At 61.2% G+C, this 114,205-nt stretch carries 119 protein-coding genes, 2 tRNA genes, 2 pseudogenes and 1 riboswitch (2 of these 124 only partly in view); of the genes and pseudogenes, 45 read left to right on the top strand and 78 right to left on the bottom strand.

Annotated features, from left to right (window positions below):
* Positions 1–1,992, bottom strand: partial view of a phosphoenolpyruvate carboxylase gene (gene ppc / locus HALAL_RS0100560; RefSeq protein ID WP_025272123.1) — the 5' portion only. Its footprint begins 762 nt before the window's first position; 1,992 of the gene's 2,754 nt are visible here — the first part of the coding sequence; it begins with the start codon at positions 1,990–1,992; its stop codon lies off the left edge, out of view.
* Positions 1,993–2,262: 270 nt separating this feature from the next.
* Here ppc and cysC point away from each other — a divergent pair, with 270 nt between their 5' ends.
* A complete protein-coding gene (gene cysC / locus HALAL_RS0100565; RefSeq protein WP_025272124.1) occupies positions 2,263–3,801 on the top strand; it encodes an adenylyl-sulfate kinase in 1,539 nt (512 codons plus the stop codon).
* Between the two features lie 24 nt (positions 3,802–3,825).
* On the opposite strand, the gene HALAL_RS0100570 is transcribed toward cysC, so the two are convergent.
* Together HALAL_RS0100570 and HALAL_RS0100575 are read right to left on the bottom strand one after the other, a co-directional pair.
* Positions 3,826–4,482, bottom strand: coding sequence for a vitamin K epoxide reductase family protein (locus tag HALAL_RS0100570; protein WP_084471781.1), 657 nt, complete (start codon positions 4,480–4,482; stop codon positions 3,826–3,828).
* A 131-nt stretch (positions 4,483–4,613) separates the two neighbouring features.
* Entirely contained in the window at positions 4,614–5,486 is an 873-nt protein-coding gene (locus tag HALAL_RS0100575; protein ID WP_025272126.1) for an SDR family NAD(P)-dependent oxidoreductase, read from the bottom strand.
* A gap of 140 nt (positions 5,487–5,626) precedes the next feature.
* Between HALAL_RS0100575 and amrA the strand changes: the two genes are divergently transcribed.
* Both amrA and HALAL_RS0100585 read left to right on the top strand, forming a co-directional pair.
* A complete protein-coding gene (amrA, locus tag HALAL_RS16350; protein WP_025272127.1) occupies positions 5,627–6,241 on the top strand; it encodes an AmmeMemoRadiSam system protein A in 615 nt (204 codons plus the stop codon).
* Positions 6,242–6,304: 63 nt separating this feature from the next.
* Positions 6,305–7,441: an Mrp/NBP35 family ATP-binding protein gene (locus tag HALAL_RS0100585; protein WP_025272128.1), complete on the top strand. Its 1,137-nt coding sequence runs from the start codon at positions 6,305–6,307 to the stop codon at positions 7,439–7,441.
* A 62-nt stretch (positions 7,442–7,503) separates the two neighbouring features.
* Here HALAL_RS0100585 and HALAL_RS0100590 read toward each other — a convergent pair whose 3' ends face one another.
* The gene (locus HALAL_RS0100590) at positions 7,504–7,869 is read right to left on the bottom strand and encodes a YbjQ family protein (protein ID WP_025272129.1); all 366 of its coding nucleotides are present in this window, start codon (positions 7,867–7,869) and stop codon (positions 7,504–7,506) included.
* A gap of 88 nt (positions 7,870–7,957) precedes the next feature.
* Complete coding sequence (locus HALAL_RS0100595; protein WP_025272130.1) at positions 7,958–8,887, bottom strand: DapH/DapD/GlmU-related protein; 930 nt, start codon at positions 8,885–8,887, stop codon at positions 7,958–7,960.
* Positions 8,888–9,106: 219 nt separating this feature from the next.
* On the opposite strand from HALAL_RS0100595, the gene dapE reads away from it, so the two are divergent.
* Together dapE and HALAL_RS0100605 are read left to right on the top strand one after the other, a co-directional pair.
* Positions 9,107–10,192, top strand: coding sequence for a succinyl-diaminopimelate desuccinylase (dapE, locus tag HALAL_RS0100600; protein WP_029767137.1), 1,086 nt, complete (start codon positions 9,107–9,109; stop codon positions 10,190–10,192).
* Entirely contained in the window at positions 10,189–10,878 is a 690-nt protein-coding gene (locus tag HALAL_RS0100605; RefSeq protein ID WP_084471782.1) for an LOG family protein, read from the top strand. Before dapE ends, HALAL_RS0100605 begins: the two co-directional genes overlap by 4 nt.
* A 4-nt stretch (positions 10,879–10,882) precedes the next feature.
* Here HALAL_RS0100605 and folP read toward each other — a convergent pair whose 3' ends face one another.
* Entirely contained in the window at positions 10,883–11,746 is an 864-nt protein-coding gene (gene folP / locus HALAL_RS0100610; RefSeq protein ID WP_025272132.1) for a dihydropteroate synthase, read from the bottom strand.
* Between the two features lie 52 nt (positions 11,747–11,798).
* On the opposite strand from folP, the gene HALAL_RS0100615 reads away from it, so the two are divergent.
* The 5 genes from HALAL_RS0100615 (at position 11,799) to HALAL_RS19005 (ending at position 17,308) form a co-directional block, all read left to right on the top strand.
* Positions 11,799–13,061, top strand: a complete 1,263-nt coding sequence (locus HALAL_RS0100615) for a M18 family aminopeptidase (protein ID WP_025272133.1) — start codon at positions 11,799–11,801, stop codon at positions 13,059–13,061.
* A gap of 115 nt (positions 13,062–13,176) precedes the next feature.
* Positions 13,177–15,669, top strand: coding sequence for an FtsK/SpoIIIE domain-containing protein (locus tag HALAL_RS0100620; RefSeq protein WP_051462618.1), 2,493 nt, complete (start codon positions 13,177–13,179; stop codon positions 15,667–15,669).
* Between the two features lie 52 nt (positions 15,670–15,721).
* The gene (locus HALAL_RS0100625) at positions 15,722–16,354 is read left to right on the top strand and encodes a hypothetical protein (RefSeq protein WP_025272135.1); all 633 of its coding nucleotides are present in this window, start codon (positions 15,722–15,724) and stop codon (positions 16,352–16,354) included.
* A gap of 15 nt (positions 16,355–16,369) precedes the next feature.
* Complete coding sequence (locus tag HALAL_RS16355; protein WP_025272136.1) at positions 16,370–16,675, top strand: DivIVA domain-containing protein; 306 nt, start codon at positions 16,370–16,372, stop codon at positions 16,673–16,675.
* Positions 16,676–16,828: 153 nt separating this feature from the next.
* Entirely contained in the window at positions 16,829–17,308 is a 480-nt protein-coding gene (locus HALAL_RS19005) for a hypothetical protein (protein ID WP_025272137.1), read from the top strand.
* Positions 17,309–17,403: 95 nt separating this feature from the next.
* Here the strand turns inward: HALAL_RS19005 and HALAL_RS0100640 are convergent, their stop codons facing one another.
* From HALAL_RS0100640 to HALAL_RS18760, 4 genes are all read right to left on the bottom strand, one after another.
* Positions 17,404–17,697: a hypothetical protein gene (locus HALAL_RS0100640; protein WP_025272138.1), complete on the bottom strand. Its 294-nt coding sequence runs from the start codon at positions 17,695–17,697 to the stop codon at positions 17,404–17,406.
* Between the two features lie 203 nt (positions 17,698–17,900).
* The gene (locus HALAL_RS0100645; RefSeq protein ID WP_025272139.1) at positions 17,901–18,194 is read right to left on the bottom strand and encodes a hypothetical protein; all 294 of its coding nucleotides are present in this window, start codon (positions 18,192–18,194) and stop codon (positions 17,901–17,903) included.
* A complete protein-coding gene (locus HALAL_RS0100650; RefSeq protein ID WP_156937539.1) occupies positions 18,191–18,913 on the bottom strand; it encodes a hypothetical protein in 723 nt (240 codons plus the stop codon). The genes HALAL_RS0100645 and HALAL_RS0100650 overlap by 4 nt, the downstream gene beginning before the upstream one ends.
* 61 nt (positions 18,914–18,974) lie before the next feature.
* Positions 18,975–19,295 carry a hypothetical protein gene (locus tag HALAL_RS18760; protein WP_025272141.1) on the bottom strand — a complete coding sequence of 107 codons (321 nt, stop codon included), beginning with the start codon at positions 19,293–19,295 and terminating at the stop codon, positions 18,975–18,977.
* 370 nt (positions 19,296–19,665) lie between these two features.
* Between HALAL_RS18760 and HALAL_RS16370 the strand changes: the two genes are divergently transcribed.
* Genes HALAL_RS16370 through HALAL_RS0100670 form a run of 3 tightly spaced genes read left to right on the top strand, consistent with a single transcriptional unit; the run spans position 19,666 to position 21,051 of the window.
* Positions 19,666–20,532, top strand: a complete 867-nt coding sequence (locus HALAL_RS16370) for a helix-turn-helix domain-containing protein (protein WP_025272142.1) — start codon at positions 19,666–19,668, stop codon at positions 20,530–20,532.
* Positions 20,529–20,756, top strand: coding sequence for a DUF397 domain-containing protein (locus HALAL_RS19405; protein ID WP_084471785.1), 228 nt, complete (start codon positions 20,529–20,531; stop codon positions 20,754–20,756). Before HALAL_RS16370 ends, HALAL_RS19405 begins: the two co-directional genes overlap by 4 nt.
* A gap of 52 nt (positions 20,757–20,808) precedes the next feature.
* A complete protein-coding gene (locus HALAL_RS0100670) occupies positions 20,809–21,051 on the top strand; it encodes a DUF397 domain-containing protein (RefSeq protein WP_025272143.1) in 243 nt (80 codons plus the stop codon).
* A gap of 21 nt (positions 21,052–21,072) precedes the next feature.
* On the opposite strand, the gene HALAL_RS0100675 is transcribed toward HALAL_RS0100670, so the two are convergent.
* Entirely contained in the window at positions 21,073–22,344 is a 1,272-nt protein-coding gene (locus HALAL_RS0100675) for a helix-turn-helix domain-containing protein (protein WP_025272144.1), read from the bottom strand.
* A 145-nt stretch (positions 22,345–22,489) separates the two neighbouring features.
* Here HALAL_RS0100675 and HALAL_RS18380 point away from each other — a divergent pair, with 145 nt between their 5' ends.
* The 6 genes from HALAL_RS18380 to HALAL_RS0100705 all read left to right on the top strand — a co-directional run bounded on the left by HALAL_RS18380 (position 22,490) and on the right by HALAL_RS0100705 (position 26,747).
* On the top strand, positions 22,490–22,633 hold the full coding sequence (locus HALAL_RS18380) for a hypothetical protein (RefSeq protein ID WP_156937540.1): 144 nt from the start codon (positions 22,490–22,492) through the stop codon (positions 22,631–22,633).
* 47 nt (positions 22,634–22,680) lie between these two features.
* Positions 22,681–24,432: an asparagine synthase-related protein gene (locus tag HALAL_RS0100685; RefSeq protein WP_035534278.1), complete on the top strand. Its 1,752-nt coding sequence runs from the start codon at positions 22,681–22,683 to the stop codon at positions 24,430–24,432.
* Positions 24,432–24,716: a PqqD family peptide modification chaperone gene (locus tag HALAL_RS18765; protein ID WP_025272146.1), complete on the top strand. Its 285-nt coding sequence runs from the start codon at positions 24,432–24,434 to the stop codon at positions 24,714–24,716. Before HALAL_RS0100685 ends, HALAL_RS18765 begins: the two co-directional genes overlap by 1 nt.
* Positions 24,704–25,144: a lasso peptide biosynthesis B2 protein gene (locus tag HALAL_RS17180; protein WP_169732382.1), complete on the top strand. Its 441-nt coding sequence runs from the start codon at positions 24,704–24,706 to the stop codon at positions 25,142–25,144. Before HALAL_RS18765 ends, HALAL_RS17180 begins: the two co-directional genes overlap by 13 nt.
* Positions 25,134–26,096 (top strand): protein-L-isoaspartate O-methyltransferase family protein, encoded by a 963-nt coding sequence (locus HALAL_RS17185; protein ID WP_025272148.1) that lies wholly within the window; start codon positions 25,134–25,136, stop codon positions 26,094–26,096. Before HALAL_RS17180 ends, HALAL_RS17185 begins: the two co-directional genes overlap by 11 nt.
* 81 nt (positions 26,097–26,177) lie before the next feature.
* Entirely contained in the window at positions 26,178–26,747 is a 570-nt protein-coding gene (locus HALAL_RS0100705) for an HD domain-containing protein (RefSeq protein ID WP_025272149.1), read from the top strand.
* Positions 26,748–26,851: 104 nt separating this feature from the next.
* Here HALAL_RS0100705 and HALAL_RS0100710 read toward each other — a convergent pair whose 3' ends face one another.
* From HALAL_RS0100710 to fdxA, 3 genes are all read right to left on the bottom strand, one after another.
* Entirely contained in the window at positions 26,852–27,268 is a 417-nt protein-coding gene (locus tag HALAL_RS0100710; protein WP_035534279.1) for a hypothetical protein, read from the bottom strand.
* Positions 27,269–27,425: 157 nt separating this feature from the next.
* Entirely contained in the window at positions 27,426–28,538 is a 1,113-nt protein-coding gene (gene dapC / locus HALAL_RS0100715) for a succinyldiaminopimelate transaminase (protein WP_025272151.1), read from the bottom strand.
* A 6-nt stretch (positions 28,539–28,544) separates the two neighbouring features.
* Positions 28,545–28,868, bottom strand: coding sequence for a ferredoxin (gene fdxA, locus HALAL_RS0100720; protein ID WP_025272152.1), 324 nt, complete (start codon positions 28,866–28,868; stop codon positions 28,545–28,547).
* Between the two features lie 93 nt (positions 28,869–28,961).
* Between fdxA and HALAL_RS0100725 the strand changes: the two genes are divergently transcribed.
* The gene (locus tag HALAL_RS0100725; protein ID WP_025272153.1) at positions 28,962–29,882 is read left to right on the top strand and encodes a GNAT family N-acetyltransferase; all 921 of its coding nucleotides are present in this window, start codon (positions 28,962–28,964) and stop codon (positions 29,880–29,882) included.
* Between the two features lie 32 nt (positions 29,883–29,914).
* Here HALAL_RS0100725 and HALAL_RS0100730 read toward each other — a convergent pair whose 3' ends face one another.
* Together HALAL_RS0100730 and HALAL_RS0100735 are read right to left on the bottom strand one after the other, a co-directional pair.
* The gene (locus HALAL_RS0100730; protein ID WP_025272154.1) at positions 29,915–30,430 is read right to left on the bottom strand and encodes a hypothetical protein; all 516 of its coding nucleotides are present in this window, start codon (positions 30,428–30,430) and stop codon (positions 29,915–29,917) included.
* Positions 30,430–30,837, bottom strand: coding sequence for a hypothetical protein (locus HALAL_RS0100735; protein WP_025272155.1), 408 nt, complete (start codon positions 30,835–30,837; stop codon positions 30,430–30,432). The genes HALAL_RS0100730 and HALAL_RS0100735 overlap by 1 nt, the downstream gene beginning before the upstream one ends.
* Before the next feature lie 225 nt (positions 30,838–31,062).
* Between HALAL_RS0100735 and HALAL_RS0100740 the strand changes: the two genes are divergently transcribed.
* The 4 genes from HALAL_RS0100740 to HALAL_RS0100755 all read left to right on the top strand — a co-directional run bounded on the left by HALAL_RS0100740 (position 31,063) and on the right by HALAL_RS0100755 (position 33,275).
* A complete protein-coding gene (locus HALAL_RS0100740) occupies positions 31,063–31,857 on the top strand; it encodes a thioredoxin-like domain-containing protein (protein WP_025272156.1) in 795 nt (264 codons plus the stop codon).
* Positions 31,854–32,519 (top strand): DUF305 domain-containing protein, encoded by a 666-nt coding sequence (locus tag HALAL_RS0100745; RefSeq protein ID WP_025272157.1) that lies wholly within the window; start codon positions 31,854–31,856, stop codon positions 32,517–32,519. The genes HALAL_RS0100740 and HALAL_RS0100745 overlap by 4 nt, the downstream gene beginning before the upstream one ends.
* Before the next feature lie 22 nt (positions 32,520–32,541).
* Positions 32,542–32,904 carry a hypothetical protein gene (locus HALAL_RS0100750; RefSeq protein WP_025272158.1) on the top strand — a complete coding sequence of 121 codons (363 nt, stop codon included), beginning with the start codon at positions 32,542–32,544 and terminating at the stop codon, positions 32,902–32,904.
* Between the two features lie 113 nt (positions 32,905–33,017).
* A complete protein-coding gene (locus HALAL_RS0100755; RefSeq protein WP_025272159.1) occupies positions 33,018–33,275 on the top strand; it encodes a hypothetical protein in 258 nt (85 codons plus the stop codon).
* A gap of 64 nt (positions 33,276–33,339) precedes the next feature.
* Here HALAL_RS0100755 and HALAL_RS0100760 read toward each other — a convergent pair whose 3' ends face one another.
* The 4 genes from HALAL_RS0100760 to HALAL_RS17190 all read right to left on the bottom strand — a co-directional run bounded on the left by HALAL_RS0100760 (position 33,340) and on the right by HALAL_RS17190 (position 37,249).
* On the bottom strand, positions 33,340–34,581 hold the full coding sequence (locus HALAL_RS0100760) for a sulfate adenylyltransferase subunit 1 (RefSeq protein ID WP_342670468.1): 1,242 nt from the start codon (positions 34,579–34,581) through the stop codon (positions 33,340–33,342).
* Between the two features lie 134 nt (positions 34,582–34,715).
* Positions 34,716–35,630 carry a sulfate adenylyltransferase subunit CysD gene (gene cysD, locus HALAL_RS0100765; protein ID WP_025272161.1) on the bottom strand — a complete coding sequence of 305 codons (915 nt, stop codon included), beginning with the start codon at positions 35,628–35,630 and terminating at the stop codon, positions 34,716–34,718.
* Positions 35,631–35,744: 114 nt separating this feature from the next.
* On the bottom strand, positions 35,745–36,542 hold the full coding sequence (locus HALAL_RS0100770) for a 3'(2'),5'-bisphosphate nucleotidase CysQ (RefSeq protein WP_051463025.1): 798 nt from the start codon (positions 36,540–36,542) through the stop codon (positions 35,745–35,747).
* 77 nt (positions 36,543–36,619) lie between these two features.
* Complete coding sequence (locus HALAL_RS17190; RefSeq protein WP_025272163.1) at positions 36,620–37,249, bottom strand: thioredoxin-like domain-containing protein; 630 nt, start codon at positions 37,247–37,249, stop codon at positions 36,620–36,622.
* Between the two features lie 415 nt (positions 37,250–37,664).
* Between HALAL_RS17190 and HALAL_RS0100780 the strand changes: the two genes are divergently transcribed.
* Entirely contained in the window at positions 37,665–38,387 is a 723-nt protein-coding gene (locus HALAL_RS0100780) for a sulfite exporter TauE/SafE family protein (RefSeq protein ID WP_025272164.1), read from the top strand.
* Positions 38,388–38,411: 24 nt separating this feature from the next.
* On the opposite strand, the gene HALAL_RS0100785 is transcribed toward HALAL_RS0100780, so the two are convergent.
* From HALAL_RS0100785 to rplM, 12 genes are all read right to left on the bottom strand, one after another.
* On the bottom strand, positions 38,412–39,188 hold the full coding sequence (locus HALAL_RS0100785) for a TSUP family transporter (protein ID WP_025272165.1): 777 nt from the start codon (positions 39,186–39,188) through the stop codon (positions 38,412–38,414).
* Between the two features lie 106 nt (positions 39,189–39,294).
* On the bottom strand, positions 39,295–40,812 hold the full coding sequence (locus HALAL_RS0100790) for a sugar transferase (protein WP_211240405.1): 1,518 nt from the start codon (positions 40,810–40,812) through the stop codon (positions 39,295–39,297).
* A gap of 118 nt (positions 40,813–40,930) precedes the next feature.
* Complete coding sequence (pth, locus tag HALAL_RS0100795; protein ID WP_025272167.1) at positions 40,931–41,509, bottom strand: aminoacyl-tRNA hydrolase; 579 nt, start codon at positions 41,507–41,509, stop codon at positions 40,931–40,933.
* Positions 41,510–41,616: 107 nt separating this feature from the next.
* Entirely contained in the window at positions 41,617–42,219 is a 603-nt protein-coding gene (locus HALAL_RS0100800; protein WP_025272168.1) for a 50S ribosomal protein L25/general stress protein Ctc, read from the bottom strand.
* Positions 42,220–42,521: 302 nt separating this feature from the next.
* A complete protein-coding gene (locus HALAL_RS0100805; protein WP_025272169.1) occupies positions 42,522–43,505 on the bottom strand; it encodes a ribose-phosphate diphosphokinase in 984 nt (327 codons plus the stop codon).
* Between the two features lie 208 nt (positions 43,506–43,713).
* Positions 43,714–45,153 (bottom strand): bifunctional UDP-N-acetylglucosamine diphosphorylase/glucosamine-1-phosphate N-acetyltransferase GlmU, encoded by a 1,440-nt coding sequence (gene glmU / locus HALAL_RS0100810; protein WP_025272170.1) that lies wholly within the window; start codon positions 45,151–45,153, stop codon positions 43,714–43,716.
* 57 nt (positions 45,154–45,210) lie between these two features.
* Positions 45,211–45,282 (bottom strand) — tRNA-Gln (locus tag HALAL_RS0100815).
* A gap of 64 nt (positions 45,283–45,346) precedes the next feature.
* Positions 45,347–46,141: a hypothetical protein gene (locus tag HALAL_RS0100820; protein WP_025272171.1), complete on the bottom strand. Its 795-nt coding sequence runs from the start codon at positions 46,139–46,141 to the stop codon at positions 45,347–45,349.
* Between the two features lie 27 nt (positions 46,142–46,168).
* Positions 46,169–46,957: a LemA family protein gene (locus HALAL_RS16380; RefSeq protein ID WP_169732383.1), complete on the bottom strand. Its 789-nt coding sequence runs from the start codon at positions 46,955–46,957 to the stop codon at positions 46,169–46,171.
* A 288-nt stretch (positions 46,958–47,245) separates the two neighbouring features.
* Positions 47,246–48,589 carry a phosphoglucosamine mutase gene (gene glmM, locus HALAL_RS0100830; RefSeq protein WP_025272173.1) on the bottom strand — a complete coding sequence of 448 codons (1,344 nt, stop codon included), beginning with the start codon at positions 48,587–48,589 and terminating at the stop codon, positions 47,246–47,248.
* A 388-nt stretch (positions 48,590–48,977) separates the two neighbouring features.
* Positions 48,978–49,463, bottom strand: a complete 486-nt coding sequence (rpsI, locus tag HALAL_RS0100835) for a 30S ribosomal protein S9 (RefSeq protein ID WP_025272174.1) — start codon at positions 49,461–49,463, stop codon at positions 48,978–48,980.
* 24 nt (positions 49,464–49,487) lie between these two features.
* Positions 49,488–49,931 carry a 50S ribosomal protein L13 gene (gene rplM / locus HALAL_RS0100840; protein ID WP_025272175.1) on the bottom strand — a complete coding sequence of 148 codons (444 nt, stop codon included), beginning with the start codon at positions 49,929–49,931 and terminating at the stop codon, positions 49,488–49,490.
* Positions 49,932–50,278: 347 nt separating this feature from the next.
* Between rplM and HALAL_RS0100845 the strand changes: the two genes are divergently transcribed.
* Complete coding sequence (locus HALAL_RS0100845) at positions 50,279–50,839, top strand: DinB family protein (protein ID WP_025272176.1); 561 nt, start codon at positions 50,279–50,281, stop codon at positions 50,837–50,839.
* A gap of 43 nt (positions 50,840–50,882) precedes the next feature.
* On the opposite strand, the gene thiC is transcribed toward HALAL_RS0100845, so the two are convergent.
* The 7 genes from thiC to HALAL_RS0100880 all read right to left on the bottom strand — a co-directional run bounded on the left by thiC (position 50,883) and on the right by HALAL_RS0100880 (position 56,907).
* Positions 50,883–52,454 (bottom strand): phosphomethylpyrimidine synthase ThiC, encoded by a 1,572-nt coding sequence (thiC, locus tag HALAL_RS0100850; protein WP_025272177.1) that lies wholly within the window; start codon positions 52,452–52,454, stop codon positions 50,883–50,885.
* A 2-nt stretch (positions 52,455–52,456) separates the two neighbouring features.
* Entirely contained in the window at positions 52,457–53,257 is an 801-nt protein-coding gene (gene thiD, locus HALAL_RS0100855) for a bifunctional hydroxymethylpyrimidine kinase/phosphomethylpyrimidine kinase (RefSeq protein WP_025272178.1), read from the bottom strand.
* Positions 53,254–54,021, bottom strand: coding sequence for a thiazole synthase (gene thiG / locus HALAL_RS0100860; protein ID WP_211240406.1), 768 nt, complete (start codon positions 54,019–54,021; stop codon positions 53,254–53,256). Before thiG ends, thiD begins: the two co-directional genes overlap by 4 nt.
* A 2-nt stretch (positions 54,022–54,023) precedes the next feature.
* Positions 54,024–54,215 (bottom strand): sulfur carrier protein ThiS, encoded by a 192-nt coding sequence (gene thiS / locus HALAL_RS0100865; RefSeq protein WP_025272180.1) that lies wholly within the window; start codon positions 54,213–54,215, stop codon positions 54,024–54,026.
* A 57-nt stretch (positions 54,216–54,272) separates the two neighbouring features.
* Positions 54,273–55,385: a glycine oxidase ThiO gene (gene thiO, locus HALAL_RS0100870; RefSeq protein ID WP_025272181.1), complete on the bottom strand. Its 1,113-nt coding sequence runs from the start codon at positions 55,383–55,385 to the stop codon at positions 54,273–54,275.
* Between the two features lie 4 nt (positions 55,386–55,389).
* Positions 55,390–56,091 carry a thiamine phosphate synthase gene (gene thiE / locus HALAL_RS0100875; protein ID WP_084471791.1) on the bottom strand — a complete coding sequence of 234 codons (702 nt, stop codon included), beginning with the start codon at positions 56,089–56,091 and terminating at the stop codon, positions 55,390–55,392.
* Positions 56,085–56,194, bottom strand: a riboswitch (TPP riboswitch). It overlaps the preceding gene by 7 nt.
* A 95-nt stretch (positions 56,195–56,289) precedes the next feature.
* Entirely contained in the window at positions 56,290–56,907 is a 618-nt protein-coding gene (locus tag HALAL_RS0100880) for a class I SAM-dependent methyltransferase (RefSeq protein ID WP_029767152.1), read from the bottom strand.
* A gap of 197 nt (positions 56,908–57,104) precedes the next feature.
* Here HALAL_RS0100880 and HALAL_RS0100885 point away from each other — a divergent pair, with 197 nt between their 5' ends.
* Positions 57,105–58,091: a hypothetical protein gene (locus HALAL_RS0100885; RefSeq protein WP_156937541.1), complete on the top strand. Its 987-nt coding sequence runs from the start codon at positions 57,105–57,107 to the stop codon at positions 58,089–58,091.
* A gap of 257 nt (positions 58,092–58,348) precedes the next feature.
* Positions 58,349–58,939 carry a TMEM165/GDT1 family protein gene (locus HALAL_RS0100890; protein ID WP_025272185.1) on the top strand — a complete coding sequence of 197 codons (591 nt, stop codon included), beginning with the start codon at positions 58,349–58,351 and terminating at the stop codon, positions 58,937–58,939.
* A 30-nt stretch (positions 58,940–58,969) separates the two neighbouring features.
* On the opposite strand, the gene truA is transcribed toward HALAL_RS0100890, so the two are convergent.
* The 8 genes and pseudogenes from truA to rpsD form a co-directional block, all read right to left on the bottom strand.
* Positions 58,970–59,833: a tRNA pseudouridine(38-40) synthase TruA gene (truA, locus tag HALAL_RS0100895; RefSeq protein WP_025272186.1), complete on the bottom strand. Its 864-nt coding sequence runs from the start codon at positions 59,831–59,833 to the stop codon at positions 58,970–58,972.
* 87 nt (positions 59,834–59,920) lie between these two features.
* A pseudogene (rplQ, locus tag HALAL_RS0100900) lies at positions 59,921–60,271 on the bottom strand (50S ribosomal protein L17); the annotation flags it as partial.
* A 33-nt stretch (positions 60,272–60,304) separates the two neighbouring features.
* Complete coding sequence (locus HALAL_RS0100905; RefSeq protein ID WP_025272188.1) at positions 60,305–61,375, bottom strand: DNA-directed RNA polymerase subunit alpha; 1,071 nt, start codon at positions 61,373–61,375, stop codon at positions 60,305–60,307.
* Positions 61,376–61,488: 113 nt separating this feature from the next.
* Complete coding sequence (gene rpsK, locus HALAL_RS0100910; RefSeq protein ID WP_025272189.1) at positions 61,489–61,881, bottom strand: 30S ribosomal protein S11; 393 nt, start codon at positions 61,879–61,881, stop codon at positions 61,489–61,491.
* Between the two features lie 22 nt (positions 61,882–61,903).
* The gene (rpsM, locus tag HALAL_RS0100915; RefSeq protein WP_025272190.1) at positions 61,904–62,278 is read right to left on the bottom strand and encodes a 30S ribosomal protein S13; all 375 of its coding nucleotides are present in this window, start codon (positions 62,276–62,278) and stop codon (positions 61,904–61,906) included.
* 153 nt (positions 62,279–62,431) lie between these two features.
* A complete protein-coding gene (rpmJ, locus tag HALAL_RS17920) occupies positions 62,432–62,548 on the bottom strand; it encodes a 50S ribosomal protein L36 (RefSeq protein WP_084471792.1) in 117 nt (38 codons plus the stop codon).
* A gap of 31 nt (positions 62,549–62,579) precedes the next feature.
* Positions 62,580–62,801, bottom strand: coding sequence for a translation initiation factor IF-1 (gene infA, locus HALAL_RS0100920; RefSeq protein WP_025272191.1), 222 nt, complete (start codon positions 62,799–62,801; stop codon positions 62,580–62,582).
* Between the two features lie 368 nt (positions 62,802–63,169).
* Positions 63,170–63,781, bottom strand: coding sequence for a 30S ribosomal protein S4 (gene rpsD, locus HALAL_RS0100925; RefSeq protein ID WP_025272192.1), 612 nt, complete (start codon positions 63,779–63,781; stop codon positions 63,170–63,172).
* 307 nt (positions 63,782–64,088) lie between these two features.
* On the opposite strand from rpsD, the gene HALAL_RS0100930 reads away from it, so the two are divergent.
* Positions 64,089–65,060 carry an L-histidine N(alpha)-methyltransferase gene (locus tag HALAL_RS0100930; protein WP_025272193.1) on the top strand — a complete coding sequence of 324 codons (972 nt, stop codon included), beginning with the start codon at positions 64,089–64,091 and terminating at the stop codon, positions 65,058–65,060.
* Positions 65,061–65,088: 28 nt separating this feature from the next.
* Positions 65,089–65,745 (top strand): histidine phosphatase family protein, encoded by a 657-nt coding sequence (locus tag HALAL_RS0100935; RefSeq protein WP_025272194.1) that lies wholly within the window; start codon positions 65,089–65,091, stop codon positions 65,743–65,745.
* Between the two features lie 49 nt (positions 65,746–65,794).
* Here the strand turns inward: HALAL_RS0100935 and HALAL_RS0100940 are convergent, their stop codons facing one another.
* Positions 65,795–67,879 (bottom strand): HelD family protein, encoded by a 2,085-nt coding sequence (locus HALAL_RS0100940; protein WP_025272195.1) that lies wholly within the window; start codon positions 67,877–67,879, stop codon positions 65,795–65,797.
* Between the two features lie 891 nt (positions 67,880–68,770).
* Between HALAL_RS0100940 and HALAL_RS0100945 the strand changes: the two genes are divergently transcribed.
* Positions 68,771–69,565, top strand: coding sequence for a phosphatase PAP2 family protein (locus HALAL_RS0100945; protein ID WP_169732384.1), 795 nt, complete (start codon positions 68,771–68,773; stop codon positions 69,563–69,565).
* A 180-nt stretch (positions 69,566–69,745) separates the two neighbouring features.
* Complete coding sequence (locus HALAL_RS0100950; RefSeq protein WP_025272197.1) at positions 69,746–70,360, top strand: superoxide dismutase; 615 nt, start codon at positions 69,746–69,748, stop codon at positions 70,358–70,360.
* A 481-nt stretch (positions 70,361–70,841) separates the two neighbouring features.
* Here the strand turns inward: HALAL_RS0100950 and HALAL_RS0100955 are convergent, their stop codons facing one another.
* From HALAL_RS0100955 to HALAL_RS0100970, 4 genes are all read right to left on the bottom strand, one after another.
* On the bottom strand, positions 70,842–71,432 hold the full coding sequence (locus tag HALAL_RS0100955; protein ID WP_029767156.1) for a nucleoside triphosphate pyrophosphatase: 591 nt from the start codon (positions 71,430–71,432) through the stop codon (positions 70,842–70,844).
* The gene (locus HALAL_RS0100960; protein WP_025272198.1) at positions 71,432–71,662 is read right to left on the bottom strand and encodes an acyl-CoA carboxylase subunit epsilon; all 231 of its coding nucleotides are present in this window, start codon (positions 71,660–71,662) and stop codon (positions 71,432–71,434) included. Before HALAL_RS0100960 ends, HALAL_RS0100955 begins: the two co-directional genes overlap by 1 nt.
* A gap of 64 nt (positions 71,663–71,726) precedes the next feature.
* The gene (locus HALAL_RS0100965) at positions 71,727–72,767 is read right to left on the bottom strand and encodes an NYN domain-containing protein (RefSeq protein WP_025272199.1); all 1,041 of its coding nucleotides are present in this window, start codon (positions 72,765–72,767) and stop codon (positions 71,727–71,729) included.
* A 135-nt stretch (positions 72,768–72,902) separates the two neighbouring features.
* Positions 72,903–74,474, bottom strand: a complete 1,572-nt coding sequence (locus tag HALAL_RS0100970; protein ID WP_025272200.1) for an acyl-CoA carboxylase subunit beta — start codon at positions 74,472–74,474, stop codon at positions 72,903–72,905.
* Positions 74,475–74,515: 41 nt separating this feature from the next.
* On the opposite strand from HALAL_RS0100970, the gene HALAL_RS0100975 reads away from it, so the two are divergent.
* From HALAL_RS0100975 to HALAL_RS0100985, 3 genes are all read left to right on the top strand, one after another.
* On the top strand, positions 74,516–75,313 hold the full coding sequence (locus tag HALAL_RS0100975; RefSeq protein ID WP_025272201.1) for a biotin--[acetyl-CoA-carboxylase] ligase: 798 nt from the start codon (positions 74,516–74,518) through the stop codon (positions 75,311–75,313).
* A gap of 169 nt (positions 75,314–75,482) precedes the next feature.
* Positions 75,483–76,004 (top strand): PH domain-containing protein, encoded by a 522-nt coding sequence (locus HALAL_RS0100980; protein WP_025272202.1) that lies wholly within the window; start codon positions 75,483–75,485, stop codon positions 76,002–76,004.
* A 148-nt stretch (positions 76,005–76,152) separates the two neighbouring features.
* Positions 76,153–77,181, top strand: a complete 1,029-nt coding sequence (locus tag HALAL_RS0100985) for a GNAT family N-acetyltransferase (protein ID WP_025272203.1) — start codon at positions 76,153–76,155, stop codon at positions 77,179–77,181.
* Positions 77,182–77,538: 357 nt separating this feature from the next.
* Here HALAL_RS0100985 and manA read toward each other — a convergent pair whose 3' ends face one another.
* The 5 genes from manA to HALAL_RS0101010 form a co-directional block, all read right to left on the bottom strand.
* Entirely contained in the window at positions 77,539–78,693 is a 1,155-nt protein-coding gene (gene manA / locus HALAL_RS0100990) for a mannose-6-phosphate isomerase, class I (protein ID WP_025272204.1), read from the bottom strand.
* A gap of 406 nt (positions 78,694–79,099) precedes the next feature.
* Positions 79,100–80,272 (bottom strand): SIS domain-containing protein, encoded by a 1,173-nt coding sequence (locus HALAL_RS0100995; RefSeq protein WP_025272205.1) that lies wholly within the window; start codon positions 80,270–80,272, stop codon positions 79,100–79,102.
* A 104-nt stretch (positions 80,273–80,376) separates the two neighbouring features.
* Positions 80,377–80,568, bottom strand: coding sequence for a Trm112 family protein (locus HALAL_RS0101000; RefSeq protein ID WP_025272206.1), 192 nt, complete (start codon positions 80,566–80,568; stop codon positions 80,377–80,379).
* A 28-nt stretch (positions 80,569–80,596) separates the two neighbouring features.
* A complete protein-coding gene (locus HALAL_RS0101005) occupies positions 80,597–81,988 on the bottom strand; it encodes a phosphomannomutase/phosphoglucomutase (protein WP_051462651.1) in 1,392 nt (463 codons plus the stop codon).
* Between the two features lie 31 nt (positions 81,989–82,019).
* Positions 82,020–82,415, bottom strand: a complete 396-nt coding sequence (locus tag HALAL_RS0101010; protein ID WP_025272208.1) for a DUF3499 domain-containing protein — start codon at positions 82,413–82,415, stop codon at positions 82,020–82,022.
* 64 nt (positions 82,416–82,479) lie between these two features.
* Between HALAL_RS0101010 and HALAL_RS0101015 the strand changes: the two genes are divergently transcribed.
* Positions 82,480–82,908: a metallopeptidase family protein gene (locus HALAL_RS0101015; protein WP_084471795.1), complete on the top strand. Its 429-nt coding sequence runs from the start codon at positions 82,480–82,482 to the stop codon at positions 82,906–82,908.
* 377 nt (positions 82,909–83,285) lie between these two features.
* Here the strand turns inward: HALAL_RS0101015 and HALAL_RS19255 are convergent.
* The 6 genes and pseudogenes from HALAL_RS19255 to HALAL_RS17195 all read right to left on the bottom strand — a co-directional run.
* Positions 83,286–83,537 (bottom strand): annotated as a pseudogene (locus tag HALAL_RS19255) (WhiB family transcriptional regulator); the annotation flags it as partial.
* 641 nt (positions 83,538–84,178) lie between these two features.
* Positions 84,179–84,790 (bottom strand): hypothetical protein, encoded by a 612-nt coding sequence (locus HALAL_RS0101025; protein WP_025272211.1) that lies wholly within the window; start codon positions 84,788–84,790, stop codon positions 84,179–84,181.
* A 1-nt stretch (position 84,791) separates the two neighbouring features.
* Positions 84,792–85,877 carry a mannose-1-phosphate guanylyltransferase gene (locus HALAL_RS0101030; RefSeq protein WP_025272212.1) on the bottom strand — a complete coding sequence of 362 codons (1,086 nt, stop codon included), beginning with the start codon at positions 85,875–85,877 and terminating at the stop codon, positions 84,792–84,794.
* 83 nt (positions 85,878–85,960) lie between these two features.
* A complete protein-coding gene (gene nucS / locus HALAL_RS0101035; RefSeq protein WP_025272213.1) occupies positions 85,961–86,626 on the bottom strand; it encodes an endonuclease NucS in 666 nt (221 codons plus the stop codon).
* Positions 86,627–86,691: 65 nt separating this feature from the next.
* Positions 86,692–87,219: a GtrA family protein gene (locus HALAL_RS0101040; RefSeq protein ID WP_025272214.1), complete on the bottom strand. Its 528-nt coding sequence runs from the start codon at positions 87,217–87,219 to the stop codon at positions 86,692–86,694.
* 69 nt (positions 87,220–87,288) lie between these two features.
* Positions 87,289–89,646, bottom strand: coding sequence for a sigma-70 family RNA polymerase sigma factor (locus HALAL_RS17195; protein ID WP_025272215.1), 2,358 nt, complete (start codon positions 89,644–89,646; stop codon positions 87,289–87,291).
* Between the two features lie 471 nt (positions 89,647–90,117).
* On the opposite strand from HALAL_RS17195, the gene HALAL_RS17200 reads away from it, so the two are divergent.
* The 3 genes from HALAL_RS17200 (at position 90,118) to trmB (ending at position 94,024) form a co-directional block, all read left to right on the top strand.
* Positions 90,118–92,136, top strand: coding sequence for a serine/threonine protein kinase (locus HALAL_RS17200; RefSeq protein WP_025272216.1), 2,019 nt, complete (start codon positions 90,118–90,120; stop codon positions 92,134–92,136).
* A 380-nt stretch (positions 92,137–92,516) separates the two neighbouring features.
* Positions 92,517–93,323: a hypothetical protein gene (locus HALAL_RS0101055; RefSeq protein ID WP_025272217.1), complete on the top strand. Its 807-nt coding sequence runs from the start codon at positions 92,517–92,519 to the stop codon at positions 93,321–93,323.
* Positions 93,320–94,024, top strand: a complete 705-nt coding sequence (gene trmB, locus HALAL_RS0101060) for a tRNA (guanosine(46)-N7)-methyltransferase TrmB (protein WP_025272218.1) — start codon at positions 93,320–93,322, stop codon at positions 94,022–94,024. Before HALAL_RS0101055 ends, trmB begins: the two co-directional genes overlap by 4 nt.
* 6 nt (positions 94,025–94,030) lie before the next feature.
* On the opposite strand, the gene smpB is transcribed toward trmB, so the two are convergent.
* From smpB to HALAL_RS0101095, 7 genes are all read right to left on the bottom strand, one after another.
* Positions 94,031–94,543 carry an SsrA-binding protein SmpB gene (smpB, locus tag HALAL_RS0101065; protein ID WP_025272219.1) on the bottom strand — a complete coding sequence of 171 codons (513 nt, stop codon included), beginning with the start codon at positions 94,541–94,543 and terminating at the stop codon, positions 94,031–94,033.
* Between the two features lie 51 nt (positions 94,544–94,594).
* Entirely contained in the window at positions 94,595–95,809 is a 1,215-nt protein-coding gene (locus tag HALAL_RS0101070) for a murein hydrolase activator EnvC family protein (RefSeq protein ID WP_156937544.1), read from the bottom strand.
* Between the two features lie 191 nt (positions 95,810–96,000).
* Positions 96,001–96,876: a permease-like cell division protein FtsX gene (gene ftsX, locus HALAL_RS0101075; RefSeq protein ID WP_025272221.1), complete on the bottom strand. Its 876-nt coding sequence runs from the start codon at positions 96,874–96,876 to the stop codon at positions 96,001–96,003.
* A 37-nt stretch (positions 96,877–96,913) separates the two neighbouring features.
* On the bottom strand, positions 96,914–97,594 hold the full coding sequence (ftsE, locus tag HALAL_RS0101080; RefSeq protein WP_025272222.1) for a cell division ATP-binding protein FtsE: 681 nt from the start codon (positions 97,592–97,594) through the stop codon (positions 96,914–96,916).
* Positions 97,595–97,796: 202 nt separating this feature from the next.
* Positions 97,797–98,915: a peptide chain release factor 2 gene (prfB, locus tag HALAL_RS0101085; RefSeq protein WP_025272223.1), complete on the bottom strand. Its 1,119-nt coding sequence runs from the start codon at positions 98,913–98,915 to the stop codon at positions 97,797–97,799.
* Between the two features lie 216 nt (positions 98,916–99,131).
* Positions 99,132–99,635, bottom strand: a complete 504-nt coding sequence (locus tag HALAL_RS0101090) for a PadR family transcriptional regulator (protein WP_025272224.1) — start codon at positions 99,633–99,635, stop codon at positions 99,132–99,134.
* 206 nt (positions 99,636–99,841) lie between these two features.
* Positions 99,842–101,134, bottom strand: coding sequence for a serine/threonine protein kinase (locus HALAL_RS0101095; protein ID WP_025272225.1), 1,293 nt, complete (start codon positions 101,132–101,134; stop codon positions 99,842–99,844).
* A 305-nt stretch (positions 101,135–101,439) separates the two neighbouring features.
* Between HALAL_RS0101095 and HALAL_RS0101100 the strand changes: the two genes are divergently transcribed.
* Positions 101,440–102,249, top strand: coding sequence for a PP2C family protein-serine/threonine phosphatase (locus HALAL_RS0101100; protein ID WP_025272226.1), 810 nt, complete (start codon positions 101,440–101,442; stop codon positions 102,247–102,249).
* A gap of 50 nt (positions 102,250–102,299) precedes the next feature.
* Here HALAL_RS0101100 and HALAL_RS0101105 read toward each other — a convergent pair whose 3' ends face one another.
* The 5 genes from HALAL_RS0101105 to eno form a co-directional block, all read right to left on the bottom strand.
* Positions 102,300–103,781 carry a peptide MFS transporter gene (locus tag HALAL_RS0101105; RefSeq protein WP_051462657.1) on the bottom strand — a complete coding sequence of 494 codons (1,482 nt, stop codon included), beginning with the start codon at positions 103,779–103,781 and terminating at the stop codon, positions 102,300–102,302.
* A gap of 303 nt (positions 103,782–104,084) precedes the next feature.
* Positions 104,085–105,014 carry a Ppx/GppA phosphatase family protein gene (locus tag HALAL_RS0101110; protein ID WP_025272228.1) on the bottom strand — a complete coding sequence of 310 codons (930 nt, stop codon included), beginning with the start codon at positions 105,012–105,014 and terminating at the stop codon, positions 104,085–104,087.
* A complete protein-coding gene (locus HALAL_RS0101115; protein WP_025272229.1) occupies positions 105,015–105,584 on the bottom strand; it encodes a DUF501 domain-containing protein in 570 nt (189 codons plus the stop codon).
* Positions 105,581–106,102: an FtsB family cell division protein gene (locus HALAL_RS17925; protein WP_169732385.1), complete on the bottom strand. Its 522-nt coding sequence runs from the start codon at positions 106,100–106,102 to the stop codon at positions 105,581–105,583. The genes HALAL_RS0101115 and HALAL_RS17925 overlap by 4 nt, the downstream gene beginning before the upstream one ends.
* 167 nt (positions 106,103–106,269) lie before the next feature.
* A complete protein-coding gene (eno, locus tag HALAL_RS0101125) occupies positions 106,270–107,553 on the bottom strand; it encodes a phosphopyruvate hydratase (protein ID WP_025272231.1) in 1,284 nt (427 codons plus the stop codon).
* 319 nt (positions 107,554–107,872) lie between these two features.
* Between eno and HALAL_RS0101130 the strand changes: the two genes are divergently transcribed.
* Entirely contained in the window at positions 107,873–108,487 is a 615-nt protein-coding gene (locus HALAL_RS0101130) for a hypothetical protein (protein WP_156937545.1), read from the top strand.
* A gap of 98 nt (positions 108,488–108,585) precedes the next feature.
* A tRNA-Glu gene (locus HALAL_RS0101135) sits at positions 108,586–108,658 on the top strand.
* 37 nt (positions 108,659–108,695) lie between these two features.
* Here HALAL_RS0101135 and HALAL_RS19410 read toward each other — a convergent pair.
* The 3 genes from HALAL_RS19410 to HALAL_RS0101150 all read right to left on the bottom strand — a co-directional run bounded on the left by HALAL_RS19410 (position 108,696) and on the right by HALAL_RS0101150 (position 111,136).
* Positions 108,696–108,896: a sulfotransferase gene (locus HALAL_RS19410; protein ID WP_025272233.1), complete on the bottom strand. Its 201-nt coding sequence runs from the start codon at positions 108,894–108,896 to the stop codon at positions 108,696–108,698.
* Positions 108,886–109,782 carry a protein kinase domain-containing protein gene (locus tag HALAL_RS0101145; protein WP_025272234.1) on the bottom strand — a complete coding sequence of 299 codons (897 nt, stop codon included), beginning with the start codon at positions 109,780–109,782 and terminating at the stop codon, positions 108,886–108,888. Before HALAL_RS0101145 ends, HALAL_RS19410 begins: the two co-directional genes overlap by 11 nt.
* Before the next feature lie 127 nt (positions 109,783–109,909).
* Positions 109,910–111,136 (bottom strand): RNA-guided endonuclease InsQ/TnpB family protein, encoded by a 1,227-nt coding sequence (locus HALAL_RS0101150; RefSeq protein ID WP_025272235.1) that lies wholly within the window; start codon positions 111,134–111,136, stop codon positions 109,910–109,912.
* 408 nt (positions 111,137–111,544) lie between these two features.
* Between HALAL_RS0101150 and HALAL_RS0101155 the strand changes: the two genes are divergently transcribed.
* The 3 genes from HALAL_RS0101155 to HALAL_RS0101165 all read left to right on the top strand — a co-directional run.
* Positions 111,545–112,717 carry an ABC transporter substrate-binding protein gene (locus HALAL_RS0101155; protein ID WP_025272236.1) on the top strand — a complete coding sequence of 391 codons (1,173 nt, stop codon included), beginning with the start codon at positions 111,545–111,547 and terminating at the stop codon, positions 112,715–112,717.
* A gap of 359 nt (positions 112,718–113,076) precedes the next feature.
* Positions 113,077–113,952, top strand: coding sequence for a branched-chain amino acid ABC transporter permease (locus HALAL_RS0101160; protein ID WP_029767167.1), 876 nt, complete (start codon positions 113,077–113,079; stop codon positions 113,950–113,952).
* Positions 113,953–114,205, top strand: partial view of a branched-chain amino acid ABC transporter ATP-binding protein/permease gene (locus HALAL_RS0101165; RefSeq protein WP_025272238.1) — the 5' portion only. The gene runs 1,415 nt beyond the window's last position; only the first 253 of its 1,668 coding nucleotides appear in the window; the start codon lies at positions 113,953–113,955; the stop codon falls past the right edge of the window.

Here is a 114,205-nt window from a genome sequence, read left to right on the forward strand (position 1 = left end):
CACGGTCAGTTCCAGGTTCTCACGAGCCAAGGCGGGGAGGGTGTACTTATCGGACAGTACCTCGCCCTGTTCGGTGATCTTGATTTCGCCGTCCAGGGTTCCGGACGGCTGTGCCAGGATCGCGGCGTGGGTCGGTCCCCCGCCACGTCCCACCGTTCCTCCACGTCCGTGGAAGAGACGCAGGTGAACCCCGTGCTTGGCGGCCACGTCCCGCAGCCGCCGCTGCGCGACTTGAATGGACCACTGGCTGGCGGTGATTCCCGATTCCTTATTGGAGTCGGAATATCCGAGCATGACCTCTTGGACGTTGCCGCGATTGGTCACGATCTCTCGATAAGCCGGTAGACTCAGCAACTCGTCGATGAGAGTGTCGGCCGCGGCGAGTTCCTCCACTCCTTCAAGCAGGGGAACGAAGCCGATGTCGGCTCGCCCGCGGGCCACGTCGATCAATCCGGCTTCGCGCGCCAGAATGACCGGGGCCAGAATATCGGCGGCCGTGTGTGTCATCGACACGATATAGGATTCGATGACCTGAGGGCCGAACCGCTTCTGTGCACCGGCGATCGCGTTGAAGACGTTGTAGGTCTTGCGGTTGCGGTCGCTGAGCTCCACGTTTTTGGGGGCCAAGGGCCGGTGGCCCGAAAGTTCCTTCACCAGCAGGGCGTTGCGTTCGGCCTCGGACAGTTCCAGGTAGGGGCGGTCGAGTTCTCCCGAGGTGTCGTACAGTTCGGCGAGCGCCATGTGGTGCGCTTGGGAGTGTTCCCGTACGTCCATGGTGGCTAGTTGGAGCCCGAATGCCTCGACGACCCGGATGGTGCGATCGACGGCGCCTTTTGCCGCGAGTTGACCACGTTGCCGGGCCAGGGAGTCGCGGATGATGCGGAGGTCGGCGACCAGTTCGGAGGCGTCCGTGTAGTCCCATCCGCTTCGGTGGGTGAGTCCTTCGGCGTGCCTGGTGCGGGTGTTTTCCAGTTTCGCTTCGACGGCGCGCAGTTTCAGGCGGTACGGTTCTTCGGCGTGGACTCGGCGGTAGCGTTTGGGCACGTCGATGACGTCCAGGTCCGCTTCCACCGATTCTACGAGGTTCCGGGCCGCCGGGCGGACGGCATCGGAAACGGATATCTCGCGTACCAGTTCGGCCACGGCTCCTTCGGCGGCGGCGATTCCGTGTTCATGCTGGATGATGAGAACCTGTTCGGTGACTTCGGGGGTGACGAAGGGATTGCCGTCCCGGTCGCCGCCGATCCAGGTTCCGAAGGAGAGCAGGGCGGAGTCGGGTCGCGGGTGCGCGCCGATCGACTTCAGGGTGGTCGACAGGTCCGACAGGACTCGACCGGCCGCATCGCGGTACAGGTCGGTCAGGTAGTAGACGGCGTTGCGTGCCTCGTCGGTGGGTTCGGGACGCTCGACGCGCAGTTCGTCGGTTTGCCACAGCATGTCGATGACCTCGGCGAGGCGTCCGTCCACTTCGTCGGAGTCGGCGGAGCCGATGACGGCGCGTTCGGCCGTCTCGGCGTCGAGCAGATCGGCGATGGCACGCATTTTGGTGAGGATCGAGCGGCGCGACGCTTCGGTGGGGTGGGCGGTGAAGACGGGGCGTACTTCCAGGCGGTCGGCTGCCGCGGCGATTTGTTTGGCATCGAGTCCGGCGCTTTCGATGTCGTCTCGCGCCTGTGCGAGCCAGCCGCCGGATTCCTGCCGTTGGCGTCGCATGTCGCGTGCGCGGTGCACCTGCTCGGTGATGTTGGCGAGGTGAAAGTACATGGAGAAGGCCCGGGCCAGATCGACTTCCTCCGCCGAGTCCAGGCGGGCCAGGCGGGCTTGTACGGCGTCGGGGTCGGCGCGTACGAGGGAGCGGACGTCCTCCACCAGTTCCAGCAGCTGGGGTCCTTCTTGCCGTACCAGGGTCTGTCCCAGGAGATTACCCAGTCGCCGAATATCGGCCCTCATCTGCTTGTCGTCGATCGCCGCTTGACTGTCGTAAAAATCCATAGCTCTCTCCGGTAGGGAATGTGGGCTATACGTGATCTCCCCGGCTGGAAAATCGCTACGCTCCACCGGGGTTGCTCGCCGACGACGTTGTGGGCAGAGTATCTGATTCCGAAGCCACTGTAACCCATGTGAGTAGCCGACTCCAGCCGAACCCGAAGTCGTCATGCGAATCCGGAGCTCATTGGGGTTGATGGGGACGGCGACGGTCGGTAACGGTGGCCTATTCTGTTAGCAGAACGGCGATATGTCGACCGCTTGGAAAGGACCGAAATGTCAGATTGGCCCGCAGACGCCGATGCCTATGTCCCCAGCTACACCCCGAATGCGGTCGAATTGGCCGACGTTGAGTTGATTCTGACGGGTGCCTATCGACCTCTGGACGGTTTCATGTCCGTTGCGGAGGCGCGTTCGGTCTTGGACAACGGGACGTTGTTGGACGGTCGGTCCTGGCCGGTTCCCGTCACCCTGGATGTTCCCTCGCGTATCGCCGACGAATTGGAGGAGCAACCGGAGTCGGCACGGTTTGTGGAGTTGACCGACCCGGAGGGCGCTCCGGTGGCGACGCTGCACGTCACCGACGCCGACGGCTTGGGAACCGAAAAGGTGCGGTTGGGTGGACGACTCCGACGTAGCGGGGACGGTTCGCACGGCGTGTTCACCGCTTACCGCAACACCCCCGAACAGGCTAAGGAGACCTATTCGTCCTCGCGTGTCTTGGCCGCGATCGTTGATAAGCCTCTGCATCGGCCCGACCTCGCTCAATTGGCTCGGGCCACGCGACAGCTGGGAGCTCATCTTCTGTTGATCGTGCCGACCGCGAGTGATATGGCCGGTAGCCCGGAACTGCCGCTGTCCACCGCCACGGTCATGCGCACGGTGTTGGCGGCTCAGGATCGCTTGCCGTCGGCCACGATCATGGCATTGCCGTTGGCTCGACGTGCCAACCCCGTGCGTGACGGGTTGTTGGCCGCCCGCGTGGCGCGCGCGTACGGGGCGACGCACATTATGAGTCGCCCTGATTCCATTGGCGGCGGGGCGGGGGTCCGTTCGATGTTGCCCCGTGAGATCGCCTACGACTCGCGTGACGGGCAGTGGAGGTCGATCGAGGACATCGAGCCGCCCTTCCGCAAGCCGGGGTTGAGCGACGTGGAGGTCGCCGACATGCTGGCGCGCGGATTTGAGCTACCCGAATGGTTTACTCCTCCGGCCGTGGCCGAGGAGCTACGACGTGCGTGTCCGCCCCGACCGGAACGCGGTCTGGTCGTCATGTTCACCGGCCTGTCCGGTTCCGGGAAGTCCACGATCTCCCGTGGGGTGTACGAATCACTCCTGGAGGACGGCAATCGGACGGTGACACTGTTGGACGGAGACGTCGTACGACGCCATCTGTCCGCTGGACTGGGTTTTTCCAAAGCGGACCGTTCCATGAACATTCGGCGTATTGGATTCGTCGCGGCTGAGATCGGGCGCCACGGCGGTATCGCCTTGGCGGCACCGATCGCTCCGTACGATGCCGACCGCTTGGCCGCTCAGGCCATGGCCAAGCAAGCGGGCGCGGACTTTCTTCTCATACACGTCAACACGCCTCTGGAGGTCTGCGAAGAACGCGACCGCAAGGGGCTGTATGCCAAGGCCCGCGCCGGGCAGTTGAAGGAATTCACCGGGATCTCAGACCCGTACGAGGAGCCCGCCGCGGCCGACCTCCACATCGACACCAGTGATATTACCGTCGGTGAGGCTACCGAACAGGTGTTGGAGTTGATGACCGACGGCGGCTGGCTCGAATCGAGCGGATTCAAACTGGACTGAGCGGCTCGATCGCACGGGACCGTCTTAGGCGAAAAGACGGTCCCCAAAAACCATCAGTATCAGTGCCACCGGGATCAGGTACAGCAGAGCCAGCCCGACCCAGTGGAACTTCAATACGTCGTCGACCGCCGCACGCCAGTTCCGCCCCACGGGCAACGCACCCGACCTCAGGCTGTAGACGGTGGCGAACCAGAAGGTCGGAATCGTCGCCGCCCATACCACCATGCAATAAGGGCACAGCACTTCGATCACGAAGATCGACTGCACCGTCAACCAGCCGATGAAGACCATCCCGCCCAGGGTGCCGAGGTTGAACAGCAGGGTGACGAAACGTGGCAGACGCACGCGGGAGGCGAACAGAACGCCGGTGAAAATCACGAAAGGAAAGGCCATCAGGCCGATCAGGGGGTTGGGGAAGCCGAAAAGCGACGCCTGCGGGGTGGCCATGACCGAGCCACAGGACAGTACCGGGTTGATGTCGCAACTGATGGAGTGGTCGGGATCGTCCAGTACGAGGAATTTCTCGTAGGCAAGGCTGAAGGCACCCAGAAGGCCGACGATTCCGGCCAGGAAAAGCACCCAACCGGTCGTGCGTTGCCCCTTCACCGAGATGGGTCCGGGTGCCGATCCGGCGGTCAGTCCGTCGTCGGTCGGGGTCGACGGGTCGTGTGAATCTCGCATGGCAGGCTGACTAACTACTCCAAGTGTTGAATCCATACTCTAGGAACGATGAGGCGCTCACGCGGTTACGGCAGGCACCACGTCCCCTGTTTCAAGCGATCCTACTCCGCTGTGCCGAACCGTCGTCGACCTCAGGCCCGAATACCGTTGCCGCCGTCGACCACGAGCGTCTGACCCGTGACGTACGAGGCCGATGGACTGCAGAAGAAGGCCACGGCGGCAGCCACCTCCTCGGGCGTGCCGGGGCGTCCGAGGGGAGAGTCCACTCCGCGCTGCAGCTCGGGCACCGTCGACGAACCGGTGTGGATCAAACCGGGCGCGACGGCGTTCACCGTCACCCCGTCGGCGACGACCTCGGTGGCAAGCGCACGCGTCAATCCCGCCACGCCGGCCTTGGCCGAGGCGTAGGCCGCTTCGGCGGGCATGACACTGGAGACTCCGGCGGTGGCGGAGACGTTGACGATGCGTCCCCATCCGGATTCCGCCATACTCTGTACGAAATACCGGCTGACCAGGAATGTACTGTGCAGGTTCCGGGTGATCTCGGCTTCCCAGTCGTCGAACCCCAACTGTGCCACCGGTTTGGTGACGGCCGGTGCGGTTTTGGACGTCATTCCGGCGTTGTTGACCACGATGTCGACCTCGCCGAGCCCTTCGGTAACCGCGTCGCCGAGCCCGGCCACTTCGGCTTCGTCGGTCAGATCGGCCACGAAACCGACCGCGTCGAGTTCATTGGCACGTTCATGGATGCGTTTGGTGGTGGAGACGAGAGCCAACCGAGCCCCGGCCAGGCGCAGACGGGTGGCGATGGCCATTCCGATTCCGTCGTCGGCACCCGCCCCGGTCACCAGGGCCGTTTTGCCGATCAGCGAGTCCAGGTCACGGAGCCGTGCGGTGGGTTCTTCATCGGGACCGTGCTCATTGTCGGCGGCGTTCGATACGCCCGCGCCGGCGACGGGGAGGGTGATGACGTCATTGTGCGACTGTGACCGTGGACTGTTCATGCGCTCAGTGTCCCACAACGGCCCACTAATCAAAACCACCGAGGAGGTGAACCCGGGTTTCGCCGGGTTACTCCCGTTGACCGGGTGAGGTGCGGGCCCCACTGGTCAGTCGGCTATTCTGAACGGTCAGGAGGAACCAGATGAATTGTGATTTTGGTAATGTCGTGGTCGATGTGGCGCGACGAGCCATCGAAACCGGCTTCACCGCACAACCTCCCCGACCTGCCGAGCTCATCGCGACACGCGTGCCTGACTCGACCCGCCGGCGCTTCGACGAACCCGGCGCGGTATTCGTCACAATCTCCGATTCCGAAGGGCGTCTACGCGGCTGCATCGGGTCGCTGCGTGCGCGGCGGCGGCTGGGCGACGACATTGTCCACAACGCCCGGAGGGCCGCTGAAGATCCGCGTCTTCCAGCGGTAACACCGGAGGAATTCGACCGGCTCGTGGTGAGTGTGGCGGTGCTGTCGACTCCGACCGTTCTGGACGTGTCGACCTTCGCGGCACTCCTGCGACACCTGTCTCCGGGAGTGGACGGGCTGACTCTGCTCGACACCACCGGAAAACGGGCCACGTTTCTACCGTCGGTGTGGAAGACCCTGCCGAATCGAACGGCGTTCGTCCGAGCTCTCCTGCGTAAAGGCGGGTGGGACGTCACCGCACCCGAGGCGGAACTGGAGTCTTATCCCTGGCCAGAGGGCATGACAGCGGAACGCTACACGACGACGTCCTTTGCCGAAAGCCGTCGGCAGTGAGGTAAGGCCACCACTGCCTTGTGCGACTCGGTGTTCACAGAGGCCCGAGTTAGGATTGATCGTATGTCAGATACCGCCGATGTTATTGCTGCTATTCGCGCCGAACTTGCGAAAGTGAACGACCCTGAAATCCACCGTCCGATTACCGAACTGGGGATGGTGGAATCCATCGACGTCGCCGGTTCGCACGCGACAGTGAAAATACTGCTGACTGTTCAAGGGTGCCCGATGCGCGACACCTTGACCAGAGATGTGAGGGAAGCAGCCCTGCGTGTAAGCGGTATTGACGATGCGACGGTCGATTTCGGAGTCATGACCGACGAACAGCGCCGCGATCTCCAGACCTCCCTACGCGGTTCGGCCGGACCAGAACCGGTCATCCCGTTCAATCTTCCCACCAACCGCACCAAGGTCTTCGCCGTCGCCTCCGGAAAAGGAGGTGTCGGTAAGTCCTCCGTCACGGTCAACCTGGCCGCCGCCCTGCAACAGAAGGGCCTGTCGGTCGGCGTCGCCGACGCCGACATCTACGGACACTCCATTCCCCGCATGATGGGAGCGGACACGCCTCCCACTCAGGTGGAAGACATGATCATGCCTCCTACCGCGCACGGTATGAAGGTCATTTCCATCGGCATGTTCACTCCGGGGAACACCGCCGTCGTCTGGCGCGGCCCCATGTTGCACCGTGCTCTGCAGCAGTTCCTCGCGGACGTGTACTGGGGCGAACTGGACGTCCTGCTGCTGGATCTACCTCCGGGGACCGGGGACATCGCGATTTCGGTGGCGCAACTGCTGCCGAACGCCGAACTCGTATTGGTCACCACACCGCAACAGGCGGCCGCGGAGGTGGCCGAACGCGCCGGAGCCATCGTGTCTCAGACGCACCAAAAGATCGCCGGGGTCATCGAGAACATGTCGTGGATGCGCCTGCCCGGCGGTGACGTGATGGAACCGTTCGGCAAGGGCGGTGCACAGCAGGTGTCGAAGGCGTTGACGCGGGACATCGGGGCCGAGGTACCGGTCCTCGGGCAGGTCCCGCTCGACACCGGAATCCGAGAGGCCGGGGACGCGGGCACACCGTTCATCCTGGACCACCCGACCGCCGAAGCGACCGAGGCACTGACGTCGATCGCCGACCAACTGGCCACCAAGAAGGTCTCCTTGGCCGGAAAGCAGTTGGGGCTCTCCCCAACCGGGTAAAACACTCAATCACACGCGTGTGGGGGGTCGTCGTTCATCGACGACCCCCCAAACTTGTCATGTCACTCCCGTTCGGTCGTCACAGCAGTGCCGTAGGCACATACCTCGGTTCCGATTCCACGTGCGTCGGTGACGTCGAACCGCATCATGACCACGGCGTTCGCTCCCAATTCGCGGGCCTTCGCGGTCATCCGTTCCACCGCCTGTTCTCGGGACGCCACCAGGGCCTTGGTCAAGCCTCGCAGTTCTCCTCCGAAGATCGACTTGACTCCGGCACCGATGTCCGAGCCGATGTTGCGCGCTCGTACGGTCACCCCGAAGACTTCGCCCTTGAGGTCGGTCACACGGTATCCGGGCACCGATTCGGTCGTGGACACCAGTACGTCGTCCGCCGGCATCGCGCCGCCTTCTTCGTCTATCAAAACCATGTCCGTCAGTCTAGGGCAATGTCCCCTAGCTAATGACAATTGTCGATAACATTCCGATAACGTTCCGAACGGGAAAACGACCGGATGCCTACTGTCCAGTATGGAGCATCTCGTTGAGCTCGCCCCAGGACCCGGTGCGTGGGTGCACCTCCAGACGTCCGGTCTGAGAGTTGGTCCAGAACTGCAGGTTGTCCTTTCCGGACAGTGCAGCGGCCTTGACCACTTCACCATCGGGCAGGGCCACCTTCGACCCGGCGGTGACATAGCAGCCCGCCGCTACGACGCAGTTGTTCCCCAAGGAAATGCCGATCCCCGCGTTGGCACCCAGCAGGCAGCGTTCTCCGATGGAGATGACTTCCTTACCGCCGCCCGACAGCGTCCCCATGATCGAGGCACCGCCACCGATGTCGGAACCGTCACCGACGAGAACACCGGCCGAAATACGACCTTCCACCATGGAGGAACCCAGAGTTCCGGCATTGAAGTTGACGAACCCCTCGTGCATCACCGTCGTTCCCGAAGCCAGGTGCGCGCCAAGACGAACACGTGAGGCGTCGGCGATCCGTACTCCGCTGGGAGTCACGTAATCGGCCATGGCGGGGAACTTGTCGATCGACTTGATCGACAAGTTCCGCCCTTGGCCACGCAGTTGGAGACGCGCCGGTGCCAGGTTTTCGGGCTGCACCGGACCGTGGTCGGTCCACACATTGTTCGGTAGATGTCCGAACAGGCCGGTCATATTGATCGAGTGCGGGATGACGAAGCGGTGACTCAACAACTGCAGCCGCAGGTACACGTCTCCGGTGTTGACCGGTTCGTCGGCCAGCGAAGGAATCGTCACGACGACACCGCGTGACGTCGTTCCCGTCGCGTTCTCCACCTCGATTTCGGGCGCGGCAAGATCGCCGGGCTGTTCCCCCACTCCCAAGCGCTCAAACCATACGTCCAATACCGTGCCGTCAGCTGCTATCGTCGCCACCCCGGCACCCCAGGCGGCCTCTGTTCTGTATTCACTCACAATACGAGCCTAACCACTGGTACACCCGCCACCGCTGGAGTGGCGGAAACAGTGAGGCGATCCTCGAGGACGCGCCGGTACCCGCGTCGTCGCCGACTCCTCCATCGTGGCGCTAAGGTGGGTGCGACTTAGAATGAGTCCGACACGGGCGGACCTCCGTCCGAACCGTGCCGACGACATCCGAACAATGGCACTCCCGCACTGACTGAGGTTGTAACCGTGGATCGATTCTCCGAACAGACTCTGGCCGACCCCGTGGAACTGACACGCGCGCTCTGCGACGTGGAGTCCGTCTCCGGTGACGAAGAACGCTTGTGCGACATGGTGGAAAACACGCTCGCCACCCGCTCTCATCTGACGGTCAAACGGCACGGCAATACCCTTGTCGCCCACACCGATATCGGCTCCGACCAGCGTGTCATGCTGGCCGGACACCTCGACACGGTTCCGGTCAACCAGAACTTCCCCACCACCACCGAAGGCGACGTCATGCGCGGGTTGGGAACCTCGGACATGAAATCCGGTACCGCACTGGCGCTGTGGATCGCCACTCAGGTCGAGCGACCGGCCTTCGATCTGAGTTTCGCCTTCTATGAATGTGAGGAGATCGATTCCGCATACAACGGCCTCAACATACTCGCCCGCGAACACCCCGAATGGCTCCAGGCCGACTTCGCATTGCTGCTCGAACCCACCTACGGCCTCGTAGAAGCCGGCTGCCAAGGAACGATGCGGGCTCTGATCAAGACCGAGGGGAAACGGGCGCATTCAGCGCGGTCGTGGCTAGGTGACAATGCCCTGCACAAGCTCGCCGACGTCCTCAATCGACTCGAGGAATACGAGGCCCGGAACGTTGAGGTCAACGGCCTGACCTACCACGAGGGACTGAACGCCGTCGCCATTGGCGGTGGAGTGGCGGGCAATGTGATTCCCGATGCCGGATGGGTCGAGGTGAATTACCGCTTCGCACCCGACCGGGACGAAGCGGCCGCGGAACAACACGTTCGCGACGTGTTCGCCGGATTCGAAGTGGAGCTGACGGATTCCTCTCCCTCCTGTCCGCCCGGATTGGACCGACCCGTGGCGGCTGAATTTCTCCAGGCGGCAGGCGGAAAAGCGCAGGCCAAGCTAGGCTGGACCGACGTGGCACGCTTTGCCACCCTGGGAATTCCGGCCGTGAACTTCGGTCCCGGGGACCCGAACCTCGCCCACACCCGTGAGGAAGAGGTGGAGATACCCCGGATCGAACACTGTGCCACCGTTCTCAAGTCGTACGTCGCCAAGGAAGGAACCGCCGGACGATGAATCGTCGCATCACCGCCGATGAACACCTACTGGACTCACGCCGCCAGGAAGAGTGGAAACAAAAGGCCTCCTGGCGCGTCCTCAAAATCCAGGCGGAGTTCGTAGAGGGATTCGATACCCTGCAGGAAGCCAATATCGGCGACGCCATCGGCGTCTACGGTTCGGCCCGCACCTCAGAGGATTCCGAGGAGTACAAACAGGGGATCGAGCTGGGCCGCAAACTCGTCGAAGCCGGATTCGGCGTCCTGACCGGCGGCGGCCCGGGCACTATGGAAGCGGCCAACCGTGGGGCCTACGACTCCGGCGGCACCTCGGTCGGACTCGGTATCGAACTTCCCTTCGAGCAGGGAATCAACGACTACGTCACCGTGGGACTGAACTTCCATTACTTCTTTGCCCGTAAAGTCATGTTCTTGAAGTATTCACAGGGGTTCTGTGCCCTACCGGGCGGATTCGGAACCATGGACGAGCTGTTCGAATCGCTCACCTTGGTACAGACCGAAAAGGTGGGATTCTTCCCCATCGCCCTGATCGGCTCCGACTACTGGGGCGGGCTGGTCGACTGGTTGCGCCACACCATGTGCGCCGACGGAAAGATCGACGACAAGGACGTCGACCTGCTGCTGGTGACCGACGACCTGGATGAGGCCGTAGAACACATGAACGCCAGCCGCTACCGGCGTTAAGACACTAGAGGCTTCGCTGCGGGGCCTTGGGCGGCAGGTCGCCCTTGACGGCGGCCACCATGTCCAAGACCTCGCGCGTGGCCGCGACATCGTGAGCCCGAAATACGCGCGCTCCGTGCCAGGCTGAAACCGCCGTAGCCGCCAAGGTCCCGTTCAAGCGGCGATCGGTCGGCAGATTCAGAGTCTCGCCCACAAAATCCTTGCGCGACAACGCCACCAAAACCGGCCAGCCCGTATCGCACAGCTCGTCGAGTTCCCGCGTCAACCGCAGGGAATGGTACGTGGTCTTACCGAAGTCGTGAGTGGGGTCGATGACGATGCCGTCGGAACGGACCCCGGCGTCCACCGCCTCTCGCGCACGCCGCGTCAGTTCCCCCTTGACCTCGGCGACCACATCGCCGTATTCGGCTTTAACCGCTACCGTCCGAGGCTCCAGACCACCTGTGTGACTGATCACCAGTCCGGTTCCGGTGTCAATGGCCACCTTGGTCAGGGCCGGATCCCACCCGGCCCAGGTGTCGTTAATGAGTTCGGCCCCGGCACGGACCGCTGCGGCGGCGACCTCACCGCGCCAGGTGTCGACCGAGAGAACCAGTTCGGGGAAGCGCCGACTGATCTCGTCGATGAACGGTACGACGCGATCGATTTCCTCCTGCACCGACACCTCGGGGCCTTCGCCCGCTTTGACTCCTCCGACGTCCAGCAATTCCGCCCCGTCGCGTACGGCCTGTTCAGCGGCGTGCAAGGCCGCATCGTAGGCGAAGGTCACGCCGGAATCGTAGAAGGAATCGGGCGTGCGATTGAGGATGGCCATGAGGGCGTATTGTCCGTCGCTAAACGTCCGACGGCCGAGTTTCAGGTCGGTCATGCTCTCTATCCTGACAGCCGAGACTGTTATCCACTAGTTCAAGGAGAGCATTGTGGCCGTATTCGATGACGAACACTCGGCGGACCTGGCGGAGTTCATTCACCGGTCTCCATCGCCGTACCACGCCTGTGAGAACTCCGCAGCCCGCCTGCGTGCCGCCGGATTCCGGGAATTGGCCGAGACGGATCCGTGGCCGCGCGACACGGGTGGCTTCTTTGTCGTCAAGGACGGCTCGATCATCGCCTGGCGAGTAGAGACGCGCGAACAGCTGGACAACGGTTTCCGCATCTTCGGCGCTCACACCGACTCCCCGATGTTGAAGGTCAAACCGCAGGCCGATGCCGGGACGGCGGGCTGGAAGCAGGTTGCCGTCGAAACCTATGGCGGCATCCCCTTCGACACCTGGCTCGATCAGGATCTCGGTATCGCGGGTCGCTTGGCTCTGCGCGACGGTTCCATCCGGCTGGTCCACGTGGACCGTCCGGTTCTGCGGGTCCCGCGTCTGGCCATCCACCTCGACCGCGAGGTCAATAAGTCCATGAGTTTGAACCCACAGCAGCACCTCACTCCCGTCTGGGGACTCGGCGGGGCCGAGCAGGGAGAGTTCCTGCGTTTCGTCGCCGAGGAAGCACAGGTGGACCCCGCCGACGTGCTGGGCTACGACCTGGTCCTGCCGGGCACTCAACGCCCCGAGTTCCTCGGCAAGGACGGTGAATTCCTCGCCGCTCCTCGTCTGGACAATCTGATGTCCACTCACGCGGGTCTCGAGGCTCTGCTGCGAGTCCGTGAATCCACGAAGGTTCCGGTTTTCGTCTCGTTCAACCACGAGGAATCCGGGTCCATGACCTCCTCGGGTGCCCAGTCGCCGTTCCTGGAACGCACCCTGCGGCGTATTCTGGCCGCCGACGAGGAAACGGTGGCACAGCGTTTCGCCGCCTCCACGGTCATGTCGTCGGACACCGGTCAGGCCGTCCACCCCAACTACGTGGAACGCCACGAACCGGGACACCACCCCTTGCCCAACGGCGGACCGATGTTGAAGGTCAGCGCCAATGAACGCTACGCCACCGGTGCCGAGGAGCAAGCGCTGTTCACCCGTTCCTGTGAGCGGGCTGAGATCCCGTGGCAGTTCTACGTCAACCGCAATGACATTCCCGGCGGAACGACGATCGGTCCGTTGAGTGCCACCCAACTGTCGATGTTGACCGTTGACGTCGGCCCCGGCATTCTGTCCATGCATTCGTCCCGCGAACTGTGCGGAACCAAGGACGTTCACTACCTCGCCGACCTGGCACTCGGATACTTCCAGGTGTAATCCGCACCGCCGCCACGGCCCGTGACGTGTATGGGCTGTGGTGTCGGTTTTCTCCGGCGGCCGACTCGGTACAGTATGACTGCGACTACCTAAACTTCGCCACGAAGGAGCGGTCATGGCTTGGCGCAAGAAAATTCAGCATGCGGCAGCGCTCTTGAGTCGTGCCGAGGCCGCCGCCGATCAGGTTTCCCATGACATCGACACCGCGGGCGAGCGCCACGACAAGTCGGGTTTGGAGCGACGCAGGGAGCAGTGCGCTGCGATTCGCACGGCGGCCGATCGAGTGTGTTCCGGTTGGCTGTCGGCGGAGGGCGGCGGGCAGACCGTTCCTCGGGAGAAGTCACCGGAATCGGGAGCGGTGTGTCTGGGCACGGCGGGTTCGGGGGATCTTTCGTATCCGGTTCTGGTGGACCTGTTGGGGTCGGGCCACCTCGCGGTAGACGCCGATGTGTCCGATCCACGGGTGTCGGGGCTGGTGCAGTCCCTCATTGTGCGCCTGACGGCCGCCTATCCGGCCATTGATTTCTCGCTGGTGGACGGGACCACGTTGGGGCAGGTGTTCACTCCCTTGGGGCCGTTGGTGGAGGCCGGAGTGGCCGATGCCGTGGTCAGTGACGCGCTTGGTTTCGGGACCGTGCTGAATGATCTGGAACGTCATATCGCCGAGGTGCGCGATGTGCTGGCGCGTGGTGAGTCCATTGAAGCACTGGGCTATCGGGTTCTCGTCGTCGCGGGCATGCCACCTCAGGTCAGTAAGACCATGCGCGATCGCTTGGCCGCCATCGTGCATGCCGGAGTCGCCTGCCGCACCCATGTGATCGTCTGCGGGTGGAGGGGCGGCCACCGGGCCGAGTCGATGCCGATTTTGGAGAACACGGCCCTGCTTCGGGTGGGCGACGAAGTGACCATGAACGACGTGGCCGATCCGATTCGCCTGGAACGGCCGTTGGAGCCGACGGTGGTGCGGTCGGTGGTCGCGGCTCGTGCCGCCGAGCTCCGCCAAGCCGCGACGCCTCGACTGAGCGACGTGGTCTCCGAGGAGCCGTGGGAGGAATCGAGCGCGGAGGGGTTGACCACCCCTGTCGGTCGTGACGTGGCTGGACCGGTGGCCCTGTCGTTTGACGACACCACTCCGCATTGGTGGATTGCCGGACGTACCGGAAGTGGGAAGACGGTGTTCTTGCTGGACGCCTTGCACGGCTTGGCGTCGCGGTATTCTCCCGGCGAATTGGAACTGTATCTGCTGGACTTCAAAGAGGGAGTGTCGTTTCATGAGTTCATTCCCTCGGATTCGGATCCGACGTGGATTCCTCAGGTGAAAGCCGTTGGGGTGGAGTCCGATCGCCAGTATGGACTGGCGGTGCTGGAACGTCTACGGCGGGAACTGTCGCGGCGGGCCGGAATGATGAAGCGAGCGGGGGCGACCAATATCGCCCGTCTGCGCCGCCTGCGGCCGGAGACGTCGATTCCTCGCATTGTGGCCGTCATCGACGAATTCCATGTGCTGTTGGCGGGTAACGACTCGGTGGCGCGAGAGGCGACGGCGCACCTCGAAGAGTTGGCCCGCAAGGGGCGCTCGTACGGGATTCACCTGGTGTTGGCCTCGCAGTCGGTCGCCGGGGTGGAGACTCTGTACGCCAAGAAGGATTCCATCTTCGGTCAGTTCCCCATGCGCATTGCTCTGCCTGGGGCCAAACAGGTTCTGGATCAGGACAACAATGCCGCCGACACGCTGACGGTCGGTCAGGCGGTGGTCAACGATTCCGCCGGAATTTCGGGGCGTAACCGGGTCGTGTCCTTCCCCGACGCCACCGCGGATGAAGAACATCTCGCTGAGCTCCGGCGTCGGTGGTGGCAGGCGCGGGACGACGACCGCGCCCCACTGGTGTTTCGCGGCTTCGACGAGCAGCATTTGGCCGACGACCCACGTTATCGGAACACCGAACCGGGTTCGCCTCCCCGGGCCTTGCTGGGACGCGCCGTGGACGTGGACCTGTCCACGGTTGGTTTCGAATTCGACTCTTCACCGGGACGCCACGTGGCAGTGGTGGGAACCCATTCCGTGGCGAGCGACGTCGTGGTTTCGGCGGCGCTGTCGGTGGCCCGGACGGCGCGGCCCGGCGAGATCGAATTTCACATCGCCTCGCACGCGGCCGGTTCCGACGCGGCGGTGGACGAACTGAAGGAGTCCCTCACCACCGCCGGTCACACGGTGGCGACCTTGGATATGGAGTCGGTATTGGACAACCCTTCTCGCCGCCCCAGATACGTTGTCTGGTTCGGCGCCGACGGAGCGGGCGGTTCGACCCTGCGACTACGCCGACTCCTGGAGGCGGGTCCCGCTGAGAACGTCCACCTACTGGGCTGGTGGAGAGGGGCTCGGAAGTTCCTCGAAGACCTGGGCGGCAGTGCCAAACGCGAACTCTGCGCGGGCCTGGTGCTGTTGAACGTTTCGGCGCAGGACGCCGACGCTTTGCTAGGAGAAACACGGAATTCCTGGGAGGCCCGCACGAACCGGTGCCTGGTCGTGGATCGTCACGCCGGGATTAAAACCCTCGCCGTCCCCTTTGTGAAGCCGGGGCGGCTGGACGAATTCGAGGAAGCCTGACCGTGTCGCCATACCGATGCCCCGACTTCCGCCACGATTGCGAGGACGGACGATGAGTTTTACCGACTATGCCGACGCGCTCCATCGCCTGCGTGAGGATGTGGAGCGTGGGGCCCAGGAACGAAAGGCCGACAGGGACGCCTCCACACGCCGAAAACGCGAGGTGGACTCTCTTCGGGATGGAATCGCCCGCGAACAGGACGCTCTTGTCGAAGCCTGTTCCCAACTGCGCCTCCAAGTCCCGCAGGAAGCGGTCGAACCTCCGGAAGGCGATACGGAACAACTGGTGCACGACGGTAGGGAGGCGGTGCGCGAGGCCGGTCGACTGCGCCTCGAGGCGATGCGGGCGGCCAAACTACCCTCGTTTCTCCCCCGAGCACACCATGTGATCCGCGAGATCGTCGTCTACGGGATCGCCATGCTCGGGTCCCTGCTGTTTCAACTCCTGGCACTGTCACAGGCGGGCAAGGACTCCGAGTCCGTGTGGTGGATCATCGCGCTGCCTCCGGTCGCGGCGGCGATGGTGGCCTGGGCGGTAATGAACGTCGTCAACCGCCCCCGACTCGCCCCGCGCGACGGTCGCGGGCGGCCGCTACAGCGACAAGTGACACGTAATCCACGTCTAGGTGGAGCGATGGCACTGGTTACCATCGCGTTCATGGTCTATATTGTTTATTTTGGGTAGGGCACGATGTCGTGGATGCTTATTGTCGTTTCCGTAGTGATCGCCGCCGCCATAGCGTGGTTCATCGTCCTGTGGGCGACGGAAGGGTCACCGCTGCGTGAGAAAACCGATGCCGAACCGGTCGGAATCGAACGAGCGCAGCCGGTAACCGAGGAGCGGTTGGCCGCGGTTCGTTTCGACACCCGATTGCGTGGCTACGACATGGCCCAGGTCGACGCTCTCATACGCCGGTTGGCGTGGGAGATCCATTGGCGCGACGAACGTCTACGGACCCGCGATGACGAGGTCGACGAGACCGGCTCACGCACCGACGTCGACTGACGGTCGACAACGGCCGTCTGCCCACCGCGTCAGGCGGAGCGGGCCGTCCGATCGAGCCGTTCGGACGGGTCCGACAACACCGGTCCGCCGACGAACACGCCCGCAACGACGCACGGGCGGTTCACCCGCCGAGGAAGAGAAATCGAGGAAAAAATGCCGTATTTGTTGCCCGTCAGCGACGATACCTACAAACAACACCTGGCGTTCGACGTGGAGTCATTTCCACGCGCGGACACGCCCGTGGGACAAGACATCGCTTTGGCCGGCTCTGACGGCGTTTACGCTTTGGGACGCGGCGCGACCGGAGCGGTGGAATTCACCCGCCGTATCGACCCGCCGGTCTGTCTACCGATTAAAGGAGAGGAGGGTCGCTGGCAGGAACTGTCGGACGAACAATGGCAACAGTTGACCGTCAACCTCGCCCCGGAAACCTCCCGACGCGATTGGATCGTCAACCTCTCGGTGCCCATCGAGGCAAGCGACCCCGCCGAAGCGGCACGTCGATTCTGGTCATACGTACAACAGTTGGGGCCCACCGAACTTCCCCTGTTCGTCGCCCCCTACGGTGAAGAGATCCAGGGAGAGGCCTATCTTCTCGGGCAACCGCACGAACAGGATCCCGAGGACGAATAAGAGCCAGGGCAACTCTCCGAAATGTGGTCACCTTTTATGGTGCCTGGTTTCCTATGGTGCATAGAGAAATTGTCGTGTCCTCTTTGCTGTTATTCCTAGTCGGGAAAGCCGTTGCCGCCCGTCTCCCAATTGGGATGATTAATGAGGCTCCAGGTGATTTCATCTAGGACTGTCGCGATGTCGTCATCGTTGGTGAGTTCGCGGGCCAATTCGCCGCTGACGTGGGTGACCTGGTGGGGAAATCCGGATATGAAATTGAAACGGCCTACTATCGGCCCTGCCTTGCCGTGTGGAGTGAGATGACCGGTGACATCTTTGACCCATACGTCCCATTGGTAGTGATTGGCGTGGGTGACGATGGTGCCTATTCGTTGTGGTTCGGTGGTCATGTGTGCCTTACGATGTCAGGGAATGTGTCGTGAGGGGGTGGAACGGGAAGACGGGCTACGCCGTCTCCCCGTTGCATGGCGGTCGGGTTCGGCGGTGCAGTAATTGCCGTGATCGCGTCGCCGGCGATGGTGTGCGCGCTCAGGCCCGTGTTCGACCTTCACCATCACAAGCAATGACCTTCGTCGCACCACAGACACCGTTCCTATGTGTCGGTGCAGTAGCCGATCAACGTCATGATTTGGCCACGCATCGAAAGCTGAATCGATGCGGGTAGAACGGTCCACTCTCCGACGAGAGTGAGTTCAATATTGTTCCCGACGGTCAGGCGATACCTGCCGATCTCACGGCGCGACGGGACGTCACCGTCATGAACGGTGTACAGCAACTGCCCGGTGCGAGAACAGTCGTTATGCACGACGGGTACATCGAACATTCCGTTGACGGTGACCTTTCCGATCATCGACGAGTCGATATGTTCCCCAATGGAATCGATCATTGGCCCGCCTCGCTGTCCCCGTCACTGCCGAACGCTCGCAGCATCCCCGGATATACCGCTGCGCTCACCATCGTGAGGATGTCGGAACGCACGACAGGACTGCGAAGGCGGTGCCCGAGTTGGTTGTCGTAGACGGTCTTAACCGCCATCCACGGTTTCCGGTCGGGTCGGAATGAGACCAGCACCGTCGATTGGTGGGCGTAGGTGAGATACACCAGCCTATCTGCGTCAACGCTGCGGTAGACGTCGAAGATCTCGCCCCGGCATGAGAACGTGTCGCTGTATTCGGCGTTATCGGGGACCGGTGGAAACGGTGTCACGATCGGAATCGTTGGTGTCAGTGGGCTGTCGGCCTGCTCCGATCGCGGCGTCCGGTAGTGGACAACGAGGTCGCCGGCAAACCGCGCGGGTACCTCATGGCCATGCACGGCAACAGCAATAAGCGACCGAATCGAGGTGGTGGCATTTCTCCACGTCGCGGTCGCGGTGGGAATCAGCTGGTTTCGGTAGGCCGTGTCGATCCATTCGGGATCGTTCGGCCCTCGCGCTGACCAGGTGATTTCAGCAATGGCCTCTCGCCTCCCACCCGGTTCTACGGCGGTGATCCGCGCGCCGGTGGCGGTCGTTGTGGTGGCCGTCAGGGTGTGCGCTCCGAACGTGATCGATCCGAGTGACACTCCGACCGGCATCCACCGTTGCGGATCTGCTGTGTCAGCCACACGCTGACACAGTCCGTCGCTTACCAGTGGGAACGGGTCGAGGTCGATTGTCATGGGCCGTTTATCCATGATGCCCCTCCCCTCCTGCCTCATAGGTTGGGACGGCCAACGGGTGTTTATCCCACAACACTTCAAGGTCGCTGTCAGTGAGGATTCCTGAGTAGATCGCCTCCCGGCGTAGGGCGGACGGTGACTCCCACACCGCCAGTACGGCTTTCGTTCGCTCCGTGCAGCCAAGGCGTCCGAACCGTTCACCGCAGATACTGCATCGACGGGCACCCAAACGGGACCATGTGCGACGGCTCGTGTGAGCGACGAGAATACCGATCGACGGCAACCCGAATATGGGGTCATCGAGATTAAGGCAACGCATTCGCATCATGCCCCTTCCTTACCTGGAAGGTGATGCGGTCGAACTGGGCCAACCCAGCATCAAAAGATAGTATTGGTATTGCCACGCGAGGCTCCTTTCAGCTTGGATTTGCGTGGTAAAACAGTCCCCTGGTAGAGGTCCTAAGTCGCCCAGGGGACTGTCGTTCTATTCAGCGCACCTGTATCGTTTGTGCGCCTTCTAGTTGTTATAGAGCTTCCTGATATTAATCACCCAAGAGCACTATTAAGACTAGTTTGTCCTACAATCATATTTATGTCAATCATCACTGGACTGATATTAATCAGGAAATGCTATTGCAATCGGTTTCCCTCGGTGGGAGCATTCTCGTGGAAGGACCACTGGACAGGAAGCAGAGATCGTGGCCGAACCAAAACAACCAACTTGGCGTGCTCGCTGGCTTGGACAACGACTTCGTGAGCTACGGAAAAATAAGGGACTTACAGCAGGGGAGGTGTCTGAACGACTTGGTTGCGGCACAGCCACCGTGAATCGCTTTGAAAACGGGTCATACCCCATAAAGAGCGATGAAATGGTGACCCTTCTCGACATGTATTCCGTTGGCACCCCAGGCGAGCGCGCTAACCTGCTTACACTGGCGCAAGAAGTAGCTCAACGGGGTTGGGTTGAGATGCTGCTATCCGACCAAATATTCGCTGATTTTGTATGGGCTGAATCCCGAGCCGCTACTATTCAGGACTTTCAACTTGCCGTATTCCCAGGACTGATTCAAACCCCGGAGTACGCTGAGGCACTCATAAGTAGAGGCCCCGCTTCTCACGACGACCTAGAAGTTCGCAAACTACTTGATGTCCGGGTAGCGCGTGGCCAGATTTGGAACAGATCGAATCCCCCTCAAGCCCAGTTCCTACTTCATGAGGCAACCTTCTATCAACGTATCGCTGACGTATCACCTTCCGTTTACCACGACCAGTTTAAGAAGGTTCTAGAGCTGGCAGAGAAACAAAACATTCACATTCGCCTTCTACCACTGCAATCGTCGCAACACAACATCCTAGGAATCTCCTCAGGATTCACTATCCTGGAGATGGAGGACAGTTGGCCAACTCTGGCACATATGGAGACACCCGCCGGAGCGATGGTTGCGGAAGAACCTGAAGTCAACAACCTGGTACAAAAATTCCAATTCCTTTGGGCAAATGGAGCAATGGATGAGCAGCGTACACTAGAGGTCATCGACCAATGTATGAAAGAAGTTAGCATATGAGCAAATCCAATACACAGCCTACAAGCCACTGGAACCGAAGCGACTTCTGGAAGAGTTCCCGGAGCAATGGCAGTGGGAACGGAAACTGTGTCATGGTCGCTGTTGACGGCGAAGTAGCTGCGATCGCAGATTCAAAGCTCAAGACGAGTGACAGCTATGAACTTATCGAAGTTTCTACCGACGATTTGTCTGCGCTAGTCAAATACGTAAAACGTGGGCAATAAAGATCTTATGTGCCTCCCACCGAGGGAGGCATAATAGGCTGTGAATTTCGGTATGGTTACGTTCAAACACCCGTTGAAGGGCGAGTTCAACGACAATACCGCCCGTTTGGAACGTCTACCCCACAACGACGACACACCAGCGTCCTTAGAAATCGGCTATGGCGGCAACGGCCTTGTTGCCCTGCGCAAAGCCGATGACCCAAATAGTACAGTCCTCATCTACACCCCCGAAGAATGGGAAGCATTCGTAATCGGCGTACGAGATGGTGAGTTCGACCTGGACACGTGGGATTAATTGCCTGTTGTTGACTCAGGTTCACACAGACCGGATCATGTTTTGGCGTGCCTCGATGTCTCGAAGCAGTGGTGAGGCCCCGCCCTTGTAGGTCTGTAGAGCGTTTTCGACCAGTTGGTGCGCCCATGGACGATGTATGAGTTGTTGGGGGACGGTGGAGTGTACCTGTTCAAGGGCGTGCAGGGTCATGGAGATATCTCCGGTGTTATAGGCGGACATGGCGACATCCTGCCAAAACCGTCCTTGCTGGTGCGTTGTAGTAATTTCCCCTGGAACAACCGCGTGGGCATATTCTAGGGTCGCCGCGTAATCTCCCAACGCGCGGGCGATGGACATGCGGTATACGGCCAATTCCTCTGTTGTGAGAATCGCATGGGGCTGGTGGGCCGAGACGGCTTCGCCAAACAGCATCCAAGCGTCCTCGCTTTTATTGTTTTTGGCGGCAGTGTAGGCGCTAGTACACAGCAAATGCGCATACATTGAGGCCGCTCGCGCGGACGTCAATCCAGTATGATCGGCCAATTCATCAGCAGAACGAAGTACCACATCGGTCGCGCCGGGATCGCTGTGGCGACGCAACACCACTCCAACAACGCGACCAGCTTCAGCAGCGATTACCGGGTCGTGACCATCGGACGCATAACGGACGGCTCGATCAGCTGCCACCGCCGCATGTGTGTCCTTACTGGAGCGATACAGCACCTGGGCGGCAACGATATAGGTACGAGCGAGCAACTGCGCCGCGTCGGCGCTTTGCTCGGTGCGAACGTTACCGTAGGCTGCCTGTGCGGCGGGAATCAGCTGCGACAGCGACCTGTGCAATGTGGGTATTTGGGCGTTGGCCAAGCGTTTTTCTGCCTCGACGACGTGGTTATTGAGCTGCGATAGGCCGGGAGCGGTCACGTTGGGGGCATGGTAGAGAACGCTATCAAGCGGTGTGGCGGGAAGTGCTATCGCGGTACCGGTGGCCAGGCCGGTGGACAGTATGGTGCGTCGCTTCATGGTTTCATCATGCCTGACGCTGGCGTGGTTGGTCATCATCTGGGTCTGATCCGGGAGGGCGGCGAGTCCGACCTTCTGCATAGGAATGTTCAACGCTTGTGCGATGTGGCGGAGGTCGGCGACGGTCCACGGCAGCAGTCCTCGTTCCAAACGCGACAAAGTTGAGGAGCTGAATCCGCACCGCCGTCCCGCTTGGTGGAGGGTGAGGTTGGCTTGTAGGCGGGATTGCCTGATGATCGTTCCGATGCGGGCGTTCATATCCCGCGTCGATGATGGGGCGGTGTCGTTCATGGTTTTACTGTCCTGTGGGTTTGCATGGTGTGCAATCGGCTTGCAGACACTACAAGATCTATGGATTTGTCCGCATTTCCGCGTTGTGATGGACCTACGCCCGGGCGACAGTCGCCGGGCCAGTCACAGAAAAGGAGTGAGGGACATGAAACGTCAGAAACACAGCAACGTCAATACCACCGTCCAGCGGTATGAGACACCGCGATTGATGCCGGTCGGTTCACTCGTTGATGTCGTCCTTGGCGACCAGTTCCAAGACACCAACGAGGGTCGTCGCAACTACTACTAAGCGCTACGGCGGGGCCGGTGGCCCCGCCCGCTTCAAGGGAGTCATCCATGATTGTTGTATCCAATGCCGTACCACTCCCCTCCCGGCCGGGAGATGTTATCGCCAGGTCGCTTGCCTTCACCGTCTATTCGCACGAGAGCGATAACGCAAGGGTGGTCTCGCACGGCGACCGCATGGTGATCACATGGGGCGAACGTCCCCTGCCTTCCTCGGAGGTGAACGCTATTGCCGAGAGGCGTCGCCGGGCGATGCGGTGTTTCTGCGATGAACTTGGGTCCGGTGCGGTCGTGGCCATTGACGGTGGTTGCATGTCGGTATCGGTCGATCATCTGGGATGTAGTCCGGCTTTTGTTCACACGCAAGGTGACGGCATTATTGTCTCGTCACGTGGCCGTGACCTTGCACGAATGGTGAATGCCTCTGTCAATGAGGGATGGTTGGCGTCCTGGATGGCAGCTCCGCCATTGTTTTCTCCGTTTGTCTCTACCAGCCCGTGGCATGACACCGTGCGCATCGCACCGGGTGGATGGCTGCGTTGGGCGGCGGGATCGGTCACCTATGACATCACGACTCCCGACTTGGAAGGTGAGTGGTCGAGCACTGATCGGTATACGAGCCTGGCCCAGGCGGTGGAAATACCCGAGCCTCGGGGACGGGTGGGGGCTGATTTGTCCGGTGGGCTTGATTCGTCCAGTGTCGTCTGCCTTGCGGCGACGAATGGGCAACGACCGGATGTAGCGGTGACCTGCCGCGACGATCGGAGTCAGACCGATGACAACGATTACGCTATCGACCTTGCCGCTCGATTGGAGTTGCCGCACGAATGGTTTGTTCTCGATACGAGCATGGATGCGTTTAGCGACACCAACGCCTGGTGGGATTCTGACGAGCCCTGGCCCGACGCACCATCAGCCCGCCGGTTTCAATCATGGTTTTCGTACCTCACCGATCTGGGTGTGAGGCATCATTTGACCGGCGCGGCCGCCGATTGCGTGGTGACCGATAACCCCACCTATCTCAGCGTGCTCGCTCAACAGCGCGAATGGGCACATCTATGGCGTCACTGCCGAGCATGGGGACGGTTGCGGCATCGATCGCCAATGGCGCTGTTCGCCCGCGCCGTCACCGGTTCACGCCTATCACTAGCGGAGGCCGTGGAAAGTTCAGTCACCGCTGAGGTCGGGCCGGAACGGTGGGGATGGGATACCGCACTCGACCGGGCCGCTCCGACCGTCGGGATGCGGTGGCTATCGGCCACCGCCCGGCAGGCAGCGATAGCCACCACTCGAACCTCGTTGGCCACCGCCGTGCCTAGCGATTCCGACATTTCCGCTGGCGTATGGATGGGTTTGCAGTCGATACGCGAATACGCGCAAGGACACCGCGCTGAGGTCGAACTCGCACGCTCACACGGGTGGGAACTGGTCTCGCCGTTTCTTGACTGGCATGTGGCACAACGATTCCTCACCCCCGATACTGCCGTCCGCAACGCCGTTGACTCCCAAAAACCACTACTCACAGAGGCCATGCGTGGCGTGCTGCCTGACCGGATTGCGCAGCGACGCACCAAAGGGCATTTCAACACCTCGGTATACCAAGGGCTCAATACCGGAGCACTGGCCACCATCGAATGGCTCTCCGAAGGACACCTGGCCAAGCGAGATCTCATCGACCTCACAGCGGTAAGGGACACGCTCGATCGTGGCCGTCATGGATTCCGCATTCCCGTCGGAGGGATCGGGCGCATCGTCGCTGCTGAAGCGTGGCTGCGCAGCCTCGATAAGGAAGGACTGTCGTAATGTGTATACGCACTGATTTGGAATACGCCGACACCGGCGATGGAACCATCACCGTTATTGACCCCGACGCCGGCCAAATCTATCGACTCGACACGATTGGTGCCTCATTTCTCTCCGCATGGCAATCGACACGGCCATGGGAAACGTCCGTCACCATCCTGGCCGAGTCGTTCGGTCAGCCTCCCGGTCGGATTCGTACCGACGGCCAACGGCTGTGGAACGACTGGGCCTCAGCCGGGTTGATCGAACCATGCCGGAGGCAGGAGGCGCTATGTCATCCATGATGGCGGTCGGTGATACGAAACCACGACCAGCACGCCGGTGGCGACTGGCACTCACCTACATCGTGTGCCTGTGGATCGCGTTGTCGTTGCGGGTTAGGTCATTCGATGCAGTCCGATCACCAGTACTGTCCGTGTCTCTCCGCCGTCCGATTCTGGGCAGTGAAGCGGCGGCGATTCAAGTACTGGCCGAAATTGATCACGTGAGCCGGTGGGTGCCAGTGCGGTTTGCTTGCCTGGAACGGTCGTTGACTGCCGTGGCGCTCGTGGCGCGACGAGGATGGTGTATCGGTTGGTCGTACGGTATCGCGTCCTATCCCATGCGGGCACACGCATGGGTCCACCACAACGGTGTTCCTATCGGGGAGGATATAGACGTCTCCGCCTATGCAGTCGTCCAGAAACGCGAGGATTCCGATCGTGGCAACTAGAACGAGCGAGATGATGAGTTCCATCAACGTGGATTCCTATATTCACGATTCGTCAGGGGACATCATCCCCCAAACAACAGCAACCAATGTTATCGAACGGCTTCTGGATCTCCTCGATCTAAAACCGGGGCATCGGGTGCTAGAGATTGGTACTGGTTCGGGCCTGTCTACCGCGTTGCTGGCCGAAACGGTTGGGAATGAGGGACGGGTGGTGACCGTTGATATTGACTCTGAGCTGACGAGTCGAGCGGAACACCTGTTTTCTGACCGGCCACAGGTGACAGTCATACACGGCGATGGGCGTACCGCCGATATCGGAGTGAGGCGGTTCGATCGTGTCGTTGCATGGACAACGCCATCGGTGATCCCGGCTTCCTGGGTGGATGGTATCGATGGTGATGGGATTATCGTGTCTCCGGTGAAAGTCGCAGAAGCGGCGACGGCGAACCTGACAGCACAAATAAAGGTACGTTTTAACGAGATTGCCAGTGTCACATGGCATTCGGGTTCGTTTGTGGACGCCACCCCAACCGTTGCCGATTACCGGCTCCCTGCCGATTTCGTGGACGCCGTGGAAGGTATGTCGTGGATATCGTCACCAGCCCTACGGGAGACTGCTCGTGCCGCCGAGGCGTTGAAACAGCTCGACGGGTTGACGGTCGAAGCTGATGACACACTCTATGAACGGGCGCGAATACTAGCGCACCTAGCCGCCACCGACCCGAAACGTGTTATCACTGCGGCGACACCGAAACTCCCTGGCGTCGGAGTAACCCTAGGCAACACTATAGTCCTGTTCGGACATGATTCCTGGGGCTGGACAGGAGACCGTGACACCGCCTTTAAAGTCCGTAAAGAACTTAAAAATGATGTCCCGGACCTCGATCATTACTCCGCCGAAGTCCAAGAGTCTGGTTTGGGTTGGAAGATAACGATTACCACCCACCGATAGTCCTACGTGTGTCTGGGATTCGGTCAAGCCATTATGAACGTAATAGACATAGGTTCACCATCAGCCTGGAAAGGCGGAACAATGGATCATTACGACGGAATCGCCAACCTGATGTTTGAGATGGGTAATCTCAAACGGATCAAACGAACCGGCTGGTGGATCGCAGGCATCAAAGACCCTGAAAGCATCGCCGAGTACTCACACCGCGTGTCCCTACTGGGAACGATCCTCGCCGCTCTCGAAGGAGCCGACCCCGCCCGCACATGTCTCCTCGGAACACTACATGACATCCCCGAAACGCGGATTGGCGACATCCCCCATATAGGCCGGGCCTACCTGTCTGCCAAGTCCGCCGAGTCGATCGCCGCAGACCAGGTAGCCGACTGCCCCGACGAGGTAAACTACACGATCAAAGACGCCATCGACGAGTTCGAAGCCGCCAGTACTTCGGAGGCGAAGTGCGCCAAAGACGCCGACAAACTAGAGTGCCTTATCCAGGCAGTCGAGTACCAAAAGACCGGTGCCACCACAGTCGGCCCATGGATCGACAACTCGCTGAAAGCACTGAAAACCGACAGCGCACACCACATCGCTCACGCCGTCATCAACGGAGAGTCCCTTGCATGGCAACAATCCCGGTCCAAGGAATAGGAACATACCACGACTTCGAAACCACATAATCGAAGCTGGATGACCACTACGGTTTCGAGGCACCCTCGAGGGCCGTGAAACCTATTGGAACCCTTGTAGCGCCTTCAGCGGACGCCCACTTGTCGGCGGCTCCTCCACCTCAAGACCATGTAGACAACATAGACACTGGTCGGGAGCATCGCAAAGGCGCTCGCGAAGGTTGTGGGACTCGCTTCGGCGCGAAAGACGAAGGGGAATGCGATCACGGCGCACACACCCCAGAAGACGGCCTTTTCCCCGGAAGTGCTACCCCGGTGATCTGCAACCGCCGAAGCGTGGAACCGAAAGACGAATGTGACCACGAAAAGCGATAGGTAAAGGCCGATGGCCTGGATCCACGTGAGCGATATCGCAAATGTGATGACGAAACCAATGTACGCCAACGCAACGCATGCAACCTGGACGACTTTGTGCGTAAACTCTGATCGCGCGACCGCTGCGGTTGCGGACTCGTTGACCATCTCGAGCTGTTCCTCGGACATCAGCTCATTACCCGTCATACAGACCCTCTCAGATTGATTCGACACCAGCGACCACGCACTAAAAGCGCCGATTGACCACCGTTCTCGTTCAACCTGCGAATAACACTGCACCGCAATATTCGCGGAGAGTTATTGAGACGTCGCTGCAAACGGTTTACTACCGCAGGCGCTCGCCTACTTGGTCGACCTGGGCGTCCCCTACGGTAAGCGAGACGCGTACATGTCGATGCCCGTCGGCACCGTAGAACTCCCCTGGCACGGCCAGAATCCCTCGTTCGGCCAGATCGGCGACGGTGTCCCAGCAGTCCTCATCCCTACTGGCCCATAGATACAGTCCGGCATGCGAGTGATCGATACGGAATCCGGCCGATCGAAAGGCGTCCAAGAGTACGGACCGTCTGCGACGGTAGCGTTCCTTTTGCTCATTCGCGTGTGCTTCGTCTTCCAGGGCCGCCACCGTGGCGGTCTGCACCGGCCACGGCATGATGTAACCGGCGTGGCGACGAATCTCCAGCAGGTCGGCGATCAGTTCGGGGTCTCCGGCAATAAAAGCCGAGCGGTACCCGGCGAGATTGGAACGCTTGGACAGGGAAAAAGCGCTGAGTAGTCCGCGCAGATCACCGTCGTTCACCCGTGGATCCAAAATCGACACCGGTGGGTGTTCCTCATCCCATCCGAGGGTGTAATAGCATTCGTCGCTGACGAGCACGACGTCGTTCTGCCGCGCCCAAGCGACGATCTGACGGAGGCTCTGCACCGAGGCCACTTCCCCGGTGGGGTTGGAGGGGTAATTGATCCACGCCAGGCGAGGGGGCGTGGTCGCCTCTCGAGGATCCGCCACCGGCACCGGGGAGGCGCCGGCCAGCAAGGCTCCGATTTCATAGGTGGGATAGGCGATGGAGGGGTACACGACGTCGTCGCCGCTCACGACTCCCAATTGGGTGGGGAGGTTGGCCACCAGTTCCTTCGACCCGACGGTCGGGAGAACACTCACCTTGGACACGTCCGCCCCAACGGTACGGTCGAGCCAGGCACGCATGGCCTCACGCAGCTCGACGCTGCCCGCCGTCGCGGGGTATCCGGGGCGGGACGCGCCGTTCTCCAGGGCCTTCCGTACCGAGTCGGCGACCGGATCAACCGGCGCACCCACGGAAAGGTCCAGCAAACCGTTCGCATGGGCGGCAGCTCGCTTTTTAAACGGCTCCAAGCGATCCCACGGAAACCGTGGCAGACGGCGCGCCGGACTGGCGGCATATGAGCGACTGACCACGGGACTCTACTCGTGTTCCTGCTTAGGCTGCTTTTCCACGTAGGGGTCGTCACGGTCGATCTTGCCCACGTTCGAGGCACCGCCGGGCGAACCGAGATCGTCGAAGAAGTCGTAGTTGGCCTTGGTGTATCCTGCCCACTCTTCGGGAACGTCGTCTTCGTAGAAGATCGCCTCCACGGGGCACACGGGCTCACAGGCACCGCAGTCCACACATTCGTCCGGGTGGATGTAGAGCATCCGGTTACCCTCGTAGATGCAGTCCACGGGGCATTCCTCGATGCAGGCCTTGTCTAGCAGATCCACACACGGCTCAGCGATGATATAGGTCACGAGTCGTCCTTCCTAGCTTGCACGAACCAAGACGGTTGCGCTGACAATAAAGCTTAGTCGCCACCATAATTCCGAAAGAAAAAGGGCAACCTAATGTTGGGGTCAGAACACCTTGATCAGCGTGTCGTTGTACGTTTGCGTCTCCCCGAAACGGATTCGGGTCCCACCATGACCGACTGCTTGGGCGTTCTCTCCGCAGTCGACGGTGACCATATCACTGTAACCGAGGAGGACGGCCGCGAACGACGTATCCCACGCAGCGGAATCGTCGCCGCCAAGGTAATCGGACCGCGTCCCACGCGTTTCAGCGAGATATTGGATTTGGAACGGATTTTGGCCGACTCCTGGCGCGCCCGGGAGAACGAAAACTACGCCGGTTGGACGCTACGCGCCCACGCCGGATACACCCGTCGGGCCAATTCCGTACTCGCGCTGACCAAACCGGACGTCGACCTCGACGAGGCCATTGCCTACGTGGAGAAATGGTACGGCGAGCGCGGCCTGGATCCCATGATCACGGCAAGCGGACCCGTGTCACGGCACCTGGACGGGCGTCTGGCGCAACTGGGGTGGGCCAAGGAGGCGGAGGCGATGGTGATGAGCGGATCGCTCAGATCGCGCCCTGAGGGGGAAGCGGTATTGCGGACCGAGCCGGGCGAGGAGTATTTTCACGGGCTGGATTCGGCTCGGCGCGAGGCGTGCCGTGAGTTGTTGCTCGACGCGGATTCGGTTCGCTTCGCGGAGGTTCGGCGTGGCGATCGAACGGCGGCATGGGGACGTGGAGCGGTGATCGGACGGACTTTGGCGGTGGCACGCGTCGGGGTGGATGCGGAGTTTCGGCGGCAGGGCTTGGGTGGCCTGGTCATGGACGCTTTGGAGAATTGGGCCGAGTCGCAGGGTGCCGATCGGGTCGCCTTGCAGGTGGAAACGGACAATGTGCCGGCGATCGGCTTGTATGAACAGCGTGGTTTGCGGGAACGGTATCGATATTTCTATCGAGTGCGTCGGAGCTGAGGCGGCCGGAGAGTCCCGACCGCCCTTTCGAGCTATTTCTTAACGAGGTTTGCCTTTTTGGCGAAGCTGTGTTCGGTGACTTTGAGTTGACGCCCGTAGAAGTCGAATCCGGTGGCGACCATGATGAGGTAGCCGAGGTAGGTGCCGACCACGTAGGCGGCGAAGACGACGACGAACGAACTGAAGAAGTGGTTGAGGTCGGGGAACGCTCCATTGGGCACGAAGGTGAGGTTGAACAGGACGTTCCACAGGGTGGCGACGAGGAGGACCGGCAGGACGTTGGGAACGATCTGGTTCTGGGGGTAGCGGAAGGCCCAGTGGGCTCCGCCCAGCACGGGGACGAGCACCAAAGCGCTGAATACCACCAGCTGGGCGACTCCGAGGTTGAGTCCGGCCAGCCAGGCGGGTTCTTCCTCGGCGCCGAGGAGCCACCGCACCAGATAGTGACTGACGATCAGGCCGAGGAACAACACCAGCATGGGCAACCAGCGTTCGGGCAGCCAAGAAGGACGAGAGGCAGAGGATTTCTCACTTTTTGCGGCGGACACTATCGTTTCTCCTTCAGCAGGTATTTGGGCCGTAGATATGTAAATATGGCTACCGCACCACCGGCCGTTCCGGCCAGTAGGAACAGATATCCGTTCAGAGTGGCTAGAACAAGGATGCTACCTGAGGTGGTTGGCATGGTCGCCGTGACCGCGACCGCAAACCAGATGCCCACCGGCAGCACCACCGACCAGGGCCGCCTGGTCCACCACACGATCAACGCGGCCAACCCCCAGTTCAGAAGGAAGGCCGTCGCCGCCGCCAGAGGGACTTGTGTGGCCCCGAACCGCAAAGGCACCAGGAAGACCTCCACCAAGGCGGCGAGGGCTGCCGCGGCCGAGGCGACGAGCGCCCCGGAGATCCGGATGAGTCGGTCGACGGCCGATGCGGGTTCATTGCGTGCTGTCACGGCTTGATCGTACTGGAGATTGACCTCGCGAGGACATCTCGGGTGCACGCGGAGAGCCCGACATCAACGATATAGATAACGAAACGGCCACCATCGGCTCAAAATCCGCTGAGATGACGTGTGCTACCGGACGCGACAGAGGGTTACCCTGTAGTGTGAAGAGTCGCGAGACACATTCGTGATTCACGCAATCCCCGATTTGTCCAAGATGAGGAAAACCCGGTTATGTCTGCGGCTAAAAATAAGTCAAAACGTAATGCCACTGTGCAACAGCCCAAGCCCTGGGGCTTGATCTTCACTTTCGTCGGCGTGGGGGTTCTCGCCCTGGCGATCATACTCGGTTCCGTCTACATCGTTCGTGATTCCGGAGAGGCCCCGGAGGGAACGGTGAGCTTCTACGACGATTACGAAGGAGGGACCGAACTCCGTAAAGCCCTGGAGGCCGGTGACGTTGAAGCCGAAGACTTGAGCCACCCGCAGGTCGCCCAACGCACGCACATCGACCCCGGCACCTACGTCGACTACGGGCAGTACCCACCGGTCGGCGGCGACCACTATCCGCAATGGCAACAGTGCAACGGCGTCGTTTACAACGGGGCGATCGACAATCGCCACGCCGTCCACTCCCTGGAGCACGGTGCCGTCTGGGTCACCTACGACCCCGAAGAGCTCTCTGAGGACGACGTCTCGACTCTGGCGGTCAAGGTCGACGGACGCGACGCCACCATGATGAGCCAGTACCCCGACCAAGGCAGCCCCGTATCAGTGCAAGCCTGGGGATTCCAGTTGACCGTCGACAGCGCCGACGACGAGCGTATCGAAGAGTTCATGGACCGCTTCGCACGCGCCTCCGACAATACGATGGAGCCGGGCGCGGTGTGTTCTCGCGGAAACAAGACGGTCGTCGACCAGCCGCAGCCGGACCCGCCGGAAGAAGACGGAGAATCGGACGATGAGGCTGATAACTCTGAGGAGAACGAATCTGCCGACGACGCCTCTGAGGAGGAGGACAACGCGTGAGCGACAAAGCTGACGATAATGGAAAAGGCGTCCCCAAACGTACCCTCGCGGTACTGGTCGCCATGACCGCCGTGGTAGCGCTGGCACTCGGCATTGGCGGAACCGTGCTGTGGACGCAGGTGTCGGAGCCGGACAACGAGTCGGCCGACGCCGGGTTCCTGCGCGACATGCGGACCCACCATGCTCAGGCGGTGGAGATGGCCATCCACGAGTACAAGGTGGGTGACAGCGACGAAATGAAGATCATCGCCTACGACATCGCCACCGCGCAACAGGCGGAAATCGGAATGATGCTGATGAAGCTGCAGCAGTGGGACGTCGACGTCACACACTCCAATCCCATGGAATGGATGGAGCGCGGTGACGGCCACGACCACGGCGGTGATACCGATGCGGCCACCATCGGTCACGAAATGGCGGGCATGGCCACCGAAGAGGAAATGGACGAGTTCCTCAACATGACCGGCCATGAAGCCGACATCCGCTTCGCCGAGCTGATGATCGCGCACCACGAAGGGGGCGTGGACATGGCCGAGGGAGCGGTGGAACTCGCCCAGGACGAGGAAGTGGTGGAATTGGCCGAACGCATGGTCATCGTGCAGAAGCAAGAGATCATCGACATGCAGAACCTGGTCGACCGCCTCGAGTCACAGGACGGTTAAGCAGAGAGTCCAAGGGACGGGAGTGCGAGAGGACGTGAACCGCGATATGTACGACGGCAACGGCACGGGAACCGAACCCGACTCGGCGTCGTCTCCCATCACGCCCGACTTCTCGCACTCCGCTCCACCCACAGGGTCGTCTCACGCCGCCACCGATACCCATCTTCTCCCGCGCGTGGGCAACGGCGTCACCGGCACCGGGGAGTTCCCCACCCCGGACGTCTCCCCCACACCTACCGAAGCCGAGGGCAAACCGCACTCCCAACCGGCGACCCAATGGGACTCCCTGACGCCACGGATGCTGTACGCCGCACTGATCGTGGCCGTATGCCTCACGGCCACCGGCGTCGCCCTGCACGCCGTCGCCGACCACCTCAATCCCTGACGACCTCACGACACCGCGAGTTCGGTTTCTTGCCGAGGCGTTGTCCACACCAAAGCCGTACACTACCTCTGTCAGACCCGCATTCCCCGGAACGAGACGAGAGGGACGTACTTATGTCCATTGCCGACACGAAAGCACAATTGCAGCAGGCCTTGGAGACCGGCGAAACCGCGAGCGCCGTGACCGCCGAGGCGAAGGAGAAGGCCGAAGAGGCCGCGCAGACGGTCACGTCGGCGACGTCGGACAGTTCGGTATCTCAGCCGTCGGAGGCCATCGGCCTCTATCAGCAGGCACAGGAGAAGGCCGAGGAGGCACAGGCCGCGCTCGCGGCGGCCAATTCGGCAGTGGAAGAATATATGGCCGGTATATAGAGAAATCCCGGTGGCGCTGTGACGCTCACCGGGATCGTGGTCAATCGTAGGCGGTCATGCCGCACTATCCGACGATCATGCCCGCTCCTACGGTGCGGTTGTCGGCCTCGTCGATGATGATGAATCCGCCGGTGGATCGGTTCCGGCGGTAGTCGTCGGCGAGGAGCGGTTTGGTGGTCCGCAGGGTGACCCGCCCGATTTCGTTGAGGGCGAGGCCGTCGGCGTCCTCACTGCGGTGCAGAGTGTTGACGTCGAGGCGGTATTGCACGTCCTTGACGATGGCGCGAACGTCGGCGGTGGTGTGTTTGATGGCGTATTTGCCGCGTACTCGCATGGGGCGGCTTTCGTCCATCCAGCAGACCATGGCCTCCACGTCCTGGGTGGCGCGCGGTTGGTTGCCGACGCGGGCGAGCATGTCTCCGCGCGAGATGTCGATGTCGTCGTCAAGTCGAACGGTGACCGACATGGGCGGGTACGCCTCGTTCAAGGGCCCGTCGGCGGTGTCGATGGCGGTGATGGTCGAGGTGAACCCGGAGGGAAGCGCGATGACCTCGTCCCCTGGCTTCAAGACCCCGGAAGCCACCTGTCCGGCATATCCTCGATAGTCGCGGTTGCTGTTGGAGTGCGGGCGAATCACGTGCTGCACGGGGAAACGGGTGTCGACCAGGTTGCGGTCGGAGGCGATGTGGACGTTTTCCAGGTGGTGCAACAGGCTCGTGCCTTCGTACCAGGTCATGTTCTCCGACCGGTTGACGACGTTGTCGCCTTCGAGGGCCGATATCGGAATCACCGACAGATCGGGGATTTCCAGTTTTGTGGCGAAGGCCTTGAATTCGGCCTCGATCTGTTCGAACACTTCTTGGTCGTAATCGACGAGGTCCATTTTGTTGACGCACAGCACGAGGTGCGGTACGCGCAGCAGCGAGCAGAGGAAGGCGTGGCGACGAGATTGTTCCACCAGTCCTTTTCTGGCGTCGACCAGAATCAACGCCAGGTCCGCCGTCGAGGCGCCGGTGACCATGTTTCGCGTGTATTGGATGTGGCCGGGCGTGTCGGCGATGACGAACTTCCGCTTCGGCGTGGCGAAGTAACGGTAGGCCACGTCGATGGTGATTCCCTGTTCCCGTTCGGAACGCAGCCCGTCGGTCAGTAGCGCGAAGTCAGTGTAGTCGTCGCCGCGTTGGGCCGATACCTGTTCCACCGACTCCCATTGGTCGGTGAACAGGCTTTTGCTGTCGAACAGCAGACGGCCGATCAGGGTCGATTTGCCGTCGTCTACGCTTCCGGCCGTGGCGAAACGCAGCATTTCGGTGGCGTTGCGATTGTGGTCGTCGGTCTCTGCGTCGGACCGGGGGATCGCGGTGTCAGTCATGTCGTGTACCTATCATCGGAGCTCGTCGAATTCGAGTCGGACCATGCGTCTTTCGGTGTTCCGGAGGCTTAGAAGTAGCCTTCACGCTTTCGGTCCTCCATGGCCGCTTCGGAGGCCTTGTCGTCCCCTCGGGTGGCACCGCGCTCGGTGATACGGGTCGCGGCCACTTCGGCGATGATCGCCTCGAGAGTGTCGGCGTTCGATTCCACCGCCGCGGTACAGGAGGCGTCTCCGACGGTGCGGTAGCGCACGCGCCTCACCTCGGTTTTCTCACCTTCGGTGGGACGGATGAACTCGTTGACTCCGTAGAACATCCCGTCACGTTCGACGACTTCACGATCGTGGGCGAAGTAGATCGACGGTAGGGGAATGTCCTGATCGGCAATGTAGTGCCAAATGTCGAGTTCGGTCCAGTTCGACAGGGGAAAGACCCGGATCTGTTCGCCGGGGTGCATCCGCCCGTTATACAGGTTCCACAGTTCGGGGCGTTGATTCTTGGGGTCCCATTGCCCGAACTCGTCGCGGAAGGAGAAGATGCGTTCCTTGGCACGGGCCTTCTCCTCGTCACGGCGCGCACCGCCGAACAGTGCGTCGAAGCCGTGTTTTTCCACCGCTTCCAACAGCACCGGCGTTTGGATTCGGTTGCGTGAACCGCCGGGTGGCTCCACGACCATGCCTCGGTCGATCGCTTCCTGGACGGAGGCTACGACAAGTTGCACCCCGGTGTCGTCGACCCGCTTGTCGCGATACTCGATGGCTTCGGGGAAATTGTGTCCGGTGTCCACGTGTAGTACGGGGAAGGGAACGGCCGCGGGCGCGAACGCCTTCTTCGCCAGATGCAGCATGACGATGGAGTCCTTGCCGCCGGAGAAAAGGAGTACCGGGCGCTGACAGCTCGCGATCACTTCCCGAAATATGTAGATCGCTTCCGCTTCTAGAGCGGCGAGATGGCTGACTCTGTAATCGCTCACCGTCTCATTCAACTCCTTTCGGTGTCCCAATGGGACTCTCTTGATGCGTCACATACCGATCGCGTCGTTCCATCGGTTGTGACAGCACCGCAGGCGGTTTTATTCCGTTGCGTCTCACGGTGACCGTCAGCGGTTGACTGCGGCCACCACGTCGTCGGCCAAGTCGGGGCGACAGACGATGAGGTCGGGCAGACGCGGGTCGGGTTGGTTATAACGCAGTCCCGTTCCATCGATCCGAGAGGCGTACCACCCGGCGGCGAGCGCCACCCCGACAGGTGCCGCCGAATCCCATTCGTACTGCCCTCCGGAGTGTATGTAGGCGTCGACCTGACCGGTGATGACGGCCGCGATCTTGGCTCCGGCCGATCCCATGGGCACGAGGTCGGCGCCCAGTTTCGCCGCCGCCTGTTCGGCTTCCTGTGGGGGCCGCGTGCGCGACACCGCGATGCGCGGTCGTGCGGGGCGTTCTCCGGAGGGAACGAGCGTTTCGACCGTTCCGGTGGAGAGAACCAGGTGTTGCGCGGGGAGTGCGATGGCCGCAGCGGTCAGTCCGCGCCCACGTTGCCAGAGAGCCACATGGACGGCCCAGTCGTCGCGATCGGCTTCGGCGAACTCACGTGTTCCGTCGAGTGGGTCGATGATCCAGACCCTGTCGGCGGCCAGGCGATCGGTTCCACTACGTCCCTGCTGCCCGGTGGCTTCCTCCGAGAGAACGGCGTCGTCGGGGTGTTGTTCGGCCAGTCGGGCCAGGATGGCCTGGTTGGCCTTGTCGTCACCGGCGTCTTTCAGGGCCGCCTGATCGGCGTAGCCCATGTCGTCGCGCAGGCCGAGCAGGAGCTGGCCGGCATGATGCGCGGTCGCGGTGGCAAAGGCGATGTCATCGGCCGTCGCTGCGGAGACCTGACCGGTGGTGGACGTGACCATGGCAGCCATATTACGCTGCATATCCGCTCTGACAAACGTGCGACTTCGACGTTCCATATTTTGGACTTCCTGATTCATTATTTAATACCGTTGCCGCAGGTCGCTCCGGGCTCGGGTGTCGTTTCGGCATTCTGCGCGTATGTGTCGGCGAACGCATCGATGGCCGGGTCTCCGGCATTGTCTGTGAAAAGTTGCATACCCCAGGCCGTGACGATGACGGGCGAGGACTGCCCCGGAAAGGGGCTCATCATACTGTACGGGCGATCGGTGACACGCCGTTCGAGCAGCGAGATGTCCTGAGCGCTGAGAGCGGCGGGATCATAGGTCAACCAGATCGCGCCGTGCTCCAACGAATGGATGGCGTGACCGTTCTCGATCGGCTCCTCGTATATGCGTCCCATGCAGTTCTGCCAGACGGGGAAGTGCGCACCTCCCGCCGGAGGGTCACTGAATTCGCGCTCCAGAGCGTCGACGTGCTGGAAGGTCGCGACCCAAGGGTGCGGATGATCGGCCGGTTCCAGTTCTCCATTGTTGAGTGCGCGCACCAGCTCGGTGATGTTTCCCCATTCGCCGTAGTAGTTGACGACGTTCGCCGTTTCCAAGGGGTCGTCCTCCTCACCCCACCCGAAGAAGCCGGGCGATCCGGAAGTGAACAGGACAGCCGCCAAAAGCGGAATGAGCAGTACCGACCGATTTCGCTTGGACATAGGGTTCTCCTTGAGAAAATACACTCGCTGCGTGGATTGGCTTCCTCCTCCACTCGTGAAAGAGCAGGGGATTTCAACCGCTGTCACCGGTTGACGCACGGCCCCTCGCGGGTGTGCCGGTTCCTGCTTCTCAGAACGGCGAACACCGTGTCTCCACAGGCTGAGGCCGCAAGCCCTGCGGCCGTGATCGGCGCGACCCCTCCCGTTTAGACCTTTATGGGGGATTTCGCACGCCGCACCCGAAATTACCCGGTGTGACGCCGCGGGGCGGCTCAATACGGCGCGTCAGGGACATGACGCGCCTCACACGTACGAGCCGATGACCTCACCGTCCGCAATCCGGTTGCGCAATCGCCCCCTCAAATGAGCTACATTCGTATTCGCCCTCCGCTTGCTCACCGAAATGGACGGTTACGTGCTCACAGTCTTCCTGATCTTCTGCACCCTGGCGCTCGCCTCCGTCGTCCGCACCACGGCTGGATTCGGATTCTCCCTCGTGGCGGTACCGCCGCTGAGTCTCTTGACCGACCCTGTCACCGCCGTCATCACCGCGATATTCATGGCCGGTCCCCTCAGCATCTGGATCGCCTTGAAAGATCGACACCACATCGACAGGCGCATCGCCACCACGGCCGTTCTGGCGTGCATCGCCGGTGTTCCCGTGGGAGTGTGGATCCTCAATATTCTGTCGGCACAGGCGCTCACCATCGCCATCGCCGTCGTCGTACTGGCCTGCACCGCCTTGGTGTGGAAACGGGTCGTGATCTCCGGCGGACTGCCCGTCGTGGCCGGCATCAGTGCCTTTTCCGGGATTTCCTTCGCCTCCACCGGAATCGACGGACCGCCCATGGTCGCCGCCATGCAGGGAATGCGTCTCGAGCCTCGGGTGCAACGTGCGACCCTTGCGGTCGTATTCGCCACCACCAGCGTCTGCTCGGTCATTGGTTTCGGAGTGAGCGGACAGCTCACCGGCGATCTGATCACCACCTTGGCGGTGGGAGTCCCGGCGTTCGGAGTGGGGATCGTCGCCGGAGAGTACCTCTTCAGCAGGTTCAACGCCGAACGATTCCGTCAGGCCGTCCTGGGGCTGTTGATCGTCAGCTCGGTCTCGGTCATTTCGAGTGTGTTGACCGCCTGAACACCCTCACGTCGCACGCGAGCGTCAGCCTTGCCGCAACACGTCATAACTCAGGCGAACCATCAACACCGACACCACGATCAACAACATGATGCGGACGAACGACGTCCCACGCCGCAAGGCGGTTCGTGCCCCCAAGTAGGCGCCGAAGGCGTTTCCGCCCATCAACGCCAGTCCCAACAACCACCACACGTGTCCCAAGAAACCGAATACGAGCAGGGCACCGATATTGGTGGCGGCGTTGACGACCTTGACATGGGCCGCCGACGTGACGTAGTCGTATCCCAAGATCCCGGTGAACGCCAGTGCCAGAAAGATACCGGTCCCGGGGCCGAGGATTCCGTCGTAGAACGCGATGACCAGACCGGCCGTCACGACCAGTCCCACCGCACGTTGCGTCGTCAGCAACACCGGCGTGGTATTCAAACCGAAGGTCGGACGGGCCAGGATGAATACGGCCACGATGCCCAGCACACCGATAATGATCGGGCGCAGTACGTTTGAAGAGACCACTCCGGCCAGTGCCGCGCCCAGACCGGAGCCCGCCAGAGCCGTTCCCACCGTGGGCCACAACAAGCGATGATTGAGCTTGACCTTACGCCCGTACGTCACCGCCGCCGTCGTGGTACCGGCCACCGATCCGAGTTTATTGGTTCCCAACAAGGTGGCCACCGGAGCTTGCGGGTACGCCACCATCAGGGCGGGAAGCTGTAGCAAGCCCCCGCCGCCCACTACGGCGTCAACCCAACCGGCCGCCACCGCAGCAAGAATGAGGAGCCCGAATACAGCATCAACGTCCACAATGATGACGGTACTTCACATTACCGGCAGCATTGTTGTCCGAACCGTTGGACCGAGACGTCCTACACAGGACCACAGGCACCCGCGACTACGGGCCGGGCACGCTTCAGTAGGCCCCGCGCGAGCGCATGACGGCCGTGACGGTGCGCAGCATGATGACGAAATCAAGCGACAACGTCCAATTCTCCACATATCGCAGATCCAGACGTACCGCTTCGTCCCAGGACAGATCCGAACGCCCCGACACCTGCCACAAACCGGTCATTCCCGGCTTGACCACCAGACGACGGCGCACGTCCGGGGAATAAGCGGCGACTTCCGTCGGAAGAGGCGGACGCGGACCGACCAGACTCATATCGCCCTTCAGAACATTGAACAACTGCGGCAGTTCATCGATCGACAATCGACGCAGGTACGTTCCCACCGGAGTCACCCGAGGATCTTCTCGCATTTTGAATAGAACGCCGTCGCTCTCATTCTGTTCCTGCAATTGAGCAAGCCGCCGCGAAGCGTCCAGGTACATGGAACGGAACTTCCATATGGTGAACGGTTTACCGTCGCGCCCGATACGCTCCTGGCAATAAAACGCCGCGCCACTCGACGTCAATCGGATCAGAGCGATCGTCACCAGGAACACCGGCGACAGGAAGGTGATCAGGAGGGCGGCACCCACCCGATCGGTGCACTCCTTCAACCAGCGCCGCACACCAGTCAGACGGACATGGTCCAGGTGCAGCATGGGTAGACCGTCCACCGGGCGAATCGACGTGCGTTCCCCACCGATGTCCACCATCGCCGACGCCACGATCAACTCCGTGTCGCAGCGCTCCAGATCCCAGGACAAACGCCGCAGGCGAGTGCCGTCGAACTCCGGTGAGGTCAACACCAAAACCACGTCCGCGTCGACTTCCTCCACGGCTCCGGCGATGCGTTCGAAACCCCCGCAGACTCTGATGTGGAAATCCAGCAACGAGCCACGTGCCTCGCCGTCGGGGACACAGGCGGCCACCACCTTGAGCCCGTGGTAACGTTCACGGCTCAACTGCGCCACCAATTCGGCGGTGGGCAATTCATGGCCCACCACCAAGACTCGCTTCAAACAGTTACCTTTGGCGCGCTCACCATGCAGCCATTTACGCCAACAGAAACGAAATACGATCGTCAAGAGCGCTGTAGTCGGAATCGATATCACGACGAAAATACGGGACGTGGGGATCTCCAGTGCGTAGGACACCACCGCGACCACGGCGATGATGGCGAGGAATCCGCGCACCACGCGTTGATACTCGTCGGTACCGACAAACAGATAACGCGTTTCAAAGGCACGCGACATGCCCAACAAAGCGATCCACAGTATCGGCAACGCCACAACGCCCAGGGCGTATATCCTGCTGTGATCGCTGAAATCGCCAAAGCGGGTTACGAAACCGGCCACGGCTCCCAACATCCCGGCAAGGATATCGGTGCTCACAATCCCCCAGAGGTACCGGCGCTGCCAAGGAGCGGGTTTGGACTGTCTCCGCCCGGTTCCCGGAACGGCAAAGGAATTAACCGAATAGACCCGCCCCCGCCCGGAAGAAATCTGGCTGGGGATCTCGTAATCACTGACACCGCTGTTAGTCACGTGATGACTAACGAGAATCAAACGGGAAAGTAACGATCCGCGGCCACATTCAATTACTTTAGGTAACTACAATTTAACCCTTGCGAGACACAGGGCGTCCGGCCAGTAGCCACTCCGCTTAATGGAACTGGTTCTGAGCCGCTTCGACTCCTTTTTCCACGACCGTTTCCGTCGCGTCGGCGGCCAGTTCCAGATTGAGGTCGAGCTCCGACCGTTCCGCCGAGGCAAAGTCCTTGAGCACGTAGTCCACCACGTCCATTCGTCCAGGGGGACGTCCGATTCCACAGCGGAGACGGGTGTAATCCTTCGTGCCCAGGACCTTGCTGATCGACTTGAGTCCGTTATGGCCGCCTTCGCCGCCTCCACTTTTGATTCGGAGGCGACCGTATTCGATGTCGAGTTCATCGTGTATCACCAGAATCGACTCGGGCGGAATGGAGAAATACTTGGCCAGGGGGCCGATCGCCTCACCAGAAAGATTCATAAATGTCAACGGCTTAACGATAAGGAGCCGAGGCCCGCCTATCCCCAAACGGGCCTCGGCGGCTTCCGCACGTAGCCGCTTCACTCGGGCAAACGGGCTGTTGTGGCGCTCGGCAAGCTTGTCAGCGACCATGAATCCAACGTTATGGCGATTATTCGCATACTTTTTCCCGGGATTGCCTAGACCGGCAATCAGAAACGGTGGGTTGGACATGGCCTCATCCTATACGGCGATTCCCCATTCCTCCCGCCCAGTCCTTACGGATCGCGGCGACAGGCGACGGTCTCAACACGCGACGGCGATGACACGCCGGTCGATACTTACTCGGCGCTTTCTCCGGACTCTTCCTCGCTCGCTTCCTCGTCCTCAACGGCGGAGGCACGCGGAACGGTCACGGAGGCCAATACCTGGTCGGCTTCGGTGATCAGGTCGACGCCCTTGGGAAGGTCGACCGCGGAAGCGGAGATCGATTCGCCGACCGGCAGTCCTTCGAGGGAGACCTCGATGGACTCGGGGATGGTGGTAGCGGCGGCTTCGACGCTCAAAGTGTCGAGCTCGTGCACGACGATTCCACCCTTCTCCGGCTCGCCCACGAAATTGAGCGGCACGTCGGTGGTGATCTTCTCCGAACGGCTGACGATCAACAGGTCGGCGTGGACGAGCGAGTCCTTCAAAGGATCGATCTGAACGTCCTTCGGCATGACCAGTTCCTGAGCGCCACCCTCGACCTCGACTTGAATCAACTGGTTCAGTCCACCGTTACGGATGATGGTGGCGAATTCCAGCGTCGGGAGGGAAATGTGGCGCGGCTCGGAGCCGTGACCGTAAATGACGGCCGGAACCTTCCCGGCACGACGGGTACGGCGGGCGGCACCCTTACCGAAGTCCGTGCGAATCTCAGCGCTGATTTTTACTTCAGACATGAAAAGCTCCCTAAGGTATCTGAGTGATAGAAATTGAGGCGCTCGACATACCAGCGTTGGGGACAGGGAACCCTGAGAACCTACGCCTAGCGTCGATTACGGCATCGTCACATCTTTACTGTGATGCCCTCGCCGATGGCAACTTTTCTAGCGTACTACATTTGCTTCCCATATCCGCATCCGCGGCATTGCCTGTGATCTAAACGAACCTGCGTACGCCGGGTCCCGACCGCATTCCGACCGCACAAGCAAAAGTCCCGGCGACGACATCGCCACCGGGACTCCTGGAACGTTTTCGCGGTTTAGGACAACCCACCGAAGAGAGTCGTCACCGAACCGTCGTTGAATACCTCCCAGATCGCCTTGGAGACCAGTGGCGCGATGGAAAGAGTGGTGACCTTTTCGAGGTCACGAGCCTTTTCCGGCAATGGCAGGGTGTTGGTCACGATGACTTCGCTGACCGGAGCCGCCGCCAAGCGTTCCGTGGCCGGATCCGACAGAATGGGGTGAGTGGTCGCCATGACGACGTCGGCCGCCCCGGCCTCACGCAGCATCTCCGCCGCCGACACGATCGTCCCTCCGGTATCGATCATGTCGTCGACCAGAACACAGGTCCGGCCTTCGACCTCACCGACGACGCGGTTGGCCACAACTTCGTTGGGGCGCAATGGGTCACGTGTCTTGTGAATGAACGCGATCGGGCAGCCGCCGAGACGGTCGGCCCAGCGTTCCACCAGACGAACCCGTCCGGAGTCGGGCGAGACGATCGTCAGACGGCGATCGCCGTAATTCTCCTCAACGTGCTTGGCCAATGTCCCCATGGCAAAGAGGTGGTCGACCGGTCCGTCGAAGAAACCCTGGATCTGGGCGGTGTGCAGATCGACCGTCAGAATGCGATCCGCACCGGCGGTCTTCAGCAGATCCGCCATGAGCCGTGCCGAAATGGGTTCCCGACCACGGTGTTTCTTGTCTTGACGTGAATAGGGGTAAAACGGCACTAGAACGGTGATCCGCTTCGCGGATCCCCGCTTCAACGCGTCCAGCATCAACAGGGTTTCCATGACCCATTCGTTGATGGGATTGGTCATCGACTGGACGACGAACGCGTCACAACCGCGAACGGACTCTTCAAAGCGAACGAACACCTCACCGTTCGCGAACGAATACGAGGACGTGGGCGTAGGTGCGACACCCAGGAATTTTCCAATTTCATCAGCCAGTTCCGGATAACCTCTCCCCGAAAACAGCATGAGATTCTTCGAATTGACGGCTGACATACTAGCCATGTTGTAATTGACCCCCGCAAATGCGCAGCAACGAAGACCCGTCGCACGAAGAGCCGCGGTTTTACCCTTCGAACCGGCATCCCTTGCGCACATCCGACAAGCCGATGACGGCCCAATGACAACTGCTTCGGGCGATCAGGAGAAGACAAGGTTAAGTGTCCCCCGTCCAGGATGGCATCTTTACAGGGCGGGGGCCAATAGTGTGCTCCTACTCTCGGGTGTCGCCTTCCTCCCGCAGGGCCCTTTCCGCGGCCTCCGCCGTCACCGTGCCGGGACGTTTGTTGGGAACCCAGTCGTCGATATTGCGTTGGCGGGAACGGGCCACGGCCAGTTCACCTGGATGTACGTCGTTGGTGACGACCGAACCCGCGGCCACGTAGCTTCCGTCGTCGAGGTTGACCGGCGCCACTAGGACGCTGTCGCATCCTACGAAGACCCCGTCACCGATGTCGGTCCGGTGCTTGTCCACACCGTCGTAATTGGCCACGATCACACCGCAGCCCACATTGGCCTTCTCGCCTACCGTCGTGTCGCCCAGATAGGACAGGTGCGGTACCTTGCTCCCGCTCCCTACCTCGGAGTTCTTCATCTCCACGAAGGCACCCGCTCGAGACGTCGTTCCGATATTGGATCCGGGGCGCAGGTGAGTGAACGGACCGACCGTTGCCTCGGCCCCGATCCGTGCCTGGTCGGCGTGAGTGCGGACGACGGTGGCGTCGGCGTCCACGATGGTGTCGATCAGGGTGCTGTCGGGCCCGATGGACGCACCCGCGTCCACGGCGGTGGCCCCTTTGAGCTGACAGTTCGGATGGATCGTGACATCGCGCCCGACCGTTACCGTGGCATCGATCCAGGTGGTCGCGGGATCGTCGATCGTCACTCCCGCCAGCATGAGTTCCCGGTTGATGCGCTCGCGCATGATCGCGCTCAAGGAGGCCAACTGGGCCCGGTTATTGCAGCCCAGCACTTCGGTCGGGTCGTCGACGACGTGCGCCCCGATCTGACGCTGGGAGTCACGCAGGATTTCCAGAACGTCGGTGAGGTACTCCTCGCCCTGTTCGTTGTCCGTGGTGACCTTGTCGAGGGCCTCTCGCAGGGCCGCGACGTCGAAGGCGTACATGCCGGAATTGATTTCGTGAATCGCGCGGGTCGCGTCGTCGGCATCGCGGTGTTCGACGTTGCGCTCCACTTTCCCCTCCGAGTCACGCACGATGCGTCCCAGCCCGGTGGGGTCGTCCACCACCGCCGTCAGGACCGTGGCCGCATTGTCGTGTTTCTCGTGCGTGTCGACGAGCGCTTGAAAGGTCTCGGCCCGTATCAACGGTGCGTCGCCCACGGTGACGACGACCGTTCCGGTCATGTCGGGACTGGCGTCCAAGGCCACCCGCACCGCGTGCCCCGTGCCGTTCTGTTCCGCCTGGAGAGCGGTTTCGGCGTCGGGAAAACTCTGATCCAGATAATCCGTCACTTGATCGGCGGCTGCCCCCACAACGACGACTCGGCGCTGTGGTCGAATGGAGCCGACGGCCCGGAGAACATGCCCCAAGAGGGTCCTACCCAAGATGGGGTGCAGGACTTTGGGCTTCGATGACTTCATTCTCGTACCCAGCCCGGCGGCCAGGATAATGGAGTGGCGCTCTTTACTCATCACCGTCATCTTAGCGGTGGCGGTGGGCGGCTGGAGCGGTCACCCACCATCGAAAAGCTGGCCCGCCAGGACTCGAACCTGGAATGGCTGAACCAAAATCAGCAGTGTTGCCTATTACACCACGGGCCATTTCCATTTGTGGACGCGTGCCTCGGAGCGATCGTCCGAAATGCGCGCGTCCACGATAATACTACTATTGGTTGGCCCACACGAATCGGGGGACCTGTGAGTAAATGTCAATGAGGAAGTCCAGATACAGAAAAACGTCCTCGAAGTTCAGCCCACCGGCCCGCCAGGTCAACAACCATTGGCCTTCGAACCGCCATTCATTGTGCAGGGCGCGAGGGTCGGAAAGCATCCATTCCATCGTGCGGGGATGAATGATGTCGAAAGCGAAACGACGACTGTCACAATTGATTTTGTAATGATTGTTGAAGGCCTGGTTTTCAAAATCGATGTCGGCGGTGAAACGCCGCGACCACCAACCTTCGTGTCCGATGTCGAGTCGGGGCCGCGGAGCGGGTAGTCCGATCGCGGCCACTTGGAAGGGATGGCTCTCCCTGTCCTTACCGAATCCGGTCGTGTACTGGTAGTGGAAGAACATCACGTGCATTCCGCGATATTGCCCGCGGAACACGTCCATCCCCATTCGCGAGCTTCCCTCTTGAAACGGTTCACCCGTGGAGAGCTCGGCGACGGTGTCGTCACGCGGTTCGTAATGGAATCCGTTTTGAGCGGCCCAGGCGCGGTATTCGCGTACCTTCTTCTTGCGCAGCCATACCATCAACCCGATGAGCGGTACCGCGATGATGATCACGAACACGAGGACCACCCAGTCGGTTTCCCCGCTACTGCTACTACCTCGAACGGCACCGTCGGTCCATCCCGATGCCCCGGCCGCCATCCACGAGGGTATGAATCGGTCCAGCAGAAGGGTGCCTTTCTCTAGCGCTGCGGCGCCAACCTGAACGAGGGTGCCAGGCAACATGTGTCGGTCCTTTCCGGGGAGGAGGCTCTAACCGTGTCCGGGAGGAGGCGGCGGCTGGTGTCCGTAGCCGGGTTGCTGCGGCTGCTGCGGCGGAGGTGGTTGTTGCCCGTAGCCGGGAGGCGGCATCTGCTGCCCGCCCGGTTGCGGCTGGCCGTATCCGGGCATCTGTTGCGGTTGTTGCGGCTGCTGTGGGGGTGCGGGCTGGGGGGCCTGCTGCTGGGGAATCTGCCCTGGCGCGTTGGGAGGGGGCATTTGTGGCTGGCCCTGCGGTGGAGCCGGAGGAGCGGGTTGCTGATGCGCTCCAGGCTGCATATAGCTCGGATCCCCCGCACCGCGCAGGTTGGGGCTCTGACGCGCCTCGGGAGAGTCGAGTTCAAAGTACTCTTCGGGAGGGAAATCCCCGAACTTCGCGGAGATGTTTCCGGGAAAGACTTGAGTGGCGGTATTGTATTCGCGCACATTGGCGTTGTAGAAACGGCGGGGTGCCGCGATACGGTTTTCAGTGTCCACAATTTCCTGTTGTGCTTGCAGGAAGTTTTGATTCGTCTTCAATTCGGGGTACTGTTCCTGCATCATAATGACGCCTCGAACAGCTTGGGTCAGTTGACCTTCGGCTTGCCCTTGGGCCGCGTGACCGGCCTGCGGGTTCTGTCGAGTCTGCATCGCCATGGAACGTGCCTGTGCGACCTGCACCAGAGTGGCGTTCTCCGCCCCGGCGGCCTGCTGCACCACGTACATCAGATTGTCAAGCAAGTCGTAGCGACGCTGCAATTCGACATCGATTTGTGCCCACGACTCTTGCGTTATGTTTCGCAAACGGACCAACTTATTGTGACTGCTCATCACAATAATTGCCAAAATAATGAAAATCGCAAATAGCGCGACCAATGAAATTACCACTGGAACCATACGATGAAGCATAACCCATCGGTGCCACTGGAATCCTAGGGCGGCAAACGATGATCGCAAAGATCGTCGATTCCCCGCATACGTGGTAATCGCGGGAAGTAATGTGGGCCAAACCCGTTGGCGGCCGCCGAAACAGACGACGGCCCCTGACCGCGAATCGTCGATCCGCCGCTACGCCGGACTCAGCCGACCCTCTTAGCCGGCGTGATCGATAGCGACCGAACGCAATACGGCCACCAGGTCGTTGGCGACCGATTCGGCCACCGCCACCTCGGACGACTCCACCATGACACGCACCAAGGGTTCGGTTCCGGAGGGACGCAACAGCACACGTCCGTCGTCTCCCAACTCGTCCTTCCAGTGCGCCACCCTGTCGCGTACCGGTTCGGCGTCCATGATTCCCTTGTCCTCCACCGGAACGTTGATCAACACTTGAGGTGCGGCAGTGTAGATTTCCGCCAGCTCCCGCAGCGAACGCCCCGTCTCCGCCATCCGCGCCAAGAGCAGAACGGCCGTCAAAGAACCGTCACCAGTGGTGGCATAGCGCGGCACCACGATGTGCCCGGACTGCTCCCCTCCAAGGGACAGGTCGGATTCGATAAGGCGTTCCAGAACGTAGCGGTCACCGACCTTGGTGGTTTCCAGTGCGATTCCTTCACGCTGCATCGCCTGGTGAAGGCCGAGGTTACTCATGACCGTCGCAACCAGGGTGTTCTTGTTGAGCTGCCCGCGTTCCTTCATCGCGGAGGCGAGGACGGCCATGATGGCGTCTCCGTCCACCACCTCCCCGGAGGCGTCTACCGCGAGACACCGGTCGGCGTCCCCGTCCAAGGCGATGCCCAAGTCGGCCCGGCGATCCGCGACCTCACGCCGCAGGCCGTCGATATGGGTGGATCCGGCGTTTTCATTGATGTTGAGTCCGTTGGGATCGCCGTTGACAACCGTCACGTGCGCCCCGCAAGCGCGCAGGATATCGGGGGTGACGGTAGCGGCGGCACCGTTCGCGGGGTCGAGAACGACCGAAAGCGACGACAGAGATTGATCGCATGTGGACACGACATGATCGATGTAGCGTTGACGCGCACCGGAGTCCCTCGTGACAGCACCGAGCTCTGAGCCTTGCGGGCGGGGCAACTCCACGTCCATCGCCGACTCGATCGCGTCTTCGACATCGTCGGGCAACTTGCGTCCCCCGGCGGCGAAGAACTTGATGCCGTTGTCGGGCATCGGATTATGGCTGGCCGAAATCATGACTCCGAAGTCCGCACCCAGCACGTCGGTGAGATAGGCGGTCGCGGGCGTGGGAACGACACCTACGTCCACGACGTCCGCGCCTGCCGAACTCAACCCCGCCACCGAGGCGGCCTTAAGCATACCGCCGGACAGGCGTCCGTCGTCGGCAATGATCACTTTGGGCTTGGTGCCCTCCGAACCGCGCAAAACCGTCGCGGCGGCCTCACTGAGCCGCAAGGCCAATTCGGGCGTCAACGTCGCATTGGCGCGCCCCCGCACGCCATCGGTCCCAAACAATCGAGCCACCATTCAACCTCATTCACTACTCGGTGACATTGTGTACGTCATTGTATTCAAGTCGATATTGGAAACGGATTCGAACACCGACCGTCTCCTCGTCCCTGAACGGTCGGCCCGAAACCACGTTTTACCTGGTACATTCGCCGAACCGGTGACCTGTTACCGGGTGTTCGGCCCCAATAAGCAATCGAGGGGTTATCGCTGTCCGTTCCGCCCGAACCCAGATTCGGATCGGTGGGAGAACAGCGATAACCCCTCGATGTCGGCATCTCCGCGGATGACCCGGAAATGCTCAACGCCCCGGACGACAGTGTCGGCCACCGTACGCTGACGGTGGCCACGGCCCGGCACGGACCCGGCCGTGCCTTTCCATACCACTGTCCGAATGGGACATTTAGCGCTTCGAGTATTGCGGCGCCTTGCGGGCCTTCTTGAGACCGTACTTCTTGCTTTCCTTCTCACGAGCGTCCCGAGTGAGGAAACCGGCGCTCTTCAGCGCACCACGCAGGTTGGGGTCGATTTCAACCAGGGCGCGGGCGACGGCCATGCGCAACGCGCCGGCCTGGCCACTGGGGCCACCGCCGGTCAGGTTGGCGAGAACGTCGTACTGCTCCAGCGTCTCGGTGAGAGTGAGCGGATCGGTGATCGTCTGCTGGTGGACCTTACTCGGAAAGTAGTCGTCCAGCGACTTCTTGTTCGCGGTGAACTTGCCGGTTCCCGGTACGAGACGAACCCGAGCGATGGCCTGCTTACGGCGACCGACGGTCTGCACCGGACGGTCGGTGGGAACGGCGGGGACGGTGGGAACGGCAGGAGCCGCTGCCACGTCGGCCGGAACCTCGGCCGCGACTTCTTCGGTGACTTCGTTCTGATCAGTCATTTAATATGCTCCTTAGCCCCGCGCCTACTGCGCGACCTTCGTGATCTCGTACTGCTTGGGCTGCTGGGCCGCGTGCGGGTGGTTCTCCCCCGCGTACACCTTCAGCTTCTTGAACATGGCGCGACCAAGCTTGGTCTTCGGCAGCATGCCGCGGACGGCCTTCTCAACGACCTTGTGCGGAGCTCTTTCCATGAATTCAGCGTAGGATTGTTCCTTGAGACCGCCCGGGTAACCGGAGTGGCGGTAGGCTTTCTTGTCCCGGAGTTTGTTACGGGTCAACACGGCCTTTTCCGCATTCACGATGATGACGTAGTCACCCATGTCGGTGTTAGGCGTGAATGTGGCCTTGTGTTTTCCCCGGAGGATTTGGGCTGCGTGTGTCGCTAGCCGACCCAACACTACGTCGGTAGCGTCGATCACGAGCCACTGCCGGTCGATGTCGGCCGGCTTAGGGCTGAACGTACGCACAGGCTTACCTAGCTTTCGTTGTCAGTGTGGAACGAACCCCCCGGATCGGGAGGCCGCCTGGATGTCGGTCTACAGGGTGCGGCCTGTCATGACGACCGAGATCCGTCGGACAGCGCCGGGAGGACATCGCCTCTCACGGCACTCGCACAACGGCGTCCAGTCTACTTGACGCTGTGAACCAGCGAGGACGCAGGTGGAGTGATGTTGGCTACGCGAAACCGGGATCCCACCCGGCCCGTGCGCGACCGCAACGGACGCAGCGAAATATTCGTCGAGGATGTCGTAGGCCGTCGCTAGTATGGCGTTCCCGGGAAAACGACATACACCTCAAAGTAGAAAGAGCACACATGAGCGGCGCAATCGTCGACACCGTCGGCAATGAAACGGAAACCAGCCTGGCCTACCTACGGCAGCAACGTGAGACGTTTCGCTTCATCGTGCACGGCCTCACCAAGGAGCAGCTGCGTTCCACACCCACCCAGAGTGAAATGTCGCTGGAGTGGCTGCTCACCCATATCGCGACGGTGGAGAACAACTTCGCCCAATTGATCGCGACCGGAACAGGCGACGCGATCATGGCGTCCCTGACGGCCGAGAAGAAGGAGGAAGAGCGCGACGTCGATACCCTCCTGGACGCCATTACCGCGCTGGGCGCCACGACCGACGACCTCGTCCGAGAGAAGGGTCTCGACCACGAGGTTCCCATTCCACCCGAGGTCCCCTGGTTCCCCAAGAACCGGACGCACTGGAACGTACGCTGGGTCGTCAATCACTTGATCGAGGAATATGCCCGCCACGCGGGACACGCCGACATGCTCCGTGAGGCCATCGACGGCAAAACCATGTTCGAACTCCAGTCGATGGTGGAAGGCTGGCACGAGCAGTACCTCGCCTGGACGGGCAACTGAAGCCGGGCCGGGACCGGCGGAACTCGCCGGTCCCGGCTGGGAATCAGGACTTCCGAGAAACCTCGGAGACCGGTAGGTACACCTTGCCTCCTTGATCCAGGAATTCCTTGCTTTTGTCCTCCATACCCTGCGCGGCGTATTCCTTCAGTTCATGGCTGATCTTCATGCTGCAGAACTTCGGTCCGCACATGGAACAGAAGTGGGCCGTCTTCGCCGGTTCAGCGGGAAGGGTCTCATCGTGGTACTGACGAGCCCGATCCGGATCGAGTGACAGATTGAACTGGTCTTCCCAGCGGAATTCGAAACGCGCCTTGGACAGCGCATCGTCCCAGGCCTGCGCCTGCGGATGTCCCTTGGCAAGATCAGCGGCGTGCGCGGCGATCTTATAGGCGATGACGCCCTCTTTGACATCGTCGCGATTGGGCAGACCCAGGTGTTCCTTGGGGGTTACGTAGCAGAGCATGGCCGTGCCGAACCAGCCGATCATCGCCGCCCCGATGGCCGAGGTGATGTGATCGTAGGCGGGAGCGATGTCGGTGGTGAGAGGACCAAGCGTATAGAACGGGGCCTCCGCGCAGATCTCCTGCTGCAGATCGACGTTCTCCTTGATCTTGTGCATCGGCACGTGGCCGGGGCCTTCCACCATGACCTGCACATCGTATTCCCAGGCGATCTTGGTCAACTCGCCGAGAGTGCGCAGCTCGGCGAACTGTGCTTCGTCGTTGGCGTCCGCGATGGAACCGGGCCGCAGACCGTCGCCCAGCGAAAACGCGATGTCGTACTTCGCGAATATTTCGCACAGCTCGCGGTAGTGCGTGTATAGGAACGACTCCTCATGGTGCGCCAGGCACCAGGCGGCCATGATGGAGCCGCCGCGACTGACGATTCCGGTAACGCGCTCGGCGGCCATCGGCACGTAACGCAGCAGCACACCGGCGTGAACGGTCATGTAGTCGACGCCTTGTTCGGCCTGTTCGATGATGGTGTCGCGATAGACCTCCCAGCTCAGTTTGACCGGATCACCGTCGACCTTCTCCAAGGCCTGGTAGAGGGGGACCGTGCCGATGGGCACCGGTGAGTTGCGGATGATGTGTTCGCGGGTGCGGTGAATGTGTTTACCGGTGGACAGGTCCATGACGGTGTCACCGCCCCACGTCGTCGCCCAGGTCATCTTGTCGACCTCGGCTTCGATGGAGTCCGATACCGCCGAGGTTCCGATATTGGCGTTGATCTTGGTGAGGAAGTTCTTCCCGATGATCATCGGCTCGGTTTCCTCGTGATTGATGTTGGCGGGGATGATGGCGCGCCCCGCTTCCACCTCGCTCCGCACGAATTCTGCGTCGAGCCCCTCGCGGATGGCGATGAACTCCATCTCAGGAGTCACCTGCCCCTTTTTCGCATAGTGCAGCTGAGTATTGCAGGTTTCATTCCGACCGCGCTCGTCGATCCAGGGGACACGCACCTTGTCGAGGCCCTTGACCACGTCGGAACCGGGCCCGGACGTGTCGTACAGACGAATCGGTTCCTCGTCACCGCCGAGGGCCACTTCCGCGAACGGAACGCGGATGTCGTCCCGGCTTCCGGTGACATAGACCTTTTTTCGGGATGGATGCATTGTTACTCTCCTTGTTGACTTGCGTGCTCTACGGGCCCGGGACCGGCTCCCAGCCGCCAGGAGGCGGCTCGGCGCAGCGCCCGGGTCAGGTATTTCTTGGCTCGGTCGATGGCTTGATACACATCACGTCCCATGGCCAGCTGCGCCGCGATCGCCGCCGACAGGGTGCAGCCGGTGCCATGGGTATTCGGTGTGGGGACGTAATCGGAACTGAAGGTAAAGACGTGATCGTCGATGTAAAGGAGATCGGTGGTACTGCCTTCACCGAGATGTCCTCCCTTCACGAGCACCGCCTGCGGGCCCCGGCAGGCGATCGCCTTGGCCGCCAACCGAGCGTCGGCCAAATCCGCGATCGTTCGCCCGCTGAGTCGTTCCGCCTCATCACGATTGGGCGTGATCAGCGTAGGGACGTCGGCAAAGGCGTACAGATACCGTTCGGCCTCCCCCTCGAAAAGTGCGTCTCCGCTGGTGGTCACCATGACCGGGTCGACAACCAGCTGAGGTAGCCGGCCTTTCCGCGCATAGTCGGCGACCACGTCCAGGGTGTCGACATCGGCGAGCATCCCGGTTTTCACCGCACGTACCCGAAAATCCGACAGCACGGCGTCCAACTGAGCGGCCACCGTTGCCGGACCGACCGATTGGGCGAAGCTCACTCCCACGGTGTTTTGTGCCGTGATCGCGGTCAGAACGCTGGTTCCGTGCATGCCGTGCGCCTTGAAGGTATGCAGATCGGCCTGAATTCCCGCGCCTCCACCGGAATCCGAACCCGCGACGGTGAGCGTTACTCCGGGCGTGGTCACAGCTCCGCCACCCCCTCTACGGGCGACGACGCCTGCGCCAGGAAACGTTTCGGTATGCGACCGGCATGGGCGGCGGCCCATCCGGCCTCCACGGCAGCGCGCATGGCATGTGCCATCAGTTCCGGGTTTTCGGCTCGCGTCACCGCCGTCGCCAGCAGTACGGCGGAACACCCCAGTTCCATCGCCTGCGCCGCGTCGGAGGCCGTTCCGATTCCCGCATCGCAAATGACGGGCACGGCGGAACGCTCACAGATCAGTCGCAGATTATGGGGGTTGCGAATCCCCAGACCGGTCCCGATGGGAGCGGCCAACGGCATGACCGCGGCACAACCGACCTCTTCCAAACGTTGCGCGATCACCGGATCGTCATTGGTGTAGGGCAAGACGGTGAATCCTTCGGCGACCAATTCCTCCGCCGCTTGCAGCAGTTCCACCGGATCGGGTAGGAGGGTGTCGGGATCGGATACCACTTCCAACTTGACCCAGTCGGTCTCCAAGGCTTCCCGCGCCAGACGAGCGGTGCGCACGGCCTGTTCGGCGGTATAGCATCCGGCTGTATTGGGCAACACCGATACCCCCAGCTTTTCCAGCGATTCGAGAAGACCGCCTGGACTACTCGGGTCGGTCCGTCGCAGCGCGACGGTGACCATTTCCGCTCCGGAGGCGCTAATGGCCTGTTCCAAGTGCGTCCGGTTCGCCGCTCCTCCGGTTCCGAGGATCAGTCGCGATTCGAATCGCCGTCCGGCAATGGTGATGGGCTCCATGCTCAACCTCCCTGCGTCGCAGTCAGGACTTCGACTTTGTCGTCGGGGCTCAAGGAAGTTCCCCAGCGGTGTTTGGGCACCACTTCCCCATTGACCGCCACGGCAATGCCTTTCGATGCCGTGGTGACCGCCCGGACGGCTTCCTCCACCGTTTGTATATCGTGATATAGATGTCCATTTAGCTCTATTTGCATGTGACTCTCCTAAATGAATCCAGGTGTGGGGCTATGGAAAAGCTCGACGATCTGGAATTAGAGGCGGGTAGCCCAGCGACCGGTCACGAATCTGTCGTCGGGTGTGACGGGAAAGTTCGGATTCCACGCACCCCAACGCAAGGGATCAAAGCTGCTGGGTGCGAGGGAACTGCTTCCGGACGCGACCAATTCCGACACGCTCGTCGCCGTAGCGGGAGCCAGCGCGATTCCGTGGCGATAGTGACCGGCGGCGACAATGGTGGTCTCGTCGACGTATCCGAGCAGTGGGCGATTGTCCGGGCCGGTCGGTCGATAGCCGACCGTCACTTCTTCCAAGCGGTATTCCCGTACCTCGGGTACCAGCGCGGCGGCGTACCGCAAGAGATCCAAGGTCGCCCCGGCGGTGCCGTGCCCGGGGTCGGTGATTTCGTCGGACGTTGCCCCGACCACCAGTTCCCCATTGAGACGTGGCACGAGATACACCGAGTTGTCATCCACAATCGACCTGACGGTGTGCCCGGGAAGGTCAGTCGTTCCCTTGAGACGCAACACGACACCTCGTACCGGTCGAATGGGAAGGTCAAAGGCGCGCGCCTGATTTCCCGTGGCGAGGACGACCCGATCGGCGTCCAACCGCCTGATGTCGTGAACGTCCTGCGGCACGAATTCGACCCCCGTACCTTCACACGCCACCCACAGGGCTCGCAGCACAGCGCGTGGGTCCACCGCCTGATCGGTAGTGACCAGGTGCGCTTCGCGACAGCTGGAACTGAGCAGAGGCTCGGTGCGTCGCAGGCGGCGAACACCGATCGTCTCCACCGGAAGCCGCAGGCGCTGATACAGAGTCACCTGCCGCCGAACCGCGGCGCGATCGGACTCGTTCCATCCCAAAAGGATCGTAGGATGAGCACGATAGGACAATTCTATGTCGCTCACCGCCTCAAGACGCCGAGCGAAATCGGGCCACTGCGAGACCGATTCCACGGCAAAGGGAACCAAATCCTCTTCGCCGAACTCGGCCTCCGTGACCGCGGCCAGCATTCCGGCCGCCGCATGAGTGGCCGCTCGTTGCGGTGACCCGTCGTAGACGGTCACGACGTGACCGTCCTCGGACAGCCGCCAAGCGGCGGAGAGGCCGATGATGCCTGCTCCGAGAATGGAAATACGCATCCGTTCAGCTCCTCCGTGAGGAGGACGCCGCGTGCCCCGTGTCGGCGGTACTCGGCGGCTGAGGAGGTACCGAGAACGTCTCTCCCACCGCATCGAGCAGCTCGGATGTGGCGCTTCGGACGTCCCTGGCACGGGAAACGGCGGATACGACCGCCACTCCGTGAGCACCGGCTGCGCGGCAGGACGCCGCACTGGCGGCGTCGATGCCGCCGACCGCGACCACGGGTAGTTCGACCGCGGTGCACACCGCCTTCAAGCCGTCGGTCCCCAGGGTTTCGGAAAGGCTGATTTTGGTCGTTGTCGCGTTGACCGGTCCGACTCCGAGATAGTCGGCACCGGCGCGGCGTGCCGCCCGCGCACTTTGCGGGCCACGGCAGGTCGCTCCGATCGTCAGCGTCGGATCGAGGATTCGCCGAGCGGCATCGACGGGGAGGTCGTCATCGCCGAGATGCACACCGTCGGCGCCGACCGCCTGTGCGATGTGGACGGAATCATTGATGAGGCACCAGGCCCCGGACTGTCGACACATTTCCATGAGACAGCGTGCCAAGTCGAATTCGGCGCGATCGGTGAAATGGTCCTCGGTGCGCACCTGGATGAGTCGAACGCCCGCGTCAAGCGCCGCCTCGGCAGTCTGAATCGGATTGGAATCGAGACGTGTGTCCGTAATGAGATGTAGCCGTGGCAATTGCGAAGTCAACCGCATAGCACCCTTCTCCCTTCGCCAGTATTACCTGGATCAGGTCGGTACGGTCAGGACTACCCAGTCCAATCTCAGCCCGATGCATCGGGCCCCCGTGAGTTCACTGTTCGATTATCACTGTACGGCACGTACGGTTCATACGCCAGTACCGAACACGTTTCGTCGTGAGTGAGACAACAGCACCGAGGCATGCGCAGCGTGTCAGTCGCGCGATACCCGCAGGACGCGGTAACCCTTGGCGCTGGCGTGCTTGTCAACCGCCCAGCCCTCCGAGGCGAGCCACTTCGCCAGAGAGTCCCCGCCCAGGTGCTTGGAAACGACGAGCCAGGCGACCCCGTTGGGACGCAATCGCGGCAACCACTCGCTCAAGAGCCGATGCAGGCTTTCCTTACCGATCTTGATCGGGGGGTTCGACCAGATCTCATCGAAACGAACCTCGGCGGGCACCTCGTCCACCGACCGCACGTACACCGTCCCTTCGGAATCGGACGTGTTTCGCCGAGTCAGGTCCAAGGCACGCTCATTGACATCGACCGCCCACACCTGCGCCTGTGGGTTCTCGGCCAAAACGGCCGTAATAGGGCCGTATCCACACCCCAGGTCCAGATACGTCCCACCTCCGTCCGGTGGGGTGACTTTCCCCAGAAGCACGTTCGTTCCGGGATCCAGGCGACTTCCCGAAAAGACCCCCGCCGAGGCCACCAACTCATAGGAACGTCCATCGACGTCAAAGGAGACGGTTCGTTCGCGGTCGGTCGAGGTCGGCTGCGCGGAAAAGTAATGTTCGGGACCGTCATCGGGTTGCTCTACGTTCGACACCCGGTGATTATGCCACTGGAGCGATCGGCCGTCGCATGCGGAGAGCGTCGCCGTTTTCCCGGATACGTGTCGCACGCCACTGCTAACGATTCCGACACGCCGACCGTTCATGTTTCCGCACCGTAATCCCCATACAAACTCACCCCGACGAGGGAAAATCCTCCGTACTCGGCTCCTGCGGGGCTATTCTCCGAAATATGCCACACGCTCCATCTCCGTTCGGCGTACCTGACGTCGATAGAACACCGGGCCAACGACAGGCGCCTTCGCAGCGCCCGGTGGCCACCCGCGGCACTTCACTTCCGGAACACACTCCGACCGCTCGTTTGGCCCCGGACGACCTCCCCCATCCGCTCACTCCGGAAGAGGAACTGGAGGAACACCTCGACGAAATACACGCGTCCCGTCGCCTTCGCCGCGCGGCACGAAAGGCCAGCGTCCGTACGCGCCGGTGGACCAAGATCCTGGCTGTCGTCTCCGGTCTCGCCGTCACGGCCGGCTGTCTAGCGGGGACGTATATCGTATTGCAGGAGAAGGAAAGCGGTCCGCCCTCGCAACCCCTGGCCGCCGTCCCCCAGGGAGACGACGGAGGTGAGACGGCCGAAGAGGGATCGATGCTCGACCATGACCCCAATGACGTCGTCGACCCCATCGCCGCCCGCGACACCGACCCCGACCCCCTCACCGTCGATGAACTGTTCGGGCCCGAAGTGTTGACACCCAACGGATCGGAGCGGGGATACACGGTCATCGGCCAGGAGAACCTGAAACCCTGCACAGAGGCGGTGATCGGGGATTTGGCCGACCTCGTCGAGCAATCCGCCTGCACCCAGACCGTGCGCGCGACCGCCCGCTCTGACAGCGGCGACTTCCTCATCACCCTTGGAGTCATGAATCTGTCCTCGGACACCGAGGCGGAATCGATCACCGAACAGCTCAACAACGATCTGGAAGGGGGGTTTTCCGCCTTGCGGGTGGACGGCATGAGTTCCGACCTCGGACGGTCCGACACCATGGTCGGCTACAGCACCTACGGCCACTACCTTCTCTACGCCGTGGTGGGACGTTCCAACGGTGAAGCGCTGAACGAGGAAACCGAAGCCGTCCGCACCATAGTGAACGACCTCGTCGATACCTGGCTGGTCGACCGGCTGCTTCCCCGCCGAGACCTGGACGGTGAGTGAACGAGCCGCGTTGGGCCCGCATCTGTCTAGTACGACACACCACCCTGGTCGTATCCCGACGGGACCACGTAGACTTGACCTCTCTGAAGGGGAGTAGCTCTTCGCCAGACTGTCGACATACTGGCCTTCCGGCCCGGCACCTGGAGCGGGAACCACGGTTTCCGCCAGCGAGACCTTCGGTCGCAGTGTGATGCCCGCTGCCGTGCCGAAGTCGTCTTGTGTTTGATCCTCGGCACGGCCCAACCGAGCAAGGATCCATCATCGATATCACCGCAGCAGCCGTTGTATTCGGCCTCATCTTCATCGCGGAAATCCCCGATAAAACCACCCTGGCCGGGCTCATGTTGAGCACCCGTTTTCGCCCGATCTACGTGTTCCTCGGAGCGGCGGCCGCCTTCGTCGTCCACGTGATCCTGGCCGTGAGTGCGGGAAGTCTGCTGACCCTGCTTCCGCAGCAACTCCTGTCCATCGTGGTAGCGGCCCTGTTTCTCATTGGGGCGGTCACGCTGTTCTTCCATAAGGACGACGACGAGGCCGACGCCGCCGACGAAACGAAGACCCCTACCGGAAAGTCGTTCTGGAAAGTGGCCGGGATGAGCTTCAGCATTATTCTGGTCGCCGAATTCGGGGACATGTCACAGCTGATGATGGCCAGCTTCACCGCCCACTACGGACATCCCTTGTCCGTCGCGCTCGGCGCGGTATTGGCGCTCTGGACGGTCGCCGCCCTGGGAATCATGGGTGGACGCACTCTCGTGAAGTTCGTACCGATCGGAGTACTCACCAAGATCGGGGCCGGGGCCATGGCTCTACTGGCCGCCTACAACCTCTACGAGGCCTTCACCTGACACATGGCGCGTACGGCGACGAGGAGGCCGTCATCCTTCGTCGCCCGCTTGGGCGTTGGGTGCTTCAGGGGAGTTCTGCTCCGTCAGGGTCCGAATTCGTCGGGTCGTATGCACACGTTCCGCCCAGCGTGCCGGATCGTCGGAGTAATACACCTCCACCAGAGTCAGCCCCTTCGGCCCAACCACATGCACATCGTTGGCCCGTTGATCCACACGCAGCAGGGAGGCGAGCCAGTCTTCGTCCCGTCGCCCGTCTCCCACCGCAAGAGCCGCGCCTACCAGCGATCGCACCATGGAATGGCAGAAGGCATCGGCCCGGACGGTGGCCACGGCCGTTCCATCGGCGTCCCGCTCCCAGTGGTAATCCAATAGGGCACGGATCGTGGTCGCCCCTTCCTTACGTTTACAGAACCCTACGAAATCGTGCTCCCCCAGCAGCCGTTCGCAGGCGCGGTTCATCCTGTCGACGTCGACCGGGCGGGGCCACGGCAGGGTGTCGATGCGGCGCAGCGGGTCGACCCCCCAGGTGTGATCGGACACCCGATAGGTGTAGCGACGCCATTCGGCGGCGAAGCGGGCGTTGAAGACCGGGTCGACCTCTTCGGCGCGAGTAACGCGGACGTCAGCAGGGAGAATCCCGCGCAATCGCCACAACAGTTTGGGGCGCAGTTCTTCCCATTTCGCTCGATTCACGTCGACGTGTACGACTTGACCGGTAGCGTGTACCCCGGCATCGGTACGTCCCGCGACGGTGAAGTCCTCCAGCTCGCCGAACAACAGTGTCAGGGCCCGTATGACCTCGGCGGCCACCGTGGGGCGCTGAGGCTGCACCGCCCAGCCGGAATAGGCCGTCCCGTCGTATGACACCCGCAAGCGCAGACGAACCTGATCCATGTACCGTCTCCTTCTTCCCCAAAGAAAAAACAAAGCCGCACACCCGGGTTGGGTGTGCGGCTTGAATGTTAATCGGTCCGGTGGTTAGTCCACCAGCTCGATGATCGCCATCGGCGCGTTGTCACCTTTGCGGCGACCCGCTTTGATAATGCGGGTGTAGCCACCGTCGCGGTTGGAGAACCGCGGCGCGACCTGCTCGAAGAGGTCGTGGGTGATGTCCTTGTTCCGCAGCTTGGCCAGAGCCAGGCGACGGTGATGCAAGGTACCTTTCTTGCCATAGGTGATCAGGCGTTCCGCGTAGGGACGCAGACGACGCGCTTTGGTGAGCGTGGTCGTGACGCTGCCGTGTTCGAACAGCGACGCCGCCAGCCCAGCGAGCATCAGTTTTTCGTGCGCCGGAGAGCTTCCCAGGCGACGGCCCTTAGTCGGAGTGGGCATTCTTAAACTCCCTTGGTCTGTAAGCTCTAGCGTTTAGAGCTGTTCGGTTTCGCGAAGGTCATCGCCGTCGTCTTCGAAGTCATCGATTTCGTCGGCCGGAGCGGAAGTGGTGACCGGAGCCCCGTTGGGGTCGTAGGTCGAAGCGGCTTCACTGTAGTCGAAGGTTCCAGGTGAGTCCTTCAGACCCAGTCCCATGCCGGCCAGCTTCATCTTCACTTCGTCGATGGACTTCTGTCCGAAGTTGCGGATGTCCAGCAGGTCGGCTTCAGTGCGGTTGATGAGGTCGCCCACGGTGTCCACACCCTCGCGCTTGAGGCAGTTGTACGACCGGACGGTCATGTCCAGGTCCTCAATCGGCAGGGCGAGATCGGCGGCCAGCTGCTGGTCGGCGGGCGACGGTCCGACGTCGATGCCTTCGGCCTCCACGTCGAGTTCCCGGTAGAGACCGAACAGTTCCACCAGAGTCGATCCCGCTGAAGCCAGCGCCGTACGCGGCGTGGTCGAGGACTTGACCTCTACGTCGAGGACCAGCTTGTCAAAGTCCGTGCGCTGTTCCACACGGGTGGCCTCGACGTTATAAGCGACCTTGAGCACCGGAGAGTAGATCGAGTCGACCGGGATACGGCCGATCTCGTTGCTGTCGCTCTTGTTCTGGACCGCCGACACGTATCCGCGTCCACGCTCCACCACGAACTCCATGTCGATACGACCGGTGGAGTTGAGGGTGGCCAGCTTCAGATCGGGGTTGTGAATCGTGACCCCGGTCGGAGGCTGGATGTCTCCGGCGGTGACGTCACCCGGGCCCTCCTTGCGGAGGTACATGGTGATCGGCTCATCGCTCTCGGAGGAGACGCAGATTTGCTTGACGTTCAGCACGACCTCCACGACGTCTTCTTTCACGCCGGGGATCGTAGCGAACTCGTGCAGGACGCCATCGATTTTGATGGAGGTAACCGCCGCGCCCGGAATGGACGACAGCAAGGTACGACGCAATGAGTTCCCGAGAGTGTAGCCGAAACCAGGCTCGAGCGGTTCAATGGTGAACTTCGCACGGGTCGAGTTGACGACGTTCTCGGTCAGCGTCGGTCGCTTTGTAATCAGCACTGTTTAAAATCCTTCGGTAAGGGCACCCACTATATGATGCCTTCCAAACGCTTTACTTCCGCTGCGGCTCAACATTGTGAAGAGCGACAGCTAAATTTTTCCCTGAGGTCCCGTTAGACGCGACGGCGCTTCGGGGGACGGCAACCGTTGTGCGGCTGCGGGGTCACATCAGAGATCGATCCGACTTCCAGACCGACGGCCTGAAGCGAACGGATCGCGGTTTCGCGGCCCGAACCGGGACCCTTGACGAAAACGTCAATTTTGCGCATCCCGTTGTCCATGGCACGGCGCGCTGCGGCCTCGGCTGCCATCTGCGCGGCGTACGGCGTGGATTTACGCGAGCCCTTGAAACCAACTTGCCCGGAGGACGACCAGGAAACAACCGCACCGGACGGGTCGGTGATCGACACGATGGTGTTGTTGAAGGTAGAACGGATGTGTGCCTGGCCTGCGGGCACATTCTTCTTTTTAACGCGGGTGTTCTTCGCGCGCGACTTCGGTGGCATAAAATTCAGCGCTCCTTAATGCCTAACGGGCCTTCTTCTTACCGGCGACGGTCTTCTTCGGACCCTTACGGGTACGAGCGTTCGTGCGCGTGCGCTGACCGTGCGCGGGCAGCCCATAGCGGTGACGCAGACCTTGGTAGCAACCAATCTCGATCTTCCGACGAATATCGGCCTGAACTTCGCGGCGCAGGTCACCTTCGACGGTGAAGTTGGTTTCGATGTAGTCACGCAGTTTGACTACGTCTTCTTCGGTGAGGTCCTTAACGCGCGTGTTCCTGTCGATGCCGGTGCCCACGAGAGCTTCCAGCGAGCGCGTACGCCCAACACCGTAGATGTAGGTGAGACCGATTTCAACGCGCTTGTCGCGCGGAAGGTCCACCCCAGCGAGGCGTGCCATATGGCGTTCTCCTTGTTTTTTCGGAGGTCTGACCGTTACTGCCTCACTTCGGAGAGAAGGTGAGCCTCGGCCTCCGAGCCGAGGGCTGTGGTCGACGGTGTCCCCATCGCCCACAAGTAACGGTATTCTTGCTGTTTTTGCGTCCGGTGAGATCTAGCCTTGACGCTGCTTGTGACGCGCGTCCGACGCGCAAATGACCATGACGCGTCCGTGACGCCGGATCACTCGGCAGCTTTTACAGATCTTCTTGACGCTCGGTTTTACTTTCACGAGCCCTACTTATCAACTAGTAGTAGTCCGGTCAGCGATAACGGTAGACAATCCGACCGCGTGACAGGTCGTACGGCGACAGTTCCACAACCACTCGATCCTCGGGGAGGATTCGGATGTAGTTCTGTCGCATCTTGCCGCTAATGTGGGCAAGTACTTTGTGGCCGTTATTGAGCTCCACCCGGAACGTTGCGTTCGGAAGGGCCTCTATAACCTTGCCTTCAATCTCAATGGCACCGTCTTTTTTCGGCATGTCCTCCGCTACCGTGACTACTCGGATCCGTACATGGACACACGTGTCATCTCTATCCGGCACTGCGGGACGGGATCCCGGTGAGAGCGGGGAGAAATAGGCACGTGTAGTGCGGCTTGATGAACAGATTCCAGGTGGAATTCAACCACCCCGGAGCGCGTGGGTGAGGTTGACCGGAATCATGTCAACAGATAGGCTGCACCATTTAGCAATACTACTCCCATTGTTTTGGGGGAACTATCGGCCTATCGGTGATTGTGCTTACGCCTACACTCCAGTGACGATACATCACGGCACCCGTGAGTTTCGGGGCGCACATGCCGAAAAAGCCCGCCGAATTCGATTCGGCGGGCTTTGCGAGTATAGATCTACTTGCTGTAGAACTCCACGATGAGCTGCTCATCGCAGACCACGGGGATCTGGGAGCGCTCGGGCACCGAGACGAAACGAGCGATCAGCCCGTTGAGGTGCGCTTCAATGTAGGACGGAGTCTGGCCTTCGGCGGCCCACTCGCCGGCTGCGGCGGCTTCGAACGGAGTAGTCTGACGGCTCTTGGCCTTGACCTGAACGAAGTCACCGGGGCTGAGGCGGTAGGACGGGATGTCGACCTTGCGCCCATTGACGGTGAAGTGTCCGTGGTTGACGAACTGGCGGGCCTGGTAGATCGTGCGGGCCAAACCGGCGCGCAGCACGAAGGCGTCCAGGCGGGATTCCAGCAGCTGAATCAGGACTTCACCGGTTTTTCCGGACTTACGGGTCGCTTCTTCGTAGGCGCGACGAAGCTGACGCTCCGAAATGTTGTACTGGGCGCGAAGACGCTGCTTCTCAGTCAGCTGAGTCTTGTAGTCCGACTCTTTGCGACGCCCACGGCCGTGCTGCCCCGGAGGGTAGGGACGGCGTTCCATGTACTTGGCCGCCTTCGGGGTCAGCGCGATCCCGAGTGAACGGGAGAGCTTAACCTTTGGCTGAGGTTGCGGCATTCGGTCCTCCTGAGAACACAAAAATACGGGCCGTCGTAAAGATGGCCTCGTGACTTAAACGATTGTGGGTGACGGGCGTTGGTGCCCATCTGTTCTAGAGAGCAATCGGATCAGCCCCAGCCGCGGAAAGCCGTTCCGATAGAACTGTGTCAGCCTAGCACTGTTACGGAGGCTTCCACCACCTGCCCGCCGGTGACGTCGTGCCCCTCACAGCAGGACAACGCCTGGACCACCTTTGGGGATCACCGGTCATTCGGAACAATGCGCCAAATCCACCCTGTTGGGAGTTTATGGTTAAGGCGTGACTATGAATGAGCCGGTCCTGCGGGTCTGTGCCGATCCCGAGGACACGACGGTACAGCTGGCGGCGGATGTGCGTCGTGGCTTGACCTCGGATCCGAAGTTTCTACCGTTGCGATGGCACTACGACACCAAAGGCGAGGCTCTCTTCACCCGACTGGGCACCCAACCCGATTATTACCTCACTCGCTCGGAGACCGAGATTTTGACCTCCTATTCCGATGAGATCGCTGCGGCGAGCGGTTCGCGGGTGTTCATCGAATTGGGAGCGGGTCTGATCGACCGGGTCAAACTTCTCCTCAACGCCTTCTCGCGCGCCGGTCAGCTGGATGGATACTGGGCCTTCGACATCAACGAATCCGCGCTGGAGAGTACCTTGGCCGACCTCTGCGACACGTACCCGGGAGCGAAGATCGGTGGTATCAGCGGCGATTTCCTCAAACAGCTGGACCAGATCCCCGACGGGGACGATCGGCTGGTCGCCCTGCTGGGCTCGACCTTCGGTAACTTCACCTCCGCGGAACGGGGAATGCTGCTTCAATCCCTGCGCACCGCGTTGCACCCCGGAGAGAAGGCCCTGTTCGGCGTGGACTTGGTCAAAGACCCGGACGTCATTCTGCGCGCCTATAACGACTCCGGCGGGGTGACCGGAGCGTTCAATCTCAATGTGCTGCGCGTTCTCAACCGACACTTGGACGCGAACTTCGATCTGCGGGCCTTCCACCACCGGGCACGCTGGAACTCCCTGGCGTCGGCGGTGGAAATGTGTTTGGTGGCCGAACGCGAGATGACGGTCGACATATCCGCACTGGAAATGGACGTGCACTTCGATGCGGGTGAAGTCATGCAGAGCGGCTTCTCGTGCAAATTCCGGCCCGATGACTTGGCGGCCGAGGTTGACGGGTACGGCTTCACCGTCACGCACCGGTGGTTCGACGCCGCCGATTACTACGGAGTGTTTCTGATGAAGGCCGTCTGATGTCCTATATCTCCCATATGCTGGTGACATGGGTGAAATAGTTTTGATTCGTCACGGTGAGACCAAATGGTCCAAGACCGGACAGCATACCTCCACCACCGACTTGCAGCTCACTGAAGTGGGTGCGCAGCAAGCACAGGGCATCGCTCAACTTCTCCGTCACTGGGACATCCGCACCGTTTGGTCGTCGCCCCGCACACGGGCGATCAACACGGCCGAATTGAGCGGGCTCACCATCGACCGGATTCGCCCGGATCTGGCGGAGTGGGCGTACGGCGACGCCGAAGGCAAGACTCGACAACAGATCGACGAATCCGATCCTGGATGGAGCCTCTGGGCCGACGGAGGTATCGGCCCCGGCGGCGAAACGGTGGAATCGGTGACCAATCGGGTCGACCGGCTCTTGGCAGAGGCCGAACCGCTGCTGGAGTCCGGCGACGTCGCACTGGTCTCTCACGGCCACCTGTGCCGCGTCATCGCCGCTCGCTGGATCGGTTTGGAGGCCGGGGCCGGAATGAACTTCAGCATCGGAACGGCGGCAGTGGCCGGGCTGGGCTACGAATACGACGAACGCTCCATCGGACTGTGGAACCTGACCCCGCGACTGCTCGGACCACCGCCCACCCCGTCATCCGAACCGGATGATTGGGGCGGAGACAACGCGTTCGGCGGCGACGTCGCGTAGTACGACCGCCTGCCCACGGTTATCGCCACCGTTAGCAGGCGGCCACTCCTCAGTTCACATCGAGGCGCACCAGACGCTGGGTGGCACGGGTCAAGGTCACATACCCTACGCCGGCCGTGTACAGGGCCGCGATCTCGTCCACGGCGACCACGATGACCGCGTCCCATTCCAGACCCTTGGATTCCAACGGCCCCACCAGGTTGACCCGGTCGTCGAACGGCATGGCGGAAGCGATCTCCGCATGGCGATGCGTTGCGGCCACCACGCCGACCGTTCCCTCCACCTGTTGCAGAAGTCGCTTCGTCAGGGCCGCGATATGGACGGTGAGGTCAACACTGTCGCAGTTTTCCACCTCTACGGCGATTCCGGTTTCCCGAACGGCCTCCGGGACGTCGAGCTCGGCGACTCGGGGCCGTGCCCACTCGGCGGCGTGATCGAACACCTCCATGGAGTTGCGATAGTTTTTCGACAGATGGAAACGATGCTGCTTCCCCCGAGGTATCGCGCGGCGCCGCCCCTCAGCTGCCTGATCGGGATCGGGCCATGACGACTGCGCCTGGTCGCCCACGATCGTCCAGCCTGCCGCACGACCGCGACGGCCCACCATGCGCCATTGCATGGGAGACAGGTCCTGCGCTTCGTCCACGATCACATGGGCGTAGTCGGCGTAAAACGCGTCTCGGGCGACTCTCTCGCCGCGATCGTAATAGCGGTCCTGCGTCGTAGCGAGCTCGCTAATGCCACCCCAGCTGGCGATTCGGTTCTTTCTCCCCTGCTCTTTTTCCTGAAAGCCCAGTATGTGGCGCAACTCGTCCAGCAGTGGAACATCCTGAATCGACCAATCATCGGCCTCCAGCGAACGAGCCACCGCCACCGCCTCATGACGTTTCAAGCGGCCCTCCCCCGCACTGAGCAAGCGGTGAACGTCACTGCCCCACCGCAACACGTCCGTGGGATCAAGTTTCGGCCACCACGCCTCCAGGAACTTCAAAAACTCCGAACGCGAGCCGACATCACGGGAGAACTCCGCCGGATTGAGATCCGGATGAACCGGTTTAACCTTGCGCCACAGAGCCACCAACAACGCCCGACCCGCTTCGGTACGCGCGTGGTTCGGACGCGACTCCTTCTCGAACACCGTGGCACGCACCGCCACCAGCTCGGCCTCATCGAGAGTGAACACATCCCCCTTGACCGTGATGCGCAACTCATGCGGGGCCTCAGGTGCAGCCTGGCGAGCCAGATGCCGCAACACCGTCACCATGGCCGGCCGCCCCTTGACGCCCGCCACCTCACGGGAATCCTGCCGGGTCGCGTTCACCTCCGCGTACAGTTCCCCCATGGAATACAGCGCGGCCGTCTCCTCCCCCAAACTCGGCAACACACGCCCGATATAACGCATGAACACGTCGCTGGGCCCGATGATGAGAATCCCGGCACCCTCGTATCGCGCCCGATCCTGATACAGAAGATACGCCGCGCGATGCAAAGCCACCACGGTCTTACCGGTCCCCGGACCGCCGCTGATAATAGTGGCTCCCCGCCCGGGAGCGCGAATGGCCGCGTCCTGCTCCGCCTGAATCGTCGCGACAATGTCACGCATACGACCGGTCCGCTTGCGCCCCAAAGCCGCCATCAACGCACCGTCACCGACCACGGGCAGCCGATCCACGGCATCCTCATCGAGGAGATCGTCACTGATCTCCTGAACGGCTTGACCGAAGGAGCGAATCACCCGACGTCGGGAGACATTCTGACGATCCACGGCAGTGGCCCGGTAAAACGGAGCGGCCGCCGGTGCGCGCCAGTCGATCAACAGAGAACGGTACTCCGCGTCGCGTACGCCCAAACGACCGACATGTCGTATGCCTCCATCGTCGAAGTCCAGACGTCCGAACACGAGCCCCTCATGCTGACTATCCAAATCGGACATACGCCGCGCCGCTCGATATACGAACACGTCGCGCTCAAACTGCGCCCCGGGAACCGTGGCCCGATGATGCTCGAAACCACTGCGCCGATTCTCATCGGCCTCCTCCCGCAGTACATCGACCCGCTCATAGACCTGATCTACAAACTCCTGCTCCACGGCGATCTCATCCAAAACCGAATTGGCAGGATGAGGCGCAGACACAGCATGGCTCGTATCGTTCTCCACGTAATCCCCTCATGGGTTGGTGGGTGGGTGACCGCTGAGCTTGCCCCAGCTACTCCATCTTTACGCTGCGGGGAATTCTCACGACCTGAAGGTCACGACGAATCCTCCTCGCGCAAAGCTGAAACACCTGAAAACAACCTCAGCTCTTTTCCGGCATTACCGCCGCATACGCGCTACGCGCCGCGGCTCTACCTTCCGTTATTCACAACTCGCACCGTCACGGCAACGACGACCAGCACACCGTGATACAACCCGACGTTGCGTCGTTCCCGTCACTCGACGAAATCCGGTCATTCCATTTTAGTCGTCCATTAACTCGTTGATCCCTCAGATTGACCCCGACCCCAATCTGGACAAATCCGGCTCGTTGTCAATTAGTTGACTTCATACTCCCCGCCACCCAGGTAATTTAAAGACACAACACAAAACGAAGAAACTTTATACCGTACATCTCCACACCGCACAAGTTCGGTTCAAGCCATTTTCCATATGGTCGCTCGACAAGTGTGGGGTACGTTCGAGCGATCGGCGGCGACCGCCACATTCACCTGGCCTGGGCGGTCGCCGCACTCTTTTCTGTAGTTAAATGTCTTGCCTCACCATGTCGCTGTGGTGGCGCTCGCAGGTAAACTATGCAGAATGCCAAAGATTTTCACGTCTTCCACGGACCACCCCCGAAGTACGGGCATCCGCGACCGCGGGGTCACGATCCAGGATGACGCCCCCCTATTTGAGCACGTCGTGGCCCCCCTGCGACGCTATATTCCAGTCACGTGGTTTGATTGGCAGCCACACCGCACGCGGCCTCGTAGCCTGTGGCCCGATCTCATTCTCGTATTCGGCATTGTCTTGAACACGGTTCTCCTCATGTGGCCTTCCCCGTTCGTAGAGCTTGACCTCTGGGTTCGCCTCTGGAGCTATGAGCACAAGGTGGAGTGGCTGAATGAAACCGCTAAAGTAGTAACCAACCTGGGTTCGGGACGTTTCATCGCTCCCATTGTACTCATCCCAGCCGTCTGGGCGGCCCTGCGAGCACGCTCGATTCGGCCACTGTTGATGTACGTGCTTTGCTATATCCCACTCAGCTTGATTCTTCTGGCCAAGCATCTGTTCGGAAGGCCCTTGTCGCAGTACGTACATCAGCTGATGGACGCGTCTCCGCAAGGCGCGGTTATGTTCACCTACCTCGAAGACGGCGGGGGCGGTCTCATTGCCGATGCGACGGCCTTTCCGTCGGGTCACGCCGCCAACGCCATTGTCTGGTACGGCCTCCTGGTTCTACTCATCGGTGGATTGCTGCGCCCGTGGCTACGGTGGTCACTGTTGATTCTTCCTCCGATCGTGGTCATTCTGACGCAGACGTATGCGGGTCGACATTGGCTGTTGGACGCACCCGCCGGGATTATGATGGGCATTCTCATCATTCGCAATGCCAAACGGGTGCCCTGGCATACGGTTCCACTCGGGCCGTTGAACGTTTTCGAACCGGCAACCCGTAAGACGATCCTCTTTGCCACGCTTCTGATCGTGGGCCTTCTTTTGACTGCGGTCATGCCACTGTATCCAGGTATCGCCTGGGCAACGTTCATTGTCTTGCTGGGATTCACCTGGCTCGGTGTCGAGCTGCGCCGCGCACATAAGGAGCAAACTACGCAACCGTAATCCGTTGCGCCTACGCCTCTCCACTGCCCGAAGAGATTCGGGCAGGTTTTTTATCCACTGAGTCATCGTATTGCGCCACAACCTTTCGCTATGCCCTACTTAACATCCGCTCCTTATTGCATATATTTGGCAATAACCTATACTTCCCATTAACCACTTTTTGTCGATAAGGAGCAGAATATGGGTGTATACACACTTCCTGACCTGGACTACGACTATGGGGCCCTCGAAAAGGCCATGACCGGTGAAATTCTCGAACTACACCACGACAAACACCACGCTTCATACGTCAAGGGCGCGAACGACACGCTGGAACAGCTGGCGGAGGCTCGTGACAAGGAGCAATTCGGCCAACTGATCGGGCTGGAGAAGAACCTCGCCTTCCACCTCTCCGGCCACGTACTCCACTCCATTTTCTGGAAGAACCTCTCACCGGACGGCGGCGACCGGCCCGACGGAGAATTCGCCGACGCGATCAATGAACACTTTGGAAGTTTTGACGCTTTTAAGAAGCAGTTGACGGCGGCGACCACCAGTGTTCAGGGCTCCGGTTGGGGTGTCCTGGCTTGGGAACCGTTGGGGCAGCGCCTCGTTGTGGAACAGGTATACGACCATCACGGAAACGTGGGTCAAAACACCACGCCTCTGCTCGTATTCGATGCCTGGGAGCACGCCTACTACCTGCAGTATAAGAACGTACGCCCCGATTACGTCGATCGACTCTGGCACATCATCAATTGGAACGACGTCATCGCTCGCTATGAAGCTGCCAAGGCGGGGACAAAACAGCCCTAGTATTTTCATGCGCGGCAACAACGATTGAGGGCCGGCCAGGCATCCAATGCCCAGCCGGCCCTCAATTCACGACAATTCAATTTTTCTCCCATATCGGGAAGTCCCCAGGGGCGAACCAACGGGCGAGCCGCTAACAACGCGCGCAGCGCGTGTGCAGTGGCGGTAGAGCTGCCTGTCCCTACAGAAAACTCGACCACCATCAATGCCCCGACGAAACTGGCGAGCTTCCAGCGAAGAGCAGAAGCGGTAGAGCTGCCTGTGTCCCTAAAGAGCGCTGCCATCACACTTTCCCCAGGGACGAGCCAACTGGCGAGCCGCTAACAACGCGCGCAGCGCGTGCGCAGCGGCGGTAGAGCTGGAGAAGAGCTCAGGTTGTTCCAGGTGCTGCAGATTTGCGCGAGGAGGATTCATCGCGACCTTCAGGTCGTGAGAATCCCCCGCAGCGTAAATATGGAGTGCCTGGGGCAAGCTGAGCGGTCACCTACCACAAAGTGGTGATGTTGGTTTCTACTTCCCCTAGCATCTCTCGCAGTAGGGGCATCGACAGCCCGATCACCGTTCCCGGATCACCCTCGATCTTCTTGATGAAGGCCGAACCGTATCCGTCCAGGGTGAACGAACCGGCGACGTGCAGCGGTTCGCCGGTCTCGACGTAAGCGGCGATCTCGGCGTCGGAGACTTCGGCGAAATGCACCGTAGTAGCGGCGGTCTGGACGATCGTCCGATCCGCCGTCCGGTCGATGAGGCAATGACCGGTGTACAGCACGCCGACTTCGCCACGCATGCGCTTCCAACGCGATACGGCCTCCTCGGGACCGTCCGGCTTACCTAGAATCTCACCGTCGAAGTGAAGAACCGAATCACAGCCCATCACGAACGCGTTGGACGGTGTCTGTGGCGCCACTGCCGTCGCTTTCAATTCGGCTAGGGCCGCAGCCAATTCGTTGGGGTCGGAACCGGCGACTTGGCTTTCGTCGACGCCCGACACCACGACCTCTGGATGGATGCCCGCCGCTTCCAGGAGACGGCGACGGGCTGGGGAGGCGGAAGCCAGAATGAACGGGCGCGTCATTACCGCTCCATCCCGCGCCGCGCCGGAATGGCCGTGTCCCGCCAACTCCGACGAACTCGCAGTTTAAGTCCGGGATCGGACCAGCTCGGCGTTCGCCGAACCGCCGGCTCGTCGTCACCGGATCCGGCCAAGGAGTACAGCAGGGCGGTGATGACCGCTGTTTCCTCAGCGGTGGGATTGCCCCGGGTGACTCTGATTCCGACGTCTTGGGTATCGGTGTCGGTCGTCATCTTCCCTCATTTCTGGCGATTGGGTGATCGTGTTCAGTCGGGTATCCGCTGTTTTCGTCTGAGGCTAATCGTCTGCGACGTCGTCGATTTCGATGTCGAATTCACGGTGAACTCGTTCCCAGAATCCGTCGCGCACCCAGATCCGAGCGTCGGGGTGGTCTCGTAGAGAATACCCGAGTTCCTTTTCCGCCTCGACGAGCAGTTCCTTGTCTATGACGGTAGGCAACTGCGGACCGGGCAGTAGATCGGCGATATTGTCGAGACCGCGGGTCAACAGCCACTTGTGTCCGACGTATTCGCCGATTCCGCGTACTTCCTCGCTGTCGAGTTTTCCGGAGGCGGCGGACGACTGCTTTGAGTTGTTGACGTATTGTGGCCGAGCTGACTCGGCGGCTTCCAAGGCGTCTGCGGCGGTCATCGTGACCGCTACCGATTCACGCCGCCCAAAAACGGCCGCCGGGGACGGAACGCTCTGCGTGGGTTCAGCCATGGGGGCGCCCGCGATCTTGTGTGCCGCTACGGCCGCCGGGTTGTGCCCGGCCCGGGTAAAATACGGGCGCAATTCGTCGGGGGTCAACGTTTCCTTGGTATCGGATTCCCATACCAGGCGTTCACTCTGGTTGGTCGCGTACAGAGGTTCGACGCCCCACAGGTGAATCCGCACCCCGTAGGCCTGTGCGATTTCCACGGCGGGGACCATGTCTTCATCGCCGGCGAGGAGGATGGCTTCATGGATGGCACGGTGTCGCGCGAGTTGTTCCAGATCCGTCCGAATCATGGCGTCGACGCCCTTTTGCTGTCCACGGGAATTGAGGTTGCCCAACCGGACTTTGACGTATTCCATCTGAGCGATGACCCTTTGGTCAACGGTGGGTACCCGGTCTCGGGCCGCATCGAACCAATACATACGCAGGAGTTCGCCGTTGGAGACCAAACCGTGCGCTCGGTCAATGAGGCTTCCAATCAGTTTCTCGGCATCCACTCGGTAGTCGCGACGCGAATTGGCGTCCAGAAGTATTTCTGCGGCCGCCGCGTAGAGATACCCCACATCAACCAGAACGGCATACCGTTTACCTGGCCATACACCCTCATATCCCATAGACATCCCAGTGTCCCCCAATACGCAATAGTGAGAAATATAGTGCGGGCGATGGGGGTGCCGCTGTGTGCACCCCCATCTACTCGCTTCGCAATATTTCAACCGTACCGGAGGAGCCGGTGCAATACTATTCCTGCGCTGTTAAAGAGGAATGTTGCCGTGCTTTTTAGCTGGGAGTTCTTCACGTTTGGAGGCGGTCATCCGAAGGGCCTTCACCAGCTCCATCCGTGTCTCACGCGGCTGGATGACCGCGTCGATGTAGCCCAGCTCGGCCGCGACGTAGGGGTTGTTGAGCTTCTCCTCGTATTCGTTCATGAGCTCAGCTCGCATAGCCTGTTCGTCATCGGCCTTGGCCAAATCGCGGCGGTACAGAATATTGACCGCGCCCTGCGAACCCATGACCGCGATCTCCGCGGTCGGCCAGGCCAAGTTGACGTCGGCTCCGACGTGCTTCGACCCCATGACGCAATACGCGCCGCCGTAGTCCTTGCGGACAATCACGGTCAGCTTCGGAACGGTCGCTTCGGCGTAGGCGTAAATCAGCTTCGCTCCGCGGCGGATGATTCCGTCGTGCTCCTGCGAGGTACCGGGCAGGAAACCCGGCACGTCGACGAACGAGACGATCGGGATATTGAACGAGTCGCAGAACCGGATGAAACGCGCCGCCTTCTCCGAAGCGTCGATGTCGAGGCAACCGGCAAAGTGCATGGGCTGATTGGCAACAACACCGATCGGACGGCCGTCGATACGTCCGAAGCCGACGACGATGTTGCGAGCGAACAGCTCCTGCGTCTCGAAGAAGTCTCCGTCGTCGACGATGCCTTCGATGACGGTACGCATGTCGTACGGCTGGTTGGCCGAGTCGGGGACGATCTTGTCCAACGCGGCGTCGTCGCCGGTAACTTCCAGGTCCTCGGTCTCGTCGTACATGGGCGGCTGATCGAGGTTGTTGGAGGGAATGAAGCTCAGAAGCTGCTTCACGTACTCCACGGCGTCGCCTTCATCCGAGGCAAGGTAGTGGGCATTCCCGGCCACCGCATTGTGGGTGCGGCCCCCACCGAGCTCTTCCATGCCGACGTCTTCGCCGGTCACGGCACGAACTACATCGGGACCGGTAATGAACATGTGGCTGGTCTGATCCACCATGACGGTGAAGTCGGTGATGGCGGGGCTGTAGACCGCTCCACCTGCGCAGGGCCCCATGATCAGTGAGATCTGGGGAATGACCCCGGAGGCCCGCACATTACGGAGGAAGATATCACCGTACCCGCCAAGTGAGGCCACACCTTCTTGGATACGTGCCCCACCCGAATCGGAGATTCCGATCAAGGGGCGCCCGGTCTTCATGGCAAGGTCTTGAATCTTGACGATCTTTTCACCACAGACCTGACCGAGAGACCCGCCGAAGATCGTGAAGTCTTGGCTGAAGATACAGACTTCACGGCCGTCGATGGTGCCGTATCCGGTGACGACCCCGTCTCCATAGGGACGGTTGGCTTCCATCCCGAAGTCAATGGAGCGGTGACGGCGAAGCGAGTCAACTTCGGTAAACGATCCTTCGTCGAGAAGCGCCTCAATACGTTCACGTGCGGTCTTCTTTCCGCGCTCGTGTTGCTTCTCGATGGCACGGGGATTGCCGGTTGCCGCTTCGTTGCGGCGCTCGTTGAGGTCGGCGAGCTTCCCGGCAGTGGTATGGATGTCGATGTCAGTCACGTTCGGATCGTATCGCTTCGCTTTGAGGCTAACGTTGGTGCATGGCCGGACAGCTACGAAAACCACTCTCCGAAACTTCCCTAAGGACGAAAATTCATAATATTTCGGACTTTTGGAACAGGATATCTGTAGTAGATATCACACATTCGACACAGGATGACGTGCTGGCCGAAGCACGTAGCGGCGCTCCCGACCCTCGTGTACTGCTGGCCGAAACCCAGCTGGCCGGGCAGGGTCGACGGGGACGTACCTGGTCGGCTCCGGCTCGCTCGAGCATTATGATGTCGCTGTTGCTGCGGCCTCGGCGTCCGACGGAACAATGGAGCATGCTCAGCCCCCTGGTCGCTGTCGCCCTGTGCGATACCCTACGGTCGGTCGCCGCAGTGAACGCCACTGTGAAATGGCCCAATGACGTCCTCGTCGACGGGGCGAAGATCGCCGGTATTCTAGCCGCCGTCGCGGACGGTTCCGTAGTAGTCGGCATGGGCGTCAACGTGTCGCATAACCAGGACGATCTCCCCATTTCCTCAGCCACCTCCGTTGCCTTGGCCAATGGTTCGCAAACCGACCGCGAAACTCTGATCGTGGACTTCCTCCGTCGATTCGAAGAGCGCTACACCGAATGGGAGCACTCCGGAGCGTCGTCGATCGTGGCGGCCTGGCGCGAGCGTTCGGCAACGCTGGGACAGACCGTCCGAGTCGAACTACCCGGCGGTGAATTTCTCGACGGACAGGCGACCGACATCAACGACCTCGGCGGACTGCTCATAAAGGACGGCAAGGGTACCGTTCACACCGTTACTGCAGCCGAAACCGTTCACCTACGCCCCAGCACATAATGTCCCATCCGGATACCGACACTTGCACAACCGTTTCGTGCTGGGAATCCTTCCGCCGTTCCCCGAACCACTACGGGCGACGGTGTTGTAGTCTGCTAAGGAAGGAACGACCTGTTCCGTGCAGTAATAACCAGTAATCTGCCCCGGTACAAGACTTTTGGAGGTCACAGTGAGTTTTCCCGATGACGTTCTGGCCCGAAACGAAGAGGTGAAACTCCATACCCGCCAGCATTGGAAAGACGCTATCGCCCCAGTGCTGTGGTTTGTCGTATTCCTTTTGATCGCCTCGATTCTGATTTACCTGGTGCCGGAAAGTTGGGGCAGCGCCCAACTATACGTTCGCCTGGGAATTGTGGCCGTGTTTGTAGGTCTGATCGTATGGCTTTCGGTGCTGCCCTGGATTCGTTGGCAAAGCACCCACTACGTCCTCACCAACCAGAGAGTCATGTGGCGCGAAGGAATCGCACAACGCGAAAGCACGCACGTCATGCTTAACCGCGTCAATTCGGTGACCTACAGCCAGTCCATTTGGGAACGCCTGTTGGGATTCGGCACCTTGACCATCTACACGGCCTCCGACGATGTGGACGTGGTTTGGCGTGACATTCCCCGGGTCGACAAGGTCAAGACTCAGCTCTACCAGCTCATGCAGGACGATAAGCAAGGCGAAGACGTCAGCGAAGCCCGCTAGGTTCATATGGTCGGTTGTCCGGAACGTGACAGTCGAACATAATGCGTTTCAGGCGGAGCCGCAGAATTTACGGCTCCGCCCAATCGGCATCCAGGCCCTGTATAAAAACCCGTCGCACTTTTTCCTCTCATGCCGCAAAATCTGTCATATGCATAACATTGACATCGTCCCACTGGATCCCACCGACATCTCTCATATTCGCGGCGTCACCGAATTGACCCATTCAGTCCGAGAGCACAACCTCTCTCCGTGGCCTCGTTTTCCAGCCGTAATGGAACTGGCAACACGCTTCTTTACCACCCGGTACAATAAGAAGATCGAATACCTTGCCGTCTCTGAGCAATCGGTGGTCGGTGCGTCCCACGCAGCATTGTCCACTGACGACAATCAGCACCTGGCAATGTTGGAAGTCATGGTTCACCCGGAATACCGACGCCAGGGCATCGGTTCACAGCTACTGCAAGTGACTGAGAAGCGACTGCAGGATGAAGGACGTCATACCTTCATCGCTAGTTCGATCGAAGGCTACCCCGATGGTGAAGCGATGGACGAATCCGGTCTGGCCTTCGCACATCACCACGGCTACCACACGTCTCTCATAGAAGTCCAACGGCGTAACGACCTGTTTGCAGTAGACGAGCGGGAATTGGACGATCTCCTCGCCGACGCCTGGAAACATGCCCAAGACTACGAACTCATCCAGTATTACAATTCGGCTCCGGAAGACCTGGTCGAAGGCCTGTGCGTATTGCACGAAGGCATGTACACCGATGTTCCGCTCGGCGATACCGATATCCGCGAGGTCGATTTCACGCCCGAACGACTCCGGGCCCGTGAACGCGCCAGCCTCGAACGGGGCGTCGTCCAGCCGCACTCGGTCATTCGGCATAAAGCGAGCAAAGAGATCGCCGGATTCAGTGTCATCAATGTGTTTCCCGGGTCCGAAGACATCGCTTACCAGGATGACACCATCGTCCACAAGACCCATCGTGGCCACCGCCTCGGAACCATCCTGAAAATCGCCAACCAGCGTGAGCTGCGGCGTATTCGCCCTCAGCTACGTTACATAGACACATGGAACGCCGAGTCGAACGAGCACATGATCGCGATCAACGAAGCCATAGGCTACCGGAAACTGTGTCGCGAACACGAATTGCAGAAGAAGCTCAGCGAATAAGGTGCTCTTACACATTCGTGCCCTCGAATCCAAGTCGCCCGGCCTCTAATCGGTAGCCACATATCGCACGAACACCTGAACGGCGACCACCCAGGAAGACTAACCAGCGAGCCGTAGGCGCGTGTGCAACGGCGGTAGAGCTGCCTGTGCTCCCTAAAGAGCTGCCGTCACTCCATCCCCAGGGACGAGCCAACTGTCGAGCCGCTAGCACTGAAAGTGCGACGCGGCGGTAGAGCTGGAGACGAGCTCAGGTTGTTCCAGGTACTTCAGATTTGCGCGAGGAGGATTCGTCGCGACCTCCAGGTCGTGAGAATCCCCCACAACGCAAATATGGAGTGCCTGGGGCAAGCTGAGCGGTCACCCACCAACATGCGCAACGAAGATGGTGCCTGTACCACCTAGTGACATTGGTCCTGATTCGGCTCGGGAGAACGCGGCCTGGCCGGCGCGTAGTTGTTCTTCGCCGTCCTTGTCGATGCCCTGTACGGCTCCTTCGACGGCGAGAAGGATACGTGGTCCCGGTAGGTCGATGGTGACTTCGTTTCCGGACAAGGTGACGCGGTGCAGCTGAAAATCGTCGACGGGGACGGGCCAGGTGCGAACGGGACCGTCGTCCTCGTGAGGTTGTAGCGGATCGGTCATCGCGCGGAAGTCGAGGACGCGCAGTAGTTCGGGTACGTCGACCTTCTTACCCGTCAGTCCCCCGCGAAGCACATTGTCACTGGCGGCCATGATCTCCACTCCGAAACCGCGCAGATAGGCGTGCATGTTTCCCGCCGGCATGTAGACCGCCTCGCCGGGGCTCAGCACCAGGTGGTTGAGGAGGAGACTGACCAATACTCCGGGGTCGTTCGGGTAGGTCTTGGCAAGTTCGACCAGCATTTCGAACTCTGGTTCCGTTCGTCCTCCCGCCGCTTTCGCCGCCTGGTCGACCAGGGTGTTGTGGTCGCCCAGGTCGGTCGTGAGGACGTGGGAGACGGCTCGCCGCAGGGACCCTTCTCCACTGCGAAGCAGTTGTGCGAGGTCTTTGAGACCTTCGACTTCCAGGGACTCCACATCGCGAGCCGCTTCCAGCGGATCGCGGAATCCGCAGAGAGCTCGGAATTCGCTCAGGGCGACCAGCAGTTCGGGTTTATGGTTCGAATCCACGTAGTTTCGGGAGGAGAAATCCACTCCCATGCGACGTTCGCGTACGTAACCGGCGTGCGCCTGGCGCGCGTTCGGGTGCGCTTGCAGGGAGAGGGGACGTGCGGCCGCCAACAGTTTCATCATGAACGGCACTCGCGCTCCGTAGCGGTTGAGAACCTCGTCCCCCAGCATTGGCTTAGGGTCGATTTTCACGGCCGTGTCCAGGGAGCGCCCGTCGGCTAGGAACGACGGAGCGGTCGGGTGCGCTCCAAACCACTCTTCGGCTTCAGGAAGTTCGGTGGGATACGCACGCCCCTGCATCCGAGCAATATCAACTTGCGATCCCCAGGCGTAATTGCGGATGACGCCTTCCAGTTCCTGCACGCCGACTCCCCTTCTGTCATCTTTCCCGTTGAGAACATTTGTGTCCGCAATATGCGGGGCGCTGTGCGGTCAGATTGTTCCAATTCTCGTCCATCGAACATGAACGGCGGATATCCACCCGGATTACGTTCCGCGCTGTGACGCATCCATATTCGGCTCCATACTCTACTCGACGCACACTGGTCGTCGAGAAAGGCGGAGCCTCGTCGTAAAGCCGAGGGCCACGCCAGGCACCTTGTGACGCCCCCATAGGCCGCCTGACCACATGCGTCAACGATATCGCGCCACCCTACCCGGTGCCGCGACATGTCTACCGCACCGACTACGGTGCCGCTCACACTCGTGTCATCGTGCTCCCGGGCAGGAATCACCGGTCACATGGCTCGAGTGATCCCTGCCATGGCGGTTATTCACCACGCTGTACCACTATGTCTTTCATCTCGGCCACAGCGGGAACCTTCATGGGGTCGAAACCGTGGGCGAAGGCCAAGTAAATCGAGGTGAAGTCGGGTATAGCGATCAAGGAGGCCAACCGTTCCAGAGCACATCCGCCTTCCGCGTTCACCACGGTGACCGGGAGGTTACGCTGTTGCGCCAAATCCACGATCGCGTCGGCACGCCGTGTGTCCGGTTTCGGGATGGTGTCGTCGCCTTCCAAACCGTCGTCGCGCAATACGATCAGTCGCAGGCGAGCGGCGGCGTCGTCTTCATCGGCGAAGATATCGCGTTCGAGGAGGGACCCGAACGGGCCGTCGAGGAGGCCGACTCGACCGCGACCCGCTTCGGCGAGCTCGCCTGCCACGACCGGATAGCGGGCGTTCGCCGCAAGCATGTCGCCGAACCGCCATGCCGCCACTCCCGCCAGCGGGCTGGATCCCCACACGACCGGAATGGTGCCGGACAGGTTCATGGCCATTTCCTTGGCGGGATTCACAAAGGAGTCCGCATCGGGACGGCAGCGTTCGGCGTCGTCGTCCAGCCGCTGTGCGGTCTCGGCGATGTCGGCTTCGGTCACCGGCACCAGACCGAGGGCGCGTCCCGCCAGTAGCACCGGTATCGCCAAGGCCCACAGGCTCTGTAGTGCCGGAGCTCGACGGGGAACCGCTACGAACGGCGCGCGTGCCCGTTCCGCGACGGCTTGCAGTTCGGAGTCCGGTGCCCCGATCGCCACCAGGCGTGCTCCGCGCCGAGCGGCCGCTTCGGCTGCGGCCAGAGCTTCGGGAGAATGCCCTGATCCACTGACGGCCAACACCACGTCCCCCGCACCGACCCAACCGGGAATTCCGGCCGAACGGTGGGGAACGATCGGCACCGGACACCGTGGTCCGGCTACCGTGGAGAGAATGTCACCGGTTCGGGCCGCGGTCCCGACACCGGCGAGAACGACCGCCCGCGGCCGTCCGTCCCGAGCGAGTTCGGACAGATCCGCTTCCGCGCTGAGCGCTGCGGACTCCCGCAGGTTCGGTCCCGCGTTCGCCAGTGCCCACAGCGGTCCGCCGAGTTGACTTTGTTCTTCCAGGTTGCCTTCCAGACGGTCTTCGTCGGCGTGTGCGTCCCCAGTGATCTTTTCGCCGGCCATCTCTCCTCCTCGGATTGCTCTTGCGGTTGTCCACGTATCTTCGACCGGGATTTCAACAGCCCCGGCATCGTCACGCCTTGCCAGGTCCGGACGGCACGGCCCGTCTAGCCGTCGTCGGTCGTGCCCTGGTCTTCGTCGGTGGTCAACATGTCGGGGATGTTGTCTTCCACAGGGTAGGAAGTGCCGCACTCGGTGCAGACGAGGGCGTTGTTCTCCTCGTCGTAATCCAGTTTGGCCATATCGGCTGGGCAGCGGAGGAGTTCGAAGAGGATGGCTGGCAGTTTCTCGTCTGGCATGGCGTGTCCTTCGCTATTCGGAGCCGCTCTAGGCTCGGATGTGGGTCAAAATTTCGTCCCGGATTCGTTGCATCGTTTCAAGGCTCGGGCCTTCGACGTTCAGGCGCAGCAACGGTTCGGTGTTGGAGGGCCGGATATTGGCCCAAGTGCCGTCCTTGTAGGCAATGGTCAATCCATCCAGGAAATCCAGGTCCACATCGCATTTGGTGCCGTAAATCTGCTGCAACTCTTCCAGCTTTTCGTTCGGATCGGTGACGGTGGAGTTGATCTCACCGCTGGCGATATACCGTTCGAAGTCCGCCGCCAAGTCGGACAGTGGACGGTCTCCATATCCCAGTGCCGCCAGCACGTGTAGAGCGGCCAGCATGCCCGTGTCGGCGTACCAGAATCCCTTGAAGTAATAGTGCGCGGAGTGTTCACCGCCGAACAGCGCATCGTTTTCGGCCATCGTGGCCTTTATGTACGAATGCCCCACTCGGGTGCGCACTGCGTTTCCACCGTTTTCGGCGATGATTTCGGGAACGGCGCGGCTGGTGATCAGGTTGTGCACGATCGTGGCTCCGGGCTGCTCACGCAGTTGACGTTGCGCAACGAGCGCCGTAATGGCAGACGGGGAGACGGGTTCACCGTCGGCGTCGACCACGAAACACCGGTCGGCGTCCCCGTCGAAGGCAAGTCCCAGGTCGGCGTCGGTCGAACGTACTCGCTTCTGCAGGTCGACCAGGTTGGCCGGGTCGAGTGGATTGGCTTCGTGATTGGGGAAGGTACCGTCAAGTTCAAAATAGAGCGGATCGACGGTGATCGGCAACGGCGACAGGTACTCGTCCCCTAGGACGGCCGGGACGGTGTATCCAGCCATCCCGTTTCCCGCGTCGACGACCACCTTGAGCGGCCGCATTCCGCTGAGATCTACCAGATCACGTAGGTAGTTGGCGTATTCCGGGAGATATTCGCGTTTCAACAGTTCGCCGCCCTGATCGGGCCATTCGGCTCCATCGAGCAGTTCCATCGCCCGATCGCGGATGTCGGCCAGACCCGAGGTCATACTGATCGGCTTGGCACCGGGTAGACACATTTTGAGACCGTTGTACGAGGCCGGGTTATGGCTGGCGGTAAGCATCGCACCGGCCAGGTCGTAGCTGCCGGAAATGAAATACAGCATGTCGGTCGCGCACAGACCGGCGTGTGCGACATCGCCTCCGGCCCGATTGACCCCACGGGCGAAGGCCTCTGCGAGTTCGGGGCTGGAGGCACGCATATCGTGGCCGACCGCCCAGTTGGACAATCCGGTGACTTCCGCCGACGCACAGCCCAACGCCTCGAGGACACGCGGAGTCAGCTGGCTGTCCACCAGGCCCCGGATGTCATAGGCCTTGACGATTTTCTGCAGTTCTTCGGCATCGCTGTGGTGCACTGTCACGGTTTGCCCTCTCGGCTCAAGCGGTTGACGGTCAACGGCGAGAATCGTCCTCAGCTTGGACCACCCTCAAATGGCCGCGAGTGGTCGTATCCCCACGTTTTGACCGTGGAGCTCCAGCGTCGTCGGTCTCGCCGTCCTCCATGGTCTCAGGTTCGTTGTTCGCCGCTTCACGAACGGCGTTCGCCAATGCGACCAAATCATCGTCGCTAGGCATCGGGGCGTTATGGTCTCCCTTGTGCCGAACCAGTTCCCATCCGCGCGGAGCGGTCAATCGACCGGCATGTAGAGAGCAAAGGTCATAGCTGTGCGGCTCGCGGGCAGTGGCAAGTGGGCCCACCACTGCCGTGGAATCCGCATAGACATACGTCAACGTAGCCACCGCCGGCTGGCGACAACCGTTTCGGGAACAACGACGATCCGACCTCACATGACGAAACTACCACTATTGGCCGACACTCGGTGTTTCGATTCCGGCGGTTTACCCTAGATTTATGCTTAGGGATCGACATGGGCGCGGTTTGCGTGGCCCGCTAATGCCAAGTGTTCTGCCTGCTCGAAAGACATCGCGTCAGTACTTCGACGAATTGGCCATGGCAGTGGTGACCCGAATCGAGCACCAGGTTTCCGCCAGTCTCAATACAGAAGTCAGTAGTCTTCGTCACATTGAGTTCGCGGTGGCGGACATTCCGCCGGAAGTCACTCCCTTTGACGCCGACATAGTGGAGGACGCAGGCGTCCCTTTGGCCCGACTTTTTCCCGCCCAGCCGGGGACCGTCGCCGCTGCCCCGCGCATCGTCCTTTATCGGCGGCCGATTGAAATGCGATCCGCCTCGCTTGCCGAAAAGGAACTTCTCATACAGTCCGTTCTGGCCGAACAACTGTCCGGCCTCCTCGGAATCAGCCCGGACGAAATGGACTGAACGGGGCCGGGGAAACGTTCGCGGCCGTCGCAACGTCCGGCGCTCAACGCAAAGCACTGCGGCCGTAGGTACTAACCCACAACCGCAGTGCTCTCGACCGTGCAACGCTCGGACTCCGTGGGAGCGTGGTAGCACAGGTCAACCGTTTATACGCCTACTGGTATTCGCTGATCCTCAACGGGAACGGTCGGCTCGCCGACTCCGTCCTGTCGCGAAACATGGTTATCGAATTCCGTGATCACCGATTCATAGTGCGGTTGCGGAACAATCCGGTTGGCATTGATGCTTTGCGAACCTATTTCGGGGTTGATCATGGGAGTGGATCCGGAAATCACCAAGGGACGGAACCGGTCTCCCCTCATACGCGCCACTTCACGTGCTTGACGCTTGATTTTGCGACGTTCACGTTCGGACAGTCCACCCCAGATTCCAAATCGCTCATCGTGTTCCAGGGCGTACTGCAAACAATCAGTGCGCACTTCACAGCGTGCACAGATGCGTTTAGCATCACGGGTGGAACCACCCTTCTCCGGAAAGAATGCCTCCGGGTCCGTCTGTGCGCAGAGGGCACGCGTCTGCCAACCTTGTAGGGTGCCCAATAGCTCCGATAGGTAATCCCGACTTTCCATACGCTCCGCCTCCTGTTATTGCACCGAAAAACCGATGCGCTACTGCGGGAACCACGATCGTGCCGCGGACGACGAACCTCATTGAGACGAGCCTGCTGACTCTTAGGCCACTGCCGACGATCGCGCTGCTCTCACACTGCTGCGCCGTCTACAACGCTCGATCCCCACCGCTGTCCCGCGGGTGACGTCGGACTGTGCCTTGTATATGGTTCTTCCGTTGCCGCTCAGTTGTATACGCGTACGACCTGGGATACCGTCGCGTCTGAGAACCGACGGGCCGATCCATAGCGATGTCATACATCTATGTATGGCACATTCTGGATTCCTATCCAGCACCACTTCCGTTTGGCCTGTGTCGGTTCGTCGCGCGCTACGCGGTTCTCCTTCCTCTATATGTCAACGACCGAGTCGCCGGTTGGTCACGCCCCCACCTTGAGATGTCCATCCGGTCCATTGACCCCATCGATGGACACGAGCCCCACTCAAAAGACCGTCGACCGTTCACTTGTTATTCGAAGCGGTCGTTGCGCCTCCCTCACAGAGACGAGCTCGACACGGACCTACACCTTGATCCAGCGCCACTGAAGGCCCGCCCCACCTGCGGCACGGGCTGGATCTCATGCCACAACGGACATTCACGGTCAATGACACGATGACACCAAACGATAGCGCAAAGTAACAATTTGGGCAATACCCACTAAAGGTGGAAGATAGTCGAGGCGCGATGGCTTCGCTGTTAACGAGGCTTCGCTGTGACCGCTGTTATCGGAGATGCGCCGGGACGTGACCCATACCCAGAGGCTCAGAGCCACCAGAAGATACGCCGATTGCACGACCAGAGTCCAGGCGGCGTCGCCGGAGTGGATCCACACTTTGCCCGTGTCGGCCAACTGTGTGTCCGCGTCGAAACCGTACAGCGCCGCCGACGCCGCCAAGGGAATTCCCAGGGCCAAATACGCGGCATAGCACCATTTGGCGATCTTTCGCACTCGCAGAGTCGGTCTCAAGTACACCGCTACCGCCGGGGCCAACAAGGGTAGGGCGCTGAACAGGATCTCAGGGGAATCGTCCGAGAAACCGATTTGAGCCGCTCGCGCGAGAACGGTGTCGCGGGGATCAGTTCCGACCGCATACAACCACTGCATGCCGGCGGAAACGATCAGAGCGGGAGCGGCCAGCAACAGCACCGCAACAAGCGCTTGAGTCGAGCGGCGGCCGAATCTTCGGTGTTTGTCCTCGTCGGTGTGGGCCATGCTAAACCAAATCGTTCCTACCCTTGGATTTCAGTTCCTCCACCACAAGTTTGACCTCTTGAGCTCGATCTCGTGGAGCCACCAGGACGGCGTCGTCGGTGTCCACCACGATCGCATCGTCGACGCCGATCGTGGCGATCAATCGATCGCCGGCCGATACGACGACATTGCGTTTGGATTCGTTGAGAAGGGGTTCCGGGCCGGAACCGGAGTTGAGGACGACATTGCCGAGACCGTCGCCCTTGATCACCTTTCCCAAGGTGTCGAAATCACCGACGTCGTCCCAAGAGAAACGCCCGGGCACGACCCCTACCATGCTCTCGGCCGCTGCCGGTTCCATGACGGCGTAGTCGACGGAGATTTTTTCCAACGTCGGCCATAGTTGCGAGAACAGCGACTCTCGCTGTGGCGAGTCCCAGGCTTCCGCCAGTCTCCGTACCGTCTGATGCAGTTGCGGTTTACGTTTGGCCAATTGGTCCAGGAAGACGTCCACACGCCAGGTGAACATACCGGCGTTCCATAGGTATTGGCCTGAATTGACGTATTCCACGGCAGACACCTGATCGGGTTTCTCGACGAAAGCATCAAGCTTATAACCGGGTCCGATGTTGTCGCCGATGCGCAGATACCCCAGCCCGGTGTCGGGTCCGCTGGGGGTGATGCCGATCGTCATGAGAAATCCTTGATCGGCCAGGTCCATGGCCTTCTCCACCGTCTGAGCGAACGCCTCATGGTCGGGCACGAGGTGATCGGCGGCGAACGACCCCATGATGGCCTTGGGATCACGCTCGGCGATGACGGCGGCGGCCAGCGAAATCGCTGCCGCGGAATCCCGGGGGGACGGCTCGACGAGGATGTTGTCGCCGGGAACCTGCGGAAGCTGTCGGGCAACGTCCACCGCATGCGCCGACCCGGTGACCACATAGGTGTGGTCGACCGCCGACAATCGCCCCAGACGCTCTACGGTTGACTGAAGCAGGGACTGGTCGGAACCGGTCAACGGCAGTAGAAATTTCGGTCGCTGTGACCGCGACAGGGGCCAGAGACGGGTACCGGACCCGCCGGCAGGAACAACCGCATGCAACATACTTCCAGTCTAGCGATTGCCTGCCGTGCTTTCGTCGCACTCCCTCCGCTACGTCACCATCCGCCGGTGTCGGATCGATTGTGCTAGAAGAGTCGCGGCTGATTTTCGTCTTCGGCCCCGCGCATGTCGTCGTAGTCGAGCACGACGCAGCGGATACCTCGATCCTCCGCCAGGACCCGGGCCTGTGGCTTGATGATCTGAGCGGCGAAGACTCCGGTGACCGGCCGTAGGAGCGGATCCCGATTCAACAGTTCGAGGTACCTCGTCAACTGTTCCACTCCGTCGATCTCACCGCGTCGTTTGATCTCCACCGCCACGTGTGCGCCGCCGTCATCACGACACATGAGGTCCACCGGGCCGATGGCGGTCGGATATTCCCGTCGCACCAGACTCCAACCGTCGCCGAGCGGGGTGGTGTCCGCCGCCAGCAGCTTCTGCAGGTGTGCTTCGACACCGTCTTTCTGCAGCCCGGGATCGACACCAAGGTCGTGCGTGACGTCTTCGAAGATTTCTTCGATGCGTATGGTCAACCGATCTCCCGATTTCTTGGACGTCACCGTCCACACCTCATCGTCCTCCTGGATCGTGCAGGGTGGAGTCATCCAGTTGAGCGGCTTGTACGAACCTCCATCGGAGTGGATGAGCACACTTCCGTCCCCCTTACACATGATGAGCCGTTTGGCCATGGGGAGATGGGCGGCGAGTCGGCCGGTGTAGTCCACCGAGCAACGGGCGACAATCAAACGCATGCGGAGAATTGTACGGAAGAGCCTCGGTGATTAACGAAGGCGCGGTGGTGAGGTGATCACGCCGTTCACGCTCGTTTGGGGCTGAACACCCATGTGCGATAGGCGTAGAAGCGGAACCCGGACGCCAGGGCGACCCCCACGACGTTGGCGGCGATGTTTTTGGCCAGGACGGTGTCGAAGTGGCTCGGCCAGACCATCGCCAGGCCGAAGTTGGCCCAGAGGCAGAGCAACGAGATCAGCAGGCCGATGCCGTTGAAAAAGAAGTATAGAAAGTACTGGCCGGCCGCCTGTCGTGAGGTTTCCGATTCCGCCAGGTTGTGCCGCCAGGTCCAGTAGCGGTTCCCCAGGAACGCCCCGGTGGTCGCGATGATCATCGAAACGGTCTTGGCGACTCCCGAGTTCCATTCGAAGCCGATCAGGAACACGTTGAAGAGCCCGACGTCCACGAGAAAGGCCGTTCCTCCCACGCTGAGGAAGCGAACCAACTCTCCGAACCTGTCGTAGAGCCGCCGTATGAGCCCGATGGGCCGCTGTGAGCTCGGGTCCACCTGTTCGTCGTCATCGCAGCGAACAGGGGTGGAGCTGTGCGACATGTCGTTCCTCAGGTTGCGGCGTGGGCGTGCCGGTGTGACGCCACGACCGGCACCGTGGACGCCTCCACTTTAGTCGGGCTCGCTCGCTACCGCCACCATACCTAGCAATACAGGTGGTTTAGCCTGGTGGAAGCGCATATCCTCGCTTCCGTCAAGGGTGAACTCCTGCCGTCCGGTATCGACGCCGAAGGTATACCAGCCGTCACCGTTCAACGCGCCCCGCGCACGGGACATGCACGGTGAAGGTCGTGCGTCCTCTCCGACGAACCAGGTCAAATCGTGGTTATAGGAAGACCCGCCCCAGACGGTGTAGGCGACCGTGGTTTCTCCGGCCGGCAGACTCAACTCGTAATCGGCCGGGGAGCCGATGTCGTACAGCGCTATCTCCCGGTCCGGTTCCCCCGGGGCGCGGTATATGACGGTCATTCCCCAACCGGCCCATCTCAGGTCGCATTTGCCGCATTTGGCGCTGGGAAGATCGGCCCGGTTGGACGCGGCCCAGACCTCGCGGTCCGGCGACACCAGATGAGTGACGTCGGCGTGAGCCTGCGAACCGTGTTGGGATTGTGCGATCCCGGTGGCGTCGACGGTAGCCCATTGCGAACCATCCCAGAGGCGGACCGATTGCGGAGCCTGTTCCACGCTCCCCCAGTACAATTCCGCTCGCACGATCTCGGCACCCTCCGGTAGCGGCATCGCCGCCCCGGACATGGAGTGTCCCAGCAGCGGGAACGGTGCCACCGGATCGCCCAGGCGATACCGGTACGCTCCCATGGGCCATTTGTCGCCGTGTCCGTTCTGGGTCTTCTCCACGCAATTGAAGGGTCGACACGACATCCACGTGTTTCCGATCGAGTCCACGCCGCTGGCTTCGGTCGTGGCGAACAGTGCGGAACTGCCTTGTGGGGCAATGGCGATACGCAGCTCTTCGGTACCGCTGACCGCTCCCGTCGTCTCTATGACGAAGGTCTGATATCCGGTTACGGTCGGCGGAATGTCGATCATGAGCGTCACCAGATAATCGAAGTCCTCCGGGCTCTCACATTCGGCACCCTGTTCGGTCTCCGCACACTCCCAACCTTCCGGCGTCTCTTCGTCCGCCAAGGTGATCCCCTCGGGGAAATCGGCCGCGAGGGAAACCGTCGCCCCCTCTTCGCCGGCCTCCGGTCCGCGCAGGCTGATCGGAAGTTCGTTGGTTCCTCCGGCGCGCAGTCCACTCTCGCCCAGGCTGTGGCTGATAGCGACCGGTACCGGATCCGGTTCCGGCTCCTTCGGGTCGGGTTCCTCTTCCGGAGGGTCGTCCTCTTCCTCCGGCTCGTCGGCGGGCGGAGGAGGGGGATCATCGGCCGGGGATTCCTCTTCCGGCTCATCCTCCTCTTCGGCGGGCGGTGAGTCGGGCGGCTCCTGCGCGGCGGGAGGCGGCTCCGGCTCGTCCTCCGGTTCGTCTTGGTTCATGGCGACCATGATGGCCCCGGCGACCACGGCGGTGGCCGTCCCGGCGGCAATGGACCCCTTGGTGCCCAATTGTTGGAAGAGCCGCCGCACCCAGTTACCCACTGCTTTGAACGGCGACCACAGGACTGCCAGAACACCGCCGAAGGCCGTTCCCGCCGCCGCGGCCGAACTCGCTCCCAGATAGGGGGCGGCGACCGCACCCAGCATGATCGGAGCCAGCACGCCGCGCAACGAGGAGTTCACTTCGGCCAACTCGACGACCAGGATCTTACATGCGGCGCATTCGTTCAGATGGTTGTCGACCTTCTGCGACTCACGGGTGGCGAGGCGGCCCCGGACGTGAGCGCCCAGGCGTTCCACCGTCCAATGACATTGCGCGTCAGGAGAGTCGGCTATGTGCTCTTGGAGAAACAACTGCCGCAGGCGTTCACGCGCACGATACGCGAGCGCCGCGACCCCGTTGGCCGTCATTCCCAGCAATGGGGCGATGGAGGCGGGAGAGTCGTTTTCCACTTCGGTGTGCCACAGGACCATTTGCCAGCGTTCAGGAAGTTTGCTGAAGGCATTGGAGGCGTAGCGTCGGTCCATTTTCGCTACGGTCGCGTCGTCTTGGGTTTCCCCGGATTCGAGGACCGCCGCGTCGTCGGTGAACGTGACCTTCTTGTCTTTGCGCAGGCGGTCGTAAAAGACGTTGCGCATGCTGCGGAGGAGATAGGGGCGGAAGGAAAGGTCGGGGCCCTTGCCTTCCTGCATCGCTTGGAGGATCTTCGCGAAGGTTTCCGATACCAGGTCGTCGGCGGTGGCCGCGTCCGAGGTGAGGATGCGGGCCAGTCGGTTCGCCGCAATGTAGTGGCGTTCGTAGAGCTGAGCGTAGGCGCCCGTATCGCCGTCGCGGGTGGCTTTGATCAGTTCCGGATCGGATGTTTCGACGTCGGGGGTGTGGGAGTGGGGCTCGGACGTGGCCTGTTCCACTGTTTTCCTTTCCTCTGGGTCCAACCGGCGGCATGGCTGGTCTGTGACCACTGGACACGGCGATGATGGGGCTGCCGGGATGCGACGACCTCGCCTGTCACCTGTTCCAGTGTGATTCACCCGAATCGTCGTGGGACTTCGTGCTACCGGAGGAAATATCCCAGATCACGACGGGGGAACCGAGTTCGTCGTCTCAGCCAACCGATCATTTCGGGCTTCGCATATCTGCACTCTATGCGAAGCCTGCTACCTCGCCAGTCGTTGCCGTTCGCCAATGCCGTTCAGCAACGAGCATCTGTGTTCCTTAACGATGTGGCCGGGCTTTGGTTGCGGGGTTCATAGACCTCGATCGTTCCATCCGCCAACACTATTGAAACGTGAAGGGGTGGCGATACCTTATTAAGATACAAATATTAGCGATTTCTGATTCTTGCCTACCGGAGTGAGATCGGGGGCATAGGGGGTGGCCCGGTGGAGGCACGTCACAATTCCGACCCGAGGTACCTGGGCGACTATGCGGTTCTAGGACGAATAGGCAAGGGCGGCATGGGAATGGTCTACCTAGGATCAAACCCCGACGGCACGCTCGTCGCTCTCAAGGTGGTCCGCGAGGAATATCTGGAGGACAAGGAATTTCGCCACCGTTTTCGACGTGAAGTATCCAATTCCCAGAAAGTCAACGACAGTGCGCACACCGCGGCGGTGTTGGATTCCGACGCCGAGGCTCGTATTCCCTGGCTCGCCTCGGAATTCTTCTACGGCCCAACCCTTCTCGACATCCTGTCCGGAAAACCCCTACGCGATGGCGCGTGGATGTCCCTGGCCACCGGCTTGGCTCAAGCATTGGAGACGATTCATGCCGCGGACGTGATCCACCGCGACCTCAAACCCTCGAACATTCTACTGACCGAAGACGGACTCAAAGTCCTTGACCTGGGCATCGCTCGCGCCACTGAATCGCACACCTACTCCACTTTGACGCAGACCAATCAACGAGTCGGCACCGCGGCGTACATGTCTCCCGAACAGGCCATCGGCGATCGTTTGTCTCCCCAGAGCGATGTCTTTTCCCTCGGAACGATCCTGTTCGAGGCCGGCACTGGACGCAACCCCTTTCTGCGCGACGGCGGTGCGATCCAAACCATGTTCGCCATCGCACAGAACGACCCCGATTTCTCGGACGTGCCGAAACGGCTGTCGACCGTGATACGTCCGTGTTTGGAGGGCGATCCCGCCAATAGACCGTCTCCAGCGGAACTGCTCACCCAACTTCAACGACTCCCCATGGCGCAGGGGTCCTGGCCGGACCGCGTCAGCTCGTTGACTCGGCGCCAGAAAACCCAAGCCGACTATTTGCGGCGCCGAGCACAAGGCACGAGCAAGCGCCCCGGTGGCCCCACCGCGCCGAATTACGCCAAGGGCCGATACACGGCTCCCACGGCCGGCGCGAACCCCGGCGACACCCATAAGTTCGCCTCGTCCCATGCCGGTTCGAACGATTCACGGCGGAAGGCCTCCGCCGACGGCGGTGCCTCGACTCCTCCGAAAACGCCGCCTCCAAACAAGCCGGACGACAAGAAAACCACTCCTCCGCCCCGCGATCCGCTGAATACGGGCGGCAAGATCGTTCTCAGCATTGCCGCCGCCGTACTGCTGTTGTGGTTTCTCTCCGACGCCGACTTCAACGACTCTTCTGCGGACTCGAATTCCCCCGACGACGGCCCTACCACGACAACTCCAGTCAAGCAGCCCGCAGACAACGATGACGATACCGACCCAGACGACGACACACGGCCCGAGCCTGAACTCAGTGATATCGAAAAGGCCACGGCAGGAGACTGCTTTGTCAACACCGGCACCTACGACGATCCCGATTTGAGCGCGCGTAGCTGCGACGACGGCATGTACGAAGTGGCCAAGGTCGTCAACGGAAGCGGCAATCATTCCCGCTGCGACAGGGCCGCCGATCTCACCCGTTCACTGTCGTATTCGTCTTACGACCTTACTCTGTGCCTGAGTTACCGGCATTCGGCGGGCAACGCCTACCACGCCGAGGCCGACGATTGCTTTTACGGCCCCCCGGGAGAAAACGAACCGAAAAATCTCACCGATTGCGGCACAGGAGTTTTTCGGGTATTGAACCGATTCGAGGGGACCACCGATACTTCTCGGTGTGACAAGGGAACGTACTACACCGGTTGGCAGACCTTTACCACGGGCGTGGACGAGCTCAACGTTCTCCTCTGCACCTCCATGATCTACCCGGACGACGCGGGTTACGCCTCGGTCGACCACTGCATGTACCGCACCGGGTCGGGCGACGACATGTCCTTCACCTTCTCGAACTGTTCCAGCGCCAACGCGATCATCACCGGTCGGTCGGGAAGCTATGGCGATCAGGGCATGTGCGGAAATCACGGTTGGTATACCTGGCGCCACGGCGAATACGACGGATACGAATATACGATCTGTTACCGCGATTACCCCTGACTCGAAGGACTCCGCACACACGCCGGACATCGCCTGTCCGGGGGATACCGTGCGTTCAATTCGCCACGTTAAAATGAATTTTCTTCCTATGAAGTACACGCTTTGTATTCCCGGTCCGGCCGCCGAGCTCATCAGTACTGGTCAATCACGCCCCTGAGACCTTCGCCGCCACAAAAGGCAACCTCAACAGCCACAACTACAAAAACAGGGCCACTCACCATGCAGTATCTTCATTAGGTAGGTCCGCGCGTTGGGACGTATTCCTCATGCTGAATACCTTTATCCATATCGGGTAGACGGTTGGAGGCGACGTCACCGGTTTTGCGGTTCGACCTATGGCTGGACCGGAGCAAAGTCGATAAGCAGAAGGGAGTGCGGACATGCCTGCATCAGTACTGTTGGCACTGTTGACAGTCACCTGCCTCGTCGCACTCACCCCCGCATTGGTGCGTCGCTATGACAAAGACGAACGCCTCCTTGCCGATCGACTCAATCAGCCCGCGCGAGTTCTGGATCGCGAAGACGACCCTCGAACACCACTGGAAACACCCGCTCCCACCACAACAATCGAACACGACACCGATACGTATCCCAAAACTGACACGCGTTCATGGTGGAGCCGACACGGCAAAAGGGCCGGGCGCTCGGTACGGTTGAGTGAACCCCGTACTTCTGACGCTGAGGGCCAAGAGATGAATGACTGGGAGACAAATGAAACGAGGCGCCGCCTGTGGTGGCAGGGCCGCCACCGACGTGTCCTCTATATCCTCCTGGCCTTGAATTCGCTGCAGGCCACCGGAGTCGCCGTCATCGGCCCCGGCTTCTGGGCCGGGCTGGTAACGTCGTTCGTCCTTCTGGCCGCCTTCGTCGTCTTCCTGCGTCAACGCGCCATCCGGATCCAGCACCAGCATCGTCGTACCGTCCGGCGAAGTCGGGTGGCACCCGCCACCACCGAGGTTGCCGACGAAGATCTCGACGATGTTTACGTTCCCGAGCAGAACGCCACGTATGAGGATGTCGAAATGGAACCTCCGGAGGACGAACCCGACCTGGAGGTCGAGGAGAGAGGCTCATACCTTTTCGGTGACGGCACCATGGCCGACACTCCACGCAGTGAAGTACGCCGCGATTCCGGCAACGGCATCCGTGGTCGATCCTATGAGACCCCGGCTAGACTGGACCGGTGACAGACCGCAGCCCGAACTCCACGACTTCGCGACACCGCCACATCCTGACGTTCAACTTCCGCCAAGGCCGGAAGAAGGCTCGCCACGATGAGGCCGAACAGCTCCGTCCGCGCTACGAGCTGGCCTGGTCGCCGGAGGACGGGCGGCTGGATCTGCCGGAACTGTTCGGTCGCAATGCTCCCACCGTACTGGAAATCGGCTCGGGCAACGGCGAAGCCACCCTGGCCATGGCGGAGGCGGACCCGGCGCGCGACATTCTCGCCGTAGAGGTCTATCCGCAGGGAGTCGCCGATTTGATGATTGGAGCGGACGAGCGCGGGATCGACAACGTCCGCGTGTACAACGGTGATGCGCTTCCGCTGCTGTGGGAGGGTCTCGAACCGAATTCGCTGGACGAAATCCGGGTCTACTTCCCCGACCCGTGGACGAAGAAAAGACACCACAAACGCCGCATCATTCAACCCGATCACGTCGCGACCATGCGTGAGCTGCTGCGCATCGGCGGTCGCCTCCACACCGCCACCGACATCACCGACTACGCCGAGCACATGCTGGAAGTCATGACCGCCGCGAACGGCCTGGAAAACGACTACGCGGGGTTCGCCCCACGACCCGACCATCGCCCGGTCACCAAATTCGAACGTCGCGGGCAAGGAGCCGGACGCGACATCTTCGATCTGCTGTTCACCAAGACCGGCTGAATTCGGCTAACCGCCGCGTTTCGCGGCACGTCCGAGCGCCCGCTCGATTTCCCGATCCGCCTCGCGTTTGGCGAGGGCCTGACGCTTGTCGTGTCGTTTACGCCCCCGGGCGAGCCCGAGTTCGACCTTCGCCCATCCGTCGTTGAAATACAGCGACAGGGGAATGAGGGTCAGACCGACTTCGGCCAGTTTGGGCTGAAGTTTGTCGATCTCGCTGCGATGCAGCAGCAGCTTACGGATTCGGCGCGGCGGATGATTAGTCCACGTACCGTAGTCGTATTCCTGTATGTGCAGGTTGTGGATACGGGCCTCGCCGTTGTGAATCTCTCCGAAGGCGTCGTTGAGGTTGCCACGCCCTTGACGCAGCGCCTTGACTTCCGTTCCGGAGAGCACCAGCCCGGCCTCATAGGTGTCCAGGATGTCGTAGTCGTACCGCGCTTTGCGGTTGGTCGTGATGACACTGCGACCGGGGCCGGCATGTTTCAAGCCGTTGTCTGTGGATTTCTTTTTCTTGGACACCAGGCAAGTTTAACGGTCGCACGCGAACGATGTCGAATCCCTTTTGCCGCGTCATCGGCAGAGGCAGGAGGGCAGGTACCCGACGGGGTCAACTTGACTGCCCTGCCGACGCACCTCGAAGTGCAGGTGTGGACCGGTGGACTGACCGGTCGAACCGACCGACCCGATCGGCGCATTGGCGGACACCCGCTGTCCTCTGGAAACGTGGATATCGGACTGGTGCCCGTAACAGGTCGCCAAGCCGCCCCCGTGATCGATGCAGGTCAGCAGGCCGTAGCCGCCGTTCCATCCGGCGTAGACGACCGTCCCCGAACCGGCGGCGTAGATGGTGCTTCCCGACCCGGCGGCGAAGTCGACTCCACCGTGGTAGGTCTTCGTTCCGAACATCGGGTGGGTGCGCCAACCGTAGTTCGACGATTTCCAGCCGTTGACGGGCACGAGAAACCGTCCGTCGCCCGCGGACGGCTGCGACGGAGGATCCGGCTGTTTCGGTTCCGAGGCCTCACGAATCTGCCGGGCGAGTGCGTCCGATTCACGCTGCAGCTTGTCATAACGATCTTGGAAGTCATCGCGGTACTTCTCCGCCGTCGCCAGAGCATCCTTCTGCTCCTGTTTCAACGACACGAGGGAATTGTAGGCGTCTTCGGCCGCGTCCCGTTTCTGCCGGGCCAGATCAGCCAGGCGTTCGGCTTCGTCGGCGGCGTCCTCGGCGGCCTGTGCCGCGAGCGACGCTCGGTTACGGGCGTTCGACGCCTCCGTCCGCTTCAAAGTGACCTCTTCGACCGCGTCCTGTCTGCTGGCGGTAACGAGGTCGAAGTAGCTCAGCCGGTCGACCAGGTCACCCAGCTCCTCGGCCTCCAGAGAGCTGGACAGGGTCGACAGTTCCACTCCACGGTAGGTGGCACTGAGAATATCGGCTCGTTCCTCGCGGGCTGTGTCAACGGCGTCTTGAGCGTCCTGACGCACCTCGACCGCCGTGTCCAACTCGTCGGCGGCCTTTTCCGCCTCACGCTGAGCCTCGGCCTCTCGAACCTCGGCGGCGGCCGCCTTCCCTCGAGCGTCCGAGAGCTCGTCCTCGGCGTCGGGGATGGCAAGCTCCGTCTGAGCGAGAACGTCCCCCGCCTCTTTGACCTCTTCGGAGGCGCCTTCCAGGCTCGCGGCCACTTCGGCCTTGCGTTTCTCGACCGCGTCCAGTTGAGCCTGCGGCGATTGCGGCACAGCGGGCTCACCGGCCAGCAGGATGACCACGGCAGAACAAAAAACCACAAAAGCCTTCACAATCGTCAAATCTAGGCCAAGCGAGAGTTTCTGTCGGGTATTTGCCCAAGTTTGTCGAAAAAGCGCGAACGTTGCTATTCACCTCGGCATGTGGGAAACCACCGGCCCCGTGAGGCTGACAGGTGAATGTCAGCCTCACGGGGCCGGTGCAGTATCTCCGGAAGCCGAACGGCTCCGGGTCACACTCGTATGTTGAACCTCAGTGTAATCCAGGCGGTCACCGCACTGATCGCGGCGGCCACCCCGGCCAAAATCGGCAGCAACATCAAAATGGTCGTCCACTCGATGTTCGGCATGAGGTTGAACACGGCTTCGAACTTGCCGTCGATGACGAACACCTTCGCCGCCAGCAGGGTTCCGAAGGCGATGAACGCACCGATCAGACCGGCGAACACGGCTTCCAGCACAAACGGAGCCTGGACGAACCAGTTGGGCGCGCCCACCAGCTTCATGATCGCCACCTCCCGACGCCGGGAAAAGGCGGCGACCTGAATAGTGTTGGCCACCAGCATCAAAGCCGCCAGACCCTGTACGCCGGCCAGCACCAGGCTCAGTTTCTGACCACCGTCAAGGACATTGAAGACGTTCTGCAGGACTTCCTTCTGGTTGGTTATCTGTGCGACGTCCTCGTGGTCGGCGTATTCGTCGATCAATTCATCCGCTCGGGTGATGTCGGTGAGCTTGATCCGGAACGCCGACGGAAGCACGGAGGCGTCCACACTGTCGATCAGCTCCGGGGAGTCCTCAAAGGTTTGCTGGAAACGTTGCCAGGCGTCTTCCTGACTCTCATAGGTCAGCTTGTCCACCAGAGGATTTTGATTGAGATCGGACTCCATCTGTTTCTCTACCTCTTCATCGACGTCGCGATTCAGGTAGATGACGACCTCAAGGTCGGTCTGATACTGCTCTTCCAACTCATTCACCTGGTTGTAGAGCAACAGAGCGGCACCCAGCATGGAGAGCGACACCGCCATGGTGATGATCATGGCGACGGTCATGGAGATATTACGCCAGAGACCGAGGAAGACCTCAGACAATACATATTTCGCGCGCATTGGCGTTGCTTTCTACCTTCCGTCTTACTCGGTTCGATTAACCGTACACACCGCGGGACTGGTCGCGAATGATCTGCCCGCCTTCGATTTCAATGACGCGCCGCCGCATCTGGTTCACAATGTTGGAATCGTGCGTCACCATCAGAATCGTGGTTCCGGTGCGACTGATGCGGTCGAGCAAACGCATGATCTCAATCGAGGTGTCGGGATCGAGGTTCCCGGTCGGCTCGTCGGCGAGCATGATCAAGGGGCGATTGACAAACGCCCGGGCCACTGCCACACGCTGCTGCTCACCACCGGAGAGTTCGTCGGGGTAGCGGTGCTCCTTACCGCCCAGACCCACAAGCTCCAATACTTCGGGAACCACCCGCCGGGCCACGTTCTTCGGTTTACCGATGACTTCCAAGGCAAAGGCCACGTTCTCGGCCGCCGTGCGGTTCGGCAGCAGACGAAAGTCCTGGAAGACGCAACCGATCGTGCGGCGATACGCCGGAATCTTCCAGCGCCGCATTTTCGTTACGTCCTTGTCGTTGACATAGACCTTCCCCTTGTCCGGAACTTCCTCCCGCAGCAAGAGTTTGATGATAGTAGATTTACCCGCTCCGGTTGGCCCGATGAAGAAGACAAACTCACCCTTGTCAATGGTGACGTCAATATTCTCCACTGAGGGTCGGCTGGACCGTCGATACTGCTTCGTTACGTCTTCTAGGCGAATCACGTGAAGAAGTCTAGTCATCCGGTCCAAACCCCGCACGGGCACCCGCCCCGAAAGCGGCTTTTCGCCACCCTGTCAAGCTGCCAAAACCAACCGTGCACTCAGCATGTACACATTGAATTCGTCCGAACGGCGGAGGCCACTCCAACCGCACATAGGATCGATATTCCCAGTAGGTAGGTCGACCGGGTGGAGGTCACCGCCCTTACGAACCGTCCTGGTTGTCCTTGCTCTTACGCCAGCGAATGCCCGCCTCCAGGAATCCGTCGATATTTCCGTCGTAGACCCCCTGCACGTCGCCGGTTTCATAGCCGGTGCGCAGGTCTTTCACCATCTGATACGGATGCTGCACATAGGAGCGCATCTGGTCGCCCCAGGAAGCGGTCACCGATCCCCGCAGAGAGTCGATCTTCGCCTTCTCCTCGTCGCGGGTGATCTGCAGCAGCTTGGCACGCAGAATCGACATCGCCGTGGCTCGGTTCTGCAACTGCGAGCGCTCGTTCTGACAGGCCACCGCGATGCCGGTGGGTGTGTGGGTGATGCGTACCGCCGAGTCGGTGGTGTTGACACCCTGTCCTCCGGGGCCGGAGGCGCGGAAGACGTCGATGCGGAGATCTTCGTTGGGGATGTCGATGTCGTCGGTCTGTTCCACCATGGGGACGACCTCCACTGCCGCGAAGCCGGTCTGTCGACGCCCTTGATTGTCGTATTTGCTGATGCGGACGACGCGGTGGGTTCCTTGTTCGACCGAGAGCGTGCCGTAGGCGTAGGGGCCGGATACGGCGAAGGTGGCGGATCGGATTCCGGCTTCTTCCGCGTAGGACACGTCGTAGACTTCGGTGCCGTAGTCGTGGGCTTCGGCCCAGCGCAGGTACATGCGCATGAGTTGCTCGGCGAAGTCGCAGGCGTCGGCTCCGCCCGCCCCGGATCGTACGGAGATGACCGCGTTGCGCTCGTCGTATTCGCCGGAGAGGAGGGTCTGGACTTCCAGGTCGTCGATGGCTTTTCGTACGGCTGCCAGTTCGCCGTCCGCTTCGGCCGCGGAGGAGGGGTCGTCTTCGGCGACGGCCAGTTCGCTGAGCACTTCGATGTCGTCCAGCCTGGCGTGCAGGTCGTTGATGCGCCGGAGTTGCGTCTGTACATGTGACAGCCGCGAGGTGACCTTTTGAGCGTGCGCGGGATCGTCCCATAGCTCGGGGTCGGCCGCTGCCGCCTCCAATTCGGTTTCTTCTCTGCGAAGGTTGGGGAGGTCGAGTACCACCTCAACACTGTCGAGCGTCTTACGGAGTTCGCTTAGGTCGGCTGATACGTCATGACTGGTCACAAGATCCTAGCTTACGTTATCGGTCAAACCCTGTTGTGATTGAGGAGAACGGCGCTTGTGGAGCGCGGCGACGTTTTCACCGGGCAATTTCGGTGTGCGCGGGAAATGTAAATCCAGTCACGTTGAGCAGGCAGAAAAAGAACAAAAGCGATGACCGCGCACAAAAGGGGCATCATTCCCAGTTTGTGGGAAGATGCCCGGATGGTGGTGTCACCGTTAACGTTTTTTGAGCCAGTTGAGAGCCGAGCGGTGGTAGCCGACGGCGAATTCCATGGCGGCCGATGCTCCCGGGTCTTCCGTCGAGTATTCCTTGACGAGGCTACGGGCGTGCGACATCGCTTCTTGGTGCTGTTCGGTCGCGTCGTCGTAGAGCTCGGCACGGGCGTCGTCGGACATGGCGTCGGCGAAAACGGTCTTGAGGGCGATCGGGTCCCGGAGCAGGCCAATACGTGAGGGCTCGTTTAGCCAACGGGTGAAGGCCCGTTTTCCGGCTGCGGAAATGGTGTAGGGAACGGAGGCACGCGGCCCGGGCTTTCCGACCCGCACGTAGCCGGCCTCGGCCAGCGCGGGAAGCTCTCGGTACACTTGGCTTCGCGTCATGGTCCAAAACGGCCCGAGTCGTCGACTCGCTTCGGCCATGAGTTGGCCCCCGGTCATTGATCCTTCGTGCAACAGCCCCAAAAGTGCTGCGGACGTTGCGTTCAGTTCTTTTCCTGCCATGTGAGAGAGAATGCCACGTCCCTTCACATTTTGCAAGTGGACTGAGCCGATACGTCGATGTCTGCGACTAGCTTTTGGACTGTACTTTTTCCAAATTTGTTGGGACACAATAGATAATCTCGGACAGGACGTTGTGGACGGCGGGAGTTTCGAGAATTGCAATCCTGTCACCACCCGCGATCAGGTAGTCCAATGCGGAGCCCGGTTTAACCATGATTGCCGGGAAGTGGGCTTCCCAGGTGCTCTTCGCCGGGTACCTGATCCGTATCGTCCTCATTGTCCGGTTCTTCGCTCGGTTCAGGCTCGTCCGTCTCAAGAGGTTCTTCCGATTCGGACTCCCCAGGATCCTCGCCACCTTCCGGACCGTCGCTCGCCGGCTCGTCCGAGGAGGGCTGCGGCTCCCTCGGTGTTTCCGACTCCTCCTGGCTCGACGCCGGGTCCGGAGAGGACTCTTCCACCGAGACGGACGGCTGATCGTCCCCAGCGGTCTCCTCCGCGTCTCCGCGAGGGAAGAACAGCAAGGCACCCACCAGCGACAGTCCAACGGCGATTCCCGCTGCCAAGGTAACCGTCGCCGTGCGGGTGTGCCGTCCTCCGTCGGCAGGGGCGGCGACAGCGACCGGGGGTTGCGGCGGCGTCGGCTCCATCGCCGGGGCGAGCCGCCGATCGACGAGCCGGTAGTGGGTGACCGCTCCCGCCGCACGGGAAAGTCGCGGCGCTACCGCACGCAGCCCTTGGGCGAACTGCGCCGCGCTGGGGCGTTCGTTCGGCCGCACGGTGAGCGCGGCGGCCAGTAGGTTCCACAGTTGCCCGTCGACGTCGACGGGGCACGGAGGGATCTGATCGACGTGGCGGCGCAGGACGGTCTCGACGTCGCCTCCTCCGCGGTACGGATTACCTCCGCTCATGCACTCGAAGAGCACCACGGCGAGCGCGTACACGTCGCTCGCACCGCTCACCGGCTGCCCGAGGGCTATTTCGGGGGCGGCGTATTCGGCGGTTCCGTGGGAGGGCGGGCGCGGGTCGTCGTGCGGGCGGACGGTACCGAAGTCGATCAACTTGGCCTGGTAGTCCTCCCCCAGCAGAATATTGCCGGGCTTGACGTCGCCGTGAATCAGGCCGGTGTCGTGCACGTGGGCGAGGGCTTGAGCGACGTCGGCGCAAAGCAGCGCGGCGGAGTGTGGGCTGAGCGGGCCGTCCTGACGTACCCGGTTTTTGAGGTCGCCGTTGGGCACATGTTCCAGCACCGTGGCGGCGATGTCGTCGGTGACGATGAAGTCTTTGACTTCGACGATGTTGGGGTGGGAGAGTTCGGCCAGAGCCTCGGCCTCGGCGAAGAAGGCCTCGACGCTGTCGGTTTCGGCGCGTAGCCGTGGGTGGAGGACCTTCACCGCCACCGGCTCTTCGGTAACCTGGTCGACTCCCTGCCAGACGGCTGCGGCTCCTCCGCCGGCGATCTCGGACTGTAGTTCGTAGCGTTGCGCGAGTATCCGGGTCATCGTCTGTCCTCTTCCGCTGGGCTGAGTCTGCGTCCCAGCTTAGGCGCGCTCGAAAGCGTTATGGAGTACGGCGACGGGTTTTGGCACAAGTTCGGGATTCACGCTCCGGACCGATTCCACCGCCGGGTGCAATCAATGTAATTCGATGTCATCATGCGCCGTTTTACGCCTCGTATGGTCTGCTGCCCAGGTCAAAAGGCAGTCGGACATCATACACAAGTATGACCGCTGTGACTCCGGGGCCGACTGCACTACACTGGCTTCCATGTCCCTCTATTCCGAGCAACAGGCTGTAGTGGTGCCTCGTGTCTGATCTACGTTGGAATTATGGTGCCCGTACCGACGTAGGCGGAGTACGCGACCACAACGAGGACGCCTATCACGCCGGGAAGCGGCTCATAGCGGTCGCCGACGGCGTCGGAGGTGCGGCCGCAGGCGAAGTAGCGAGCGCATTGACCATCGGCGAGATCGCCCGTCTCGCCCGACACGATCCGGCGAACGCGGCGGCGCAGTTCAATGCCGCGATCGACAACGCCCGTTCCCAGATTCGGGATCATATCGAGAACAATCCCGAGTCGACCGGAATGGCCACGACGTTGACGGCCCTGTGGATCAAAGACGCCGAGGCGCACCTCGTTCACATCGGTGATTCCCGGGCCTACCTGCTCCGAGACGACGATTTCGTACAGATCACCACTGACGACTCCTATGTGCAGCATTTGCTGGACGAGGGTGCGATCACCAAAGCCGAAGCGGCCAAACATCCGTATCGTTCGGCGGTGACTCGGGTCATCCAGGCCAACGAGCTTCCGCACGCGTATTTCACCCGCCCGGTGCGGGAGGGCGATCGAGTCGTCGTGTGTTCGGACGGAGTGACCGACTACGTGTCCGAGGAGCTCCTCGAGAGCACCCTGCGCAATTGCGAGCTGCCCCAGGACGCGGCGGACGCGCTGGTAAAACACGCGTACACCGAGGGCGCGCCCGATAATGTCACCGCCGTGGTGGCCGATGTCGAATCGACCCCCTCACGGCTTGGGCGCCTACTGCTGGCCGCGGGAGCGACGCTGGGCATCGCCGCCGTCGTCGCCGTGGTGTGGTTTTTGCTTCGCGGTTGACCAAGGACGTCGGTCGGGACCGTCTCCACACGATCCCGACCGACGACTTATCAGCGCATGAGGCGTTCCAGTTTAGGAGTCATCACCGCCAGGGCCGCTCCCGCGATCAGGGCGCAGAACCCGAGGGCGTAGAAGAAGCCGACCTCACCGAACCGGGGTTCCATCCACCCGTACAGCAGTCCACCGAGCGGTGAACCGACCGCGAGCGAGAGGTACCACAGGCCCATCATCTGTCCCTGCAGCTTCTGGGGAGCCAGTTGCTGGGTGACGCTCAGGCCAACCGGCGACAGGGACAGTTCGCCCCACACGATCAGCAGGAACACCAGAACCATCCATGCCAGGCCGATGGTCTCGCCGTCCGTGATTCCGCCCTTGAGCCAGCCCAGGACGAGGTAGGGAACGGCGATGAGGAACAGCGCGGCGGTGAATTTACGGACGGCGGTGAAGCCGCTGCCCAGCTTGACCCAGAGAGCCGCGAATACCGGGGAGAACGCCAGAATGAAGATGGTGCTCATATTGGTCACCACACCGGCGGGCAGTTCGAGGCCGAACAGGACCCGGTCGACCGACTCGTCGACGAACACCATCACCGAACTGAAGATCTGGAAGTAGAGCATCCAGAACACCACCGACGCCAGGAACAGGCCGATGTAGGTGTACATGCCCGAACGTTCGGAGGCGCTGACGTCGCCGGCCTGCCGGAAGATGGTCACGAAGTACCATACGGCGATGGCGAGCGCCGCGAACGTAATGATGTTGGGCAACCATGACGGGTCAAAGGTTCCGCTGGCAACCCAGAGCCCGAACAGCGCGGCCACGACGGCCACGACGATTCCGACGAGGCGGCCGTATTTCGACTTCTCTTCCGACGACAGCGGACGTGTCGGAGCGGTGCCCGCGTTTTCGAGCTTGTTCCAGCCGAGCCAGTACCAGATCAACCCCACGGCCATTCCGATGGCGGCGGCGCTGAAGCCCAGGTGCCAACGCGTATCGCCCGCTAGGAACGGCGTCACGGTCTGTCCCAGGAAGGCACCCAGGTTGATGCCCATGTAGAAGATGGAGAATCCGGCGTCGCGTCGGGAGGTGCCCTCTCCGTCGTAGAGTTTGCCCACCATGGTGGAAATGTTGGGTTTCAACATTCCGGACCCGGCCACGATGAGGGCCAGACCCAGGAAGATGAATACCCCCGAGCTGACGGGCACGGCCATGGAGATATGGCCGAACATAATAATGACCCCGCCGATGAACACCGATTTGCGGGCGCCGAAGACGCGGTCGGCGAGCCAACCGCCCGGCAGGGAGGTCAGGTATACCAGCCCGGAGTAGATCGAGGATACGGCGACCGCGTCGGCCGTATCCATTCCCAGGCCGTTGCTGGCTATATCCGCTCCGAGGAACAGAACCAGGATTCCCGACAGACCGTAGAAGCTGAAGCGCTCCCACATTTCTGTTCCGAAGAGTACAGCGAGACCTTGTGGGTGGCCGAAGAATTTCTTCTCGCTGCGCACTTCGTTGAGCTCAGATTGTGTCACGATACTCCTCATAGAACGGGGGCCGAGTTGGGTATCCGCGACGCTGAGCGCCGTTTATCGGTCAGTCTCGTCCCGAGCGCGGCTCGACCATCCCCACATGACGGCCGCGCTTCAGGGATTCGGATACTCGTCGACCCCGTATGTTCGCCCAGTTGTCGACTGGGCACATCCACACATCGTGCGCCGTCGGTGTGGACTAAGTGAATATAGCTCGACAATCGTGTTAAGTTTTCCTCACCAAAAGTGAGGTCGCGGTCACGTAACCAAGTACACAGGAACGTTTCTTTCCAGTTCATAATGCGTTCATGGCCTCTGAGCGGCTGAGATCGTGATCCCATCCAGAATGTCGTGCTCGCTGACGAGCATGGTCGCCAGACCGGCGCGCTCCATAATGGTCCGAAGGATGAGTGCTCCACCCACGATGACGTCCGCCCGCCCCGGGTGCATGACCCCCAGCGCCGACCGCGCGGACACGTCCATCGCCGCCAACTCCTGCGTGACCTCCTCCACCTGGGAATAGCTCAAACGGGTGCCGTCGATGACGGCCGGGTCGTAGCGATCCAGTCCGAGCGCCACTCCGGCCAGGGTCGTGGCCGTGCCCGCCACGGCTACGAAGTCGTCGGGGCCGTGGTCGGTGGACACCTCCGCAAGCGCCTCGTCCACCGCGGTGGAGATGTCCAGGAGCGCCGCGTCCAATTCCGCCGAGCTGGGCGGATCGGTGCGGAAGTGCCGTTCGGTCATGCGCACACAGCCGATCTGGACCGATCGCGAGGCGATGACGTCCTCGCCTTCCCCGAGTACGAACTCGGTCGATCCTCCCCCGGTATCGACCAGCAGCCGGGGCGCGTCGGTCGGCGGCAATCGGGACATCGCCCCGGTATAGGAGAGTTCGGCCTCTTCCCCGCCGCTGATGACCTCGGGTTTGATACCGATCGTGGATTCGACGAGCGCGGTGAACTCCGCGGAGTTGGACGCGTCGCGTGTCGCGGAGGTCGCCACCATTCGGACGGCTTCCACGCCATGGTCGGACATGTCGGCGGCGTAGGATTCCAAGGCCCGACGGGTGCGTTCCAATGCCGCCGGGGACAGACGTCCGGTCTCGTCGACCCCTTCGCCCAGGCGAACAACCTCCATGCGCCGCACGACGTCCTGGGCCACGCCGTCCTCGTCCACATCGGCGATCAGCAGACGGATCGAATTCGTTCCACAGTCGATTCCCGCTACCCGTGACATCTATTCCTCCTCATGAACGTCAGCGGCGCACTCGTCCGCGCAGGACACCGTCTTCCACCAGTGCGGCAGCATCTCCAATGCCTCGTCCCCCAGTGGATTCGCGCCGGGACCCGCCGCCAGCGAATGTCCGACCAACGCGTGCAGGCACTTCACTCGTTCCGGCATCCCTCCGGCCGTGACGCCGTCGATTTCGGGGACGTGCCCCAGGCGGTCCCGTCGCCGCAGATAGTCCTCATGAGCAGCGGTGTAGGCGGCCGCGAGTTCGGGGTCGTCGGCCAGTCGGGCGTTCATGTCCTTCATGACTCCCCCGCCCTCCAGACGACCGATCGCGGACGCGGCCTTGGGGCAGGTCAGGTAGTAGGTCGTGGGGAACGGGGTTCCGTCGTCCAGCCGAGGTTTGGTTTCCACCACCGCCGGCTGGCCACAGGGGCAGCGCCAGGCGACGGCGTTCACGCTGCGGATGGGGCGGCCGAGCTGACGGCTGACCGCGGCTTCATCGTCGGCGGTCGGCGTTTGCGGGTCCGTGGGCGCGAAATCGTCGCGCTGCGAGCGTTGCGATGGGGAAGTCAATCGTCTGCATCCTCAGGTTCGTTGGAGTCGGCGTCGTCAAAGGTATCCAATAGGTCGTCGAACCACTCTTTTTCGGGGCCCGTGTCACTATCGGGATCGGGCAAATTCTCGTTGTCGTCTTCCCCTAGGACCTTGACGAGTTCCTCGCCCGGCTCGACCAGTCCAAGGCGCTCTCGGATTTGGGCGGCGACGTATTCATCGTCGTTCCACTTCGCCCGTTCCTTCTCCAGGTCGGCGATCGATTCGATCTGCCGGGCCCGTTCCTGTTCCAGGTTGTTGATCTCAATGCGTTGTTCCACGAAGGTACGCAAGGGATAGGCGTAGGCGAGCGCGAGGAGGGACAGCACGAGTGCGAGCACGGCGGCTCGGCGTGACATCCGACGCGGCGGTCGGACACGACGACGCTGCACGGCCGGTACCGTTCCGGTCGTGGTCTTGCGTTGTCTACCTGTGCGGCTGCGGCCGGGACCGGATCCACCCCGGCCGGCCCCCGGGCGCGAAGGACGTCGAGAACTCACACTGAGAAGTCTAATGGCTTCGTTACGAGCGGGTTGAAGCCTCCTCAAAGTCGGGTCCCCACAATCCGGTCGGTGGACCCGGGACGCGGCCGAGGAGACGACGAGAGCTAAAAGCGTGTCCCGGTTGGACATTGCTTCGGCACTGTCCAACCGGGATTAAAACGACGCTATTGTGCCTGGTATTTCGGGAAGGCCTTGGCACCCGCATAGCGGGCGGCGTCGTCCAGGTCCTCCTCGATGCGGAGAAGTTGGTTGTACTTGGCCACTCGTTCACTGCGTGCGGGCGCGCCCGTCTTGATCTGCCCGGTACCCCAGGCGACGGCGAGATCGGAGATGGTGTTGTCCTCGGTTTCACCGGAACGGTGGCTCATCATGCATCCGAAGCCGGCGCGCTGCGCCATGGTGACCGCGTCGGAGGTCTCGGTGATGGTTCCGATCTGGTTGACCTTCACCAGCAGACCGTTGGCAGCGTTCTCTTGGATTCCACGCTGCAGGCGTTCGGGGTTGGTGACGAAGAGGTCGTCGCCGACGATCTGCACCCGACCGCCGATCCGACCGGTCAGCTGCGCCCAGCCTTCCCAGTCCTCTTCCGCCAGTGGGTCTTCAATGGACACGAATGGGTAGGCGTCCAGAAGTTCCTCGTAATAGGCGGTCATCTCGTCAGCGGTGCGGTTCTGGCCCTCGAACACGTAGGAGCCGTCGCGGTAGAACTCGGTCGCGGCCGCGTCCATGGCCAAGGCGATGTCGGTTCCGGTCCGGTAGCCGGCCTTCTCGATCGCTTGCACGATCAGGTCGAGGGCCTCACGGTTGGACCCCAGGTTGGGGGCGAAACCGCCCTCGTCACCGAGCCCGGTGGCCAGGCCCTTGTCCTTGAGGACCGCTTTGAGGGCGTGGTACGTCTCAGTGCCCCAGCGCAGTGCCTCCGCGAAGGTGGGGGCACCGATGGGTGCGATCATGAACTCCTGAATGTCGACGTTCGAGTCGGCGTGCGAACCGCCGTTGAGGATGTTCATGCACGGCACCGGCAATTCGAAGGCGTTGACGCCACCGAGGTAGCGGTAGAGCGGCAGTGCCGTCGAGTCGGCCGACGAACGTGCCACGGCCATGGAGACTCCGAGAATGGCGTTGGCGCCCAGGTTGGATTTGTCGGGAGTTCCGTCGAGGTCCAGCAGACGCTGGTCGATCAGGCGTTGTTCGGTGGACTCCAGTCCGATGAGCTCGTCACGGATGGCACCGTTGATGTTCTCCACCGCCGCGAGCACGCCTTTACCGCCGTAACGCTCGGGGTCCTTGTCACGCAGTTCCAACGCTTCGAACGCTCCGGTCGAAGCACCGGAGGGGACCGCCGCCCGCTGCAGGGTGTCGTCGTCCAACAGAACTTCCACCTCAACGGTCGGATTCCCCCGCGAATCGAGAACTTCGCGCGCCCTAAGGTCTTCAATTACTGCCACAGTTTCTCCTGATTAAATCTGCTGTCAGTATCACTGACGAATGAATGCGAATCATGAGTTCCGTCCCACGATCCCGACGTATGCGGGAAAACGTGGAGCTCCGCCGCGCTGCGGTGCGTCCCGGTTGGACGAGACCACCGAATTCGGTCGGTCCTCAGTCCGGTTCCAAGCCTACGCGGTGACGGTCGACGGTGTCGGAATTAGGTGGTTCGCATTGAGGCGTCCCAACGCCGGCATCACCCGTATCGCCGTCCCGCGGCTGAATTTACACTTGGGAACGTTGACGACAGGAACGACACCCCGGTTTGGAGAAACGACCGTGAAAACCCGTATCCCCGCCATGCTCTGTTGGCTGGCGACTCCGCTCGTACTGGCCGGATGTCTCTTTAGCGCCGATCAGGGCGGCTCCGAATCCCGCGTCATTCTGTCGGAGATCGCCTCCCGACTCGATTCCGACGAGATCGGTTCCTACACCGCGACCTACCGTCTCCAGGACGGCAGCGAATTGACCGTGTCGATCGACCCCGACATGGGGCGGGCGGCCGTCGTTCGGGACGACCAGGCCTCGCTCTGGACGCGGGAGGACAATTCGGAATCGCTGCGGCTGTGGCTGAAGGTGGAGCTGCACAATATTCTCCCGACGGGTCGTTCCGTGCAAACCTGGTTGGAAGCGGCGACGACCGACGACAAGGCGAAGGTGGAATTCGACGACGTCACCCTGGCGGGCGAGCGTTCCGATTGCATCCACATCCAGGGTGCCACCGACTCCGAGGTGGAGAACTTCAACGTCTGCGTCACCGCCATCGGTGTCATCACCCGAGTGGACGCTCGGACCCCGCAGGGACAGTACAGCGCGACCCTGGTCGACTACCGCGACGGAGTCGGCGAGGAGTGGTTCCGTGAGCTGGAGGAAGACCCGGACACGCAGCGCTGAACGTGTCCCACAGCATAAGTGGGAGTCCGCGAAAACGGCTCGTGGTGGATCAGGTAGAGTAGTAGTCGTTCGCGAGGCGAAAGCGCGAACACAGGCTTGCTCCCGTCGTCTAGGGGCCTAGGACGCCGCCCTCTCAAGGCGGAAACGGCGGTTCGAATCCGCTCGGGAGTACAAATAAGTGACGAGGCCAGCTAGTTTGTAGCTGGCCTCAAGTCGTATCATCGGGCCTCCCAGTACGCCGTGCCGATTCGAACCAGTTGTCCTTGTCGCAGACGGTGAAAATGAGTTTCGCCCGGTGGAATCTCGTGTCCAGGTGGGGGAACAACAGCGCGACAGGCACGTCCGTCGCGGCGTCAGACTCGTCATTCCGGTATTGGACGATCCGATGCCGGAATGCCTTAGACACCACCGCCCCTCATCGCCTGGAGGGTCTCCAGAATGGCCGGCATATCCGGTGTCCTGTCGGATTGATCCGTCCGGACCGCTCTTTGAACCAGCGACGCGATGCCAGGGGCTTTCTGTTCGATCGAACAGGGAATACCACGTTGGAGACCTCCTGCCACCGCCGCGCATTTCTCCGCGAAGGCGGCTCCTTCCGGATACGGAGTCAAGGTCTGCCCCGTCAACAGGAAGTAGGCGACGGCCCCAAAGGAATACACTTCCGACCGTTCCGTTGGAACAAGATCACGCGACCGCTCCGGCATGCGGGCCGCGATCTCCGGAGCGACGTAGTGGACCAGTGCGCCGCCGTAGTCATCGTTCCCGCCGATGGCGACGGAGACGTCGAAGTCTATAAGCTGTAGACGACCGTCGAAGTCCCGCACGAAGTGCACAGGTTGGAGATCACCGTGCAGATATCCTCGCTCGTGCAGATCTTTTACCGCCGACGCCATGTCGATGAGGGTATCCAGGAGCCGGTCAAGACCGAATTCTCCGACCTCTTCGCGTCGAAGGCCGTCCGTTTCATCCCAGACAGTCGTGTCCCCGATCCACGGCTGGACAGACCACGCTTCGGTTTCATCGAAATGGGATGCCAGCAGCCGAGTTCCTCCTCCCCAAGGAAGTTGGTCGAGAACCCGTGCTTCCCGCCGCAGGCCCTCATATCGGATCGTGGAACGCTGAACGTCGTCGGTGACGGTTACGTGCTTTAGAAGGTAACGGTGCTTCTCCCCTTCCAATCTGCGTACCGTTCCAATCCTCGACGTGATCGGCTGGCCGAATGTCACTGTGGGGTCCGTCTGCCGGAACGTATCGCGGATGATGCGTTCGGTCTCGGTGGTCAATGGTTCTGCCATGGTGCACTCCGTCTATGAAAGAGCAGCCGGAAGGCCGGCGCGGCTTGCCAGAATGTACTGAATTGACGTCCTCGTTTCCCTGAGGGGAAAGCGATTCCCGGCTTGGCTTCCAGTGTGGCTGGAAGCTCTACGGGTGGGTTACTGCTTCGACGCGCTGTGCCGGGACTGTCCCGGTCTTACCTGCGCTCCACGAGTCGTTTTGGGTGTCCGCAGGTCCTGCGGCCACCAGACGCCTACCTTCGCGCCTAATGTTGATTTCAGCGTTGGCATCCCGGTCGTGGGACGCCCCGCATCCGCACTCCCACCGGCGGACGGCTAGGCCTTCCAGGCCGGTCGGTCCCGTCAAGGCCCCGCAGTCGGAGCACAGGCGGGTGGAGGGGAAGAACCGGTCCACCGTCACAAACGTCCGTCCGGTCCGCTGGGATTTCGATTCCAGGCGGGAGAGGAACATCCCGAACGCCGCGTCGTGGACCGACTTGGACATACGGGACCGCTGCAACCCCTGAACGTTGAGGTCTTCTGCATAGACAGCTTGGTTCTCGCTGACGATGCGGTGGACCTGTTTGTTTATCCAGTCGCTGCGGGAGTTTTTGATCTTTTCGTGGACCTTCGCCACACGGAGGCGTGCTTTGGCCCGGTTGTTCGAGCCTTTCTGTTTGCGCGACAGTGACCGCTGTGCCTTCCTGAGTTTCCGCTCCAGGCGTGTGAAGAACTTCGGGTTGTCGATAGTCTTGCCGCCACGCAACACCGCGAAGTCCTTCAACCCCAGGTCGATCCCTGTCTCAGCGTCGTCGGGCAACGGATCGTGGAGGTCGACGCCGTCGTCGGCGGTGACCACGAACGACGCAAAGTACTTGCCCGTCGGGGTTTTGATGACCGTGACGCTGGACGGGTCGGAGGGAAGTTCTCTGCTCCAGGCGACCGTGACGTCTCCGATCTTGGGCAGCCGCAGCCGCCCATTGCCAAGTACGCGGAACCGGGCGGCTTTGGTGAACCGAGCCGTCTGGGTGTTCGACCGGCGTTTCCACCGCGGTGGGCCGACACCCGGCCCCTGTCGCCGTCCGGTGAGAGAATCGAAGAAGTTCTTATACGCCCGGTCGCAGTCCCGCAGCGCCTGCTGCAGCACGACTGCCGAGACCTCGGCCAGCCACTCGCGTTCGGGGGTTTTCTTCGCCTCGGTAATCAGCGTCTTCGCCAGCAACACCGACGACGGATACTTCCTCCCGGCGGCGTAGGCCGCTCTCCGGGCCGCGATGGCATCGTTGTGCACCGTCCGTACACACCCGAACGTCCGCGCGAGCTGCCGCCGCTGCGGGGCCGTCGGATAGAGACGAAACCGGTACCTCAAATGCACAAGAGAAAGCGTAACGGGAACGTCTGACATAGCTATTGCAAACCAACCAGCCTCCAGAAAGGCGCTACACCTCCACCCTAAAGGGAGCACTGCGCCTGAAAACGGTAGCGGTATCGTCCCGTCAGTGTTCGCGAGTTGGCCTCCTCCTCACGGCTAAAAGTCGGGGGAGTCCAATCCAGTATTCCGAGAACTTCGGCACGAACCCAAATCATCCTATGACCGGTTCATCGGTCAACCTGTTTTGATAACAGAGTGCGATTATTAAGTGCCCCATAAACATCAACAGCCCAAACATTTAATATTCGTAATGCATTCCACCGTAGATAATCCTCACGCACTATGCGAGACTTTATCTCGTGTGTGTCAAGTCGACACGCAGTTTCAGGAGTCCTATTCAAAAGGGGATCTATGCGACTCAAAGCTGCCGGATTGGCGGCGTCAACATTGCTTTTGACAGCCGCTTGTGTCCAAGAATCATCCGGCCCTGAGAAATCCGACGACGCCCTGGTCGGTTCGGGGTCGGGTTCCAATTGCAACATCGATCGAGTCGTCCGGGTCGGTGCCACACTGAGCCTCACCGGTGGCGCCGCTTTCGCGGGCGAGTACCAGCAGCAAGGCCTCCAGCTGGCCATCGACGAACTGAATCAAGAGTCCGGAGTCTCGTACGAATTGGTCGTCGAGGACGACGAGACGGATGTCCAAAGTGGTCTTACTGCCTTCGAGAAGCTCATCGAGCGCGATGAGGTCAGTGCGTTGATCGGCCCAACTTTGTCCAATGTAGCCTTTTCCACCTATGAGGAATCCCAGGACGCCGGGGTTCCCACCATCGGTATTTCCACCACCGCGAACGGAATTCCCGAAATCGGCGACTACATCTACCGCGTCTCCCTCCCCGAGGAGGTCGCACTCGCCGAGAGCATCCCGGCTTCTTACGATGCCCTTGACTATAAAGACGTCGCGGTCATGTACGACAACGAAGACGAGTTCACCGCCTCCGCCTATGAGTCCATGATGCTTGAACTCGAACGTCTTGACGTGGATCTCGTTTCCGAGGAAACCTTCCCCACCGATGAAAGCGACTTCCGTTCTCAGTTGACTAAAGTGGCGGAAACCGAACCTGACGTACTCGTCCTGTCCGCGCTTCCGGCCGCCACGGCACCATTGGTTAAGCAGGCACGTGAAATCGGCTTGGACGTCCCCATCGTGGGTGGTAACGCGTTCAACTCCCCGGTCATGATCGACAACCTCGGCGACAGCGCCGAAGGCCTCATCGTGGGCGGCGCCTGGAGCTCGTCGGCCATGACGACGGGTAACCAGGAGTTCATGGACTCGTTTGAACAGACGTACGACCGTGCTCCCGACCAGTTCGCGGCGCAGGCCTACACTTCCGCTCACGTCCTGGACGCGGCCATCCGTGACAACTGTGACGCCAACCGTTCGGCGATCCGCGAGGCTCTGGGACGCATCGACGCCCACGAAACCGTTCTCGGACCCGTTACCCTGGCTCCGCACGGCGAAATCACCCAGGACGCGTTCGTTCAGATCATTAAGGACGGAGAATTCACTCCGATCGGCGAGTAAATCCCCGTTCGGAACAGTGGCCGAGCCACATACGTCCGAGATGCTTAGCGATAAGCACTGGATTTCGTTGCATTCGATACCGCTCCAGTCAATCCGTCAGCGCACCTCAGGTGCGCTGACGGCATGCTCATAAAACCGGTGTTCTGGCCAGGTCGAACATCATCAGTCAAGCCGCGAGCGTAGCGATGCGGCGGTTGAGCTGGAGAGGAGCTCAGGTGCCGCACGGTACGTCGAACAGGGTTGTTCGCAGGTTCCAGGCGTGCTCCAACACGTCGGGTTCTACGAAGGACGCTGGACAACGTGCTGTGCGGGAGCTGAGCGGTCACCCACCCACAAAAACCTAGTGAGACAACCATCCTATGTTGGAACAAATCACCAACGGCCTTTTCACAGGCTCTATTTACGCGCTATTCGCCATTGGATTCACCCTGGTATTCGGTATCCTTCGGCAGCTCAATCTGGCGCACGCCTCGATCTTCACCGCCGGTGCGTTCATTGCCATCGGACTCATCGACGGGGGTACTCCGGCCTGGTTGACCTTCGTATTGGTCGCCATCGCCGGTGTGATCGTGGGACTGTGCCTGGAGTTCGTCGCCTTCCGACCCCTCACGGGTCGACCGGACGAACACTTTGCGGGACTGATTTCCTCCGTCGCCTTCGGAGGAATGGTCATTGCCCTGCTGCGTGCCTACTTCGGTTCCGAACCACGCAGCATTCCCGCCGATACCTTGCCCGCCACGAACTGGGAGTTCGCCGGGATTACCGTCACCTTCGTGCAGGTGCTGATTTTGACGGTATCGCTGGTGCTCATGCTGGCCCTCGCCTGGCTGGTCGGGCGCACCACCTTCGGTAGCGCCATGCGTGCGGTCGCCGAGAACCCCGATGCGGCTCGCATTCTGGGGGTCAACGTCAAACAGGTCACCGCCTCCACGTATGCCCTGTCGTCGGCTCTGGGAGCCACCGCCGGAGTGCTCATGGCGGTGAACGTGGGGCAGGCCAATTTGGAAATGGGCCTGTCGATCGAATTGACCGGTTTCGCCGTCATCATTCTCGGCGGGCTCGGCTCGCTCTGGGGTGCGATGACGGCCGGTCTGGTGCTCGGCCTGGCCGAAACGTTTACCGTGCAGTACATCGATTCTTCCTGGAAAGACGTCGTTGCCTTCGGTCTACTCTTCGCCATTCTCCTATTCCGCCCTCAAGGCCTGTTCGGCTCGATGAAAACCCGGGAGGTGTAAATGTTCGCTGGATATGAGAGCCTACTGATCACCATCGCTCTGGCCGGCATTCTGGCCTACTCTTTCTATGCCGTCTTGCTGGCCGGACAGCTCAGTCTGGGGCAGGCGGGCTTTGCCTCCCTGGGCGCCTATGTATCCACTTTGGTGGTTCCGGAGACTCCCCTTTTCGGAAGTCTCAGTCCGGTCCTTGTCGGCATACCCGTCGGAATGGCCGTCGGAGCATTCGCGGCGTTCCTTTTGGGACTTCCCGTAC

This window comes from Haloglycomyces albus DSM 45210 (assembly GCF_000527155.1).
In the GTDB taxonomy this organism is placed as follows: domain Bacteria; phylum Actinomycetota; class Actinomycetes; order Mycobacteriales; family Micromonosporaceae; genus Haloglycomyces; species Haloglycomyces albus.

What these genes read in the sequence shown, in the direction of transcription:
- HALAL_RS0100710 (WP_035534279.1), bottom strand. Translation starts at nt 27,268, where the DNA reads ATGTCCGAGGAACAGCTCGAGATGGTCAACGAGTCCGCAACCGCAGCG.
- HALAL_RS0101025 (WP_025272211.1), bottom strand. Translation starts at nt 84,790, where the DNA reads ATGGCCCACACCGACGAGGACAAACACCGAAGATTCGGCCGCCGCTCG.
- HALAL_RS0101110 (WP_025272228.1), bottom strand. Translation starts at nt 105,014, where the DNA reads ATGTCACGGGTAGCGGGAATCGACTGTGGAACGAATTCGATCCGTCTG.
- pth (WP_025272167.1), bottom strand. Translation starts at nt 41,509, where the DNA reads ATGTCCAACCCACCGTTTCTGATTGCCGGTCTAGGCAATCCCGGGAAA.
- HALAL_RS0100770 (WP_051463025.1), bottom strand. Translation starts at nt 36,542, where the DNA reads ATGGTCACGTCCACCACCGGTCAGGTCTCCGCAGCGACGGCCGATGAC.
- thiE (WP_084471791.1), bottom strand. Translation starts at nt 56,091, where the DNA reads ATGCGGTTGACTTCGCAATTGCCACGGCTACATCTCATTACGGACACA.
- nucS (WP_025272213.1), bottom strand. Translation starts at nt 86,626, where the DNA reads ATGCGTTTGATTGTCGCCCGTTGCTCGGTGGACTACACCGGCCGACTC.
- HALAL_RS0100885 (WP_156937541.1), top strand. Translation starts at nt 57,105, where the DNA reads ATGCCACACGCTCCATCTCCGTTCGGCGTACCTGACGTCGATAGAACA.
- rpsD (WP_025272192.1), bottom strand. Translation starts at nt 63,781, where the DNA reads ATGCCGCAACCTCAGCCAAAGGTTAAGCTCTCCCGTTCACTCGGGATC.
- HALAL_RS0100805 (WP_025272169.1), bottom strand. Translation starts at nt 43,505, where the DNA reads ATGGCTAGTATGTCAGCCGTCAATTCGAAGAATCTCATGCTGTTTTCG.
- HALAL_RS0100705 (WP_025272149.1), top strand. Translation starts at nt 26,178, where the DNA reads ATGGATCATTACGACGGAATCGCCAACCTGATGTTTGAGATGGGTAAT.
- thiC (WP_025272177.1), bottom strand. Translation starts at nt 52,454, where the DNA reads ATGCATCCATCCCGAAAAAAGGTCTATGTCACCGGAAGCCGGGACGAC.
- ftsX (WP_025272221.1), bottom strand. Translation starts at nt 96,876, where the DNA reads ATGCGCGCGAAATATGTATTGTCTGAGGTCTTCCTCGGTCTCTGGCGT.
- HALAL_RS0100675 (WP_025272144.1), bottom strand. Translation starts at nt 22,344, where the DNA reads ATGAACGACACCGCCCCATCATCGACGCGGGATATGAACGCCCGCATC.
- HALAL_RS0100570 (WP_084471781.1), bottom strand. Translation starts at nt 4,482, where the DNA reads ATGCGAGATTCACACGACCCGTCGACCCCGACCGACGACGGACTGACC.
- thiO (WP_025272181.1), bottom strand. Translation starts at nt 55,385, where the DNA reads ATGCGTATTTCCATTCTCGGAGCAGGCATCATCGGCCTCTCCGCCGCT.
- HALAL_RS0100620 (WP_051462618.1), top strand. Translation starts at nt 13,177, where the DNA reads ATGGCTTGGCGCAAGAAAATTCAGCATGCGGCAGCGCTCTTGAGTCGT.
- rpsM (WP_025272190.1), bottom strand. Translation starts at nt 62,278, where the DNA reads ATGGCACGCCTCGCTGGGGTGGACCTTCCGCGCGACAAGCGCGTTGAA.
- HALAL_RS0100945 (WP_169732384.1), top strand. Translation starts at nt 68,771, where the DNA reads ATGTGGCCTTCCCCGTTCGTAGAGCTTGACCTCTGGGTTCGCCTCTGG.
- HALAL_RS0100760 (WP_342670468.1), bottom strand. Translation starts at nt 34,581, where the DNA reads ATGCTGCGTTTCGCCACGGCCGGAAGCGTAGACGACGGCAAATCGACC.
- rpsI (WP_025272174.1), bottom strand. Translation starts at nt 49,463, where the DNA reads ATGACTGATCAGAACGAAGTCACCGAAGAAGTCGCGGCCGAGGTTCCG.
- HALAL_RS0101090 (WP_025272224.1), bottom strand. Translation starts at nt 99,635, where the DNA reads ATGGCAGGAAAAGAACTGAACGCAACGTCCGCAGCACTTTTGGGGCTG.
- HALAL_RS0100965 (WP_025272199.1), bottom strand. Translation starts at nt 72,767, where the DNA reads ATGTCTATGGGATATGAGGGTGTATGGCCAGGTAAACGGTATGCCGTT.
- HALAL_RS16355 (WP_025272136.1), top strand. Translation starts at nt 16,370, where the DNA reads ATGCTTATTGTCGTTTCCGTAGTGATCGCCGCCGCCATAGCGTGGTTC.
- glmU (WP_025272170.1), bottom strand. Translation starts at nt 45,153, where the DNA reads ATGAGTAAAGAGCGCCACTCCATTATCCTGGCCGCCGGGCTGGGTACG.
- HALAL_RS0100935 (WP_025272194.1), top strand. Translation starts at nt 65,089, where the DNA reads ATGGGTGAAATAGTTTTGATTCGTCACGGTGAGACCAAATGGTCCAAG.
- HALAL_RS0100995 (WP_025272205.1), bottom strand. Translation starts at nt 80,272, where the DNA reads ATGGCCGGCGAAAAGATCACTGGGGACGCACACGCCGACGAAGACCGT.
- HALAL_RS17190 (WP_025272163.1), bottom strand. Translation starts at nt 37,249, where the DNA reads ATGTCCAAGCGAAATCGGTCGGTACTGCTCATTCCGCTTTTGGCGGCT.
- HALAL_RS0100930 (WP_025272193.1), top strand. Translation starts at nt 64,089, where the DNA reads ATGAATGAGCCGGTCCTGCGGGTCTGTGCCGATCCCGAGGACACGACG.
- HALAL_RS0100950 (WP_025272197.1), top strand. Translation starts at nt 69,746, where the DNA reads ATGGGTGTATACACACTTCCTGACCTGGACTACGACTATGGGGCCCTC.
- HALAL_RS0100605 (WP_084471782.1), top strand. Translation starts at nt 10,189, where the DNA reads ATGAATCGTCGCATCACCGCCGATGAACACCTACTGGACTCACGCCGC.
- HALAL_RS0100800 (WP_025272168.1), bottom strand. Translation starts at nt 42,219, where the DNA reads ATGTCTGAAGTAAAAATCAGCGCTGAGATTCGCACGGACTTCGGTAAG.
- HALAL_RS0100975 (WP_025272201.1), top strand. Translation starts at nt 74,516, where the DNA reads ATGGCCGGACAGCTACGAAAACCACTCTCCGAAACTTCCCTAAGGACG.
- HALAL_RS0100640 (WP_025272138.1), bottom strand. Translation starts at nt 17,697, where the DNA reads ATGACCACCGAACCACAACGAATAGGCACCATCGTCACCCACGCCAAT.
- HALAL_RS0101015 (WP_084471795.1), top strand. Translation starts at nt 82,480, where the DNA reads ATGCTTAGGGATCGACATGGGCGCGGTTTGCGTGGCCCGCTAATGCCA.
- amrA (WP_025272127.1), top strand. Translation starts at nt 5,627, where the DNA reads ATGAATTGTGATTTTGGTAATGTCGTGGTCGATGTGGCGCGACGAGCC.
- thiG (WP_211240406.1), bottom strand. Translation starts at nt 54,021, where the DNA reads ATGGAGCCCATCACCATTGCCGGACGGCGATTCGAATCGCGACTGATC.
- HALAL_RS0100590 (WP_025272129.1), bottom strand. Translation starts at nt 7,869, where the DNA reads ATGGTTTTGATAGACGAAGAAGGCGGCGCGATGCCGGCGGACGACGTA.
- HALAL_RS0101000 (WP_025272206.1), bottom strand. Translation starts at nt 80,568, where the DNA reads ATGCCAGACGAGAAACTGCCAGCCATCCTCTTCGAACTCCTCCGCTGC.
- HALAL_RS0101030 (WP_025272212.1), bottom strand. Translation starts at nt 85,877, where the DNA reads ATGTTGCATGCGGTTGTTCCTGCCGGCGGGTCCGGTACCCGTCTCTGG.
- HALAL_RS0100575 (WP_025272126.1), bottom strand. Translation starts at nt 5,486, where the DNA reads ATGAACAGTCCACGGTCACAGTCGCACAATGACGTCATCACCCTCCCC.
- rpsK (WP_025272189.1), bottom strand. Translation starts at nt 61,881, where the DNA reads ATGCCACCGAAGTCGCGCGCGAAGAACACCCGCGTTAAAAAGAAGAAT.
- HALAL_RS19005 (WP_025272137.1), top strand. Translation starts at nt 16,829, where the DNA reads ATGCCGTATTTGTTGCCCGTCAGCGACGATACCTACAAACAACACCTG.
- truA (WP_025272186.1), bottom strand. Translation starts at nt 59,833, where the DNA reads ATGGATCAGGTTCGTCTGCGCTTGCGGGTGTCATACGACGGGACGGCC.
- HALAL_RS0101040 (WP_025272214.1), bottom strand. Translation starts at nt 87,219, where the DNA reads ATGTCGCACAGCTCCACCCCTGTTCGCTGCGATGACGACGAACAGGTG.
- HALAL_RS18765 (WP_025272146.1), top strand. Translation starts at nt 24,432, where the DNA reads ATGTGTATACGCACTGATTTGGAATACGCCGACACCGGCGATGGAACC.
- cysC (WP_025272124.1), top strand. Translation starts at nt 2,263, where the DNA reads ATGTCAGATTGGCCCGCAGACGCCGATGCCTATGTCCCCAGCTACACC.
- HALAL_RS0100985 (WP_025272203.1), top strand. Translation starts at nt 76,153, where the DNA reads ATGCATAACATTGACATCGTCCCACTGGATCCCACCGACATCTCTCAT.
- HALAL_RS0101155 (WP_025272236.1), top strand. Translation starts at nt 111,545, where the DNA reads ATGCGACTCAAAGCTGCCGGATTGGCGGCGTCAACATTGCTTTTGACA.
- HALAL_RS18380 (WP_156937540.1), top strand. Translation starts at nt 22,490, where the DNA reads ATGAAACGTCAGAAACACAGCAACGTCAATACCACCGTCCAGCGGTAT.
- infA (WP_025272191.1), bottom strand. Translation starts at nt 62,801, where the DNA reads ATGCCGAAAAAAGACGGTGCCATTGAGATTGAAGGCAAGGTTATAGAG.
- HALAL_RS17180 (WP_169732382.1), top strand. Translation starts at nt 24,704, where the DNA reads ATGTCATCCATGATGGCGGTCGGTGATACGAAACCACGACCAGCACGC.
- HALAL_RS0100585 (WP_025272128.1), top strand. Translation starts at nt 6,305, where the DNA reads ATGTCAGATACCGCCGATGTTATTGCTGCTATTCGCGCCGAACTTGCG.
- HALAL_RS19405 (WP_084471785.1), top strand. Translation starts at nt 20,529, where the DNA reads ATGAGCAAATCCAATACACAGCCTACAAGCCACTGGAACCGAAGCGAC.
- HALAL_RS0101160 (WP_029767167.1), top strand. Translation starts at nt 113,077, where the DNA reads ATGTTGGAACAAATCACCAACGGCCTTTTCACAGGCTCTATTTACGCG.
- HALAL_RS0101095 (WP_025272225.1), bottom strand. Translation starts at nt 101,134, where the DNA reads ATGACCCGGATACTCGCGCAACGCTACGAACTACAGTCCGAGATCGCC.
- HALAL_RS0100960 (WP_025272198.1), bottom strand. Translation starts at nt 71,662, where the DNA reads ATGACGACCGACACCGATACCCAAGACGTCGGAATCAGAGTCACCCGG.
- thiS (WP_025272180.1), bottom strand. Translation starts at nt 54,215, where the DNA reads ATGCAAATAGAGCTAAATGGACATCTATATCACGATATACAAACGGTG.
- folP (WP_025272132.1), bottom strand. Translation starts at nt 11,746, where the DNA reads ATGACCGACCTGAAACTCGGCCGTCGGACGTTTAGCGACGGACAATAC.
- HALAL_RS0100670 (WP_025272143.1), top strand. Translation starts at nt 20,809, where the DNA reads ATGGTTACGTTCAAACACCCGTTGAAGGGCGAGTTCAACGACAATACC.
- HALAL_RS0100725 (WP_025272153.1), top strand. Translation starts at nt 28,962, where the DNA reads ATGTTGGGGTCAGAACACCTTGATCAGCGTGTCGTTGTACGTTTGCGT.
- HALAL_RS0100845 (WP_025272176.1), top strand. Translation starts at nt 50,279, where the DNA reads ATGAGCGGCGCAATCGTCGACACCGTCGGCAATGAAACGGAAACCAGC.
- HALAL_RS0101055 (WP_025272217.1), top strand. Translation starts at nt 92,517, where the DNA reads ATGCCTGCATCAGTACTGTTGGCACTGTTGACAGTCACCTGCCTCGTC.
- HALAL_RS0100820 (WP_025272171.1), bottom strand. Translation starts at nt 46,141, where the DNA reads ATGTTGCCTGGCACCCTCGTTCAGGTTGGCGCCGCAGCGCTAGAGAAA.
- HALAL_RS0100740 (WP_025272156.1), top strand. Translation starts at nt 31,063, where the DNA reads ATGTCTGCGGCTAAAAATAAGTCAAAACGTAATGCCACTGTGCAACAG.
- HALAL_RS0100625 (WP_025272135.1), top strand. Translation starts at nt 15,722, where the DNA reads ATGAGTTTTACCGACTATGCCGACGCGCTCCATCGCCTGCGTGAGGAT.
- HALAL_RS18760 (WP_025272141.1), bottom strand. Translation starts at nt 19,295, where the DNA reads ATGATGCGAATGCGTTGCCTTAATCTCGATGACCCCATATTCGGGTTG.
- HALAL_RS0101145 (WP_025272234.1), bottom strand. Translation starts at nt 109,782, where the DNA reads ATGGCAGAACCATTGACCACCGAGACCGAACGCATCATCCGCGATACG.
- HALAL_RS0100755 (WP_025272159.1), top strand. Translation starts at nt 33,018, where the DNA reads ATGTCCATTGCCGACACGAAAGCACAATTGCAGCAGGCCTTGGAGACC.
- HALAL_RS0100955 (WP_029767156.1), bottom strand. Translation starts at nt 71,432, where the DNA reads ATGACGCGCCCGTTCATTCTGGCTTCCGCCTCCCCAGCCCGTCGCCGT.
- HALAL_RS0100645 (WP_025272139.1), bottom strand. Translation starts at nt 18,194, where the DNA reads ATGATCGATTCCATTGGGGAACATATCGACTCGTCGATGATCGGAAAG.
- HALAL_RS0100685 (WP_035534278.1), top strand. Translation starts at nt 22,681, where the DNA reads ATGATTGTTGTATCCAATGCCGTACCACTCCCCTCCCGGCCGGGAGAT.